Source organism: Sphaerisporangium sp. NPDC049457 (assembly GCF_055586705.1).
On sequence record NZ_JBVJHR010000020.1, the window covers coordinates 57,120 to 171,123 of the forward strand.

Annotated in this window: 104 protein-coding genes (2 of these 104 only partly in view); 31 read left to right on the forward strand and 73 right to left on the reverse strand. The window is 72.1% G+C overall.

Annotated features, from left to right (window positions below; genetic code table 11):
- Positions 1-195, forward strand: the 3' end of a protein-coding gene (locus tag ACZ6QO_RS28495) for a sulfotransferase (protein WP_465854935.1). 690 nt of this gene lie to the left of the window's left edge; the window shows 195 of its 885 coding nt (coding positions 691-885); its start codon lies off the left edge, out of view; its stop codon occupies positions 193-195.
- A gap of 86 nt (positions 196-281) precedes the next feature.
- On the opposite strand, the gene ACZ6QO_RS28500 is transcribed toward ACZ6QO_RS28495, so the two are convergent.
- The 5 genes from ACZ6QO_RS28500 to ACZ6QO_RS28520 form a co-directional block, all read right to left on the reverse strand.
- A complete protein-coding gene (locus tag ACZ6QO_RS28500) occupies positions 282-2,156 on the reverse strand; it encodes an ABC transporter ATP-binding protein (RefSeq protein WP_465854936.1) in 1,875 nt (624 codons plus the stop codon).
- A 117-nt stretch (positions 2,157-2,273) separates the two neighbouring features.
- Complete coding sequence (locus ACZ6QO_RS28505; protein ID WP_465854938.1) at positions 2,274-3,185, reverse strand: enoyl-CoA hydratase/isomerase family protein; 912 nt, start codon at positions 3,183-3,185, stop codon at positions 2,274-2,276.
- A 141-nt stretch (positions 3,186-3,326) separates the two neighbouring features.
- A complete protein-coding gene (locus tag ACZ6QO_RS28510) occupies positions 3,327-3,542 on the reverse strand; it encodes a helix-turn-helix domain-containing protein (RefSeq protein ID WP_093173121.1) in 216 nt (71 codons plus the stop codon).
- A gap of 114 nt (positions 3,543-3,656) precedes the next feature.
- Positions 3,657-5,255: an ABC-F family ATP-binding cassette domain-containing protein gene (locus ACZ6QO_RS28515; protein WP_465854941.1), complete on the reverse strand. Its 1,599-nt coding sequence runs from the start codon at positions 5,253-5,255 to the stop codon at positions 3,657-3,659.
- A 362-nt stretch (positions 5,256-5,617) separates the two neighbouring features.
- The gene (locus ACZ6QO_RS28520; protein ID WP_465854943.1) at positions 5,618-6,277 is read right to left on the reverse strand and encodes an acVLRF1 family peptidyl-tRNA hydrolase; all 660 of its coding nucleotides are present in this window, start codon (positions 6,275-6,277) and stop codon (positions 5,618-5,620) included.
- A 605-nt stretch (positions 6,278-6,882) separates the two neighbouring features.
- Here ACZ6QO_RS28520 and ACZ6QO_RS28525 point away from each other — a divergent pair.
- Positions 6,883-7,935: an EAL domain-containing protein gene (locus tag ACZ6QO_RS28525; RefSeq protein WP_465854945.1), complete on the forward strand. Its 1,053-nt coding sequence runs from the start codon at positions 6,883-6,885 to the stop codon at positions 7,933-7,935.
- A 311-nt stretch (positions 7,936-8,246) separates the two neighbouring features.
- On the opposite strand, the gene ACZ6QO_RS28530 is transcribed toward ACZ6QO_RS28525, so the two are convergent.
- Complete coding sequence (locus tag ACZ6QO_RS28530; protein WP_465854946.1) at positions 8,247-8,801, reverse strand: serine hydrolase domain-containing protein; 555 nt, start codon at positions 8,799-8,801, stop codon at positions 8,247-8,249.
- Between the two features lie 208 nt (positions 8,802-9,009).
- Here ACZ6QO_RS28530 and ACZ6QO_RS28535 point away from each other — a divergent pair, with 208 nt between their 5' ends.
- A complete protein-coding gene (locus tag ACZ6QO_RS28535; protein ID WP_465854948.1) occupies positions 9,010-10,329 on the forward strand; it encodes a carboxylate-amine ligase in 1,320 nt (439 codons plus the stop codon).
- Here ACZ6QO_RS28535 and ACZ6QO_RS28540 read toward each other — a convergent pair.
- On the reverse strand, positions 10,307-11,038 hold the full coding sequence (locus ACZ6QO_RS28540; RefSeq protein WP_465854950.1) for an aspartate/glutamate racemase family protein: 732 nt from the start codon (positions 11,036-11,038) through the stop codon (positions 10,307-10,309). The two genes, ACZ6QO_RS28535 and ACZ6QO_RS28540, sit on opposite strands and share 23 nt — an antisense overlap.
- An 11-nt stretch (positions 11,039-11,049) precedes the next feature.
- A complete protein-coding gene (locus ACZ6QO_RS28545; protein WP_465855159.1) occupies positions 11,050-11,736 on the reverse strand; it encodes a cytosine permease in 687 nt (228 codons plus the stop codon).
- A 41-nt stretch (positions 11,737-11,777) separates the two neighbouring features.
- Here ACZ6QO_RS28545 and ACZ6QO_RS28550 point away from each other — a divergent pair, with 41 nt between their 5' ends.
- The 3 genes from ACZ6QO_RS28550 (at position 11,778) to ACZ6QO_RS28560 (ending at position 13,792) form a co-directional block, all read left to right on the forward strand.
- The gene (locus ACZ6QO_RS28550; protein WP_465854952.1) at positions 11,778-11,915 is read left to right on the forward strand and encodes a hypothetical protein; all 138 of its coding nucleotides are present in this window, start codon (positions 11,778-11,780) and stop codon (positions 11,913-11,915) included.
- A 269-nt stretch (positions 11,916-12,184) separates the two neighbouring features.
- Positions 12,185-12,964, forward strand: a complete 780-nt coding sequence (locus ACZ6QO_RS28555; protein ID WP_465854954.1) for a helix-turn-helix domain-containing protein — start codon at positions 12,185-12,187, stop codon at positions 12,962-12,964.
- A 483-nt stretch (positions 12,965-13,447) separates the two neighbouring features.
- The gene (locus tag ACZ6QO_RS28560) at positions 13,448-13,792 is read left to right on the forward strand and encodes an ArsR/SmtB family transcription factor (RefSeq protein ID WP_465854956.1); all 345 of its coding nucleotides are present in this window, start codon (positions 13,448-13,450) and stop codon (positions 13,790-13,792) included.
- Positions 13,793-13,830: 38 nt separating this feature from the next.
- Here the strand turns inward: ACZ6QO_RS28560 and ACZ6QO_RS28565 are convergent, their stop codons facing one another.
- The 10 genes from ACZ6QO_RS28565 to ACZ6QO_RS28610 all read right to left on the reverse strand — a co-directional run bounded on the left by ACZ6QO_RS28565 (position 13,831) and on the right by ACZ6QO_RS28610 (position 27,445).
- Positions 13,831-15,339 carry a hydrogenase large subunit gene (locus tag ACZ6QO_RS28565; protein WP_465854959.1) on the reverse strand — a complete coding sequence of 503 codons (1,509 nt, stop codon included), beginning with the start codon at positions 15,337-15,339 and terminating at the stop codon, positions 13,831-13,833.
- The gene (locus ACZ6QO_RS28570) at positions 15,336-16,808 is read right to left on the reverse strand and encodes a proton-conducting transporter transmembrane domain-containing protein (RefSeq protein ID WP_465854961.1); all 1,473 of its coding nucleotides are present in this window, start codon (positions 16,806-16,808) and stop codon (positions 15,336-15,338) included. The genes ACZ6QO_RS28565 and ACZ6QO_RS28570 overlap by 4 nt, the downstream gene beginning before the upstream one ends.
- A gap of 64 nt (positions 16,809-16,872) precedes the next feature.
- Positions 16,873-17,532, reverse strand: coding sequence for a hypothetical protein (locus ACZ6QO_RS28575; protein WP_465854962.1), 660 nt, complete (start codon positions 17,530-17,532; stop codon positions 16,873-16,875).
- Positions 17,533-17,538: 6 nt separating this feature from the next.
- On the reverse strand, positions 17,539-18,474 hold the full coding sequence (locus ACZ6QO_RS28580; protein WP_465855161.1) for a respiratory chain complex I subunit 1 family protein: 936 nt from the start codon (positions 18,472-18,474) through the stop codon (positions 17,539-17,541).
- 5 nt (positions 18,475-18,479) lie between these two features.
- A complete protein-coding gene (locus ACZ6QO_RS28585; RefSeq protein ID WP_465854964.1) occupies positions 18,480-20,510 on the reverse strand; it encodes a proton-conducting transporter transmembrane domain-containing protein in 2,031 nt (676 codons plus the stop codon).
- The gene (locus ACZ6QO_RS28590; RefSeq protein WP_465854966.1) at positions 20,507-20,992 is read right to left on the reverse strand and encodes an NADH-quinone oxidoreductase subunit B family protein; all 486 of its coding nucleotides are present in this window, start codon (positions 20,990-20,992) and stop codon (positions 20,507-20,509) included. Before ACZ6QO_RS28590 ends, ACZ6QO_RS28585 begins: the two co-directional genes overlap by 4 nt.
- A gap of 151 nt (positions 20,993-21,143) precedes the next feature.
- Positions 21,144-21,488 (reverse strand): ArsR/SmtB family transcription factor, encoded by a 345-nt coding sequence (locus ACZ6QO_RS28595; RefSeq protein ID WP_465854968.1) that lies wholly within the window; start codon positions 21,486-21,488, stop codon positions 21,144-21,146.
- Between the two features lie 2 nt (positions 21,489-21,490).
- Positions 21,491-21,748 (reverse strand): hypothetical protein, encoded by a 258-nt coding sequence (locus tag ACZ6QO_RS28600; protein ID WP_465854970.1) that lies wholly within the window; start codon positions 21,746-21,748, stop codon positions 21,491-21,493.
- 173 nt (positions 21,749-21,921) lie between these two features.
- Complete coding sequence (locus ACZ6QO_RS28605; RefSeq protein ID WP_465855163.1) at positions 21,922-22,926, reverse strand: trypsin-like serine peptidase; 1,005 nt, start codon at positions 22,924-22,926, stop codon at positions 21,922-21,924.
- A gap of 220 nt (positions 22,927-23,146) precedes the next feature.
- Positions 23,147-27,445, reverse strand: coding sequence for an nSTAND1 domain-containing NTPase (locus tag ACZ6QO_RS28610; RefSeq protein WP_465854974.1), 4,299 nt, complete (start codon positions 27,443-27,445; stop codon positions 23,147-23,149).
- A 412-nt stretch (positions 27,446-27,857) separates the two neighbouring features.
- Between ACZ6QO_RS28610 and ACZ6QO_RS28615 the strand changes: the two genes are divergently transcribed.
- A complete protein-coding gene (locus ACZ6QO_RS28615; RefSeq protein ID WP_465854975.1) occupies positions 27,858-28,277 on the forward strand; it encodes a hypothetical protein in 420 nt (139 codons plus the stop codon).
- A 101-nt stretch (positions 28,278-28,378) separates the two neighbouring features.
- Here the strand turns inward: ACZ6QO_RS28615 and ACZ6QO_RS28620 are convergent, their stop codons facing one another.
- The 7 genes from ACZ6QO_RS28620 to ACZ6QO_RS28650 form a co-directional block, all read right to left on the reverse strand.
- The gene (locus ACZ6QO_RS28620) at positions 28,379-28,984 is read right to left on the reverse strand and encodes a response regulator (RefSeq protein ID WP_465854977.1); all 606 of its coding nucleotides are present in this window, start codon (positions 28,982-28,984) and stop codon (positions 28,379-28,381) included.
- A 121-nt stretch (positions 28,985-29,105) separates the two neighbouring features.
- Entirely contained in the window at positions 29,106-30,251 is a 1,146-nt protein-coding gene (locus ACZ6QO_RS28625) for a sensor histidine kinase (RefSeq protein WP_465854979.1), read from the reverse strand.
- A 2-nt stretch (positions 30,252-30,253) separates the two neighbouring features.
- Positions 30,254-30,991, reverse strand: coding sequence for an ABC transporter permease (locus tag ACZ6QO_RS28630; protein ID WP_465854981.1), 738 nt, complete (start codon positions 30,989-30,991; stop codon positions 30,254-30,256).
- Between the two features lie 2 nt (positions 30,992-30,993).
- Complete coding sequence (locus ACZ6QO_RS28635; RefSeq protein WP_465854983.1) at positions 30,994-31,884, reverse strand: ABC transporter ATP-binding protein; 891 nt, start codon at positions 31,882-31,884, stop codon at positions 30,994-30,996.
- 111 nt (positions 31,885-31,995) lie between these two features.
- The gene (gene hisG, locus ACZ6QO_RS28640; RefSeq protein WP_465854984.1) at positions 31,996-32,841 is read right to left on the reverse strand and encodes an ATP phosphoribosyltransferase; all 846 of its coding nucleotides are present in this window, start codon (positions 32,839-32,841) and stop codon (positions 31,996-31,998) included.
- A gap of 78 nt (positions 32,842-32,919) precedes the next feature.
- Entirely contained in the window at positions 32,920-33,183 is a 264-nt protein-coding gene (locus ACZ6QO_RS28645; protein WP_248961442.1) for a phosphoribosyl-ATP diphosphatase, read from the reverse strand.
- 139 nt (positions 33,184-33,322) lie between these two features.
- The gene (locus tag ACZ6QO_RS28650; protein ID WP_465855166.1) at positions 33,323-35,764 is read right to left on the reverse strand and encodes a glycoside hydrolase family 2 protein; all 2,442 of its coding nucleotides are present in this window, start codon (positions 35,762-35,764) and stop codon (positions 33,323-33,325) included.
- A gap of 337 nt (positions 35,765-36,101) precedes the next feature.
- Between ACZ6QO_RS28650 and ACZ6QO_RS28655 the strand changes: the two genes are divergently transcribed.
- Complete coding sequence (locus tag ACZ6QO_RS28655; RefSeq protein WP_465854986.1) at positions 36,102-37,115, forward strand: LacI family DNA-binding transcriptional regulator; 1,014 nt, start codon at positions 36,102-36,104, stop codon at positions 37,113-37,115.
- 173 nt (positions 37,116-37,288) lie between these two features.
- Here ACZ6QO_RS28655 and ACZ6QO_RS28660 read toward each other — a convergent pair whose 3' ends face one another.
- From ACZ6QO_RS28660 to ACZ6QO_RS28720, 13 genes are all read right to left on the reverse strand, one after another.
- A complete protein-coding gene (locus ACZ6QO_RS28660) occupies positions 37,289-37,462 on the reverse strand; it encodes a hypothetical protein (protein ID WP_465854988.1) in 174 nt (57 codons plus the stop codon).
- Between the two features lie 187 nt (positions 37,463-37,649).
- Complete coding sequence (locus ACZ6QO_RS28665; RefSeq protein ID WP_465854990.1) at positions 37,650-39,296, reverse strand: DEAD/DEAH box helicase; 1,647 nt, start codon at positions 39,294-39,296, stop codon at positions 37,650-37,652.
- 344 nt (positions 39,297-39,640) lie between these two features.
- A complete protein-coding gene (locus ACZ6QO_RS28670; RefSeq protein ID WP_465854992.1) occupies positions 39,641-40,018 on the reverse strand; it encodes a metal-sulfur cluster assembly factor in 378 nt (125 codons plus the stop codon).
- 76 nt (positions 40,019-40,094) lie between these two features.
- The gene (sufU, locus tag ACZ6QO_RS28675) at positions 40,095-40,532 is read right to left on the reverse strand and encodes a Fe-S cluster assembly sulfur transfer protein SufU (protein ID WP_465854994.1); all 438 of its coding nucleotides are present in this window, start codon (positions 40,530-40,532) and stop codon (positions 40,095-40,097) included.
- 3 nt (positions 40,533-40,535) lie between these two features.
- On the reverse strand, positions 40,536-41,798 hold the full coding sequence (locus ACZ6QO_RS28680; RefSeq protein WP_465854996.1) for a cysteine desulfurase: 1,263 nt from the start codon (positions 41,796-41,798) through the stop codon (positions 40,536-40,538).
- Positions 41,795-42,541 (reverse strand): Fe-S cluster assembly ATPase SufC, encoded by a 747-nt coding sequence (gene sufC, locus ACZ6QO_RS28685; protein WP_465854997.1) that lies wholly within the window; start codon positions 42,539-42,541, stop codon positions 41,795-41,797. Before sufC ends, ACZ6QO_RS28680 begins: the two co-directional genes overlap by 4 nt.
- Positions 42,542-42,880, reverse strand: a complete 339-nt coding sequence (locus tag ACZ6QO_RS28690; RefSeq protein WP_465854999.1) for a non-heme iron oxygenase ferredoxin subunit — start codon at positions 42,878-42,880, stop codon at positions 42,542-42,544.
- Positions 42,877-43,998: a Fe-S cluster assembly protein SufD gene (gene sufD, locus ACZ6QO_RS28695; protein WP_465855001.1), complete on the reverse strand. Its 1,122-nt coding sequence runs from the start codon at positions 43,996-43,998 to the stop codon at positions 42,877-42,879. Before sufD ends, ACZ6QO_RS28690 begins: the two co-directional genes overlap by 4 nt.
- 2 nt (positions 43,999-44,000) lie before the next feature.
- Entirely contained in the window at positions 44,001-45,413 is a 1,413-nt protein-coding gene (gene sufB / locus ACZ6QO_RS28700) for a Fe-S cluster assembly protein SufB (RefSeq protein ID WP_465855003.1), read from the reverse strand.
- Entirely contained in the window at positions 45,410-46,189 is a 780-nt protein-coding gene (locus ACZ6QO_RS28705; RefSeq protein ID WP_465855168.1) for a helix-turn-helix transcriptional regulator, read from the reverse strand. The genes sufB and ACZ6QO_RS28705 overlap by 4 nt, the downstream gene beginning before the upstream one ends.
- 93 nt (positions 46,190-46,282) lie before the next feature.
- Positions 46,283-47,530, reverse strand: coding sequence for a multidrug effflux MFS transporter (locus ACZ6QO_RS28710; RefSeq protein WP_465855005.1), 1,248 nt, complete (start codon positions 47,528-47,530; stop codon positions 46,283-46,285).
- 192 nt (positions 47,531-47,722) lie between these two features.
- A complete protein-coding gene (locus ACZ6QO_RS28715) occupies positions 47,723-50,182 on the reverse strand; it encodes a SpoIIE family protein phosphatase (RefSeq protein WP_465855006.1) in 2,460 nt (819 codons plus the stop codon).
- A gap of 87 nt (positions 50,183-50,269) precedes the next feature.
- Complete coding sequence (locus tag ACZ6QO_RS28720; protein ID WP_465855008.1) at positions 50,270-51,121, reverse strand: VOC family protein; 852 nt, start codon at positions 51,119-51,121, stop codon at positions 50,270-50,272.
- 217 nt (positions 51,122-51,338) lie between these two features.
- On the opposite strand from ACZ6QO_RS28720, the gene ACZ6QO_RS28725 reads away from it, so the two are divergent.
- From ACZ6QO_RS28725 to ACZ6QO_RS28735, 3 genes are all read left to right on the forward strand, one after another.
- The gene (locus ACZ6QO_RS28725) at positions 51,339-52,253 is read left to right on the forward strand and encodes an ABC transporter ATP-binding protein (RefSeq protein ID WP_465855010.1); all 915 of its coding nucleotides are present in this window, start codon (positions 51,339-51,341) and stop codon (positions 52,251-52,253) included.
- Between the two features lie 205 nt (positions 52,254-52,458).
- Complete coding sequence (locus tag ACZ6QO_RS28730) at positions 52,459-53,172, forward strand: ABC transporter permease (RefSeq protein WP_465855170.1); 714 nt, start codon at positions 52,459-52,461, stop codon at positions 53,170-53,172.
- Between the two features lie 172 nt (positions 53,173-53,344).
- Entirely contained in the window at positions 53,345-54,256 is a 912-nt protein-coding gene (locus ACZ6QO_RS28735; RefSeq protein WP_465855012.1) for an EamA family transporter, read from the forward strand.
- A gap of 102 nt (positions 54,257-54,358) precedes the next feature.
- Here ACZ6QO_RS28735 and ACZ6QO_RS28740 read toward each other — a convergent pair whose 3' ends face one another.
- The 14 genes from ACZ6QO_RS28740 to ACZ6QO_RS28805 form a co-directional block, all read right to left on the reverse strand.
- Positions 54,359-55,033, reverse strand: coding sequence for a GntR family transcriptional regulator (locus tag ACZ6QO_RS28740; protein WP_465855014.1), 675 nt, complete (start codon positions 55,031-55,033; stop codon positions 54,359-54,361).
- A gap of 52 nt (positions 55,034-55,085) precedes the next feature.
- Complete coding sequence (locus ACZ6QO_RS28745) at positions 55,086-56,039, reverse strand: ornithine cyclodeaminase family protein (protein WP_465855016.1); 954 nt, start codon at positions 56,037-56,039, stop codon at positions 55,086-55,088.
- Positions 56,036-57,091, reverse strand: coding sequence for a proline racemase family protein (locus tag ACZ6QO_RS28750; RefSeq protein WP_465855018.1), 1,056 nt, complete (start codon positions 57,089-57,091; stop codon positions 56,036-56,038). The genes ACZ6QO_RS28745 and ACZ6QO_RS28750 overlap by 4 nt, the downstream gene beginning before the upstream one ends.
- Positions 57,092-57,093: 2 nt before the next feature.
- Positions 57,094-57,807 (reverse strand): ABC transporter ATP-binding protein, encoded by a 714-nt coding sequence (locus tag ACZ6QO_RS28755; RefSeq protein WP_465855019.1) that lies wholly within the window; start codon positions 57,805-57,807, stop codon positions 57,094-57,096.
- Positions 57,794-58,684, reverse strand: coding sequence for an ABC transporter ATP-binding protein (locus tag ACZ6QO_RS28760; protein WP_465855021.1), 891 nt, complete (start codon positions 58,682-58,684; stop codon positions 57,794-57,796). The genes ACZ6QO_RS28755 and ACZ6QO_RS28760 overlap by 14 nt, the downstream gene beginning before the upstream one ends.
- The gene (locus ACZ6QO_RS28765) at positions 58,681-59,646 is read right to left on the reverse strand and encodes a branched-chain amino acid ABC transporter permease (protein WP_465855023.1); all 966 of its coding nucleotides are present in this window, start codon (positions 59,644-59,646) and stop codon (positions 58,681-58,683) included. The genes ACZ6QO_RS28760 and ACZ6QO_RS28765 overlap by 4 nt, the downstream gene beginning before the upstream one ends.
- A complete protein-coding gene (locus tag ACZ6QO_RS28770; RefSeq protein ID WP_465855024.1) occupies positions 59,643-60,536 on the reverse strand; it encodes a branched-chain amino acid ABC transporter permease in 894 nt (297 codons plus the stop codon). Before ACZ6QO_RS28770 ends, ACZ6QO_RS28765 begins: the two co-directional genes overlap by 4 nt.
- Before the next feature lie 73 nt (positions 60,537-60,609).
- Complete coding sequence (locus tag ACZ6QO_RS28775) at positions 60,610-61,776, reverse strand: branched-chain amino acid ABC transporter substrate-binding protein (protein WP_465855026.1); 1,167 nt, start codon at positions 61,774-61,776, stop codon at positions 60,610-60,612.
- A 273-nt stretch (positions 61,777-62,049) separates the two neighbouring features.
- Positions 62,050-63,405 carry an aldehyde dehydrogenase family protein gene (locus ACZ6QO_RS28780; protein WP_465855028.1) on the reverse strand — a complete coding sequence of 452 codons (1,356 nt, stop codon included), beginning with the start codon at positions 63,403-63,405 and terminating at the stop codon, positions 62,050-62,052.
- A 172-nt stretch (positions 63,406-63,577) separates the two neighbouring features.
- Positions 63,578-64,582 (reverse strand): proline racemase family protein, encoded by a 1,005-nt coding sequence (locus ACZ6QO_RS28785; RefSeq protein ID WP_465855030.1) that lies wholly within the window; start codon positions 64,580-64,582, stop codon positions 63,578-63,580.
- A 4-nt stretch (positions 64,583-64,586) separates the two neighbouring features.
- On the reverse strand, positions 64,587-65,480 hold the full coding sequence (locus ACZ6QO_RS28790; protein WP_465855032.1) for a dihydrodipicolinate synthase family protein: 894 nt from the start codon (positions 65,478-65,480) through the stop codon (positions 64,587-64,589).
- On the reverse strand, positions 65,477-67,039 hold the full coding sequence (locus tag ACZ6QO_RS28795) for an FAD/NAD(P)-dependent oxidoreductase (protein ID WP_465855034.1): 1,563 nt from the start codon (positions 67,037-67,039) through the stop codon (positions 65,477-65,479). Before ACZ6QO_RS28795 ends, ACZ6QO_RS28790 begins: the two co-directional genes overlap by 4 nt.
- On the reverse strand, positions 67,036-67,404 hold the full coding sequence (locus ACZ6QO_RS28800) for a (2Fe-2S)-binding protein (protein WP_465855036.1): 369 nt from the start codon (positions 67,402-67,404) through the stop codon (positions 67,036-67,038). The genes ACZ6QO_RS28795 and ACZ6QO_RS28800 overlap by 4 nt, the downstream gene beginning before the upstream one ends.
- Positions 67,401-68,549, reverse strand: a complete 1,149-nt coding sequence (locus tag ACZ6QO_RS28805) for an NAD(P)/FAD-dependent oxidoreductase (RefSeq protein WP_465855038.1) — start codon at positions 68,547-68,549, stop codon at positions 67,401-67,403. Before ACZ6QO_RS28805 ends, ACZ6QO_RS28800 begins: the two co-directional genes overlap by 4 nt.
- 337 nt (positions 68,550-68,886) lie before the next feature.
- Between ACZ6QO_RS28805 and ACZ6QO_RS28810 the strand changes: the two genes are divergently transcribed.
- Together ACZ6QO_RS28810 and ACZ6QO_RS28815 are read left to right on the forward strand one after the other, a co-directional pair.
- A complete protein-coding gene (locus ACZ6QO_RS28810; protein WP_465855040.1) occupies positions 68,887-69,921 on the forward strand; it encodes a COX15/CtaA family protein in 1,035 nt (344 codons plus the stop codon).
- A 6-nt stretch (positions 69,922-69,927) separates the two neighbouring features.
- On the forward strand, positions 69,928-70,659 hold the full coding sequence (locus ACZ6QO_RS28815; RefSeq protein WP_465855042.1) for a SanA/YdcF family protein: 732 nt from the start codon (positions 69,928-69,930) through the stop codon (positions 70,657-70,659).
- Positions 70,660-71,155: 496 nt separating this feature from the next.
- Here ACZ6QO_RS28815 and ACZ6QO_RS28820 read toward each other — a convergent pair whose 3' ends face one another.
- Positions 71,156-72,229, reverse strand: coding sequence for a lytic polysaccharide monooxygenase auxiliary activity family 9 protein (locus ACZ6QO_RS28820; protein ID WP_465855044.1), 1,074 nt, complete (start codon positions 72,227-72,229; stop codon positions 71,156-71,158).
- A 282-nt stretch (positions 72,230-72,511) separates the two neighbouring features.
- Positions 72,512-73,975, reverse strand: coding sequence for a PrsW family intramembrane metalloprotease (locus tag ACZ6QO_RS28825; protein ID WP_465855046.1), 1,464 nt, complete (start codon positions 73,973-73,975; stop codon positions 72,512-72,514).
- A 433-nt stretch (positions 73,976-74,408) separates the two neighbouring features.
- On the opposite strand from ACZ6QO_RS28825, the gene ACZ6QO_RS28830 reads away from it, so the two are divergent.
- Positions 74,409-75,866 carry an NAD(P)/FAD-dependent oxidoreductase gene (locus tag ACZ6QO_RS28830; protein ID WP_465855048.1) on the forward strand — a complete coding sequence of 486 codons (1,458 nt, stop codon included), beginning with the start codon at positions 74,409-74,411 and terminating at the stop codon, positions 75,864-75,866.
- A gap of 133 nt (positions 75,867-75,999) precedes the next feature.
- Here ACZ6QO_RS28830 and ACZ6QO_RS28835 read toward each other — a convergent pair whose 3' ends face one another.
- From ACZ6QO_RS28835 to ACZ6QO_RS28845, 3 genes are all read right to left on the reverse strand, one after another.
- Positions 76,000-76,479 (reverse strand): hypothetical protein, encoded by a 480-nt coding sequence (locus ACZ6QO_RS28835; RefSeq protein ID WP_465855050.1) that lies wholly within the window; start codon positions 76,477-76,479, stop codon positions 76,000-76,002.
- A gap of 152 nt (positions 76,480-76,631) precedes the next feature.
- Entirely contained in the window at positions 76,632-77,462 is an 831-nt protein-coding gene (locus tag ACZ6QO_RS28840; RefSeq protein ID WP_465855052.1) for a hypothetical protein, read from the reverse strand.
- A gap of 10 nt (positions 77,463-77,472) precedes the next feature.
- Positions 77,473-78,408 (reverse strand): heme o synthase, encoded by a 936-nt coding sequence (locus tag ACZ6QO_RS28845; protein ID WP_465855054.1) that lies wholly within the window; start codon positions 78,406-78,408, stop codon positions 77,473-77,475.
- A 418-nt stretch (positions 78,409-78,826) separates the two neighbouring features.
- Between ACZ6QO_RS28845 and tkt the strand changes: the two genes are divergently transcribed.
- The 7 genes from tkt (at position 78,827) to ACZ6QO_RS28880 (ending at position 88,469) form a co-directional block, all read left to right on the forward strand.
- Positions 78,827-80,938, forward strand: coding sequence for a transketolase (gene tkt / locus ACZ6QO_RS28850; RefSeq protein WP_465855056.1), 2,112 nt, complete (start codon positions 78,827-78,829; stop codon positions 80,936-80,938).
- A 10-nt stretch (positions 80,939-80,948) separates the two neighbouring features.
- The gene (gene tal / locus ACZ6QO_RS28855; RefSeq protein WP_465855058.1) at positions 80,949-82,058 is read left to right on the forward strand and encodes a transaldolase; all 1,110 of its coding nucleotides are present in this window, start codon (positions 80,949-80,951) and stop codon (positions 82,056-82,058) included.
- A gap of 137 nt (positions 82,059-82,195) precedes the next feature.
- Positions 82,196-83,824, forward strand: a complete 1,629-nt coding sequence (locus ACZ6QO_RS28860; RefSeq protein WP_465855060.1) for a glucose-6-phosphate isomerase — start codon at positions 82,196-82,198, stop codon at positions 83,822-83,824.
- A gap of 185 nt (positions 83,825-84,009) precedes the next feature.
- A complete protein-coding gene (gene zwf / locus ACZ6QO_RS28865) occupies positions 84,010-85,533 on the forward strand; it encodes a glucose-6-phosphate dehydrogenase (RefSeq protein WP_465855172.1) in 1,524 nt (507 codons plus the stop codon).
- Positions 85,534-85,573: 40 nt separating this feature from the next.
- Complete coding sequence (locus ACZ6QO_RS28870; RefSeq protein WP_465855174.1) at positions 85,574-86,470, forward strand: glucose-6-phosphate dehydrogenase assembly protein OpcA; 897 nt, start codon at positions 85,574-85,576, stop codon at positions 86,468-86,470.
- Between the two features lie 145 nt (positions 86,471-86,615).
- The gene (pgl, locus tag ACZ6QO_RS28875) at positions 86,616-87,389 is read left to right on the forward strand and encodes a 6-phosphogluconolactonase (RefSeq protein WP_465855062.1); all 774 of its coding nucleotides are present in this window, start codon (positions 86,616-86,618) and stop codon (positions 87,387-87,389) included.
- A gap of 249 nt (positions 87,390-87,638) precedes the next feature.
- On the forward strand, positions 87,639-88,469 hold the full coding sequence (locus tag ACZ6QO_RS28880) for a helix-turn-helix domain-containing protein (protein WP_465855064.1): 831 nt from the start codon (positions 87,639-87,641) through the stop codon (positions 88,467-88,469).
- A 73-nt stretch (positions 88,470-88,542) separates the two neighbouring features.
- Here the strand turns inward: ACZ6QO_RS28880 and add are convergent, their stop codons facing one another.
- Positions 88,543-89,592: an adenosine deaminase gene (gene add / locus ACZ6QO_RS28885; protein ID WP_465855066.1), complete on the reverse strand. Its 1,050-nt coding sequence runs from the start codon at positions 89,590-89,592 to the stop codon at positions 88,543-88,545.
- Positions 89,593-89,673: 81 nt separating this feature from the next.
- The gene (locus tag ACZ6QO_RS28890; RefSeq protein WP_465855068.1) at positions 89,674-90,453 is read right to left on the reverse strand and encodes a class I SAM-dependent methyltransferase; all 780 of its coding nucleotides are present in this window, start codon (positions 90,451-90,453) and stop codon (positions 89,674-89,676) included.
- Between the two features lie 71 nt (positions 90,454-90,524).
- On the opposite strand from ACZ6QO_RS28890, the gene ACZ6QO_RS28895 reads away from it, so the two are divergent.
- The gene (locus ACZ6QO_RS28895; protein ID WP_465855070.1) at positions 90,525-91,103 is read left to right on the forward strand and encodes a CGNR zinc finger domain-containing protein; all 579 of its coding nucleotides are present in this window, start codon (positions 90,525-90,527) and stop codon (positions 91,101-91,103) included.
- 365 nt (positions 91,104-91,468) lie between these two features.
- A complete protein-coding gene (locus ACZ6QO_RS28900; RefSeq protein ID WP_465855072.1) occupies positions 91,469-92,455 on the forward strand; it encodes a TerC family protein in 987 nt (328 codons plus the stop codon).
- Between the two features lie 86 nt (positions 92,456-92,541).
- On the opposite strand, the gene ACZ6QO_RS28905 is transcribed toward ACZ6QO_RS28900, so the two are convergent.
- Entirely contained in the window at positions 92,542-93,342 is an 801-nt protein-coding gene (locus ACZ6QO_RS28905) for a class I SAM-dependent methyltransferase (RefSeq protein ID WP_465855074.1), read from the reverse strand.
- 292 nt (positions 93,343-93,634) lie between these two features.
- Here ACZ6QO_RS28905 and ACZ6QO_RS28910 point away from each other — a divergent pair, with 292 nt between their 5' ends.
- On the forward strand, positions 93,635-93,763 hold the full coding sequence (locus ACZ6QO_RS28910) for a hypothetical protein (protein WP_465855076.1): 129 nt from the start codon (positions 93,635-93,637) through the stop codon (positions 93,761-93,763).
- 985 nt (positions 93,764-94,748) lie between these two features.
- Positions 94,749-94,877 (forward strand): hypothetical protein, encoded by a 129-nt coding sequence (locus tag ACZ6QO_RS28915; RefSeq protein WP_465855077.1) that lies wholly within the window; start codon positions 94,749-94,751, stop codon positions 94,875-94,877.
- Positions 94,878-95,261: 384 nt separating this feature from the next.
- Here the strand turns inward: ACZ6QO_RS28915 and ACZ6QO_RS28920 are convergent, their stop codons facing one another.
- Positions 95,262-95,813, reverse strand: coding sequence for a TetR/AcrR family transcriptional regulator (locus ACZ6QO_RS28920; protein ID WP_465855079.1), 552 nt, complete (start codon positions 95,811-95,813; stop codon positions 95,262-95,264).
- Positions 95,814-95,891: 78 nt separating this feature from the next.
- On the opposite strand from ACZ6QO_RS28920, the gene ACZ6QO_RS28925 reads away from it, so the two are divergent.
- From ACZ6QO_RS28925 to ACZ6QO_RS28935, 3 genes are all read left to right on the forward strand, one after another.
- Positions 95,892-96,518: an FMN-dependent NADH-azoreductase gene (locus tag ACZ6QO_RS28925; RefSeq protein ID WP_465855081.1), complete on the forward strand. Its 627-nt coding sequence runs from the start codon at positions 95,892-95,894 to the stop codon at positions 96,516-96,518.
- Positions 96,515-96,829 carry a DMT family transporter gene (locus tag ACZ6QO_RS28930; protein WP_465855083.1) on the forward strand — a complete coding sequence of 105 codons (315 nt, stop codon included), beginning with the start codon at positions 96,515-96,517 and terminating at the stop codon, positions 96,827-96,829. Before ACZ6QO_RS28925 ends, ACZ6QO_RS28930 begins: the two co-directional genes overlap by 4 nt.
- Positions 96,830-96,904: 75 nt before the next feature.
- Entirely contained in the window at positions 96,905-97,507 is a 603-nt protein-coding gene (locus ACZ6QO_RS28935) for a helix-turn-helix domain-containing protein (RefSeq protein WP_465855085.1), read from the forward strand.
- A 22-nt stretch (positions 97,508-97,529) separates the two neighbouring features.
- On the opposite strand, the gene ACZ6QO_RS28940 is transcribed toward ACZ6QO_RS28935, so the two are convergent.
- The gene (locus ACZ6QO_RS28940; protein ID WP_465855087.1) at positions 97,530-98,783 is read right to left on the reverse strand and encodes a helix-turn-helix domain-containing protein; all 1,254 of its coding nucleotides are present in this window, start codon (positions 98,781-98,783) and stop codon (positions 97,530-97,532) included.
- Between the two features lie 385 nt (positions 98,784-99,168).
- On the opposite strand from ACZ6QO_RS28940, the gene ACZ6QO_RS28945 reads away from it, so the two are divergent.
- Positions 99,169-99,636 (forward strand): ATP-binding protein, encoded by a 468-nt coding sequence (locus tag ACZ6QO_RS28945; protein ID WP_465855089.1) that lies wholly within the window; start codon positions 99,169-99,171, stop codon positions 99,634-99,636.
- A gap of 164 nt (positions 99,637-99,800) precedes the next feature.
- Here the strand turns inward: ACZ6QO_RS28945 and ACZ6QO_RS28950 are convergent, their stop codons facing one another.
- The gene (locus tag ACZ6QO_RS28950; protein WP_465855091.1) at positions 99,801-102,053 is read right to left on the reverse strand and encodes a molybdopterin-dependent oxidoreductase; all 2,253 of its coding nucleotides are present in this window, start codon (positions 102,051-102,053) and stop codon (positions 99,801-99,803) included.
- A gap of 208 nt (positions 102,054-102,261) precedes the next feature.
- On the opposite strand from ACZ6QO_RS28950, the gene ACZ6QO_RS28955 reads away from it, so the two are divergent.
- Entirely contained in the window at positions 102,262-102,891 is a 630-nt protein-coding gene (locus tag ACZ6QO_RS28955) for a Clp protease N-terminal domain-containing protein (protein ID WP_465855093.1), read from the forward strand.
- Between the two features lie 105 nt (positions 102,892-102,996).
- Here ACZ6QO_RS28955 and ACZ6QO_RS28960 read toward each other — a convergent pair whose 3' ends face one another.
- The gene (locus tag ACZ6QO_RS28960) at positions 102,997-104,004 is read right to left on the reverse strand and encodes a GNAT family N-acetyltransferase (RefSeq protein WP_465855095.1); all 1,008 of its coding nucleotides are present in this window, start codon (positions 104,002-104,004) and stop codon (positions 102,997-102,999) included.
- A 213-nt stretch (positions 104,005-104,217) separates the two neighbouring features.
- Between ACZ6QO_RS28960 and ACZ6QO_RS28965 the strand changes: the two genes are divergently transcribed.
- Positions 104,218-105,846 carry an amidohydrolase gene (locus ACZ6QO_RS28965; protein ID WP_465855097.1) on the forward strand — a complete coding sequence of 543 codons (1,629 nt, stop codon included), beginning with the start codon at positions 104,218-104,220 and terminating at the stop codon, positions 105,844-105,846.
- 187 nt (positions 105,847-106,033) lie between these two features.
- Here ACZ6QO_RS28965 and ACZ6QO_RS28970 read toward each other — a convergent pair whose 3' ends face one another.
- From ACZ6QO_RS28970 to uvrC, 9 genes are all read right to left on the reverse strand, one after another.
- Positions 106,034-106,378, reverse strand: a complete 345-nt coding sequence (locus ACZ6QO_RS28970; protein WP_189163482.1) for an RNA polymerase-binding protein RbpA — start codon at positions 106,376-106,378, stop codon at positions 106,034-106,036.
- 74 nt (positions 106,379-106,452) lie between these two features.
- Positions 106,453-106,686 carry a preprotein translocase subunit SecG gene (gene secG, locus ACZ6QO_RS28975; RefSeq protein WP_465855098.1) on the reverse strand — a complete coding sequence of 78 codons (234 nt, stop codon included), beginning with the start codon at positions 106,684-106,686 and terminating at the stop codon, positions 106,453-106,455.
- Between the two features lie 130 nt (positions 106,687-106,816).
- Positions 106,817-107,602 carry a triose-phosphate isomerase gene (gene tpiA, locus ACZ6QO_RS28980; RefSeq protein ID WP_465855100.1) on the reverse strand — a complete coding sequence of 262 codons (786 nt, stop codon included), beginning with the start codon at positions 107,600-107,602 and terminating at the stop codon, positions 106,817-106,819.
- Positions 107,603-107,609: 7 nt separating this feature from the next.
- Entirely contained in the window at positions 107,610-108,797 is a 1,188-nt protein-coding gene (locus ACZ6QO_RS28985) for a phosphoglycerate kinase (RefSeq protein WP_465855102.1), read from the reverse strand.
- On the reverse strand, positions 108,797-109,801 hold the full coding sequence (gene gap / locus ACZ6QO_RS28990) for a type I glyceraldehyde-3-phosphate dehydrogenase (RefSeq protein WP_465855103.1): 1,005 nt from the start codon (positions 109,799-109,801) through the stop codon (positions 108,797-108,799). The genes ACZ6QO_RS28985 and gap overlap by 1 nt, the downstream gene beginning before the upstream one ends.
- Before the next feature lie 454 nt (positions 109,802-110,255).
- Complete coding sequence (whiA, locus tag ACZ6QO_RS28995; protein ID WP_465855105.1) at positions 110,256-111,236, reverse strand: DNA-binding protein WhiA; 981 nt, start codon at positions 111,234-111,236, stop codon at positions 110,256-110,258.
- Positions 111,237-111,374: 138 nt separating this feature from the next.
- On the reverse strand, positions 111,375-112,292 hold the full coding sequence (locus ACZ6QO_RS29000) for a gluconeogenesis factor YvcK family protein (RefSeq protein WP_465855176.1): 918 nt from the start codon (positions 112,290-112,292) through the stop codon (positions 111,375-111,377).
- A 341-nt stretch (positions 112,293-112,633) separates the two neighbouring features.
- Positions 112,634-113,575 carry an RNase adapter RapZ gene (gene rapZ / locus ACZ6QO_RS29005; protein ID WP_465855108.1) on the reverse strand — a complete coding sequence of 314 codons (942 nt, stop codon included), beginning with the start codon at positions 113,573-113,575 and terminating at the stop codon, positions 112,634-112,636.
- Positions 113,572-114,004, reverse strand: the end of a protein-coding gene (uvrC, locus tag ACZ6QO_RS29010) for an excinuclease ABC subunit UvrC (RefSeq protein WP_465855178.1). Its footprint extends 1,460 nt past the window's final position; only the last 433 of its 1,893 coding nucleotides appear in the window; its start codon lies off the right edge, out of view; it ends in the stop codon at positions 113,572-113,574. Before uvrC ends, rapZ begins: the two co-directional genes overlap by 4 nt.

Below are 114,004 nucleotides of genomic sequence, written 5' to 3' on the forward strand. Positions count from 1 at the left end.
GAGGACATGGCCTCCGCGCCGGGGCCGACGGTCGCGGCGGTGTCGGACTTCCTGGAGAGCAGGGTGTCCAAGGTGGCGCTGTACGGCGCCACGGCGCCCAAGGTGGGCGCGTGGCGGTCGCGGCTGCGGCCCGAGGCGGTGGCGCTCGTCGAGAAGGTCGCCAAGGAGGAGCTCGCCAGGCTCGGCTACCTCTGACGGCGGCCGCCCGGCCCGCGGGCCGCTCGCGTCGGCGCTGGTGCTCGAACCGGGTGCGGTGAAGCCCGGCCCGCGGGCCGCTCGCGTCAGCGCTGGTGTTCGAACTGGGTGCTGTAGAGCTCGGCGTAGGCGCCGTGCGCGGCGAGCAGGTCGTCGTGGCGCCCGCGCTCGACCACGTGGCCGTCCTCCACGACCAGGATCTCGTCGGCCTCGCGGATCGTGGAGAGCCGGTGGGCGATCACCAGCGAGGTGCGGCCGGCCAGCGCCGTCTTCAGCGCCCGCTGCACGGCGGCCTCCGACTCGGAGTCCAGGTGGGCGGTGGCCTCGTCGAGCACCACCACCCGCGGGGCCTTCAGCAGCAGCCGGGCCAGCGCGATGCGCTGCTTCTCGCCGCCCGACAGCCGGTAACCCCGGTCGCCGACGACGGTGTCGAGCCCGTCGGGCAGCCCTTCGACCAGCTCGCCGATCTGCGCGGCGCGCAGCGCCTCCCAGATCTCCCTGTCGGAGGCGTCCGGACGGGCGTAGCGGAGGTTGGCGCCGATGGTGTCGTGGAACAGGTGCGCGTCCTGCATCACCACGCCGACCGTCTCGCGCAGCGAGCCGAGGGTGGCGTCGCGCACGTCGAGGCCGTTGACCCGCACCGCGCCGCCGGTGACGTCGTACAGCCGCGAGACCAGCGAGGTGATCGTGGTCTTGCCCGCCCCGGACGGCCCGACCAGCGCGATCAGCTGGCCCGGCCTGGCGGTGAAGGTGACCCCCTTCAGCACCTCCTGGCTGGGACCGGTGTCGGGCCGGGCGACCGCCTCCAGGGAGGCCAGCGAGACCTCCTCGGCCGCCGGGTAGCGGAACTGGACGTCGTCGAACTCGATGGTGACCGGCCCGCCGGGCAGCGGCCGGGCGTCCGGGCTCTCGGCGACCATCGGCTTGAGGTCGAGCACCTCGAACACCCGGTCGAAGCTGACCAGCGCCGTCATCACGTCCACGTGGACGTTGGACAGGCTGGTCAGCGGGCCGTACAGGCGCATGAGCATCGCGGCGAGCGCGACCAGGGTGCCGATCGGGAAGGCTCCGTCGACCACGAGCACGCCGCCCGCGCCGTACACCAGCGCGGTGGCGAGCGCGGCGACCAGGCCGAGGGCGACGCGGAACACCGTGCCGTACATGCCGACGGTGATGCCGACGTCGCGCACCCGGCCGGCCCGCTCGCTGAAGTGCGCCGCCTCGTCGTCCGGGCGGCCGTACAGCTTGGCGACCATGGCGCCGGCAACGTTGAAGCGCTCGGTCATGACCGAGCTCATCTCGGCGTCGAGTTGCATCTGCTCGCGGGTCAGCCCGGACATGCGGCGCCCGACGTACCGGGCGGGGAAGATGAAGATCGGCAGCAGGATCAGGGCGACGAGCGTGACCTGCCACGACAGGATCAGCATGGCGCCGAGCACCATGACCAGGCTGACGACGTTGGACACCACGGCCGACAGGGTGCTGGTGATGGCGCGCTGCGCGCCGATGACGTCGCTGTTGAGCCGGGAGACCAGCGCGCCGGTCTGGGCGCGCATGAAGAACGCCACCGGCATGCGCTGGACGTGGTCGAAGACCTCGGTACGCAGGTCGTAGATCAGGCCCTCGCCGATGCGCGAGGAGAACCAGCGCTGCGCCAGCCCGAGCCCGGCGTCCACCACGGCCAGGGCCGCGATGACCAGCGACAGCATGACGACGACATCGGCCCTGCGGGGGATGATGCCGTTGTCGATGATGGACTTCAGCAGCAGCGGGTTGGCGATGACGATCACGGCGTCCAGCACGACGAGCCCGAGGAAGGCCGCGATCTGCCAGCGGTAGGGCCGCGCGTATCGCGCGATGCGCGGCACCGTTCCCGGCGTCAGCCGCTCTTTGGTCACCGAACTGTCCCGTCGCAGGGACCGCATCGCCTGGGGCCCGAATCCCCCGCCCATCATCGACATCCGTCGCCCGCCGATCCTCTCCCCGCACCCGGCCCGCGGCCGTTTCGCCCGCGTTCCCTCCCTCGGCCAAGCAGGTGAACCGCCCTGGCGATTCCCCGGTCAGCTCAGGGCGAACGATCACCCCTGGCGGGCGCCCCCGAACAGCGTCCTGATGCGCACCGCCTGCTCGGCGCGCTCGGCCGCCGCCTGTTCCGCGAGCGTGCGGCCCGCGGCCGCCTGCAGCAGCCTCTTGGTGGCGGCCGCCGCGTCCCGGTCGGTCGTCAGCAGCGACGAGGCCAGCTCCCGGGTCGCCGCCTCCAGTTCCCCTCTGGGGACGACGCGCTCGGCGAGGCCGATGCGGTGCGCTTCGCCGGCCTCCACCACGCGCGCGGTCAGGCAGATCTCCACGGCGCGCGACAGGCCGACGAGATCGACCAGCGGCTTGGTGCCCGTCAGGTCGGGGACCAGCCCGAGCGCGGCCTCTTTCATACAGAACTTGGCGTCGTCGGCGATGACCCGCAGGTCACAGGCCAGGGCGAGCTGGAACCCCGCCCCGATCGCATGCCCCTGCACCGCCGCGATCGACACGATGTCGGGGCGGCGCAGCCACAGGAAGCCCCGCTGCGCCTGTTCGATGCGCTGCTCGAACGTCTCATCGTCGAGGGCGGCCGCGGACGCGAACGAGCCCTGCCCCGGAACGCCCCCTGGGTTGAACATCCGCACGTCGATGCCGGCTGAGAAGGACGGCCCCTCGCCTCGGACCACGACGACGCGCACCTGCTCGGGCAGCGTTGTGCCCATGTGAGCCAGAGCGGACCAGGTGGCGAACGTCTGGGCGTTCCGCCTCTCCGGCCGGTCCAGTGTGATCGTCGCGATCTCGCCGTCCACCTCGAAGCGCAGACCGATCTCTGCGAGCTGTTCGCTGTCAGGGGCTCCGTCAGCCTCGCCACGCACCCCTCCGGCGCGCCTCAGCGCTCCATGCGTGCCCGGCTCGGCTTCGTCGCTCGCCGAGATGTCCGCCGCACTCCCCCCTGTCGCCGCTTCCGCCATCGCCCGCTCCGTCCACCAGTCGTCATCCCGTCACGCCCGAACCCAGTGCAGGTTCCAGAATGAGATTCTACCGGCGCGGGCGGGACGGGCTTCGGGTGAAACGGCACGAGCGGCTGCGGTCGCGCGTATCCGAGGCGTCCTCTAGCGCTTGGACTTGCCCCGGGTGGCTCCGCCACGTCCTCGCAGAGTCACGCCGGACTCGCTGAGGATGCGGTGAATGAACCCGTATGACCTGCCGGTCGACGCGGCGAGCGCACGGATGCTCTCACCAGCGGCGTACCGCTTCTTGAGATCGGCGGCCAGTTTTTCACGGTCGGCCCCGGTCACCCGGGTGCCCTTCTTGAGAGTCTCGGCCACGAGTACCTCCTGTAGTGCCAGACTTCCGCAGCGTTACTCACGCCATGATCAGTCATTTCAGCCGGATCGGCTACCTACTCCATGGGAAAAGATCCGTACCCGCTCAAATTAAGATCAGGCAAGTGCCACAAGATCGGAAAATTCATCGCTCCAAGCGTCTTCGACTCCGTCCGGCAGCAAGATCACCCTATCTGGTTGTAGGGCCTCAACAGCACCTTCATCATGCGTAACAAGGACAATCGCCCCCGAATAGGACCTTAACGCTGAAAGTACCTGATCGCGGCTGATGGGATCGAGGTTGTTCGTCGGTTCGTCCAGCAGCAGGACGTTGGCGCTCGACAACACCAGCGTGGCCAGGGCCAGCCGGGTCTTCTCGCCTCCCGACAGCACCGCCGCCGGCTTGTCGGCGTCGTCCCCGGAGAACAGGAACGAGCCGAGGACCTTGCGCAGTGCCACGTCGGGCACGTCAGGACCGGCCGAGCGCATGTTCTCCAGCACCGTGCGGCCGGCGTCCAGCGTCTCGTGCTCCTGGGCGTAGTAGCCCAGCTTGAGGCCGTGACCGGGCCTGACCTCGCCGGAGTCGGGCTTCTCCAGGCCGCCGAGCATGCGCAGCAGCGTGGTCTTGCCCGCGCCGTTCAGGCCGAGCACGACGACCCTGCTGCCCCGGTCGACCGCCGCGTCGACGTCGGTGAAGACCTCCAGCGAGCCGTAGGACTTCGACAGACCGGTGGCCGTCAGCGGGGTGCGCCCGCAGGGGGCGGGGTCGGGGAAGCGGAGCTTGGCGACCTTGTCGGTGCGCCGCTCCTCCTCCACGCCCGCGAGCAGGCGCTTGGCCCTGCGCTCCATGTCCTGCGCGGCCTTGGCCTTGGTGGCCTTGGCGCGCATGCGGTCGGCCTGCGAGAGCAGCTGGGACGCCTGGCGCTCGGCGTTGGCGCGCTCGCGCTTCCTGCGCCTTTCGTCGGTCTCGCGCTGGGCCAGATATGTGGTCCAGCCGACGTTGTAGGTGTCGATGACGCCGCGGTTCGCGTCGAGGTGCAGGACCCGGTTGACCGTCGCTTCAAGAAGCCCGACATCGTGGCTAATAATGATCAAACCGCCCTGGTGTGATCGTAAAAAATCACGAAGCCACCCGATTGAGTCCGCATCGAGGTGGTTTGTCGGCTCGTCAAGCAGGAGAGTCTCCGCTCCGCTGAACAGGATGCGGGCGAGTTCGACCCGCCGCCGCTGGCCGCCGGACAGCGTCTGGAGGGGCTGTTTGAGCACGCGGTCGGGCAGACCCAGGCTGGAGGCGATCGAGGCGGCCTCGGCCTCCGCGGCGTACCCGCCGAGGACGTGCAGGCGGTCCTCCAGGCGGCCGTAGGCGCGCACCGCGCGGTCGCGCGTGCGGGTGTCGGCGGAGGCCATGCCGAGCTCGGCCTCGCGCAGTTCGCGCAGCACCTCGTCCAGGCCTCGGGCCGACAGGATGCGGTCGGAGGCGATCACCGACAGATCGCCGGTACGGGGATCCTGGGGGAGGTAGCCGACGCTGCCGGTGGTGGTCACCGTCCCGGCGGCGGGCAGGCCCTCGCCGGCGAGGACCTTGGTGAGCGTGGTCTTGCCGGCCCCGTTGCGGCCCACCAGGCCGATGCGGTCTCCCGGGTTCACCCGGAAGGACGCCCCTTCGATGAGCAGGCGGGAACCGGCGCGCAGTTCGATGTCTGACGCGATGATCATGATGAGGGAACACTCCCAGAGCGGGGAACAAGGTCGAAGAACGTGCTGGCGGTGGTTACCGGAATGCGGCGGGCCGGCCGGGCGGCCCGGCCCCGCTTCGTCGAGTGCGCCGATCAATCGGGAGTGCGCATACGCCTAGTGTACGGGCACCTTCCAGCGGGTCGATGGCCCACGCGCCCCCGCCGGTTCCCGGCCCGCTTCAGCCGGCGGCGAGGTCACCCCGTTCCCGGCCGCCCCGCGATGCTCGGGACAGGCGATGGAAGAAGCCGAAGGGGGAGGAAACGGCGGCCCGCCGGTGGCGACGGCGTACCGCCCGCCGGGGCGGCCGACCGGCATCGGCGCGGCGCCTGCCCGTGACAGACCTACGGGTCGAGCAGGCGGACGCGGACGGCGCGGAAGGTCTCGGGGGTTTCCTGGAGTACGGCGAGCCGCGGGTCGGGCACGTCCAGGAAGGGCGCGGCCTCCAGCGCGAAGATCGGAGCGAGCCGCCGGTCCGCGCGCAGGGCGTCCACGGCGCGCCGGTCTCCCCCGAGGACGACCGCGTCCAGCTCGTCCGCGCGGGGCGCCAGCACGCGCGCGGCCACGTCGGCCGCCGCCTGTGACGCCTCACTGGCCTGCTTCTCCCTGCGGCGGGCGAAGCGGTGCTGCGACCAGCCCCCGGCCGCGCTGCGCCCGTGTACCAGGCGCGAGCCCACCTTGGAGGCCACCAGCCGCCTGCCTTCGAACACTCCGGCCGCGTGCCCGCCGAGCCGTACGAGCAGGACCCCGACCATCCGGTCGGCCGCCGCGTGCGCCACCAAGGCCGGTAGCGGACTCTCACCCTCGGACCCGGCGGGGAGCGGCGGGAAGGGCACGAAGAGCTCGGCGACGGCGCCGTCGGGGGCTCGCAGGCGCACGACATCGTCCGCCAGGACCGGCTCGGCGGTCCCGTGCCGTCCGGCGAACCCGCGCAGCCACCGCTCCAGGCGTTCGGGCGCCACGGAGACCCACCGTCCCCCGCCCGCCGCCGGTCGTCCCGCCATGCCCAGCGACAGTACAGGACGGCGCCCGACAGCCGAGGCCGACGGGCGGCCGGGCGGCACGGGCGGCGGAGGCGGGGCTCCGGCGGGGCGATCTTCGGCTACGTGGCGTGACAGGGTTTCCGACTGTCGGTAAAGGAATCCTTCCTTCCAACAGTGGGAGAAATATCAGTGAATTCCACCTTTTGGCGGCCTTCTTACCGATAAACCCGCAGCACAATCCATGGGTGACGGTCCCCAGAACCTCCTCCCCGGCCGCCTCGATCCTGGCGACCGCCACCCGTACCGACGCATCCCAGGGAGCCTCGATGGCCCCTCCGGCTTCACCGGGATCTCCCGGCGCCTCCCCCTCCGGTCGCCACGGAGCCGCCCCTGGCGGTCCCGAGGCGGCCCCGCCGCGACTCCCCACACCCTCCCCCGCGCCTTCCGGGCCTCCCGGGTATTCAGCACCTCCCGGACCTCCCGCGCCTTCCGGGTTTTCCGGGCTTTCCGGGCTTTCCGGGCTTTCCGGGCCTTCCGGGCCTTCCGGGCCGTTCGGGCCGGGGACGCCGGGAGCGGCGCGTGCCGCCGCGGTCTTCTTTCCGATCGTCGATCTGGACACCGGAGGGGTGATCGCCGTCGAGGCCACCGCCGAGGCGGCCTCCATCAAGATCTCCGGGGACGTCTCGGGGACCGTCGCCGGCGTCTACGCGGCCGCCCGCGAGGAGGCGCTGCTCCCACTGCTGCTCACCGTGCCGCCGGCGGCCGTGGTCCAGGGGTCGGCCGCCCTCGCCCCCCTGCACGAGGCCATGCGCGCCACCGGCCGCCGTCCCCGCGAGGTGATCCTGGTGATCACCGGCGACGTCGCGGCGCCGGACCGGCGGGCCCTGCTGACCGGCGTCGACGGCCTGCGGACCATCGGCTACCTGGTCGCCATCGGCGGCCTCGGCACCTCGCACGTCCCGCTCGACCTGATCGCCGACGCCGCGCCGTACGCGCTGGTGCTCTCGCCGGACCTGATGGAACGGGTGCCCCGCGACCCGCGGCGCAACGCCGTCGGCGAGGCGGTGGCGCACATGGCCAAGAGCATGGGCGTCCACGTCCTGGCGCCCCAGGTGCGCGACGAAGCGCAGCTCACGACGCTGCGCGGCTGGGGGGTGCGTCTCGCCCAGGGGCCGCTGCTGGCCCCGCTCGACTGGCGGCCCTCACACGGCAGGGTGTACGTCCCGCTGCCGGTGCCCGCCGAGCCGCAGGCACCGGGGATCGACCTCGGCCCCCGCGTACAGGAGTTCCTCATGCCGGCGGTGACGCTGGGCATGCACGCCACGGCGGAGGAGGTGGTGGAGGCCCTCGGCACCGAACCGTCGATCACCAGCGTCATCCTGGTCGACGAGTACCAGCGCCCGCGGGGAAGCGTGGAGCGCAGCCGCTTCCTGCTGTCGATCGCCGGTCCCTACGGGCACGCCCTGCACGCCAAGAAGCCGGCCCACCGCCTGGCCGACCCGCCCCGCGTCGTGCCCAAGACCACCCCCGCCATAGCGGCGATGCAGGTCGCGGGCAAGGACACCGCCCGCGTGTACGACGACCTGGTGGTCGTCGACGAGGTGGGCCGCTGCATGGGTGTGGTCCACGTCGGCGACCTGATCCGCCACGTCGCCGACCACCAGCCCGCTCATCGCTGACCCGAGACGCCGCCTTTACATTGTAGATTCCCAGTCGGCCGGAGCTCCCCCGGCCACGCCCGCAGGACGCTTCACGACCGGCGGGCGGACGCGAACGTGAAGGAGTCCTCACGGCTGCCCGCCGTCCGGTGACCTTGGCCGGACGACGATGTCTTCTACCGCGTGCGCGGGCCGAGGACGGATCGGCGCTGTCCGACTGGCTGCCCTTTGTGCGGGTTCACAGCGATCGCCATCCGGTGGCCTGGCCCGTCCGAGCGCTCTGCGGCGGGGACGTCACGGCACAACTGCGCGGGCGGCGCGGCGTTGCGCCTTCAGCTCCACTGGAGGCGGGTCTCGGACGACTCGCTACCCGTGGCGAAGGCGAAGCCCTTGTCCGGCTGGAGCCGGTAGAGCCGGACATCGCCGGTCCGGGCGGCGTCGCCCAGCTGGTACCAGGTTCCGTCCTCGCGGGTGAGCTGCCAGCCATAGACCTGTTCGAAGGCGGTCGCCACGGCCTCCCTGGTGGCTTGGTCGGTGACCAGGCTCGCGGTGCCTTCGATGACGTAGTCCACGGCGGTCAGGGTTTGCACGCCGAACTCGGGCCACAGGTCCGTGACCGGGGTGTCGTAATCGATGAGACCACCCTCTACGAGCAGATGCGCCAGCACGGCCGCCACGTTCTTGCCGGTGGAGAAACTGAAGATCGGCGTTCCCGAGGTGAGCGGCCTCCCGGTGGCCGGGTCGGCCGTACCGGCCACCGCGTCGACGATCAGCGCGCCATGGTGATAGACGGCAACCTGCACACCGGTCTCCGCGTCGGTCTCGATCAACGTGTCGATATGACGCTGGATCCGGTCTTGTATCCCACTCGTCGCCACCCCCGTCACCTCCCCCGCCGCGCGGAGGAATCACTTCTCCGGTCCGACGGAATGTGACGCATCGCTCACCGCCCTTCGGGGCTCGTGGGTGAGGGGTGGCGGTTTTAGAATGGCGTCGATGAACGAGCCGAAGCGCCGCAAGCCGCCCGTGTCGCGCAGGCGCCCAGGCCGTCGTGAGCCGTTCGTGGTGTCCCCGTCATGGCCCGGGGCGGTGTAGGTGAGCTTCGCGCGGTCCTATCGGCCGGCCGAAGGCGACGCGGTCACCCTCGGCGTCGAGGAGGAGTTCCTGATCGTCGACGCTCTGGATGGACGCCCCGTCCCCGGCAACGCACGGCTGCTGGACCAACTCGGCGGACCGCGGGACGCCGAGTCCGCGCGCGTGGCCGGGCGGCGCGCCGACGCGACCCCGGAGACCGGCTCAGGCGACCCCGCGGCGGCGGGTCCGGGCGTTCCCGAGCCGGTGGAGGCCGGGACAGGGTTCGAGGCCGAGCTGCTGGCGTCCATGATCGAGACGGTGTCCCCGGTACGGACGGACCTGGGCGGGCTTCGTGAGGTGCTGGCCGCGGGCCGTGCCCGGCTGGGACGCGCCGCGGCCCAGGTGGGCCTGCGCGTCCTGGCCGTCGGTTCTCCGGTCATCGCTCCGGCGGTCCCCCGCGCCGTCTCGGACAAGACGCGGTACCGCGAGCTGCGCGATCTCTACGGGCTGCTCGTCACCCAGCAGGAGACGTGCGGGTTGCACGTCCACGTGGGCGTGGCCGACCGCGAGATGGCGGTGGCGGTGGTCGACCGGCTCAGGCCCTGGCTGCCGACCCTGCTCGCGATCTCCGTGAACTCCCCGTTCTGTGACGGCGCCGACACCGGGTACGCGAGCTGGCGCACGGTCGCGCTGTCGCGCTGGCCCGCGACCGACATCCCCCCGCATTTCTCCAGTGCCGCGCACTACGACCAGGTGACGGACATGCTGCACCGCAGCGGCGCGCTGGTCCGCTCCGCGCACCCTTACTGGCTGGCCAGGCCGTCGGCGCGGTTCCCGACCGTGGAGCTCCGGGCCGCGGACGTCGCCGCAACCGTGGACGAGGCGGTGCTCCAGGCCGCTCTGTCACGCGCGCTGGTGCGCACCGCCTGCGCCGAACTGGCGGCGGGCGGCGGCCCCGGCGACCCCGGCGACCCCGGCGACGCGGAGACCCTGCGGGCCGCCCTGTGGGCCGCGGCCCGGTTCGGGCTGAACGGTGACGGCGTGCATCCGAGGACGGGCGCCCGTGTGCCCGCCACCGCGCTCGTGGACGAGATGCTCGACCGCATCCGTCCCGCGCTGCGGGAGACCGGTGACGAGGAGGAAACCGACCGGCTGCTCGGCGCCCTGGCCCGCGCGGGCACCGGCGCGGAACGCCAGCGCGCGGTGTTCGCCCCCGACACCGGCCGGGACGGCCCCGCACACCTGATCGAGGCGTTCGACATCGCGGCCGAGACCGGTCGGACGGCGCGGGACGGCTCGCCCGAGGGGGCGACGGAGGTCAGCCGGGGGCGGGGATGGTGAATGCGCCGAGTTGTCCGGAGTAGCGCTTGGGCGGGGGCGGCGCGTACTCGCCGCGGCAGCTCGTACGCAGCCCGAGGCGGACCAGGGACTCGACGAGCGTGGTGGCGGCGGTCACGCCGTCGATGACCGGGACGCCGAGGCGGCGGGAGATCTCGCCCTGGAACGCCGCCATGCCCGCGCAGCCGAGCACCACCGCGTCGCTGCCGTCGGTGTCGAGGGCCGCGGCGCACAGTCTGGTCACCACCTCGCGGGCGTCGCCATCCGGACGGTCCAGATCCAGCACGGGAATGTCGCAGGCGTGCACGCCGCGGCAGGCGGCGGCGAAGCCGTACCGGTGCGCGAGGTCCCAGGCGCGGCCCGCCGTCCTGGACAGGGTGGTCACCACGCTGAAGCCGCGTCCGACCAAGGTCGCGACGTGCATGGCGGCCTCCGCGACGCCCACCACCGGACCGGACGCCAGCTCGCGTGCCGCGTCCAGGCCGGGGTCGCCGAAGCAGGCGATGACGTATCCGTCCGTCCCGTCCCGCTCGCCGGCCGCGACCTCGGCGAGCACGCCGGGCACGGCGAGCGCCTCGTCGTAGTGGCTCTCGATCGACTCGGGGCCCATGGCCGGGCGCACGGCCACGATCGTCGTGCCCGGCCCCGCCACCGCCCGGGCGCATCGGCCGATCGACTCGGTCATGGCCTGGGCGGTGTTGGGGTTGATCACGCGGATGCGGGTCACGGGCGGGGCGGCGTCGCGGTGTCCGGGGCGGCCGCGTCCACGGCCGCCTGATCCCCGGCGGCCCCGCCCACGACGGCTCCTGGCGGGACCGATTCCTCCGGGATCGCTTCGGGTGTGACCGTTCGGTCCGGGACGACCGCTCGCGCGGCGGCCCCGTCCGAGGCGGCGGCGAGGTCGCGGTCCAGGCCGGTGATCCGGGGCGAGACCCGCTCCAGCGCCGTCAACGCCACGAAGCCCAGCCCGCAGCCGATGAACCAGCTGTAGTCGGCGATCCAGGTGAGATCGGCCGTCGTCAGTCCGAGGTCGAGCAGGAGCTTCGGGACGAGCACCGAGGCGATGGCCGGCAGACCGGCGGCCACGGTCGCCCAGACCGCGTTCGGGTTGTAGCCGCCGCGGAACCAGTAGCGGCCGGCCCGGTCGAGCGTGAACAGCTCGTCCACCCACACCCGCTGCCGGGAGCACACGTAGTACCCGGCGATCAGGATGCCGAACAGCGGCCCGATGAGGGCTCCGAGCAGGCCGAGGGTGTAGTGGATGGCGTCGGGGTTGCCGTACCAGTTCCACGGCGTGAGCAGCACCGACCCGACCGCCGCGATCATGCCGCCGGTGCGCCAGCTGATACGCCTGGGGTTGACGTTGGAGAAGTCGAACGCCGGGGAGATGAAATTGGCGACGATGTTGATCCCAGGGGGAGGCGCTCGGCTTCGGCGACTCCATCCCCGTCATGCTGGGAGCGATCGCCCTGGTCGTCTCCTACTTCTCCGGGCCGATGCTCAACTTCGGGGACTTCTCGCGGTACGGGCGCCGGGCGGCCCGGCGAGTGGAACGGCGGGTGGAGCGGCAGGCGGGACGGCGGGCGTGACGACGGCGGCGTGCGGCGGAGCGGCCTCCGCCACGGGGGTGACCATGTCGTGTGCGTGACTGGGAGGGGGTGACACACTGGATTCGGTCATTTCGCATCCCTGGGCGAAAGGTGCGGTGGACGGACATGTCCTGATCAGGGACCGGCAGTGCGGTGCGCGCACGCGTACGGTTGAGAGGAACGCTCAACCAACACCGTTAATCTATTGCTTAACACCCGGCGGCGAATTTCGCCGGCGTTAATCCCTTATGACAATCGGTGTGGAGGTCATGGCCGGCCCCGCGAACGTCGAAGCCATCAGCAGTGAACGCCTCGGCCGGCGGCTTCGCGAGCTCCGCACCCGGTCGGGCAAGTCGCTCCGGGCGGTCGCCCGCGAGCTCGGCATCTCGCCGAGCGCCGTCTCGCAGATCGAACGCGGCCTGATGCGGCCGTCGGTGAGCAGGCTCATCGCCTTCGTGTCGGCCGTCGGCGCACCGCTGGCCGCCGTCTTCGACCTCTCCGACACCAAGGAGGCCGGCACGGGCCTCGGCTCCGGCGGTCCGCCCGGCTCCGCGGGACGGGATCATCCGGCCGGCCAGGCCGGATCACCCGGACCTGGCGGCCCGGCCCGGCCCGCCGGGCAGGAGGGCCCCGGCACGACCGGGCAGGACGCCGCCGGCGAGGGAACCGGGGCCACGGGCGCCAGCAAGGACGCCGCCGCCGGGCAGGGCGGGTCGTTCACCGTCCGGAGGGCGGGCGAGGTGGCGCCCATCCTGCTCGGCGGCGGCGTCGCCTTCCGCAGGCTCTCCCCCGAGCCGACCCCCGGGGTCGACTTCTTCGAGTCGACCTATCCGCCCGGCGCGGCGTCCACCGCCCATGGCAGGTTCCACGAACACGACGGGTACGAGGTGGGCACCGTCGTGACCGGCGAGCTCACCGTCGAGTTCGAGACCGAGGTCGTCACCCTGTCCGCGGGCGACTCGATCACCTTCGCGGCCAGCCGGCCGCACGTCATCGGCAACCGCTCCGCGACCACGGCCGTCGCCACCTGGCTCATCGTGCACCGCTGACGAAGGACCGGGCGCCCGGAGCAAGACGCGCGAGGCCTTGCCGGCCTATCGCGGCGCCGTGGCGCCGATCACCGTGCCGCACCCGGTCCGGGCGACGGTGACGCGCTTTCCTGCGGGCCGGGACGGCAGGAGGCGGCGACGCTGAAACCGCTCTGACCGGTGTAGCCGATGAGCCGCGGGTGGCCGCAGGCGGGGCAGCGGGTCTGGCGCAGCGCCGAAGGACGGTGGTGGCGGCGGCATCCGAGGCACATCAGGACTTGGGGTCGTTTACGCAGGACATCTCCCATCAAGGTTCACCTACCCAATTGCGTGAATTGGAAATTGGTCAATTCATTATAGGGTTGCGTAGATCATGTCGGCCATCTCGGCGTCCGCGCCGGGTGCGAAATTGTGATGAGATGGCCCGTCGGCTCCATGAGGACGGGCGGACGCGACGAACGTACGCTGAGGTGAGAGCCGGGGACCGGCCGCGAGGGGGGATCGGTGAGCACGCCGCTCTACCAGTTGAAGGCGGAGTTCTTCAAGACGCTGGGGCATCCCGCTCGCATCCGCGTGCTCGAGTTGCTCAGCGAGCGTGACCACACGGTCGCCGAGTTGCTGCCCGAGATCGGCATCGAGGCCGCGCACCTGTCCCAGCAGCTCGCCGTGCTCCGCCGGGCCAACCTCGTCGTCTCCCGCAAGGAGGGGGCGACGGTCCACTATTCGCTGACCAGCCCTCTGGTCGCCGAGCTGCTCAGGGTGGCGCGCCACATCCTCGCCGACATGCTGTCCGGCCAGGCCGAGATCTTGCAGGACCTGCGCGCCGCCGAGACGCCCGAGCGCGGCTGAGCCCGCCGGTCCGCCCTCTCCTCCCCGCACGGCGCGCGTCACAGGTCGTTGCCGGCGTAGGACAGGTTGAAGCTCTTGTTCACCAGGGGGAAGTCGGGGACGATCGCGCCGCTCAGCGCGACCGGCAACGCGGGCCAGTTGAAGAACGACGGGTCCACGATCTTCACGCGGGCGAGGGTGCCGTCGGGAGCGAGCTCGACCCGGTGGACGATGGTCCCGCGCCACCCTTCGACGATGCCGACCCCCGAGGCGGTCCCGGAGACGGTCCCGGACGCGCCACCGTCCGCCGTGGTGTCCGGCGGCCGGGCGGTCTCCCCTCCTGGGGACGTCCCGCCGAGCAGCCGGATGATCAGCTCGACGGACGCCGCGACCTCGCGCGCCCGGACCTGGAACCGGGCCGTCACGTCCCCGGAGTCGCAGGTGACCGGCTCGAACGGGCCGAGGTCGAAGAACGGGTGGTCGCGGCGGGCGTCGCCGTCGACGCCGCTGGCCCGGGCCACGTAGCCGAGCACCCCGAGGTCCCTGGCGGCTTCGGCGGTGAGCACGGCGGTACCGGAGAACCGGTCGGCGACGACGGTGTGCCCGAGGGCCAGCTCGGCGATCTCCGCGACGTCGGCGGCGACGGCCCGCAGCTCCGCCGGGTCCGGCAGGGCGCGCAGCGCCGCGCCGTCCGGCGTCACCCCGCCGCGCAGCAACCGGTGCCCGGTGACCTCGTCGTTGATCCGCAGCAGCCGCTCGCGCACGCGTCCGGCCTGGGCGTTGAGGATGCCGTGGGCCACGTCGTTGCACAGCGCGCCGAGGTCGGTGACGTGGTTGTACAGGCGTTCCAGCTCCAGCAGGACGGCCCGCTCGCGCCCCGCCTCCACGCTGACGACACGGCCGGTGGCCTCCTCGACGGCCAGGCGGTACGCCAGGGCGTGTCCGACAGAGGTGTCGCCGCTGATCCGCTCGGCGAGTGGCAGGGCCGCGTCCGGGTCGCGCCCGGCGAACAGCTTCTCCACGCCGCGGTGGACGAACCACAGCCGGGCCTTCAGCTTCAGGATCGTCTCCCCCACCACGGAGAACCGGAAGTGGCCGGGCTCGATCAGGCCGGCGTGCACCGGGCCGACGGGGATCTCGTACACTCCCGGGCCGTCGACGGTGACGAACGGATAGGGCCCTTCCGGGTCGCCGAAGGCCGGCGGCGGCCCGGCGGCGGCGCGCATCGGATACCAGCCCCGCGGCCAGTGGTGGTGGCGGACCAGGCGGCGGGGCAGCGGGTGACCCGACGGCACGATGCCGTACAGGTCTCGCATCTCCCGCTCGAACCTGCCCGCGGGGAAGGACAGCGCGGCGAGGCTCGGGACGACCGGCTCACCCGGGTCGAGGTCGACGTGGAGTTCGGTACGCCGGTCCGGCGGGCCCGCGGTGAACAGGTACACCACCCGCAGTGCGCCGGGATCCTCGTGCGCGGCCACCAGGGCGAGCCGGTACCCGTCCGCGAGCAGCCGCCCGGCACGGCCGGCCAGCTCGCCGGTGGAGACGTGGACGATGACGCGTCCGGTCATGGTGTGGCTCCTGCCATGGTGGCGGCGGCCTCCAGCAACGGGCCCAGCGGTCCGGTGGTGAGGCCGAGGACGGCGCACCCGAGCAGCCCGGCGACCAGCGGGACGGCCGCGGCGGGCCCGAGCCGCTGCGGAACGGGCGGCGGAGGCTCGGAGACGACGGGGGCGCCGAGGAGCATGCGGCGGCCGGCCGACAGGACGGCGGCGCCGATGACGACCATCAGGACCAGCGCCGCGGCCACCGCCCAGCCGAGGCCGGAGGCGAAGCCGGCGCGGGCGATTCCGAGCTCGCTGGCGAACAGGCTGAACGGCGGGAGCCCGAGCAGCGCGAGCAGCCCGAGGCCGAAGGCGCCGGCCAGCAGCGGGTTCCGTGCGGCCAGCCCGCCGACCGCGGCGATCTTGCTGCTGCGGAACGCCTGGTGGAGGTGGCCGGCCGACAGGAACAGCACCGACTTGCCCAGCCCGTGCCCGAGCACGTGCAGCAGCACGGCGACCATGGCCAGGCGGCCGCCGACGGCGGCGCCGAGGGCCACCAGGCCCATGTGCTCGATGCTGGAGTAGGCCAGCATGCGCTTGTAGTCGCGCTGCGCCAGCAGCAGGGCGGCCGCGACCGCCAGGGACGCCAGGCCCGCGATGACCAGCAGCGTGCGCGTGAAGCCGGCGCCGAGGGCGACGTCGGCGATCACCTTCACCCGCAGGACGGCGTAGAAGGCGACCGACAGCAGCACGCCGGACATGAGCGCGGACACCGGCGCCGGGGCCTGGCCGTGGGCGTCGGGCAGCCAGGCGTGCATCGGCGCCAGGCCGGCCTTGGTGCCGAACCCGAGGACCAGCAGGGCCACGGCGATGCGCATGACCCCGGGGTCAAGGCCGTCCGCGGCGCCGGCCAGGACCGCCCAGTCGAGGACGCCCGCCGACGGCACGCGGGCGTGCACCGCCGCGTAGTGGGTGAGCACGATGCCGAGCAGGGCGAGGGCGATGCCGACCGAGCAGATCACGACGTACTTCCAGGCCGCCTCGACCGCCTGGCGGCTGCGGTGGTGCCCGACCAGGAAGGCGGTGAGGATGGTGGTCGCCTCCACCGCCACCCACAGCAGCCCGAGGCCGGCCGCGAGCACGGCGAGCGCCATCGCGGCCACGAACGCCTGGGTCAGCACGCCGTAACGCCGCCCGGCCCCATGCCCGGCGGCCGTCTCGCCGGCGAGGTGGGCGGGGCTCGCGAGCATCGCCAGCAGCGCCACCACACCGATCACGATGAGCATGAACGCGCTCAGCGCGTCGGCGCGCAGCAGCCCGCCGAGCGCCGTCCGGGGCCGCGCCGTGGCGGCCGCCGCCAGCGCGACCGCCGCGGCGAGCGTCCCGCCCGACGCGACGGCGCCCAGCCACGCGGTGGCCGGCCGCCACCCGAACACGGCGTACCCGCACGCGGCGAGCACATGGAACAGCACGGGCGCGATCATCAGCAGGGTCATGCCATCTCCTCATCCGCCGGCCGCGCATCGGCGGGGCGGGCGGACATGTGCTCGCTCGGTGGCATCAGTCGCGGAGCTCTCGTAGTTCGTCGAGGTCGGTGCCGCCGAAGGCGGCCCGCATGCGCGTGGTGAGCACCTGGAGCACCAGTACGGCGAGCAGGACGTCGAGCGAGACGCCGAGCTCCACCACCATCGGGACGCCGCTCGTGGTGAGGAAGGCGGTGGCGGTGATGGCGTTGTCCATGAGGAGGAACCCCACCACCTGCGACAGCGCCCTGCGCCGGGTGACCAGGACGAAGAAGCCGACCAGCAGCACGGTGAGTGCCACCGGCACGGCCTGGGTGGCCGGTGTGGGGGTGAGCCGGACGATCGGCTGGGAGACCGCGTAGGCCAGCATGGCGAGCACGGCGGCCACCAGCAGGGAGGTGGCCACGTTGACCAGCGGCCTGGTCTCGCGGCCCTCTCCCCCGGCCACCAGGGCGCGGCGCACCAGGTGGGGCAGCAGGCCGGCGCGCAGCCCGCCGACCGCGACACCGGCGACCACCAGCTCGGCCGAGCCCTCGTGGAGGCCGAGCACGATCACCAGCGCGCCGAGGGCGGCTCCCTGGACGGCGAACAGCCGCACGATGGCGGCCAGGTCGCGCCGCCACAGCACCAGCACCCCCGCCAGCAGGAACGCCCCGCAGGCGAGGTCGAGAAGGGGCACGTACACCGAGTCGGTCATGTCATCTCACGCGAGGAAGAAGGAGGCTGCGACGGCGAGCAGCGCCAGCATGAAGGAGCCGGCGAGCAGTTCGGGGATGCGGAACAGGCGCAGCTTGGCCATGAACACCTCGCCCGCGGCCAGCAGCACCCCGAGCACGGCGACCTTGAGCACCAGCGCCGCCACGCCGAGGAGCACGGCGGCCGGGCCGGCGCCGGCGGTGGCGATGCCCCAGGGGGCGAACAGGCCGGCCAGCAGCCCGAGCAGCACCGACAGCCGCATCCCCGACGCCCACTCGATGAGCGCCAGGTCCGGCCCGGCGTACTCCAGGATCATGGCTTCGTGGATCATCGTCAGCTCCAGGTGCGTCGCGGGGTTGTCCACCGGGACGCGGCCCGTCTCGGCCAGGGTGACGACCGCGAGGGCGACGGCGGCGAGCAGGCTGACCGGGGAGATCACCTCAAGTGGTTCGTGGACGGCGGAGGTGACGATCGCGCCGAGGTTGGTCGATCCGACCCGCACCGACAGGGCGAACACCGACAGCAGGATGGTGGGCTCCACCAGCGCCATCACGGCGACCTCGCGGCTGGCGCCCATGCCGCCGAACGCGGTGCCGGTGTCCAGGCCGCCGAGCGCCAGCGCCACCGACCCGAGGGCGAGCAGCGCGGTCACGGCGAACAGGTCGGCCACGCCGTCCAGGGGGGACAGCGTGGTGACGAGCGGCACGACCGCGGCCACGACCAGCACGGTGCCCGCCAGCACGAACGGCGCCGCGCGGAACACCCAGCCGGTGCCGTGCGGAGTGATCGGCTCCTTGCGGGCCAGCTTGCGCAGGTCGCGCCAGGGCTGGGCGACGCCCGCGCCCGCGCGGCCCTCCAGCCGGGCGCGCACCTGCCGCATCAGCCCGACGAGCAGCGGCGAACCCGCCGCCACCAGCAGCACCTGGGCCACGGCCCCGACCATCCCGCTCACCAGATCACCGCCAGGGCGATGAGGAGGCCGGTCAGGGCGTAGAAGCCGTAAGCCAGGTAGCGGTGGACGCTGCCGTCGGCCAGGCGGGTCGCCGCGTGCCCGGCGGCAGCGGCGGCGGCGAGGATCGGGGCGTAGAGCCGCCGCTCGATACGGTCGGGGATCCGGGCACGGAAGCTGATGCTCTCCACCAGGTACGCCGACTCCCTGGTATGGGTGACGTCCAGGTCGCTCTCGGGCTCCAGCACGTCATCGAAGACCCGCTGAAGCGGCTCGGCGAAGGAGGTGGCGGTGTACTCCATGCGCGGCGACATGGGACCGGCGCCACAGTCCCAGAGGCGAGCGGCCCGCCTGGCCCTGCGCCTCGCCGTCACGCGGACCGCGCCGAGCAGGACGGCGACGGCGGCCGCGAGGGCCACCGCGATCAGCAGCGGCGACATCGTCCCGGCGTACTCGGTGAGGCGCAGCGTCACCTGTCCGCCGACCGCGGCGGCGCCGGGCGTCCCCGGGAGCAGGGCGGCGGCGAGGTGCGAGAGGGACGGCAGGACGAGGGCGGGTGCGAGGGCGAGGACGGCGCAGGCGGCCGCCGCCAGGGCCATCCCGCCGAGCATCGCGGGCGGGCTCTCGCTCGCCCGCTCGGCGCCCCGGGTGCGCGGGCGGGCCAGGAAGCCCACGCCGAAGGCCTTCACGAAGGTGGCGATCGCCAGCCCGGCCGACAGCGCGATCACCGCCACGGCCGCCGGCATCGTCACCGCGCCCGCGACGCCCGACGTCGGCAGGGCGTGGATGAGGCTCTGGAGCAGCAGCCACTCGCTGACGAACCCGTTGCCGGGCGGCAGCGCGGAGGCGGCCAGCGCCCCGACGGCGAACAGGGCGGTGGTGCAGGGCATGCGGGCGCGCAGGCCGCCGAGCGCGTCCAGGTCGCGCGTGCCGGTGGCGTGCAGCACCGAGCCGGCGGCGAGGAACAGCAGGGTCTTGAACGCGGCGTGGTTGACCACGTGCAGCAGGGCGGCGGCCAGCGCCAGACCGGCGAGCACCCGGTCGCCGCCGGCGGCGAGGAACCCCGCGGCGCCGACGCCGATCAGCACCAGGCCCATGTTCTCGGTCGTCGAGTGGCCGAGCAGCCGTTTGAGGTCGGAGGCGACCGCCGCCTGCAGGATGCCGAACAGCGCCGACAGCGCGCCGGCGCCGAGCACGATCAGCCACCACCAGGCCGGGCCGCCGTGCAGCAGGTCCAGGCCGACGCGCAGGATGCCGTACACGCCCAGGTTGACCATGGCCGCGCTCATCAGCGCCGACACCTGGCTCGGCGCCTCGGGGTGGGCGCGGGCCAGCCAGACGTGCAGCGGCGCGATGCCGGCCTTGGAGGCGAAGCCGGCGAAGGTCACCAGGAACACCGCGCCGCGGGCCGCCGGGGACAGGTGGGCGGCGCGCAACTGGTCGAAGGAGTCGCCGCCGGCCAGCGCCGCGAAGCCGGCCAGCCCGGCGAGGATCGCCGCGAAGCCCAGGTGGGTCATGACGGCGTACCACTGCGCGGCCTCTCCGACGGCGGCGCGGCGGCGGTGCTCGGCGAGCACCAGCAGCAGCGAGGTGAGGGCCATCAGCTCCCAGGCGACCAGCAGCGTGCTCACGCTCGCGGCGGCGGGGACGAGCAGCATGGAGGCCACGAACAGCGGCAGGCCGGCCTGCACGGCGCGGCCGTCCAGTCCGTGCCGGGCGTAGGCGACGCCGTACACGGCGGCGCACACCGCGACCGCGCCCGTCACCGCGACGAACATGCCGCCCAGCGGGTCCAGGGCCAGCCGGACCCCGGCCAGGGGAAGCACGCCGGGCAGCCACGCCGACCAGCCCTGCCCGCCCAGCGTCGCCACGCCGGCCCCGGCCGCGGCCAGACCCGCGACGGCGGTCACGACCCCGGTCAGGAACGGCCGGAGGCGGCGGGGGGCGAGCGCCGCGAGAACGGCGGCGGCCAGGCAGAGCCCGAGCGCCACGGTGAACAGCACCCCCGTGGCGCCGATAGTGGTGTTCACCGGCCGGTCAGCCCGCGCAGCGCTTCGACGATGGCTTCGGGCCGCGGCGGACAACCGGGCACCTCGACGTCCACGGGGAGAACGTCCTTGACCGCGCCGGCGACGCCGTACGCCCCGGCGAACGCGCCGCAGTCGCGCGCGCAGTCGCCGAGGGCGATGACCAGGCGGGGCTCGGGCACGGCCTCGTGGGTGCGGCGCAGGGCGACCTCCATGTTGCGGGTCACCGGGCCGGTCACCAGCAGTGCGTCGGCGTGCCGGGGCGAGGCGACCAGGCGCGCCCCATAGCGCTCGGCGTCGTACACCGGCCCGAACGCCGAGGCGATCTCGATCTCGCAGCCGTTGCACGACCCGGCGTCGACGTGCCGGATCTGCACCGACCCGCCGAGCTCGGCGGCGGCCGGCAGGACGTCGCCGCGGGCGCGCTCGGGCGCGGGCTCGGCCACGCGGCCGGTCTTTCTGATCTTCCGCCACAGACTGATCACGACGTGCTGACACCTCGGCACCTGGAAACGTATGTGGGACGCCCGCCGACCATCGCGGGCGACGGCCCGTTCGGCGAGCCGGTCGAGACCGTCCGATCTCGGTCGGCGGCCGTCGTGGCCGCGGGGACGCGGCCACGCCTCCTTCGCCGCCTCACGTGAGCCGCTCCGGCCTCGTCTCGCGCAACTCGGCCAGCAGCTCCCCCTGACCTGCGATCACATCGGTGAGGATGCGCCGCGCCGCACGGAGAAGCTCGGCCACGTCGGCGCTGCCGAGGGCGTACACGACGGTGGAACCCTCACGGGTGGCCGAGACGATACCGGCCCGCCTCAGCACCGCGAGCTGCTGGGACAGACCCGGGGCCCCAACATCTGTGGCCGCCAGCAGGTCGCGTACGGCGAGCGGCCCGTCCTGCAGCAGTTCGAGCACCCGGATGCGCACTGGATGTCCAAGCGTGCGAAAGAAGTCGGCCTTGGCCTGGTACAGCGGAACCGGCACGCTCACCCCTCCCCGGCCGGCGGCCGGAGGGCGGGCTCGGCCTGGAATGCCCCCTCGCCCTTCGGCCCCGCGCCGGATCCGGCGCCCACGACGGGCTCGCGATCGACGGTGACGCCGTGCTCGCGGGCCAGGCGCACCATCTCTTCCAGATCGGCGGAGTACGCCTGCACGGCGTACTCGTCTCCGGACGCCAGGGCGGCACGGAGTCTCTCGCGCGACTCTCGCACTCTGCGCCGCACACCACCCGCGAAGTCGCCCATGCCGTCCCCTCCGCCCAGAGCACTCCCACGCTTACACAGGTGACAATATGGTCAATTGCAAAATTTAGCAACTGCCACGACTGCTACCGCCATCAGCGGAAGATCGGCGGAGACCAGCGCGATCCGCCGCGCCCGCTTCTCTGAGCGGACGCGGCGGGGCGAGCGGAAGCCGTCTAAGCGATGGAACCGGTCCAGTAGGCGGCGGCCTTCTTGTACACGCCGTACAACTCGCCGTCGAAGTACGGTGAGATGCCGGTGTCGTACCGGCCGTCGCCGTCGGTGTCGGAGACGCTGATCGTGATGCCGTTGAGGTAGCCCGTACGACTGTCGCCGTCGTACCGGGTCAGCCACGAGGCCCCGAGAGAACCCTCACCGGTGAACGGCGAGTCCACGCCGACGGGCCGGTCCATGCGGAGGGGCGTGACCCGCGTCGCGAACGTCGACCCGGTCGACCGTTCGAGGGTCTCCCCCGTGTAGGGCTCACTGCCGTCGGGGTGCGGGCCGGCGGGATAGCCGAGGACGTCGGCCGTGGGCGCGAGCGGCTGGTTGATCGCGATTCCCTGGCCGCCGACGTTCTGCCCTAGCTTCCCGACATCGGTCAGCACGTCCGGCGACGCGGGAACGACCCCGTTGTACACGTTGACGAAGGCGTAGTCCCGGTCGTGGTCGCGAATGTCGTCGAAGTCGTAGTGCGTGTAGGCCTGTTTTCCGACGTAGAGGCCGAACGGCAGCGTGCCGCCTGCGTAGGCGGGGACGAAGACCCACTTGAAGAGCGGGCCCATCGGGGCCTCGACGTCCAGCACGCAGTGACCCGCGGTCGCGACGACGTTCCAGAGCTTCGAGCGCACGACCGTGCCCGTGCACCAGTGGGGTCGCAGGTCGCTGCCGATGAAGAACACCTTGCCCGACGTCGCCGGCATCCCGCCCTCCTCGGGCGAGACCGGCCCCTCCAGCGGCGGGATGGACGCCGGAGCGCCGTCCGGGACGATGTCCGTGATCAGGCGTTCCCCGCCGACCTCCGTCCGCACGTCGTAGGGCGTGGCGTTCCTCAGATTGGCGGCCCCGTCGGCGAGCCAGAAGCCCGCGACCTGCTGGGCCGCCGTCACCGTGGGAGCCAGTGGAACCATCAGCGGGCCCGCGGCCCGTGCCGGTCCGGCGACGACGGTGGAACCCAACACGCTCAACCCGACACCCAACGCGATCAGCGCACGCCTCAAGCTCGATCTCCCGTCCAGTCATCGGGGCGTCTTCGCGCCCCGTCAGCGCGGAGAACCGGCCGATCGACCCGGCCGGCGAACAGCAAGATCGTAACCTCGGCCCGGGCCCCGACTCCATGAGTTTTAGATCACATGTTCGAAACGAGAGAGTGTGAGCGACAACGGACGCGGGCTTCCGCGATCAGCGGCACACCGCCTGAAATCCCACTTCTGGTACGTACTGCGCCCACTCCGACGGAGTGAGCGAACGAGCGGCGATCGCGCACACGGCCTGGTGGAGATCGTCCGGGATTCCCACGTCCCACAGGTTCACAGCGCCGTCGATACTCCCCACGGCCAGTGTCCGCCCATCTGGGCCGAAGGCCACCGAGGAGCGGCCGAGAGGGTTGACCACGAGTGGGGCGCCGATCGGGGTACGGGTCGCCACATCCCACAACCGGACGACGCCGTCGGCGCCGCCCGTGGCGAGAATCCGCCCGGCGCCGAAGGACATGGAGCCGACCTCACCGGTGTGACCGGCGAGCGGCGCCCCGATCGACCGGTTCGTCCCCACCTCCCACAACCGGACGGTGCCGTCCTTACCTCCGGTGACCAGCGACCGCCCGTCCGGGCTGAAGGCCACCGAGGAGACGCCGCCCGCATGGCCCTGGAGCGGGGCGCCGATCTGGGAGCGGGTCCGAACGTCCCAGAGCCGTGCCGTTCCGTCATCGCTGCCGGTGGCCAGTACCCGCCCGTCCGTGCTGAAGGCCACCGCGTTGACCGCGCCGGTGTGACCGGCCAGCGGCGCTCCGATCGGCCCGCGGGTCGCCACATTCCACAGCCTCACCATGCCGTCGACACCGCCGGCGGCGGCCAGAGTACGGCCATCGCGGCTGAAGACCAGTGCGGAGACCGGCTCGGGATGGCCGGCGAGCGGCCCGCCGACCAGTGAACGGGTGGCCACGTCCCAGAGCAGCACGATGCCGTCGGCATCGCCGCCGCCGCCTCCCGTGGCCAGTGTCCGCCCGTCCACGCCGAACGCCACCGAGACCGGCCCGTGCGCGTGCCCCGCGACCGGAGCGCCGAGCGCGGCGCGGTCCGCCACGTCCCACAGCTGCGCCATGCCGTCGTCGCCGCCTGTGGCCAGCATCCGCCCGCCAGGGTGGAAGGCCACCGACGTGACACCACCGGTATGGCCGGCGAGGGGCGGGCCGAACGGTACGCGGGTGGTCACCTGCCACAGGCGAGCGGTTCCGTCACGGCCGGCGCTGGCCAGCATCCGCCCGTCCGGGCTGAAGGTCAGCGAGGTGACACCCCCTGAGTGGCCGCTGAATGAGGCGCCGACCTGACGGCGGGTCACGGTATCCCACAACCGCACCGTGCCGTCGTCGCCGCCGCCGGTGGCCAGCGTCCGTCCGTCCGGGCTGAACGCCACCAGGACCGGTCCGCTCGTGTGACCTGTGATGGGCGCCCCGATTGGGGTGCGAGTACTGACCTGCCACAGCCGCGTCGTGCCATCACGGCTGCCGCCGGTGGCGAGCGTCCGGCCGTCCTCGCTGAACGCGACCGACGAGATACCCCCCGAGTGGTCGGTGAACGAGGCGCCGGCCGGACGGCGGGTCGCTATATTCCACAACCGCACTTTCCCGTCCCAGCCGCCGGCCGCGAGCATCAGCCCGTCGGGGCTGAAGGCCACCGATCTGATCCAGCGGACGTCACCGTCGAGGAGCCGACCGGCGACGGTGCGCGATGCCACGTCCCACAGGCGAACGGTCCTGTCGAAACCGCCCGCGGCCAGCGTCCGCCCGTCCGGACTGAACGCCACCGACGAAACGCCTCCGGGGTGACCGGCGAGTGGGGCGCCGGCCGGTCGGCTCGTCGCCACCTCCCACAGGCGCACCGTGCCGTCGCCGCCGCCGGTGGCCAGCGTCCGCCCGTCCGGACTGAACGCCAGCGAGGAGACCCGCAGGTGCCCGGTCAGCCGCTCGCCGATCGGTGTACGGGTGGCGACGTTCCACAGCTGCGCGGTGCCGTCAAGGCTGCCGGTGGCCAGCGTCCGCCCATCCGGACTGAACGCCACCATGTGCGCCGAACCTGTGGCGCCGCTCAGGACGGCGCGTTGCGGGTTGCGGAGGACGGCGAGCATGGCGGCGCGAGCCTCGGCGGTCGGGCTGACGCGCCAGGCCGCGGCGGACATCAGTGCTGACAGGGCCGGGTCGGCGAGCAGTCCGCTCTGCGTGGCCAACCGGCGGGAGACGGCGACATCGCGCTGGCGTGAGATGTCGAACCAGGCCCTGACCGCGACCACCGTCGCCGTCAGAGCGAAGACCAGCAGAGTGGTCAAGGCGACCGACCATGCCCGGCGCAGCCTGACGGCGCGGGCGTGCGCGTGGATGCCGGCGTCCAGGAACTCCTGGGTGGTCTCCCGCAGGGCCGGGTAGCGATCGGGAGCGGCCTGCCAGCGGCTCCGGGCGTGCAGAATCGCTGTCAGACGTTCGCCTCGGTAGAGGAATGACGCGGGGCGCCTGTCGCGGGCCCACTCCTCGGCGTCGTCCAGCAGCCGGTCGTACAGCCCGCGGTCGGCCGGGTCCTCCTCCAGCCACCCCCGCAGCCGGGGCCAGGCGTACAGGAGAGAGTCATGGCTGATCTCCGCGGTCCGCTCCCCGACCACGATCAGGCGCCGTGCGGCGAACGCCTCCACCACCTCGTCCAACTCGGCCCGCCGGGGCGGTTCGGCCGCGGCCGAGGGCGCCGAATCCTCCGGCCGTCCTGCGCAGGACGCCGGGATCTCGGCACGTCCCTCGGAGGCCGCCGAGACCTCGAATCGTTGCGCGGAGGACCCCAGGGCCACGAGGCGCCGCCCGAGCGCACCACGCCGACCGGCGGGAGTGTGAGAGGTGGCCGCGTCGGCCGTGCGGCGCGAGCCGGCCTCACCTGCCGGGCGCCGCTGGTAGGGCATGGGACGGCGGACGGCCCGCCCGTCGGCGGTGAGCTTGGTCAGCCGGTGGAACAACTCCCGCGCGAGTTCCCGCTGATGGACCGGCAGGGCGCTGTACACGGCCTCGGCGCTGGTCTGGACGGCGTGCGCCACCCCGCCGGACAGGGCGTAGCTGCGGCTGGTCAGCCGGTCTCCCTCACGGTGCTCCCAGGTGACCCGCATCGCCTCCGAGAGCAGCGGCAGCGCCCCCACCTCTTTCCAGCCTTCACCGGCCGAGGAAGGCATGTCGCCGAGGATCGCCTCGACCAGCGCCGGGGAGATGCGCAACCCCGCCCGCTCGGCGGGACCGGTGACGGCCAGCCTCAGCTCGGACTCGTTCATCGGCCCGACCAGGAACAGGCCGTCCTTCACGGCGCCGGCGAGCTCGGGGTAGGCCGCGCACGAGGCCAGGAAGTCGCTGCGCACGACCGCGATCACCAGCGCGGCCGGCTCGCCGTCGGGGCCGCAGGGCCGCGTGGCCGCCGCGTGCAGCGCCGCGACGAACCCCGCGCGCTGCGCCTGCGCCGGCCCACCGGCTCCGCCGTGATCGCCGCCGGCCGGGACGACGAGGTCGGGATCGTCATCGTCGGGCAGCGTGAAGATCCGCTCCAACTGGTCCACGACCAGGACCAGCCGCCCACCGGCGCCGTCCGCCGCCGCGCCGGGCGAGGGACGGGCATGGGCGACCACGGCGTCCCGCACGGCCGTGTGCGCCCGCTGCGGCGTGGTCTCCAGCAGGTGCCGGACGAAGGCGGGATCGGCTCCGGCGAGGACGGCCAGCGCGCGCGCCAGTTCGTCGCGCGGCGCGGCGGTGGGGTGCACGACCAGCACCGGCCAGCGGGCCGACTCCGCGCTCAGGTCGCCCCTGGCCAGCGCCGTCAGCAGCCCGGCGTGCACCAGTGAGGACTTGCCGGCCCCCGACGCGCCGGCGACCAGCAGGATCCCCGGGCGGTCCAGCCGCTCGGCGACCGTGTCCACCAGTTGCGCGGTCGCCTTCTCCCGCCCGTAGAACACCGCGGCCTGATCGCCCCCGAACGCCGCCAACCCTGGATACGGACACCGCCCCGCCCACCGGTCCCGCGGCCCCCGCGCCCCGCCCCTCTGACCGGCAGCGGACTCGCTCGGCTCGTGCGTGTCACCAGGCTCCGCCGGTTTCGCGGAGCCGGCGAGGTCTCCTGCCGGGTCCGTGTCCGGCGGAGAGGCGCGGGCCTCGCGCAGCCACCGCCGCCACCATTCCTCGTCCAGCAGGCCGGCGCTCACCTGATCGGGCGGCACGCGCCGCCGGCGGCAGTGCTCGAGCAGCACCCTGATCATCATCAGGAACGCAGCTTCCGACTCGGGCAGGTGCCGTCCGCGCTTCCAGTCGCTGACCCGCCGCCCGCTCACCGGCCGCCCCCGCCCTGCGGGCCTCCGCCGATTCGTCTCGGCGACCACGCTCTTGACCGGCAGGTCCGCCGTCACATCCAGCAGTTCGGTCAGCCGCGCGGCGAATAATCGCCGCGCCGACGCCTCCTGCCCGCCCATCTCACACCTCCGTCGAACCACACTGTCCTGAGAGATCCAGAGACGTCATCGAGTCCTGCGCCCGCTACGCGGTTACTCCTACCAGGTCCGTGGGAAAGGCGCGGTCCGGTCCGGTCCGGATTTCAGTCTCGTGCCCGTGACCTGCGAAATTGCGCCACCTCGGCCGGTCGGCGGTGAAGAACGGCCCGACGATGCGTGAATCTGCGGAAGCGACAAGCCGGGGCCGCGACCGCCCGGCGGAACCGCCCTCGTCTGCCGGGCGCGCCGTCCAGGCGTTTCCGGGGGTCCTTCTTGGGGCGGCCGGCATGCTCGTCACCGGTGTCGGCGGGAACTCGACGGGCGGTTACTCCATCCGAGGCCGGCCGAGGTCGTTTTCAAAAATAGGATCGACGATCTCTCATCGTCGAGTCAGATGGAGGAGGAAATGGCAAAAAGCCTGAAGGCCTGGATCGTTCTTACCGCCGTCGCGATGTTCGCGGTGGTCGGACCCAACACGGCACCGGCCTACGCCGATTCCGTAAGCTACTTCGAGATTCATCACTCTTTCGGCTACACGACCGGCGCCATCACGTGGCACGACTACCGATCGGTCACGATTCAGGGCAAGGTTTGCGACTACGGCGGTCACGGAGGCAGGGCAGAGTTCGACTTCTACCTGGCGAACGAAACCTATTACAACTCACAAACTCGCACAGTTTCCTACGACTGCAGATCATTCCACTGGACCCAGCAAGGGCCCAGGGGGGGCATACAGCAGGTCAACATACGCTTGTGCGAGGTCAGCCGCGCGTGTGGAGCTACGTCCATCTTCTATAGATGGCTCAGCGAGTGATGCTGATCTCGTCGGTGACATGAGCGACTTGTGACGGCGCCACTCAGCCGGCGCTCGACCTGGTCGGCGGATCACGCACGAGGGTGTTGCGCCGTCCGGTTTCAGAGCCAGCCCTGGGTGCGGGCTCTTTGAACGGCTTCGATGCGGTTGCGGGTGTGGGTCTTCTGGATGGCGGTGGACAGGTAGTTGCGGACGGTGCCCTCGGACAGGTGCAGGCGCGACGCGATGTCGCCGATGGTGGAGCCGTCGGCGGCGGCGGCCAGGACGTCGCGTTCGCGGGCGGACAGCGGGTTCGGGCCGGCGCTGAGGGCGTCCGCGGCCAGGGTGAGGTCGATCACGCGCTCGCCCGCCAGCACCCGGCGGATGGCGGCGGCCAGCTCGCGGGCGGGGCTGTCCTTGACCATGAACGCGACCGCGCCGGCCTCCATCGCCCTGCGCAGGTAGCCGGGTCTGCCGAAGGTCGTGACGATCATGATGCGGCACTCCGGCACGGCGCGGACGATCTCGGCCGCGGCCGTGATGCCGTCCATCACCGGCATCTCGATGTCCAGGAGCGCTATGTCGGGCCGGGTCTCGCGGGCGAGGTCCACGGCCTCCTCGCCGGTGGAGGCCTCGCCGACCACCTCGATGTCGGGCTCCAGGCCGAGCAGGGTCGCGAGCGCCCCTCTGACCATCGCCTGATCCTCGGCCAGCACCACTCTGATCATCGGGCGCTCCCGGCGGGCCGGGCGCCGCGCGCCGGGCGCCGCTGTGCGCCGAGCGGCGGGCGGACGCTCCGGAGGCGGCGGTGGGTGCGCGTCCTTGCCGGTGCCGGATGGTGCGTCCGTGTCATGCGGGCGAGCTTACGGGGGCCGGGACGAGGACGCGCAGCCGGAAGCCGCCCTCGGGGGACGGGGCCGCGTCCAGGGTGCCGCCGGCGGCGTGGACGCGTTCGGCCAGCCCGGTCAGGCCGCTCCCCGCCTCGTACGGCGCGGCGGCGCGGCCGTCGTCGGCGATCTCCAGGCCGGCCGTCCCGTCCTGGTGGGACACGGCGATCTCGCACCGCGTGGCGCGGGCATGGCGGACGACGTTGGTCACCCCCTCGCGGACGGCCCAGCCGAACAGGCCGTCCAGGGCGTCGGGCAGCGGGGTGCCGGCCGTGCGCACCTCGACGGTCACGCCGGCCGCGTCGAGCGCGGCGCGGGCGTTGTCGATCTCCTCCGACAGCCCGCGCTGACGGTAGCCGGTGACCGCCTCGCGGACCTCCTGCAGGGCCAGCCGGGCCACCGACTCCACGTCGCGGATCTCGTCGGCGGCCCGCGGGGAGCCGGCCTCCGACAGGCGGCCGGCCAGCTCGCTCTTGAGCACGATGAGCGACAGGCTGTGGCCGAGCAGGTCGTGCAGGTCGCGGGCGATGCGCAGGCGTTCCTCGCTGGCCGCCAGCCGGGCGACCTCGCTCTGCGCCTTGTGCAGCCGGTTCACCAGCACCCGGGTGTTGCGGACGGTCATGAACAGCACGCCCAGGGTGGCGACCTGCATCAGCAGCAGGGCGATGGCGCCGGGTTCGGCCTTGGCGACCAGCCCGTCGACCAGCACGACGCCGGCCATGCCGACGATGCCGGCCAGGGCCGCGCGCATCGGCAGCCCCATGCTGATGACGACCGTGACGTAGATGGGCAGTGCCACCCAGCCCCCCCGGAAGATCAGTGGGAAGACGACGGACATCAGCACCAGGACGGACAGCAGCGGGTAGGTCCACCGGCCGGGCTCGCCGAAGTCCTTCGGGCTGAGCACGGTGGCGACGTAGCAGGCGACGAAGACCACCAGGCAGGCGACCGCCCAGTACGCGTCGGTCCCGGTGATGGCGCCGGAGGTGACGTCCGACACCGGGTAGAACAGGTAGACCATGCCGAAGGAGGTGCCGAGGAGGCGCCTCCAGCGGGACGGCTTGTCCGCCACCCCGCCGAAGCTGAACACGCTGCTCAGGCGGCTCATGGTCAGGCCCGCACCGTCGCTCTGCGGTAGGCGAGCACGGCGAGGCCGCCGAGCGCGGCCGCCCAGGCGAGGATGCCCGCCACCGACGACGTCGCGGGCGTGCCGCCGGAGACGATCGCCCAGCCGATCGAGGCGTAGTCGTAGGACGGCAGGACGTGGGCGATGGTCTGCATGGTGCCGGGAAGCATGTCGACAGGGAACCACAGGCCGCCGAGCAGCGCGAGGCCGAACATGCTGATGATCGCGATCGGTTGCGCGGTGTCCGGCCGCACCAGCGAGCCGATGATGAGGCCGAACGCGGCGAACGGGATCGTCCCCGCCCACATCATCGGGATCAGCACGGCCCACTGCTCCGCGCCCAGCGACACATGCTGGACGAGCACCGCGGCCAGCACGACGAACAGCAGCGCGGGCAGCACCAGCAGCAGCGACGCGACGAGCTTCGTCACGATGATCATCCACCCGGGCAGCGGGGTGATCTGGAGCTGGCGCAGCCACCCGCTCTGCCGCTCCTGCGCCCACGGGACGGCCGTGGACATGATGGAGGCGGCCAGGGCCCCGTAGGCGCCCATCGACACCATGAGGATCACGGCGGCGCGCGTGCCGGTCGCCTGGTCGGCCTGATCGCCGTAGAGGTTCGCGTACAGCAGGTAGAAGGCGACGGGAAACGCCACGACGAAGATGATGTAGCGCTTGTTGCGCAGCATCCGGAGGGCTTCGATCTTGATGTAGTGCGGCATGGTCAGGCCTCCGAGCGCTGGGTGAGGGTCAGGAAGGCGTCCTCCAGGTCGGCGCCGTGGATTCGCAGGTCGCGGATGTCGAGCGTGGTCTTCCGGTAAAGCGCGTCCAGGGTCGCGTCGGTGTCGGAGGTGCGCAGCGTCACTCTGCCGGACAGGATCGTGACGCCGGTGACCCCGGGCAGGGCGTCCAGGCGGGCGGCCGGCTGGCCGTCGAGGGCGAACTCCACCGAGTTGCCGCCGGCGCCGGCCTTGATCTGGGCGGCGGTGCCGTCGGCCACCACCTTGCCGCGGGCGATGACGACCACCCGGTCGGAGTTCTCGTCGGCCTCCTCCAGATAGTGGGTGGCGAACAGCACCGTACGGCCCTTGGCGGCGTAGGCGCGCATGCTCTCCCAGAAGGCGCGACGCGACTCCACGTCCATGGCGGCGGTGGGTTCGTCGAGCACCAGCAGCCGGGGCGAGCCGGCGACGGCGAGGGCGAAGCGCACCCGCTGGGACTGCCCGCCGGACAGCCGGTCGGCTCGGCGCGAGGCCAGGTCGGTGAGATCCGCCATGCGCAGCAGCTCGGGCAGCGGCAGGGGGTCAGGGTAGAGGCGGCGCACGAAGTCGACGAGTTCGCGGACGGTCAGCTCGGGGATCAGCGTCCCTTCCTGGAGCATCGCGCCGACGTCGCCCGCGGCGACCGCCTCGTCGGGCGTGCGGCCGAAGACGCGGACCTCCCCGGCGGTGGGGCGGGCCAGGCCGAGCAGCATGTTGATCGTCGTGGACTTGCCCGCCCCGTTCGGGCCGAGGAGCGCTACGGTGCGCCCGGCCTCCATGGTGAGGTCCAGGCCGTCCACGGCGCGGACCTCACCGTAGTTCTTTCGCACCCCGGCGAGGGATATGGCGTTCATGGGGACAACGTTAGGAACGAACGCCGGAGATCCTCAGTGCCGCCCGTCCGGCGTTGGCCGTGACATTTGTCAGAACGCGCACGGGCGAGGCCGCGGCCGCCGGACGGCGGGTCAGAGGCGGCAGGCGAAGATGGCGGTGACCAGGACGGCCTTGGCGCCGATCTCCCAGAGCTGGTCCATGATCTGCTGGTGCCCCTTGCGGGGGACCATGGCCCGGACGGCGACCCAGCCCTCGCGGTGCAGCGGGGACACCGTTGGCCCCTCCATGCCGGGAGTGATCGCGATGGCCTCGTCGATGCGCTCGGCCCGGATGTCGTAGTCGATCATGACGTAGTCGCGGGCGACCAGCACGCCCTGCAGCCGCCGGACGAGCTGCCTGACCCCGGGGGTCTCCTCGGCGCCGGCCTGCCTGATCAGGGCCGCCTGGGAGTGCGCGATCGGGTCGCCGAAGACCTCCAGCCCGACATTGCGCAGAGTGGTGCCGGTCTCGACGACGTCGGCGACGGCGTCGGCGACGCCGAGCCGGATGGCGGTCTCGACCGCGCCGTCGAGCTTGATCACCCGGGCGTCGACGCCGACCTCGGCCAGGTGCTTGCCGAGCAGCCCGGCGTAGGAGGTGGCGATGCGCATGCCCTGCAGGTCCTTGACCGAGGAGAACGCGCCGGGCTTGGCGGCGAAGCGGAAGGTGGAGACGCCGAAGCCGAGCGGCATGATCTCTTCGGCGGGGGCGCCGGAGTCGGCGAGCATGTCCATGCCGGTGATGCCGGCGTCCAGGGTGCCCTCGCCGACGTACACGGCGATGTCGCGCGGACGCAGGAAGAACAGCTCGCAGGAATTCTCGGGGTCGACGACCACGAGCTCCTTGGAGTCCTTGCGCGAGCGGTAGCCCGCTTCTTTCAGTATGGTCTGGGCGGCCTCGGTGAGGGCGCCCTTGTTCGGTACGGCGAGACGGAGCATGGCTTGCGCGTGGTCCCTTCGGATCGGAGAGGCGTCGGGGAAGGACGAGGTCGGTCGGCGAAGGCCGGGCGCGCCGGCCTAAAGATGCTTGTAGACCTCGTCGAGCCCGATGCCCCGGGCGATCATGAGAACCTGGACGTGGTAGAGCAGCTGGGAGATCTCTTCCGCGGCCCGGTCGGTGGACTCGTGCTCCGCGGCCATCCAGCTCTCGGCGGCCTCCTCCACGACCTTCTTGCCGATGGCGTGGACACCGGCGTCCAGGGCCGCGACGGTGCCCGACCCGGCGGGACGGGTGCGCGCCTTGTCCGACAGCTCGGCGAACAGCTCTTCGAAGGTCTTCATGGTCTCTCTCACGTCGGTGTGCCTGCTCGTCAAGAGTAGTCGGCGGCGGACGCTCGACGCGCTAACCACCCGCCCGTCCGACCGGCGCGTCACACCGGCGGCGCTGTGAGCGCCGTTCCGTGCGAGGCCGGCCAGGCCGTCACCGGGCCTCGTTCACGCAGCGCAGCACCGGGTGGCGGGTCAGCCCCGCCAGGTCGAGCCCGCCAGGGAAGCGCACGGTGAACGTCGCGCTCTCGCCCGGCAGCAGCGTGTGGAGCATGTCGTCCACCTCGGCGTCCGGGGCGAGCCGGTCGGGGAACAGCGCCAGCTCGCGCACCAGCGTGCGGGCCGTGACGGTGACGCGCGCGCCGCCGGGCACGGGCTCGGCCGCCGCGTCGAAGTCCGCCTCGGGGAAGGCGACCTCGGGGTCCTCGGCGAAGAACCGCAGCGCGCTTCGCCCGTCCAGGCGCGCCGTCAGCAGTTCCTTGGCCGGGTCGCCGGGAACGGCGAGCGCCTCGGGGAGCGGCACGGGCAGGGTGGCGCGGGCCGCCACCACGACGGGGAAGCGCTCTTCGGCGAGCGGCTCCCCGTCCAGGCCGCGCCGCGCCACCGCCAGCTCGCCGGCCCATTCGCGGGGGCCGTCGTTGATCACGACCACGGCGCCGTCCTGGAAGGTCAGCAGACGGTCGGCGTAGGCCCGCCGCAGCGCGTACCACAGGGGCTTGCGGCGCCCGTCCCCGTCCACCGCGGCCCAGGAGATCACCGGCCAGCAGTCGTTGAGCTGCCAGACGACCGTCCCCATGCAGTGCGGCGCCTGCGACCGGAAGCGCTCGATCGCGAAGGCGATCGCGCGGGCCTGGTTGAGCTGAGTGAAGTAGTGCCAGTCGTCGAACGACCGCGGCGCCGGCAGGTGGCCGCCGAGGCCGCGCATCAGCTTGCCGTTGCCGTCGGCGGCCTTCTGGTGGTGGGCGAGCCCCGGCGAGTCGGCGGCCGGCGGGTCGTCGCTGAGGGCGCGGCGCAGCATGGCGTAGGCGGGCGGCCCCTGGAAGCCGAACTCGGCGACGAAGCGCGGCCGGTAGGCGCCGTACCGCAGGTAGTCCTCGCGGTTCCAGACGTCCCAGATGTGGACGGTGCCGCGGCCGGGGTCGTTGGGCGGCAGGCCGGGGGCTCCGGAGTAGGGGCTGCCGGCCCAGTAGGGACGGGTCGGGTCCAGCTCGGCCACCAGCCGGGGCAGCAGGTCGTAGTAGAAGCCCGCGCCCCAGGTGCGGCCGGCGAGGGCGTCCTGCCAGCCCCAGTCGGCGAAGCCCTCGAGGTTCTCGTTGTTGCCGTTCCACAGCACCAGGCTCGGGTGGGGCGCGAGGCGCACGATGTTGTCGCGGGCCTCGGCCTCGACCTCGGAGGCGAACGGCTCCTCCTCGGGGTAGGCGGCGCAGGCGAAGGGGAAGTCCTGCCAGACCAGCAGGCCGCGCCGGTCGCACAGGTCGTAGAAGTCGTCGCTCTCGTACAGCCCGCCGCCCCAGACGCGCAGCAGGTTGAGGCCGGCCTCGCACGCCTGGTCCAGGCGCCGCGCGAGGCGTTCGCGGGTGATCCGTGCGGGGAAGCAGTCGTCGGGGATCCAGTTGGCCCCCCGGGCGAACAGCGGGACGTCGTTGACGACGATCGTGAAGCCGTCGCCGGAGCGGTCCAGCCGCACGGCGCGGAAGCCCACGTCCCTGCTCCAGGCGTCCAGCGGCGTCGCCGTGCCGCGTCCGGCCGCGGGCTCCGGCGTGCCGCCTGCGGCCAGGCGCACCTCCAGCGGGTACAGCGGCTGGTCGCCGAAGCCGCGAGGCCACCACAGCTCCGCCGCGGGCACCCGCAGGGTGAGCACCGCCTCGCACTCCCCGGGCGCGAGGTACGCCCGCGCCTCGGCACCGGCCACCGTCGCGGTCACCGTGAGCGGCCCGCCGGAGGACTGCCCCGCCGCCCGCTCGACCCGCACGTGCGCCTCGGCCCGGCCCTCGCCGCCCTCGGCGGTGACCAGCGGCCGCACCGCGGCCAGGCGCGCGCCGTCCCAGGCGTGCAGGCCGATGGCCCGCCAGATGCCGGAGGTCACCAGGGTGGGGCCCCAGTCCCAGCCGAAGTTGCAGGCCATCTTGCGGATGAACTGGTACGGCTCGTCGTACGCGCCGGGACGCCCGCCCAGCCGCGCCCGCTGCTCCTCGGCGTAGGCGTACGGGGAGGCGAACACCACCCGCAGCGTGTTCTCGCCCTCGCGCAGCAGCTCGCGCACGGGGAAGCGGTAGGACCGGTGCATGTTCGCCGTGGTCGCCACCTCGGCGCCGTTGAGCGACACGGTGGCGACGGTGTCCAGCCCGTCGCAGACCAGGTCCACCCGCTCGGCGTCCTCCTCGGCGCGCCAGGTGAAGGTCGTCTCGTAGGCCCAGGCGGTGCGGCCGATCCAGGTGAGCCGGCTCTCGTTGTCGTCCAGGTACGGATCGTCGATGAGACCGGCCGCGAGCAGGTCGGTGTGCACACAGCCGGGGACGGCCGCGGGGATGCCGGCGATGCCCACCTCGTCCGATACGGCGGTCAGGGTCCAGCCGTCGTGCAGCGGACGGTACATGCTCAAGTGCTCTCTCCTCGCAGAGATCGGTCATGCGGCCGGACGGCGCGTATCGCGGGCGGGGCGCTTCCGGCACAGCGGGCACCGCCGTGGGCGCGCGAGCCGGCAGTGGATCAGCTGAACCGGATAAGCAACGTGAAACTACGACTCGCCCGTCAGTGGTGTCAACGAGCGGCCGTGCCCGTGTCCCACCCTCGAACGCCGCGGCCCGCCCCGGTCCAGCGCGGCGCCGGCGCCCTGAGCGGACCGGCGCGATCAGCTCGTTCCACCAGGATAGACGCGTAGTAAGGTACCTGCAGACGCGGTTGGTCTAGACCGGTTCAGCAAGGGAGCCGCTGTGAAACGTCCCACGATCGCCGACATCGCGCGGCAGGCAGGGGTCTCCAAAGGAGCGGTGTCCTACGCCCTGAACGGGCAGCCCGGGGTGTCGGCCTCCACGCGGGCGCGCATCCTGGCCATCGCCGACGAGATCGGCTGGCGTCCCAACAGCGCCGCCCGCGCCCTGAACGGCGCCAGGGCCAACACCGTCGGCCTCGCCCTGTGCCGGCCGGCGCGCTTCTTGGGCGTGGAGCCGTTCTTCATGGAGCTCATCAGCGGCATCGAGGGCGAGCTGTCGGCCCGGTCGTACGCGCTGATGCTCCAGGTGGTCACCGACCACGACGAGGAGGTCGCGGTCTACCGCCGCTGGTGGGGCGAGGGCCGCGTCGACGGCGCCATCGTGGTCGACCTGCACACCGGCGACCCGCGGGTCGGCGAGGTCGAGTCGATGGGCATGCCGGTCGTGGTGCTCGGGCACCCCTCCGGCTCGGGCTCGCTGCTGCCCGTGTGGTCCGATGACGGCGCCGCCGTCCGCGAGACCGTCGAGTACCTCGCGGCGCTCGGCCACCGCCGCGTCGCCCGGGTCGCCGGCCTGCCCAGGCTGCTGCACACCGTGCTGCGCGACGAGGCGTTCGGCGCCACCTGCGCGAACCTGGGCATCACCGAGGCCGTCACCGTGCACACCGACTACACCGGCGAGGAAGGCGCCCGCGCGACCCGCAGGCTGCTCAGCTCCGCCGCGCGGCCGACCGCCGTCGTCTACGACAACGACATCATGGCGGTGGCCGGACTGTCGGTGGCCCAGGAGATGCGCCTGGACGTCCCGGGCGACCTGTCGATCGTCGCCTGGGACGACTCCCCGCTCTGCCAGGTGGTCCGGCCCCCGCTCACCGCGCTGACCCGCGACATCCCCGCCTACGGCGCGCAGGCCGCCCGCCGGCTGCTCTCGCTCATAGCGGGCGAGCACGTCACCGGTCACGAGGACCGGTCCGCCCGCCTGACCACCCGCGGCAGCACCGCTCCCCCGGCCTAGTGCGGTGACCGATCACCTTCGCCGGCTGTGCGTCCTCCCGTCCGTCCGATGGACTCACCCATCGGCTCCGCGTCGGCGGGACGGTGGACGGCGAATGCCGGCGCCGCCCTACGGCGGGGACCGGCGAACCACTCCAGTCATCGCGCTAGAACATCCCTTGTCCTGACATAACGTCACACACGGCCCACCGTCCGATGCACCTGTTCGACCGCCGCGTCCACATATGCCTGATCGATGTGATTGCCGCGACTGTCGTATATCTCCTCAGCCTCGAAATCGACGTCGAAGGCGTCGTCCAAGACGAGTTCGAGATCATCGGGAGGCCAGTGGCCATGGTATTCGGTCATCGCATGCTCCTCCTGAGTGCGGCAGGCATGACATGGATCACCAAAAGACGCTTCTCGGTCTGCGCGATTCGAGAGGTGCAAGCGCTTCGCAGTCATCCGTTCACGGTCGGTTCATGGTATGGGTTCGACCGGGCCTGAGGAAATGACAAAGGCGCACCCAGGGTGTGGGTGCGCCTTTGGGGGTGGGTCAGCGGGGGGTGCGGCCTGGGGTGTGGTCGCGGCGGTCGGTGGTGGAGCGGCGGGAGCCGCCGCGGGCGTCGCGCGCGGGACGCTCGCCCTGGTAGCCGCGCGAAGGACGCTCACCCTGGTAGCCGCGCGCGGGACGCTCGCCCTGGTGGCCGGCGCCCGGACGCTCGCCGCGCGGGCCGCCGTCGCGGCGGTCGCCGTCCTCGCGGGACCGGTCGTGGAAGCGGCGCGGGCGGCGGTCGCCGCCGCCGTGGCCGCCCTCGCGGCGCGGGCGCTTGGCGGCAGCGGGAGCCGGCTCCCAGACCGGGACCTCGACGCCGCTCGGCTGCTGCGCGCCGGCCACCTCGGCCAGGCGCGGGTGCCCCGGCGTGGCCTTCAGGCGGAACGGCTGGACGCCCGCGCGGCGGGTCATCGTCTCGGTGGAGCGGCGCTCGTTCGGCAGCACGAGGGTCATGACCGTGCCACGCTCGCCGGCGCGGGCCGTGCGGCCGCCCCGGTGCAGGTAGCTCTTGTGGTCCATCGGCGGGTCCACGTGCAGGACGAGGCTGACGTCGTCCACGTGGATGCCGCGGGCGGCGACGTCGGTGCAGACAAGCACGCCGATGGTGCCCTCGCGGAACTCGGCGAGGATGCGGGTGCGCTGGTTCTGCCGCTTGCCGCCGTGCAGGCCGCCGGCGCGGACGCCGACCCTGGCGAGCTGCTTGACCAGCCGGTCGACGCCGTGCTGCGTGCGCATGAACATGATCGTCCGGCCCTCGCGGTTGGCGATCTCGGCGGTGACGGCGAACTTGTCGTCCCGGGTGACCTGGAGCACGTGGTGCTCCATGGTCTCCACCGGCGAGGTCGCCGGGGCCAGGGAGTGCGTCACCGGGTCCTTCAGGAAACGGCGGACGAGCTTGTCGACGTCCCCGTCGAGGGTGGCGGAGAACAGCAGCCGCTGGCCGTCCGAGGGGGTCTGCTCGAGCAGGGCGCTGACCACAGGGAAGAAGCCGAGGTCGCACATGTGGTCGGCCTCGTCGATCACCGTCACCCGCACGTCCTGCAGCGAGCACTCGCCCTGCTGGATCAGGTCGGTGAGCCGCCCGGGGGTGGCGACGACGATCTCGACGCCGCGCCGCAGCGCCTCGATCTGCCGGCCCATGGACATGCCGCCGACGACGGTCTTCATCCGCAGGGACAGGCCCCGGCCGAGCGGCTCAAGGGCGTCGGTCACCTGCATCGCGAGCTCGCGGGTGGGGACGAGGACGACGGCGAGCGGGCGGCGCGGGGCGGCCTTGACGCCGGCCACCAGGGTCATGGTCGGCAGGCCGAAGGCCAGGGTCTTGCCCGAGCCGGTCTGGCCGCGGCCGAGCACATGGCGGCCGGACAGGATGTCGGGGATGGTGGCCCGCTGGATGGGGAACGGGCTGGTGATGCCCTGCCGGGCCAGCGCGGCGATCAGCGGCTTGGGCAGGCCGAGCAGGGAGAACTCCTGCGGCGCGACGGAGGCGTCACCGGAGGCGGCCTCCGGGCGGGACTCGGCGGGGGCCGAGGACGCGGAGCCCGTCGGGCTGGACACCGCCTGCGCGGGACGCGCGACCGGCGCGTCCTGGTCGTGCCCCGCGCCGGTCAGGGCGTCAGCGGGCATGGCGGTGTTGATGATGGTCACGATTGGTCGTGCCTTTCGTCGAAGAAACATGGCGCGTCACTTCTGCGAAAGGACGAGCCGGGGCGTGCGGCCCTCGCCGCACTCGAACACGGGGCACCCGGAAGGATGCTGAAAGCGGTGCGCTCATCGCGACACGCGAGCACCACTCGAACGGTGGGCGGACTGAAGTCTAGCCCATCCTTGTCCATCAGCGATCAACCGGGTACGGCCGGACCTCCGCGACAGGGCGCGGAGCGCGGCCGTACCGGGGTCGCACATGAGCCGGGAGAGACGTCCTTGGCGGAGGTCACACGCAGATCCCGGCGGTGGAACGCCGTCCCGGTGAGGACCGGGACGCTTGCCGATCAGACGTTGAAACCGAGCATGCGAAGCTGCTCGCGACCGTCGTCGGTGATCTTGTCCGGCCCCCACGGAGGCAGCCAGACCCAGTTGATCTTCACATCGGAGACCATGCCGTCGAGGGCGGAGTGCGCCTGCTCCTCGATGACGTCGGTGAGCGGGCAGGCCGCGCTGGTGAGCGTCATGTCGAGGGTGGCGACCGGCGCCGCGCCCGGCTCGCCCTCGTCGAGGTTCACGCCGTAGATCAGGCCGAGGTCGACCACGTTGATCCCCAGCTCGGGGTCGACGACGTCCTTGAGGGCTTCGAGCACCTCTTCCAGGGTCGTCTCACCGTCGAACCCGGTCGTGCTCCCACCGGTCGGGGTCTCCACGGGCTTGCTCACGCCGCCTCCTCGCCTTGCCGCACACATGCGGCCCCACGCGCGGGGCCGTCGAACTCAACAAACCGCACAACGCCGCTCATGCCGAGCTCCTCGCCACAGCGTCCTTGTAGGCCATCCAGGCGAGCAGGGCGCACTTCACCCTGGCCGGGAACCTGGCCACCCCCGCGAACGCCACGGCGTCACCCAGCACGTCCTCGTCGGGCTCGATCTGGCCGCGGCCCTGCATGAGCCGGGTGAACTCGTCCACGACCGACAACGAGTGGTCAACGGTGGAACCGGTGGCCAGCTCGTGCAGGACGGAGGCGGCGGCCTGGCTGATCGAGCACCCCTGGCCGTCGTAGGAGACGTCCTCGACCTTGCCGCCGTCACCCAGCTTGACCCGCATCGTCACCTCGTCGCCACACGTGGGGTTCACGTGGTGCACCTCGGCGTCGTACGGATCGCGCAGGCCACGGCCCTGCGGATGCTTGTAGTGCTCCAGGATCAACTCTTGGTACAGCGACTCGGCGATCATCTCTTATCCGAACACCTTCTGGACGTAATGGAGGCCCCGGACCAGCGCGTCGATCTCGTCCGTGGTGTTGTACAGATAGAAAGACGCCCGAGTCGTCGCCGGTATTCCGAAGCGCAAATGCAGCGGGCGGGCGCAATGATGCCCGACACGCACGGCGACGCCGAATTGGTCATCCAATATCTGCCCCACATCGTGGGGATGAATGCCCGGAATGGTGAACGACAGCAGCCCCCCGCGGTCTTCGGCCGTGGTGGGCCCGATGATGCGCAGGCCCGGGACCTCGGACAACGCCTTCAGACCGTACACGGTGAGCTCGTGCTCGTGGCGGCGGACGTCGTCCATGCCGACCGCGGTGAGATAATCGACGGCCGCGCCGAGCCCGATCGCCTCGACGATGGGTGGGGTGCCGGCCTCGAATTTGTGGGGTACCGGAGCGAAAGTCGAGTGGTCCATCCAGACCGCCTCGATCATCTCGCCGCCGCCGAGGAAGGGCGGCATGGCGGAAAGCAGGTCGTACCGGCCCCACAGCACGCCGATGCCGGACGGGCCGGCCATCTTGTGCCCGGTGAAGGCGACGAAGTCGACGCCGAGCGCCGCCACGTCGACCGCGCGGTGCGGCGCCGACTGGGAGGCGTCGAGCATCATCAGCGCGCCCACCTGGCGGACCCTGGCCAGGACGGTGTCGACCGGGTTGACGGTGCCGAGGACGTTGGACTGGTGCACGATCGACACGATCTTCGTGCGCTCGTTGACCAGCTCCTCCAGCCCCGACAGGTCGAGGCGGCCCTCGTCGGTCACCGGGAACCAGCGCAGCGTCGCGCCGGTGCGCTGCGCGAGCAGCTGCCAGGGCACGATGTTGGAGTGGTGCTCCATCTCGGAGATGACGATCTCGTCGCCCGGGCCCATGCGGAACCGGTCGTCCTGGCAGGTGGGGTTGCCGAAGGAGTACGCCACCAGGTTGAGCGCCTCGGAGGCGTTCTTGGTGAAGATCACCTCGTCGCGGCCGGGCGCGCCGATGAAGGCGGCGACCTTGTCGCGGGCGCCCTCGTAGGCCTCGGTCGACTCGCTGCCGAGCGTGTGCAGGGCGCGCCCGACGTTGCTGTAGTGCTGTTCCATGTGCTCGCGCATGGTCGCGATGACCTGCGCAGGCTTTTGGGAGGAGTTGCCCGAGTCGAGGTAGACCAGCGGCCTCCCCCCGGGCAGCTCGCGCGACAGGATCGGGAAGTCCTTCCGGATCCTGTCCACGTCGAACATGCCGTTTGTCATGCGGTCGCCTTCGTGTAGCGCTCGTAGCCCTCGGCCTCGAGCTTGTCGGCCAGCTCCGGTCCGCCCTCTTCGACGACCCGGCCGTTCGCGAAGACGTGGACGAAGTCCGGCTTCACGTAGCGCAGGATGCGGGTGTAGTGGGTGATGAGCAGCACGCCGGTGTCGCCGGCCGCGCCGAAGCGGTTGACGCCCTCGGAGACGACGCGCAGCGCGTCGACGTCCAGGCCCGAGTCGGTCTCGTCGAGGATGGCGATCTTCGGCTTGAGCAGTTCGAGCTGGAGGATCTCGTGGCGCTTCTTCTCGCCGCCGGAGAAGCCCTCGTTGAGGTTGCGCTGGGCGAAGGCGGGGTCGATGGACAGGGCGTCCATGCCGGCCTTGAGCTCTTTGGTGAACACCCGCAGCTTGGGCGCCTCGCCGCGGACGGCGGTGACGGCGCTGCGCAGGAAGTTCGACACCGAGACGCCGGGCACCTCGACGGGGTACTGCATGGCCAGGAACAGCCCGGCGCGGGCGCGCTCGTCCACCGTGAGTGACAGCACGTCCTCGCCGTCGAGGGTGACCGCGCCGGAGGTGATGGTGTACTTCGGGTGACCGGCGATGGCGTAGGCGAGCGTCGACTTGCCCGACCCGTTGGGGCCCATGAGGGCGTGGACCTCCCCCGCGCGGACGGTCAGGTCGACGCCGCGCAGGATCTCCTTGTCATCCACGGCGACGTGCAGGTCACGAATTTCCAGGGTGGACACTTAAGACTCCCCATTTTCAGCATGGTCGGCGCTGTCGAGCGAGACGAGCACGTCGTCGCCTTCGAGCTTCACTCGGTAGACAGGGACGGGCCGCACCGCGGGCGGCCCGGTCGGCTTGCCGCTGCGCACGTCGAAGCACGACCCGTGCAGCCAGCACTCCAGGGTGCCGTCGTAGACGTCGCCCTCGCTGAGGCGCACCTCGGCGTGCGAGCAGACGTCGTACAGGGCGAACACCTCGCCGTCCTTGCGGACCAGCGCGACCGGCGTGCCCTCCACCTCGACGCCGACGACCCCGCCGTCGGGGATGTCGGAGATGGCGCAGGCCTTGATGAACGTCATGAGCCGAGCTCCGCCTCCACCGCCGCCAGCACGCGCTCGCGGATCTCCTCCACCTCGATGCGCTGGATGAGCTGGGCGAAGAACCCGCGGATGACCAGGCGGCGCGCCTGGTCGAAGGGAATGCCGCGCGCCTGCAGGTAGAACAGGTGCTCGTCGTCCAGGCGGCCGGACGCCGAGGCGTGGCCGGCGCCGGCGACCTCGCCGGTGAGGATCTCGAGGTTCGGCACGGAGTCGGCGCGGGCGCCGTCGGTGAGGATGAGGTTGCGGTTGAGCTCGTAGGTGTCGGTGCCGGTCGCCTCGACGCGGATGATCACGTCGCCGATCCACACGGCGTGCGCGTCGTCGCCCTGGAGGGCTCCGCGGTAGTCGACGTTGCTGCGGCAGTCGGGCACGCTGTGGTCGACCAGCAGGCGGTGCTCGATGTGCTGGCCGGCGTCCACGAAGTACAGCCCGCTCAGGTCGGCGTCGGCGCCGCGGCCGGTGTAGGACACCGACGGCGACAGGCGCACCAGGTCGCCGCCGAGGGTGACCACGAAGCTCTTGAACGTGGCGTCCTTGCCCAGGTGGGCGTGGTGCTGCGAGACGTGGACGGCGTCGTCGGCCCAGTCCTGCAGGCTGACGACCTTCAGCGTGGCGCCGTCGCCGACGACGAACTCGACGTTGTCGGCGTACACCGCGCTGCCCTGGTGGTCGAGCACGACCACGGCCTCGGCGAGCGGCTCGACGGCGACCACGATGTGGCCGTACACCGCGCCGCCGCCCTCGCCGCGCAGGTTGACCACGGTCTGCCTGGAGGCGACGACCTCCTTCGGCACCGTGATCACGGTGGCCTTCTCGAACGAGGTGAACGCCTGGACGCTGACCCGGTCGGTGGGCGTGTACGCCTTGCCGATGCGGGGGTCGTCGCGGCCGACGGTCTCAACGGAGACCTCCGGCGCGGCGTCGACGTTGACCACGACGGTGCCGGAGCCGGCGGCGGTGCCGTCGTGCAGCCCGCGCAGCCGCGACAGCGGCGTGAAGCGCCAGGCCTCTTCGCGGCCGGTGGGGACCGGGAAATCCTCCAGGTCGTAGGAGGCCTTGCCGCGCAGGGTCGACAGTGGCTTGGAGTCCAAACCCATGGTCAGCCCACCGCTCCTTCCATCTGCAGTTCGATCAGCCGGTTGAGCTCCAGGGCGTACTCCATGGGCAGCTCGCGCGCGATCGGCTCGACGAAGCCGCGCACGATCATCGCCATGGCCTCGTCCTCGTTGAGGCCGCGGCTCATCAGGTAGAAGAGCTGGTCCTCGGAGACCTTGGAGACCGTCGCCTCGTGCCCCATGGAGACGTCGTCCTCGCGGACGTCGACGTAGGGGTAGGTGTCGGACCGGCTGATCTGGTCGATCAGCAGGGCGTCGCACTTGACGGTGGAGGCCGAGCCGGCCGCGCCCTCCTCGATCTGCACCAGGCCGCGGTAGGAGGTGCGGCCGCCGCCCCGGGCGACCGACTTGGAGACGATCGTCGAGGAGGTCTTGGGCGCCAGGTGCACCATCTTGGCGCCGGCGTCCTGGTGCTGGCCCTCGCCGGCGAAGGCGACGCTCAGCGTCTCGCCCTTGGCGTGCTCGCCCATGAGGTAGACGGCGGGGTACTTCATCGTGACCTTGGAGCCGATGTTGCCGTCGATCCACTCCATGGTGGCGCCCTCGTAGGCGACGGCGCGCTTGGTGACCAGGTTGTAGACGTTGTTCGACCAGTTCTGGATGGTCGTGTAGCGGCAGCGGGCGTTCTTCTTCACGATGATCTCGACGACGGCGCTGTGCAGCGAGTCGGAGGAGTAGATCGGCGCCGTGCAGCCCTCGACGTAGTGCACGTAGGAGCCCTCGTCGACGATGATCAGCGTGCGCTCGAACTGGCCCATGTTCTCGGTGTTGATCCGGAAGTAGGCCTGGAGCGGGATCTCGACGTTGACGTTCGGCGGCACGTAGATGAAGGAGCCGCCCGACCACACCGCGGTGTTCAGCGAGGCGAACTTGTTGTCGCCGACCGGGATGACCGACCCGAAGTACTCCTTGAAGATCTCGGGGTGCTCCTTGAGGCCGGTGTCGGTGTCGAGGAAGATGACGCCCTTCTCCTCGAGGTCCTCACGGATCTTGTGGTAGACGACCTCGGACTCGTACTGCGCGGCGACGCCGGCCACCAGGCGCTGCTTCTCGGCCTCGGGGATGCCGAGCTTGTCATAGGTGTTCTTGATGTCCGCCGGCAGCTCGTCCCAGGAGGCGGCCTGCTTCTCGGTGGAGCGGACGAAGTACTTGATGTTGTCAAAGTCGATGCCGGAGAGGTCGGACCCCCAGTTGGGCATGGGCTTCTTGCCGAACAGCCGAAGACCCTTCAGGCGCAGGTCGAGCATCCACTCGGGCTCGTTCTTCAGCGCGGAGATGTTGCGCACGACCTCTTCGGACAGGCCGCGGCGCGCGGTCGCGCCGGCCACGTCGGCGTCGGCCCAGCCGAACTTGTAATTCCCGAGGCCTTCAAGCTCCGGGCGGTCGGTGACAGTCACCTTCCGGTCTCCTTGCTCTCGATCGCGTTCCGCGAAGTGCTTATGGTCACGTCGCCGGAGCCGTCTGAGGTGTCTATGGTCGCGCTCCGCCGGGGGTTCACAGGTTGGTTGCGGTGGTCGGCCAGCGCCCTCGGGCTCACGTGGGTGGTGCACACCCCGTCGCCGTGGGCGATGGTCGCGAGGCGCTGGACGGGAGTGCCGAGCAGCTGGCCGAACGCCTCGGTCTCGGCCTCGCACAGCTGCGGGAACTCCGCAGCCACGTGCGCCACCGGGCAGTGGTGCTGGCACAGCTGCTCACCGCCCGACTTGGCCTGGCTGGCCGAGGCGGCGTAGCCGTCATCGGTCAGGGCCTCGGCCAGCACGCGCACCCGCTGGTCGGCCGGCACCTCGCGCATCGCCGGTGACAGCCGCTTGACCAGGCCCTCGACCTGGGACCTCGCGAACTCGGCCACGGCCTGCTCGCCCACCCGCTCGGCCAGGAAGCGCAGCGCGCTGCCGGCCAGGCCGTCGTAGGCGTGCACGAAGGCGCTGCGCCCCGCGTCAGTGATCACGAACAGCTTGGCGGGCCTGCCCCGCCCTCGCTGGCCGCGCGGACGCACCGTGCGGGGCTCTATCATGCCTTCGGCGAGCAGCGCGTCGAGGTGCCTGCGCACCGCCGCCGGCGTGAGCCCGAGCCGCTCGCCCAGAGCGGCGGCGTTGATCGGGCCGTGCTCCAGGATGAGCCGGGCGACGCGCGCGCGCGTGCCGCGCTCGGCGCCTTTCTCGGCGTTCGTCATCCCGGTCACGTTTTTCACAACATCAGTGTGCCGTAATTCCTTCCCGGCGTACAACCCGGCCTTCGTGGGTTGCATCACGCAGGTAAGCCTTACCTAAGCTGGGGAAACCTCAGGAGAAGGCGTCCGGGGGCGCAGCCCGAGGAAGGCCGCCAGGGCCGCCGCGGTCAGCACGACCATCGCCACCGCCATGGGGAGCGCCGAGCCGGTGCCGCCCAGGCCCACGAGCGGCGCGGCCACTCCGCCGAAGGCGAACTGCAGCAGGCCGAGCAGGGCGGAGGCGCTGCCCGCCACCTGCGGGGTCTGCCCCGCGAGCGCCAGCGCCCCCGAGCCGGGCAGCGACAGCCCGGCGCCGCACATCAGCGTGAACAGCGAGGCGACCACCGCGGGCAGGGGGAGGCCGGCGAGCACGGAGGCCACCAGGCCCGCCGCGCCCACCACGCCCAGCAGCAGCCCGGCGAGCACCAGCCGCGCCGGCGCGACGCGGCCGGCGGCCCGGCCGCCGAGCTGCGCCATGAGGGTCAGGCCGAAGGCGTTGCCGGCGAAGATGATCGAGAATCCGGTCGGGGAGACCCCGTAGATCTCCTGGAGCACGAAGGGCGACCCGGAGATGTAGGCGAACATGGCGGCGAAGCCGAACCCGGCCGCCATCGCCGCCGCCATGAACGACCGGTCGCGCAGCAGCACGCCGAACGTCGCCAGGGTGTGCCGCAGCCCGCCGCCTCCTCGCGCGCCGGCCGGCAGCGTCTCGCGCACGCCGCCGAGCACCGCGAGCAGCAGCGCCACCCCGGCGGCGCTGAGCGCGACGAACACCCCGCGCCAGGTGGTGACCTGGAGCAACTGGGCGCCGGCGATCGGGGCGAGGATGGGCGCCAGGCCGCTGACCAGCATCAGCGTGGCGAAGATGCGGGCGATCGCCGGCCCGTCGTACAGGTCGCGCACGATCGCCCGCACGATGACCAGCGCCGCGCCTCCGGCCAGGCCCTGCAGCAGGCGCAGCCCGGCCAGGGCCTCCACCGACGGCGCGAAGGCGCACAGCAGCGAGGCCACCGCGTAGGAGCCGACGCCGGCGATCAGCGGGACGCGCCGTCCCCGCGCGTCGCTCAGCGGCCCGGCGACGAGCTGGCCCACCGAGACCCCGACCAGGCACGCGGTGAGCGTGAGCTGCACCTGGGCCGCCCCGGTCAGCATCTCGCCGCGGATGGCGGGCAGCGCCGGGAGGTACATGTCGATGGACAGCGGGCCGATCGCCGACAGCGCGCCCAGGATGAGCAGGAGCGGCCCCCGCCCGCGCCCGGCGGCCGTGACCGCCGAGACGTCGCCCTGCACGGTTGTCGCGCTCATGCGGCCCCCTTCGTGAGCTGAGTTCCAAAACAGCCCACAGACGAGCCAAAAATTGCGCAACGTCCCTTACGCCGACTTAATTCCCGATCGACCGAAATCTTCCGCTACTCCTCATCGCGGACGCGGGGTCATGCCGTCCGTGCCCTCCTCTCATGCGACTTCGGGAACGCCCGTGCCGGGAACGCCCTCGCCTCACACATCGCTCCGCGCGGCGGCCGGCAGGGCCTGCTCGCACCAGATGGTCTTGCCGGAGGTGGTCTGCCTGGTCCCCCAGCCCTGGGTGAGCTGTGCGACCAGCAGCAGCCCGCGGCCCCCTTCGTCGAAGACCCGGGCTCGGCGCAGGTGGGGCGCGGTGCTGCTGCCGTCGGAGACCTCGCAGATCAGCGTGTTGCCGCGGATCAGCCGCAGCTGGATCGGGGAGGCCGCGTGGCGGATGGCGTTGGTGACCAGCTCGCTGACCACGAGCTCGGTGACGAACTCCATCTCGTCCAGGCCCCAGGCGCGCAGCTGGTCGATGGCCAGCCGGCGGGCGTACGAGACCAGCGCCGGGTCTGCGGGGACGTCCCACGTCGCGAACCGGTCCGGAGACAGCGCTCCGGTCCGCGCGAGAAGGAGGGCCGCGTCGTCGGCCGCGCGACGCCCGTCGAGCAACGCGCCCGTCACGACGTCGCAGGCGTCTTCGAGCGACGCCGCCGGCATCGCCAGGGCGCGGCGCAGCTCGGCGAGCCCTTGCTCGATGTCGCGGTCGCGGACCTCGACCAGGCCGTCGGTGAACAGGGCGATCACGCTGCCCGGGGTCAGATAGAGCTCGGTGGTCTCGAAGGGCAGGCCGCCGATGCCGAGGGGAGGGCCGACAGGCCCTTTCACCACCTCCGTGGCGCCGTCGGGCGTGAGCAGGACGGGCATGAGGTGACCGGCGGTTGCCATGGTGCAGCGCCGTGAGACCGGATCGTAGACGGCGTACACGCACGTGGCTCCGAGCTCACCGAAGACGGCCGCCTCGCCTTCGTCCGCGCCGGGCTGTTGCTCGCCGAGGAGGTGGATGACCAGGTCGTCCAGATGGGTGAGAAGCTCGTCGGGCGGCAGGTCGACGTCGGCCAGGGTGCGCACGGCGGTGCGCAGCCGCCCCATGGTGGCGGAGGCGTGGATGCCGTGGCCGACCACGTCCCCGACGACCAGGGCGACCCGGCAGCCGGACAGCGGGATCACGTCGAACCAGTCGCCCCCCACCCCTGCCTGCACACCCGCGGGCAGGTAACGGGAGGCGATCTCCACCGCCGGCCGGTCGGACATCCGCTGGGGCAGCAGGCTGCGCTGCAGGGTCAGCGCCGTGTCCCTCTCCTGGGTGTAGCGACGGGCGTTGTCGATGGCGACGCCGGTCTTGGCGACCAGCTCCGCCGCGTAGGACAGATCCTCCTCGTCGAACTCCTCGTGCGGATGGGAGCGCCAGAAGCTGACCACGCCCATCCGCATCCCGTGAGCGGACAGCGGGGTCGTGATCAGCGAGTGGCAGCCGCGATCGAGGATCCGCGCGGCCTCGGCCCCGTCCTGGGACCGCCACGCGGTGGAGGCCCGCAGATCGGGCTCGACCATGGTGATCCCGTATCGGAGGCTGCTCGCCTGAGGGGTGGACGGCCGCCAGGTGATCAGCGCGCCCGCCGGCTGGAAGGGAAGGACATCCCCGGTGCCTCCCCCGGCCACCCGGCACAGTTCTTCGCACTCGGCCGGAGGGTGCTCCTCACCTCGCTGGAGGGACACCGCCAGGTCCACGGTGACGAAGTCGGCGAACTCGGGGATCACCGCCTGCACCAGTTCCTCGGCGGTCCGCCCCACGTCGAGCGTGGTGCCCACCGCCGTGCCTGCCTCGTACAGCAGCTTGAGGCGCATGTGCGCCTCGTCCGCCAGCCTGCGGCTGTCCTCCAGTGAGCTGCCCATGTCGTTGAACGCGGCTTCGAGCGCCCCGATCTCGCCGGTCCCGGTCTCCGGCATGCGCGCCGACAGGTCTCCGTCGGCGAGCCTCGTGGCGACGGCGGCCGCCCGGCGCACCGGCCGGACGATCGCCCGGGTCAGATACCCGGTGTAACCGGCGATGAGAAGGACGGACGCCACCAGCCCGCCGGCCGCCGCCGCGGTCGCCCAGCGGACCTTGGCCTCGGCGGCCTCCTCCTGCGCCGCCAGTATGGACCGCGCCTCGTGCTCGAACCGGTCGAACTGGGCTCTGAAGTGGTCGACGCGCCGTTTCCCCTCCTCCGTCGTCGCCACGCTCCACGCGGAGGGATCCCCCCGCTTCGCCGCCTCGACCAGCGGGATCGAATAGTCCTGGAGGAAGGAATCTCCGTCACGGGCGATCGCGTCGGCCTGGCGCCGCAGCTCGGTCGTGCGGGCGAGGTCGACCACCTTCCGCGCCTCCCCGGGGAAGGCCTCCTTGGCGGTCTCCCACGGCTGGAGGAAGCGCTCCTGGCGGGTGATGAGGAAGCCGCGGGCTCCCGTCTCAAGGTCGAGAACGAGCTTTTCGAGGCCGTTCACCTCGACGAGCGTCACGCGGGTGTGTTCTCTGGCGTCCGTCGCGCGGAGCAGGTCGTTGATCGCCCAGAACGGCGCGCCGAAGACGAGCATCACCAGCATCGCGAGCACGCCGCTCGCGATGAGCATGAGGGGTGTCAGCCCTCTTCCGACACTGTGTCCCGATCGGGTTGTGCTCATGGTGGACCTTGCCGGTAGCCCCGCTACCAGGCGATTCTATCCTCGCGGCGCTACCTGCCCGTTCAGTGGAGATCCGTTCTCCCCGGACGAGGAGAGCGCCGGCCGGGCCGTGCCGGGAGGGCTCGGAGCCATGACGGCGAAGACCGCGCCCCGCGGGTCGGCGAGCACCGCCTGCCGCCCCGCGGGCAGGTCCCGCGGCTCGCTCACGACCGCGCCGCCGCAGCGTCCGGCGAGGACGGCGGTGGCCTCGCAGTCGGCCACCGCGAAGACCGCGAGCCAGTGCGGCGCGTCCGGCGAGGACGGCGCCTCGTTCGCGGTCCGCAGGCCGGCCACGGGTCTGCCGTCCAGCAGCCACTCGGCGCGGTCCCTGCACCCGGGGTCCGCCAGGCCGCGGGCGCTCCAGCCGAAGACCTCCCCGTAGAAGGCCCTCGCCCCCTCGGGGTCGCGGCAGGCCAGCTCGCTCCAGCAGAGCGCGACCGGTTCGTCCACGAGCTGCGCGCCGTGGTGCCGCACCGGCTCCCAGACCAGGAACGAGGCCCCCTCCGGGTCCTGGAAGACCGCCATGGTGCCCTCGTCGAACACCTGGACCGGCCCGACGGCGACCCGTCCCCCGGCCTCCTTCACCTTCTCGGTCGCCGACTCGGCGTCACCGGTGGCGAAGTAGGTGTGCCACGCCGACGGCCGGTCGGGGGCGAACGTCGGGCCGATCCCGGCCACGAGCTTGCCGCCCTGGGTGAAACGGCCGTACACCCCCGCCTCCCCGCAGGCGTCGAACACGGCCCGCCAGCCGAACAGCGCCTCGTAGAAGGCGACCGACGCGGCGAGGTCGGTGCTGGCCAGGTCGACCCAGCAGGGCACGCCGGGCTTGTAACCGGTACGCGTTGGCATGCCGGACCTCCTTGACGGCGGATGTTCACGCCCGAGCCGGCCGCCTGCGATCGCGCGGGCGCGGCAGGGGACGAGGGCCAGCGTCACACGGCGACACGGCCGACATGTCCCGCGACCTCCCGCCTTGATGTGAAGTGCTGCGAAGCTTTACCAACGCGCGGCACGGGGGTCGCGGCCGGGGAAAGGACCACACCCGGCGGTCCCTAGACTCGTCCTCATGAACGCCCCAGCCGTCGCGGTCACCGACCTGGTCAAGCGGTACGGCCGCACCGTCGCGGTCGACGGCCTGAGCCTCGACGCCGAGAGCGGCGCGGTCACCGCGATCCTGGGCCCCAACGGCGCGGGCAAGACCTCCACGGTGGAGATCTGCGAGGGGTTCCGCCGGGCCGACGGCGGCACGGTCCGCGTTCTCGGCCTGGACCCCGCGCGCGACGGGGCGGCGCTGAAGCCGCGGGTCGGCGTGATGCTCCAGTCCGGCGGCGTGCCGCCGGCCGTGCGCGCCGGAGAATGGCTGCGGCTGGTGGCCCGCTTCCACTCCCACCCTCTCGACCCCGGCGCCCTGCTCGACCGGCTCGGCCTGGCCGAGCACGCCCGCACCCCCTACCGCCGCCTGTCCGGCGGCCAGCAGCAACGCCTGTCGCTCGCCGCCGCGATCATCGGCCGCCCCGAGCTCGTCTTCCTCGACGAGCCGACCGCCGGCCTCGATCCGCAGGCGCGGCACGCCTGCTGGGACGTCATCGCCGAGCTGCGCGCCCGCGGGGTGTCCACCGTGCTGACCACCCACCACATGGACGAGGCCGAGAAGCTCGCCGACAAGGTCGTCATCATCGACCGGGGGACGGTCGTGGCCGAGGGCAGCCCGCGCACTCTGACCGGCGCCGAGCGGCAGCTCCGCTTCCGCGCGCGCCCCGGACTCGACCTGGACGAGCTGCTCAACGCGCTTCCCACCGGCAGCACGGCCAAGGAGTCGCCGAGCGGCCACTACGTCATCGAGGGCCACGTGGGCCCCGAGCTGCTGGGCACGGTCACCGCCTGGTGCGCGTCCGAGGGCGTCACCACCGACGACCTGAGCGTCGAGCGCCGCACCCTGGAGGACGTCTTCCTGGAGCTGACCGGCAGGGAGCTCCGTTGACCGGCCTTCCCCCGCCGCGCCCCTCGGCAGGCCCCTCGGCCGGCCCTTCGGCAGGCGCGGCCCACCCGCGTGAGAGACGCGCCATGACCGTACGCGGAGGGCCGGCCGCCGCAGACGGCCGCCCCTCGCACGTCCGAAGGAGATTCCGGTGACCGCCCCCGCGCTCGACTTCACGCCCGCTCCGGGTGCGGCGCCGCTGCGCCGGATGGTGCTCGCGCAGGCGGGCGCCGAGATCCGGGCCGTCCTGCGCAACGGCGAGCAGCTCCTGCTCACATTGATCATCCCGATCCTGGTGCTGGTCGGGTTCTCGGCGATTCCGCTGCTGGAGGTGCCGGGCAGGCGCGTCGACTTCGTCACCCCCGGCGTGCTGGCGCTCGCGATCATGTCCACGGCCTTCACCGGGCAGGCGATCGGCACCGGCTTCGAGCGGCGGTACGGGGTGCTCAAGCGCCTGGGCGCCACTCCCCTGTCCCGCTCGGGCCTGATGCTCGCCAAGACCCTCGCCGTGGTCGCGGTGGAGGTCCTGCAGATCGTGGTCATCGCGGTCGTGGCGCTCGCGATGGGCTGGCGGCCGCAGGGCGATCCGCTGTGGGCCGCGGTGCTGCTCCTGCTGGGCACGGCCGCCTTCAGCGGCCTGGCCCTGCTGATGGCCGGCACCCTGCGCGCCGAGGCCACCCTGGCCGCCGCCAACCTCGTCTACCTGGTCCTGCTCGGCCTCGGCGGGGTGGTGGTGCCGGTCACCGCGTTCCCGCACGCGCTGCGCGTCGTGGCCGAGCTGCTGCCGATCACGGCGCTGACCGAGGGGGTGCGCGCGGTCCTGACCCACGCGAGCGGCTTCCCGGTCAGGGACGCGCTCGTCCTGCTCGCGTGGGCCGTCATCACACTGGCCGCCGCCTCACGCACCTTCCGCTGGGAGTGACCCGCCGGCGAGCAGGGTCTCGCTTCGGCGGTCGCGGGCGCCGGCGGCCCCCGCGATCGGCGGGCGGTTCTCGCGGCTTATGCTCTGACATGGCGAACGGCCTGGCCACAGGCGGCCGTCCCTCCTCCCCCGACCGCACGCGCACGTGCGAGGAACGCGAGACGAGACCCCCATGACCACGCCCTCCCTGACCTCGTCGGCCGGTTCCTATCCCCCCGGCCGCGTACGGCCCGGCGCGTTCGCGCGGGCGGCGGCCAACGCCGTGCCGCCGTCCGGGCTGGTGGTGCTGGGGATCCTGTCGGTGCAGATCGGCGCAGGGCTGGCGAAGAACCTGTTCGCGGTGCTGCCGCCCAGCGCTGTGGTCTTCTTGCGCATCGCGGCCGGGGCGGCGATCCTCATGGTGGTCGCCCGGCCCCGCCTGCGCGGGCTGACCTGGCGCGACCTGGCCGTGGGAGTGGCCTTCGGCGTCACGCTGGGCGTGATGAACCTCTCCTTCTACGAGGGCCTTGCCCGGCTGCCGATGGGCATCTGCGTGACCATCGAGTTCCTCGGCCCGCTCGGGGTGGCGGTCGCGGCCTCGCGCCGCCGCATGGACCTGCTGTGGGTGGTGCTGGCGGCGACCGGCATCGTCCTGCTCGCCCCCTGGGGGCAGGCGGGCGGGCTGAGCTGGGCCGGCATCGGTTTCTCCGCCCTGGCGGGCGCCTGCTGGGTCGGCTACATCCTGCTCTCGGCCGCCGTGGGCGGCCGCTTCCCCGGCACCACCGGCCTGTCCTTCGCCATGCTGGTGTCCGTCATCGTGATCGCGCCGATCGGGGTGACGACCGGCGGGGCGGACCTGCTGCGCCCTGAGCTGCTGCTGCTCGGCGCGGGCGTCGGCCTGCTCTCGTCGGTGATCCCCTACAGCCTCGAACTGGAGGCGCTGCGCCGGATGTCCAAGCGGGTGTTCGGCATCCTGATGAGCCTGGAGCCCGCCGCGGCCGCCCTTGCGGGCCTGGTCATCCTCGGCGAGATCCTCGACCTGCGCGAATGGGCCGCCATCGGCTGCGTCGTCGTCGCCTCCGTCGGCGCCACCCGCACCACCTGACCGCGCACCACCGGGCCCGGCGCACCGGCGTCGGCCGACGCCGGTGTTCCCGCCGGAGCCGGAGGGCGGAGGCGTACCGCCTCGAAGTCGCCGGCCTCGGCGTCACTCGGGGCGGTCGGCCCAGATGCCTCTGACGTGCTGGATGTGGTGGTCCATGAGGGTGCGGGTGGCGTCGGCGTCACCGCGGGCGATGGCGTCGAGGATGTCCAGGTGCTCGCGGGCGGAGTCGGCCAGGGTGCCCCGCTCGGACATGGCCTTCAGGCCGTACAGCCGGGCGCGGTAGCGCAGGTCCCGCGCGATCTCCACCAGATGCGCGTTGCCCGCCAGAGCCAGCAGGTCCATGTGGAAGCGCAGGTCGGCGTTGACGTAGGCCAGCAGGTCGCCGCGCTCGGCGGCCGACACGATCTCTTCGGCGACCGGCCGCAGCCGTTCGGCGTCCTCGGCGACGGAGGCGCCGGCCAGCCGGGCGACCGTGGGGACCTCCAGGAGCCTGCGGATCTCGGTGAGCTCGTCCAGGTCGCGCTCGGACAGCTCGGTGACCCGGAACCCCTTGTTGCGCACGGCCTCGACGAGGCCCTCCTTGGCCAGGTCGAGCATCGCCTCGCGCACCGGTGTGGCGGACACGCCGAACTGGGCGGCCAGCACCGGGGCCGAGTACACGACGCCCGGCCGCATCTCGGCGGCCACCAGCGCGTCGCGCAGCGCCTGCGCCACCTGCTCGCGCAGGCTCTGGCGCCCGCTCATGACGGGCAGGTCGAGCCTGCCGTGCTCGCTCACGCCCGCCCACCCCGCTCACGACCGCTCGCCATGCCGGCATCCCTCCCCAGGTTCATCGGCCCGCCGCCCACGCGTCGTGGACGGCGGCCGCCACGACCAGATCCTCCCAGGCCATGCCCACGCTCTTGAACACGCGAGGGCCCGGGCCCGCCCGGACGCCGCCGCGCACGAGCGTGGCGAGGTCGCCGGCGAGGTGGCCGGGCCCGATCAGCCCCTCTTCGATGGCGATGACCAGGTCGCCGGCCTCGGCGAGCGCGGCGGAGCGCGACTCGACGACCACGGTGGCCCTGGCGACCAGCTCTCCGTCGATCTCGCGGGCGTCCGGTTCGTGCGAGCCGACCACGATGACGGTAGCGCCGTCGGCGACGAGCGCGCCGGGGAACAGCGGCTCCCTGGCGCTGGTGCAGCACGCGATCACGTCCGCGCCCCGCACGGCCCGCGCCACCGCGTCCGAGCCGGCGCCGCCGATCGCCGTCGCCGTCAGGCCCGGGCCGGCGCACCGCTCGGCGAACCTCTGGGCGCGGGCGGCGTCCCGGGCGACGACGGTGACCTCCTCGATGGGCCGGACGGCGCGCAGGGCCTCGACGTGGCCCTGCGCCTGCGGGCCTGCGCCGAAGACGGTGAGCGACCGCGCGCCCGGCCGCGCCAGGTGGTCCGCGGCGAGCGCCGAGACGGCGGGGGTGCGCAGCGCGGTGAGCGCGACGGCGTCCATCGCGGCAAGGGGCGTGAGCGTGTCCCCGTCCAGCAGCAGGTAGGCGCCCTGGATGCGCGGCAGCCCCCGGGCCGGGTTGCCGGGGGCCACGGTCGCGACCTTGACGCCCGCGTAGCGGCCGTGCGCGGCCGGCATCAGCAGCAGCTGGCCGGCCGGCACGCCGACGACCGGGCGGGGCGGGCCGGCGTCGGGGTCGAGCCCGTCCGACAGCGCCTCGCGCAGCACGCGCACGGCCCGGTCCATCGGGACCAGCGCCCGCAGGGTGTCCCCGTCGAGGTAGGGCAGGGCGCTCATCGCAGCGTGAAACCCGGGCCGACGGGGTCGCGGGGATCGAGGGTGAAGCTGTGCACGCCGGTCCGGTAGGCCATGCCGGTGATCTCGGGGATGACCACCCCGTCGAGCTCCTCGGCCACCCGCCCGGTGAACACGCTGCCCACGATGCTCTCGTGGACGAGCGCTCCGGTGAACCCGTCGGCGTGCAGCAGGGCCAGCCGCGCGGCCGTCCCTGAGCCGCAGGGTGAGCGGTCCACCTCGCCGTCGGCGAACACGGTGACGTTGCGCTGGCGGCCCGGCCCGAGCTCGTCGTAGAAGATCACCCCGTAGATGCCGGACAGCCGGTCGTCGGCGGGGTGCCGCGCGGCCGGGTGGTCGGCCAGGAACGCCTTGATCGACCGGCCCAGGGCGATCAGGTCGGTCAGGTGGCGCTGGTCCACGGCGAGCCCGAACGCGGCGGCGGGCACCGAGGCGTACAGGGCGCCGCCGTAGGCGATGTCGACCGCGGCCTCCGCGGCGACGCCGCCGGCGGTGACGGCGATCACCCGGACGCCCCGGGCGGCGACGTGCGAGGCGACGTTGCGGAAGGTCACCGACTCGATCAGCCCGCCCGAGCGCCGGACGCGCGCGGTGACCCGTCCCGAGGGAACGTCCACGACGACGTCGGTGTCGCCGTCGGGGGCGGACTCGACCAGCCCGGACTCCACCGCGTGGACGCCGAGCGCGATCGTGCCGTGGCCGCAGGCGGTGGAGTAGCCGTCCTTGTGCCAGAACAGCACGCCGAGGTGGGCGCCGGCGTCGTCCGGCGGGACGAGGAAGCAGCCGTACATGTCGGCGTGGCCGCGCGGCTCGTGGCACAGCAGCCGCCGCACCCGGTCGATCTCGGGCGCGGCGGCGCTGTCCCTGCGGTCCAGGACCGTGGCTCCGGGGATGTCCGGGACTCCCGCCGTGACGACGCGGAAGGGCTCGCCGCCGGTGTGGTAGTCCACCGTGCGGATCTCCCCGGCGGCGTCGCCGCCGGACGTCACGCGGCCGCCTCGGGCCGCCGGGCCGGACGTTCCCAGGGTCTCCACGGTCAGACGCCTCCCAGATAGGCCTCGACGACGCGCGAGTCGCCGGCCAGCTCCGCCGCGGAGCCGCCGAGCACGCAACGCCCGTTCTCGATCACGTAGCCGCGGTGGGCGATCTTGAGCGCGGCCTTGGCGTTCTGCTCGACGAGCAGCACCGACACCCCCTCGGCGTTGACCTCGCGGACCAGCTCCATGACCGAGGCGACCACGAGCGGGGCCAGGCCCATCGACGGCTCGTCCAGCAGCAGCATGCGCGGACCGGTGACCATCGCCCGGCCGATGGCGAGCATCTGCTGCTCGCCGCCGGACAGCGTGCCGCCCTGCTGGGCGCGCCGCTCGGCCAGGCGCGGCAGCAGCGCGTACACCCGGTCGATGCGCCGGCGCATCTCGGCCTGGTCGCGGACGAGGTAGCCGCCCACCTGGAGGTTCTCGTGCACGGTGAGCGTGCTGAACACCCTGCGCCCTTCGGGCACGTGCACCAGCCCGGCGCGGACGATGGCCTCGGGCTTGGCTCGGGTCACGTCCTCGCCGTGGAAGACCACCTTGCCCGCGGTCGGGCGGACCAGCCCGGACGCCGCCGACAGCGTGGTGGTCTTGCCCGCGCCGTTGTTGCCGAGCAGGGCGACCACCTCGCCCTCCTCGACGGTGAGCGACAGCCCGCGCAGGGCGTGGACGCCGCCGTAGTGGACGTCCAGCCCCTCGATCTCAAGCGCGGCCATCGGGGCCTCCCTCCGTCCTGCCGCCGCCGGCGGCGTCACGGCCGCCGGTCGCCGGAACGTCGCCGGGCGGGGCGTCCGCGACCGTGCCCGTGCCCGTGGCGCCCCGGCCGTCGTCGTCTTCGTCCCTGCCCAGGTAGGCCTCGATGACCGCCGGGTCGCGGCGCACTTCCTCGGGCCGGCCGTCGGCGATCTCGCGGCCGAAGTTGAGCACGACCACGCGCTCGGACACCTCCATGACCAGCCCCATGTCGTGCTCGATCAGCACGATGGCGATGCCCAGGTCGCGGATCCGGCGGATGAGGTCGAGCATCTCGGCCTTCTCGCCGTGGTTGAGCCCGGCGGCCGGCTCGTCGAGCAGCAGCAGCCCCGGCCTGCGTGCCAGGGCGCGGGCGATCTCGACCCTGCGCTGCTCCCCGTACGGCAGGTTGCGCGCCTGGCCGAAGCGGTCGCCGCGGAGGCCCACGAAGTCGAGCCAGTGGTGGGCCTGCTCGGTGGCCTCCCGCTCGCCGCGGCGGTAGCGCGGGGTGTGCAGCAGCGCGTCGATGAAGTTCTGCCGCAGCCACAGGTGGGCGCCGGCGCGGACGTTGTCCAGCACCGACATCTCGCCGAACAGCCGCAGGTTCTGGAACGTCCGCGCCACCCCGAGGCCGGCGATGCGGGACGGCCGCAGCCCGGTGATCTCCCGCCCGGACAGGACGACCCGCCCGGCGGTGGGTTTGTAGAACCCGGTCACGCAGTTGAAGGCGGAGGTCTTTCCCGCGCCGTTGGGCCCGATCACCGAGACGATCTCGGCCTCGCCGACCGTGAAGGACAGGCCGTCGATGGCCAGCAGGCCGCCGAAGGAGAGCCGCAGGTCCTCGACCGACAGCAGGGTCACGAGCTCGCCTCCCTGGACCGGTGCGGCCACAGCCCCTGCGGGCGGACCAGCATGACGATGATGAGCAGCACCCCGAAGGCGAAGAACTGGTACTCGGCGAAGTCGCGCAGCACCTCGGGCAGCAGGCTGATGACGATGGCGCCGATGACGACGCCCGGCGTGGACCCCATGCCGCCGAGCACCACGGCCATGAGCACCAGGGCCGAGCGCAGGAAGGTGAAGCTGCCCGGGGAGATGGCCGACAGTTGGGCGGCGAACAGGACGCCCGCCAGCCCGCCCCAGACCGCGCCGGCGATGTAGGCGGCCAGCTTGACGCGGTAGGTGTGCACGCCCATGGCCTCGGCGGCGTCCTCGTCCTCGCGGACGAACCGCCAGGCCCGCCCGAGCCGCGAGCGGCCGAGCCGGGAGGCGCCGATGACGGCGAGGGAGGCGATCACCACGGTCAGGTAGTAGAAGACGACGGCGTTGCCGGTCAGCCCGGGAATGCCGTAGATCCCCGACGGGCCGCCGGTGACCTCCAGGTTGTTGGCCGTGATGCGGATGATCTCGCCGAAGCCGAGGGTGACGATGGCCAGGTAGTCGCTGCGCAGCCGCAGGGTCGGGGCGCCGATGACAATGCCGGCGATCACGGTGACCACGATGACGGCGGGGACGGTCGCCACCAGCGGCAGGTCGAACCGCGTGGTGAGCACGCCGCTGGTGTAGGCGCCGACGGCGAAGAAGGCGACGTAGCCGAGGTCGAGCAGGCCGCAGAAGCCGACGACGATGTTCAGGCCGGAGGCCAGCATCACGAAGATCGCCGTACTGGCCATGATGGACATCACGTACTGGCCGGCGTTCACGAAGGGGACGAGCCCGGCGACGGCCAGGCCGGCGAGCCCGGCCCACTTGCTGTCCAGCAGCCGGGAGGCGGCGCGGCCGAGGGGCGTGCCGCGCCCGCGCGTCTTGGTGCCGGACGTCATACCCGCTCCGTCACACGCTCGCCGAGCAGGCCGGTCGGCCGCACGGACAGGAACAGGATGAGCACCCCGAAGGCGAACACGTCGCGCCACTCGCCGCCCAGCCAGTATGTGCCGAAGGACTCCAGCAGGCCGAGCAGCAGGCCGCCGAGCATGGTGCCCGGGATGTTGCCGATGCCGCCGATCACCGCCGAGGTGAACGCCTTGAGCCCGATGAGGAACCCCATCAGGAAGTCGATCTTGCCGTAGTAGGCCCCGGCCATCACCCCGGCCGCGCCGGCGAGTGCCGAGCCGATGAAGAAGGTGCGGGAGATGACGGCGTTGACGTCGATGCCCATCAGGGCGCTCGTGCGCGGATCCTGGGCGATGGCGCGCATGGCGCGGCCCTCGCGGGTGCGGGTGACCAGGAGGTTGAGCCCGATCATGAGCACGACGGCGACGATGATGAGCGCGATCTGCTGCAGCGTGATGCGGGCGCCGAGCAGCTCCACCGCCGTCCCGCCGAGCCGCAGCGGGTAGACCTGCGGGTCGGCTCCCGCGGCGGCCCGCATGCCGTACTCCAGCGCGAACGAGGCGCCGACGGCGGTGATGAGCAGCGACAGCCGGGGCGCGTCGCGCAGCGGGCGGTAGGCGACGCGTTCGAGCACGACGCCGGACAGCCCCGTGACGGCCATCGTGACGACGAGCACTCCGAGCAGGACGGGCAGCGCCATGCCGGGCGAGACGCCGCCGACGGCGCCGAGGATGGCGAAGCCGGTGAAGGCACCCAGCATGTAGATGTCGCCGTGGGCGAAGTTGAGCAGCTTCATGATCCCGTAGACCATGCTGTAGCCCAGCGCCACCAGCGCGTAGAACGAGCCGACGAACAGGCCGTTCCAGATCAGCTGTGACATGTCTGCTTTCCTTCGGGGCCGGAGACGGCCGGCGGGAGGTCGCCGGCCGTCCCGGGATGGCTGGGACGCGAGGTCACTTGAGCGCGTCCTGGAGGGTGAACTTGCCCGACTTGACGACCAGGATCTGGAAGCCGCCGGTGGAGAGCGTGTGGTCGGGGGTGAACTTCAGCGGTCCGGAGAACATCTGGAACCCGTTGATGCCTTCGAGCGCGGAGATGACCTTCTCCCCGTCGGTGGAACCGGCGTTCTTCAGCGCCTCGGCGGCGAGCCGCACGGCGTCGTACGCCTGGTTGGAGTAGGGGCCGGGGTTGGCGCCGAACTTCTTGTTGTAGGCGGCGATCCAGCCCTCGGCGCCCTCCAGGGTGTCGGGGGTCTGGGTCATCGTGGCGTAGACGCCCTCGGCCGCCTCGGACCCGGCGATCTCGGCGAGCTTCTCCGACACCGACCCGTCGCCGACCATGATGGCGCCCTTGTACCCGGCCTGCCGCAGCTGGCGGATGATCAGGCCGCCCTCCTGGAAGTAGCCGGTCCAGTACACGAAGTCGGGGTTCTTCGCCATGATGTTGTGCACGTTGGCGCTGTAGTCGCTCTCCTTGGGCGTGACCGCCTCCAGGATCGCCGTCTCCGGGCCGCCGGACTCGTCCAGCAGCTTCTGGGTGCGCACGGCGATGTCCTTGGAGTAGCTGGTGTTGTCGTGCACCAGCGCGGCGCTCTTCGCCCCCTGCTTGGTGATCCACGCCATCGCGGCCATCGCCTGCTGCGTACCAGTGCCGTTGATCATGAAGACGTGCTTGAGGTGCTGGTCGACGAGCTCCTGCGAGTTCGCCGCGGGGATGATCATCGGGATGTCCGCCTTGCCGAAGACCGGCAGGGTGGGCAGCGTGGCCCCGGAGCAGTAACCGCCGACCGAGACCTCGACGCCCTCGGTGACGAGCTTGTTGGCGCCCGCGACGGCGGTCTGGGCGTCGCACGCGTCGTCGGCGACCTTGAGCTCCAGCTTGCGGCCGAGGACGCCGCCCTTGGCGTTGATCTCGTCCACCGCGAGCTGGGCGGCGTTCTTCATGTACGGGCCGATGGCGGCCTCGCTGCCGGACTGGGGGACGAGCATTCCGAGGGCGATGGGCCCTCCGTCCCCGCCCTCGTCCGAACCGCCGCCGAGGAGTCCCTGGCCGCACCCGGCCGTCAGCACGGTCACGGCCGCCACCAGCGACCCGATCAGCGCTACGCGCGACTTGCCCATTGTGTATCTCCTCGCGAAACTGCTCGGCTCAGATGATGTGTGACATTGCATATGTGCCGACAGTCCCCGTCAAGGTCCCGAGACCAGACCGTTGCAAGCCTGGTGAAACCCCGTGTCACCCGACAGGACAGGCCTTCCGCGCCGCTTCCGGCGGAGCCGCTTCCGGGCGGAGGTGCCGCTTCCGCTGGAGCCACCACTGGGCGGACGTGACCGTTCCCGGCGGGAAGCGACCTGCTTCCCGCCGGGGCGTGGCCGGCCGCCGTCGCCGTGTGGTCAGCCGCCGGCGGGGCCGAGGGCGATGGTGTGGGTGGAGGTGTAGAACTCCTGGGCCGCCTTGCCCTGCTCGCGCGGGCCGTAGCTGGAGTCCTTCTCGCCACCGAACGGCAGGTAGAAGTCCACGCCGCTCGTCGGGTTGTTCACCTTGATGAGCCCGCTCTCCAGCCGGGAGGAGACGTCCAGCGCCCGGTCCAGGTCGCGGGTGTAGACCGCGGAGGCGAGGCCGTAGGGCACCCCGTTGGCGAGCGCCACCGCCTCGTCCACCGAGCCGGCGTCCTGCACCAGGCAGATCGGCCCGAACACCTCGTCGCGGGCGAGCACGTGGTCGGCGGCCACCCCGTCCACCAGCGTGGGGGCGGCGAACCACCCGTCCCGGTCGAGCGCCTGGCCACCGGCGAGCACCCGGCCGCCCGCCGCCGAGGCGAGCACCCGGTCGCGGGCGGCCTCCTCGATGACCGGCCCGACGGCGGTGCCCGGGTCCGCCGGGTCGCCGACGCCGAGCTTGGCGACGGCGGCGACCAGCGCCTCGCGCACCTCCTCGGCGTTGCCCACGGTGATCACGCGCTTGGTGGCGGTGCACTTCTGCCCGGCGTACCCGAACGCGGCGGCGGCGATCTGCGCGGCGGCGGCCTCAAGGTTCGCGTCGTCCAGCACGATGCTCGGGTTCTGGCCGCCCATCTCGGCCTGCACGGGGACGCCCCTGCTCACCGCGGCCACGCTGACCTTGCGCCCCACGGCCGCCGACCCGGTGAACGACACCACGTCGGCCGCCTCGATCAGCGCCACGCCCTCCTCGGCGTCCCCGGGGACCACCTGGAACACGTCCTCGGGCAGGCCCAGCAGTTCGGCCAGCCGCAGCGCGGTGCCGAGGGCCTGCGGGGCCGGCTTCAGCACGACGGCGTTGCCGAACGCCAGGGCCGGCGCGGCCTTCCACAGGGGGATGGCCAGCGGGAAGTTCCACGGCGTGATCAGCCCGGCGACGCCGCGCGGGCGCCTGCGCGTGTAGGACAGCCCCGCGCCCGAGGGCTCGTGCAGGGCGCCCACCGGGTCGAAGACCTGCTGGGAGTAGTAGCGCAGGATCGCCACCGCGCGCGCCACCTCGCCCTTGGCCTCGGTGATCGGTTTGCCGACCTCGCGGACGGCGAGCGCGGCCAGCTCGTCGGCGGCGCCGGCGACGGCCTCGGCGGCGGCGGCCAGCGCGCCGCCGCGCCCGGCGGCGCCGGCCCGGGCCCAGAGCCTCTGCGCGGCCCCCGCCCTGCGCACCGCGTCGGCGACGCCCTCGCGCCCGGCGGCCGGAACGCTCGCGACCACGTCCGCCGGGTTCTGCGGTGACCGGCTCTCGACAACACCCATCATCAATCCCTCTCAACGTCAGCGGTTGGTATCCCGCTCTACGGAAACCTAGTCCACGTCCTCGACCGCCTGCCGCCGGCGTCGGCCGCGCCCGGCCTGGCACGGGCCCCGGCGGGCCGTACCTTCACCAGCCGCACCTCCTTGGAGGCCGTACCTCCTCAGCCGTACCTCCTCAGAGGAGGAAACCCTCGGGGAAGGGGTCCGCGGGGTCGAGGAAGTGCTGGGCGGTGCCGGTCACCCAGGCTCGGCCCGTGATGGTGGGAACGATCGCGGGCAGGCCCGCCACCTGGGTCTCCTCGACGATCCGCCCGGTGAACCGGGTGCCGATGAACGACTCGTTGACGAAGTCCTCCCCGGCGCGCAGCTCGCCGCGGGCGTGGAGCTGCGCCATGCGGGCGCTGGTTCCCGTCCCGCACGGCGAGCGGTCGAACCAGCCGGGGTAGATGGCCATCGCGTGCCGGGACAGCCGGGCGTCGGAGCCGGGGGCGACGAACTGGACGTGGTGGCATCCCCTGATGCCCGGGTCGACCGGGTGGACCGGTTCGGCCGCCTCGTTGATCGCCGCCGAGACGGCGAGGCCGGCGTCCAGGATGCGCTGCCCGTGGGCGCGGTCGAACGGCAACCCGACCGACTCGATCGGCAGGATGGCGTAGAAGTTGCCGCCGTAGGCGAGGTCGTAGGTGATCTCGCCGATGCCGGGCACCTTGACGGTGGCGTCCAGCGCGACGCTGAACGACGGGACGTTCTGGATGGTCACCGCGCCGGCGGCGCCGTCCTCCACGTGCACGGAGGCCACGACGAGCCCGGCCGGGGTGTCCAGCCGCACGGTGGTGACCGGCTCGGTCACCTCGACCATGCCGGTCTCGACCAGCACGGTCGCGACCCCGATGGTGCCGTGCCCGCACATCGGCAGGCAGCCCGACACCTCGATGAACAGCACGCCGTAGTCGGCGTCCGGCCGCGTGGGCGGCTGCAGGATCGCGCCGCTCATGGCCGAGTGCCCGTGCGGCTCGTACATCAGCAGCTTGCGGATGTGGTCCTGGTGCGCCATGAAGTGCTCGCGGCGCTCGGCCATGCTCGCGCCGGGGATGACGCCCACTCCCCCGGTGACGACGCGGGTCGGCATGCCCTCGGTGTGCGAGTCGACCACGTGGAAGATCTTCTTGGTGCGTGCCATGACGTCACCGCAGCCCTTCGGCGAGCGCCTTCTCGGTCGCCGCGCGGACCACGGCCTCCTGCTCGGCGGTCAGCGGAACGCGCGGCTGCCTGCACGGGCCTCCGTGCCGGCCGGCCAGGTCCATCGACAGCTTGATGGCCTGGACGAACTCGGTCTTGGCGTCCCAGCGCAGCAGCGGGTGCAGCGTGCGGTACAGCGGCAGCGCGGTGGCCAGGTCGCCCGTGACGGCGGCCTTGTACAGCGCCGCGCAGGAGGACGGCAGCGCGTTCGGGTATCCGGCCACCCAGCCGACCGCTCCGGCGAGACCCAGCTCCAGCACCACGTCGTCCGAGCCGATCAGCAGGTCCAGGCCGGGGGCCAGTTCGGCGATCTCGTAGGCCCGGCGGACGTCTCCGGTGAACTCCTTGACCCCCACGATCAGCCCTTCGGCGTGCAGCCGGGCCAGCAGCGAGGGGACCAGGTCGACCTTGGTGTCGTAGGGGTTGTTGTACGCGACGACGGGCAGACCGGCCTTGGCGACCTCCCGGTAGTGGGCGAGCACGGCGCGCTCGTCGGCGCGGTAGGCGTTCGGGGGCAGCAGCATCACGGCCTGGCAACCGGCGTCCCTGGCCTGCTCGGCCCAGCGCCGCGCCTCGGCCGCGCCGTAGGCCGCCACACCGGGCATCACGCGGTCGCCGCCGACCGCCGCGACGGCCGTCTCGACGACGCGGGCGCGCTCATCGGCGGTGAGCGTCTGGTACTCCCCGAGGGAGCCGTTGGACACCACGCCGTCGCATCCCTGCTCGACCAGCCGGCGGCAGTGCTCGGCGTAGCCGTCGAAGTCGACGCTCAGATCGTCGCGGAGCGGGAGCGCGGTCGCCACCATCACTCCGTGCCAGGGCTTCTCACGGGTCGTCATCGGGGGTCCTCTCCGTCGGTTCCGTCGGTGTCGGGTCCTGGGTCTCCTGCGAGATCGCCGAGCCGGACGGGCTGGGCGATCGGCCGCCGCGGCGCCCCCGGGTCCTCCCCGGCGAGGCGCGCCACGGCGTAGCCGCAGACGCGGCCCTGGCACCAGCCCATCCCGGGGCGGGCCAGCAGTCTCAGCGAGCGGGCGTCCGCGGCTCCGAGGTCCGCCGCCTGTTTGATCTGGGCGTAGGTGACCTCCTCGCAACGGCAGATCAGCGTGTCGTCGGCGAGCCAGCCCTTCCACCCGTCGCGGACGGGGTAGGCCCGTGGCAACGCCCCGGCGAACGCCGACAGCCGGTCGTGCCTGGCCGGCGGTCCCGGCTCGGGCGGCACCCGGCGGCCGAGGTCGGCGGCGGCGGCGCGGCCGGCGATCAGGCCTTCGACCTCGGCCAGTTCGGCCCCGCCGACGCCGGTCGGCTCGCCGGCCGCGTACACCCCGGGCACGCTGGTGCGCATGCCGGCGTCCACGGCGACCACGGGGGTGCCGTCGGCGTCCGCGTGCGTCGCGCAGCCGAGCTGGGTGGCCAGCTCGATCTGCGGGACGAAGCCGTAGCCGACGGCCAGGGCGTCGCAGGCGATCGTGCGGCGGCGGCGCGGCGTCCAGTCGCGGTCCAGGTCGGCGACCGTGACGTGGGTCAGCCGGTCGTGCCCGTGCGCGGCGATGACGGCGTGCCGGCCGAGGTAGGGGATGCGGTGCCTGGCCAGGCGGTATCCGTACCCGGCGGCCTCGGCGAGCTTGCCGGGGTGCCGGGCCATGGCGGCGGCGAGGCCGAAGCGCCCGTTGGCCTCGAACACCCCGGCGACCCGGGCTCCGGCGGCGGCGAGCCCCGCCGCGACCGGCAGCAGGAACGGGCCGGTGCCGGCCACGACCACTGTGCTCCCGGCCACCACCAGGTCGCCTTTGAGCAGCGCCTGCGCGCCTCCGGCCGTGAACACGCCCGGCAGGTCCCAGCCCGGGAACGGCAGCGGCCGGTCGTGCGCCCCGGTGGCGATCAGCAGCCGCCGGGCCGCGACGGTCTCCCGCCGCTCCTCCCGATCGCCCGCCAGGCAGTGCACCACCATTACCCTGCCGTCCGACGCGTCTTCGGAGTGGCGGCCTACCCCGCCGTGCGACGCGTCTGCGGGGTGGCCGCCCGCGCCCGGCAGGCCTGTGGCCCGTTCCACGGCCCAGACGCGGCGGCGGAGGCGCACCTCGACGCCGCGCCGGTCCAGCTCGGCGGCCAGCCGGGTGAACCGTCCGAACCCGTGGTGCAGGGCGCCGGGACGCGCCGCGCGGAACCCTTCGGGGGCATGCCGGAAGTACTGCCCGCCGAGCCGCGCCGCCGCGTCGATGAGCACGACGCTCAGCCCCGCCCCGGCGGCGGCGACGGCCGCGGCCAGCCCGGCGGGACCGGCTCCGACGATCGCCAGATCGGCGATACGCCCGCCGTCCGCCGCGCCCGCCCCGTCGCCGGCCCGCTCCTTCGCCCGGCCGGAACCCGCGCCGCTCCTCGGGTCGTCCTCCCTGCTCATCCGGTCGTCACCTCGTCTCCGGGGCGGGCCTCGGTCTGGCAGGCGCGCAGGGACGCCTCGCCGTTGACCGTCAGCAGGCAGTCGAAGCACACCCCGATGCCGCAGAACAGGCCGCGCGGACGGCCGCCGAAGCGGGTGGTCCGCCACGACCGCACGCCGTTGGCGTACAGGACGGCCCCGATCGTCTGGCCGGGCACGGCGGTGACCGGACGCCCGTCCACCGTGATCGTGAACGCCGGATCCGGCCGCGCCCCCACCAGACGGCCGGCATGCGGAGGCGTTCCGGGCGGGCGGGCGCCGGCCGCGTCCGCGCCTGGCGGGACGGCGTCGGGCCCGGGTCCGCCGGAGTGGTGCGAAGAGGTCACGCCGCGAACCTTTCCGGACGGAAGGGGGTCAGGTCGAGCTCGGGGGCCGCGCCGGTGAGCCGCCTCGCGATGAGGTGCCCGGTGGCCGGGGCCAGGCCGATGCCCGCGCCCTCGTGCCCGCAGGCGTGGTAGAGGCCCGGCGCTCGGGGGTCGGGGCCGATCACCGGCAGGTGGTCGGGACAGTACGGGCGAAAGCCGCAGTAGGCCCTGATGGCGCGGCGCCCGGCCAGAACGGGGAACAGCGCGACGGCCTGGCGGGCCAGCCTCTCCAGCACCGGGATCGAGACGGTGCGGTCGAACCCGACGCGCTCGCGGCTGGCGCCGATGAGCACGGTGCCCGCCCGCGTGCCCTCGATGACCGCGCTGGTCTCCAGACCGGCCGAGTCGCTGGCCACGTCGGTGACGTACGCGGCGGTGTAGACCTTGTGCCTGATCAGCGGCGGGTCGTCACGGCCGGTGACAGGCCCGGTGACAGGCTCGGTGACCAGGATGAAGCCCCGGCGCGGCAGCACAGGCAGCTCCAGGCCGGCCAGCGCGGCCACCTCGCCGCTCCAGGTGCCGGCCGCGTTGACGACCGCGCCGGCCGGGATGTCGCCCTTGTCGGTGCGGACCCCGGTCACCCGGTCGCCGTCGCGCAGGAACCCGGTGACGGTGACGCCCGTGCGCAGACGCGCCCCGGGGGCGTGCCGCAGGAGCACGGCGGCGGCGAGCATCGGCTGCACCTGGGCGTCCTGCGGGTAGTACACGCCGCCCGCGAGACCGGTGGCGAGGTGGGGCTCGTAGCCGGGCAGTTCGCCGGCGGTCACCGGCACCCGCTGGACGCCATGGCCCGCCTGGTCGTCGGCGAGCCGGATCAGCGCGTCCAGCACCTCGGCGTTCTCGGCGACGACCAGGCCGCCCTTGGGCTCGTACTCGAACCCGCCGAGACCGGCCAGCTCGCGCCAGAGGCCGCTGGACAGCCGGGCCAGCTCAAGTTCGGGGCCGGGTTCCTTGTCGGAGACCAGGATGTTCCCCTCGCCCGCCCCGGTGGTGCCGGAGGCGACGGAGCCGCGGTCGACCACGATGACGCTCAGGCCGGCATGTGCCGCGTAGTACGCGCACGCCGCCCCGACGACCCCGGCGCCGATCACCACGACATCGGACATCCTCACCCCCAAGCGCCTCCCGGACGAATCAGTAATATGTCACATATCCGACGCTGTAATCAACGTGCCGTCTTCCCTTCCCCGCCGATCCCCGCCGGTGCGGTCCTCCCCGGCGAACGCCGCGAGGAACCGGCACGCGGACGGCCGGAGGGCGGCCGGTGCGCGGACGGCCGGTGCGGACGGCCGGCGAGCGGGCGACCCGGGCGACGCGGACCGGAGGTGCGCGGGCGCCGGTGCGGAGTGCGGCGAAGGGGGAGGTGCGCGGCGCATGGTGTGAAACGGGCGGAGGAGAGGGTTCGGGGCGGGACCGGACCGGTGGACGCCTACGATGTGTGCCGTGACCGCAGCAGACCAGCACCGGGCCGGCGCGGGGGAAGCCAGGTTCGGCGCCCTTCGCGTCCAGGTTCACGGCCTGGCCCTCGACCTGTTCCACTCCGCATGGTCGGCGACCCCCGCCACCGTCAGGCGGTGGGCGCTGGCCGCCGTGATCGTCAACGCGGGCATCGCCGTGACCGGCGCGGCCGTACGGCTCACCGGCTCCGGGCTCGGCTGCCCGACCTGGCCGCGCTGCACCCCCGACAGCTTCGTCCCGGCCGCCCACGACGCGCACTCGCCGCTCAACATGGCGATCGAGTTCGGCAACCGCCTGCTGACCTTCCTCGTCCTCGCCGTGGCGGTGGCCTGCGTGATCGCGGTGACGCGGGTGGCGCCGCGCCGCTCCAGCCTCGTCTTCCTGGCGTGGATCCAGCCGGTCGGCGTCGCCGTCCAGGCGCTGTGGGGCGGCCTGGTCGTGCGCACGCTGCTCAACCCGGTCACGGTGAGCGTGCACTTCTTGCTGTCCATCGGCATGATGGCGGCCGCGTTCGCGCTGTACGCCCGGTCGGGCGAGGGCGACGCGCCGCCGCGGCGGCTGGTCCACCGCGACATCCGCACGCTGGGCTTCGTCCTGGTCGCGGCGGTCCTGGTGCTGCTGGTCGCCGGCGTCGTGGTCACCGGCACCGGGCCGCACTCCGGCGACGAGGCCGCCTCGCGGTTCGGCTTCGACATCCAGTCGGTGGCCCGGCTGCACGCCGACATCGTGTGGGTCGTGGTCGGCATGACCTTCGCCCTGCTGTTCGCGCTGCACGTCACCGACTCGCCGGGCCGGGCCCGCCGCGGCGCGCTCATCTTGTTCGGCGTCGAACTGGCCCAGGGCGTCGTCGGGTACGTGCAGTACTTCCTGGCCGTCCCGGCGCTGCTGGTGGGCCTGCACGTGCTCGGCGCGGCGCTGGTGTGGATCGCCACCTTGCGGGTGGTCTATCTCATGCGGTCGCGCGGCGCGGCCGAGCCGTTCTCCCCAGGAGAGAACCGCCTGGACGCCGCCGGCGTCTGACCTTTCGTGATCCACGCCACCGTCACGCGATGGTCCCGCGCCGCATGCGCGTCACTGCGCTCGCGCGCCGTCCAGCGCCGCGCGTTCCAGTGCGCCGTGGCCCTCAGCCTGCTCGGCCTGGCGCCGATGACCTGGGCCTGGCTGTCCAGCTCGGCCTACCGCCTCACGGCCGGCGCCGAGCCGGGGTGGACGCGTGAGGTCCCGGCCGCGCCGGTGGGCCTGGTGCTCGGCGCCGGGTTGTACGGCCGCTCCCCCAGCGCGATGCTCGCGACGCGGCTGGACATCGCCGCGCAGCTCGTGCGCGCGGGCAAGGTGCGGGCCCTGCTGCTGTCGGGCGACAACAGCCGTCCCGGGTACGACGAGCCGTCGGTCATGCGCGACTATCTCATCGCGCACGGGGTGCGGGGAGGGGCGCTGGTGCTCGACTACGCGGGCTTCGACACCTGGGACTCCTGTGTACGGGCCCGCGACGTGTTCGGGGCCCGCGACCTCATCGTCGTCACGCAGAACTTCCACCTGCCGCGCGCCGTCGCCCTGTGCCGGGCTGCGGGCCTTTCCGCCTTCGGGGTGGGCGACGACTCGGCGGCCCGTTTCCCGGCCCGCACCTACGTCTACGCCGCGCGCGAGTTCGGCGCGACCGCCAAGGCGTTCCTTGACGCGGTCGTGCTGAGGTCGGCGCCGGTGTTCCCGGGACCGCGTGAGACGAGCCTGGATCGGGCCCTGGACTCCGGGTCCTGAACCGGGCCACCCCGCCGGAACTTTCGTCGGCGGAGCGAAAGTTTCATTGGACCGCCCTGGGGCGAGGGGCGAGAGCTGCGGTTTCTCGGTCGAGGAAACATGGCGACTCGATAAGGCTTCGGATCGCCAGGCCTACGAGGTATGGTCCGTTCGCGCGCATGGGAGCGCTCCCATTGTCTCTGTCCCCATCCGTCCGGCCAAGGAAGGGGTGACGCCTCTCGGCAGGTGGCACGACAACCGCGTATCTCGTCCTTAACTCGGACGCTGCGAAACCGTGAGGCGGAAGTGCCTCTCCGCCTCACGGTCCGGCGCCCGGGTTTTCGCATGTCCCGGGGCGGTTCACCTTTCGCGGACGGGCCTTCCGGACACGCGGGCCGGCCCGGCCCCGCACCCCCTGGCCCCCCTCGGCCCCGCCCGTCCCTCCCCCGGTGGAAACCTCACCGGGGACGGGCGCGCCGGGCGCCGGCGACCACGGCCGGCGCGCCCCTGACCACGGCTATCCGCAGTTCACGTCCGTGAACGTCGGAGGCGTGGACCCGGTCATCGTCGCGAGGAACCCGGCGCTCGCCGAGGCTCCCGGATCGAGCTTGGGCGCCCAGCTGGGCGCGTGGATCATGCCGCTGGGCCCGTTCTGCATCAGCGTCCCGTTCCACGCCTGGGTCATGGTGATCCCCATCGGCATCATCCACCCGACGTACCACTCGTTGAGCGGCACGTTGCCGGTGTTCTTGATCGTGACCGTGGCCTGGAACCCGCCCTGCCAGCTGTTGGACAGCGTCACGGTGGCCTCGCAGGCGATCGCACCCGGCGAGGACGGCGACGGGGTGGGCGTGGCCGGCGGCGGCGAACTGGGGGGCGGGGAGCTCGGCGGGGGCGAGCTGGGCGGCGGTGAGCTGGGCGGGGGCGTCGAGGACCCGCCGAAGATCACGTCCGAGCAGCCGTAGAAGGTCTCCTTGCTGTCGGACCGGTACCACACCGAGTAGATGACATGCCGACCGCTCTTGTCCGGCAGCCGTCCGGAGAAGCGATAGGCGCCGTTGCTCACCTCGGGCTCGGGATCGGCGGTCAGGAACGGCTGCTCCTCCATGTCCGCCCAGGTCAATGGCATGGTCGGGTTGTAGCCGTCCTTGGTGATGTACAGCTTGAACCCGCCGGGGTGCGGAACCCAGGCCCCGTAGACGAAGTCGTACATGGCGCCGGGGCTCACCACCGTCGCCGGCCAGTCGGCCCGCGCGGCGTCGTAGGCGGCGTACTTGTCGAACCCGCCGCTGCACAGCTTGCCGTCGGGGATGAAGCCCCGGGTGCGGCCGGCGCCGTCGGAGCGCAGCACTCCGTACCAGTCGTACAGCGGCTGGGTGCCTCCGACGGCGACGGCCTGCGCGCAGGCGGGGTTCTTGGGCTTGATCTCGTGGCTGGAGGTCAGCCCGTCGGTGTAGCAGGCGTAGGTCCTGCTCGCGGGCGCCTGGAGGGCGCCGTGCGCCAGGGCCGAGCGCTGGAGACCCAGCGTCGTCAGCCCGGCGGCCACGACCGCCACAGCGGCGAGTATCGCCACCTTTGCCTTGGTTCTCACGTGTTCCTCTTCACGGTCGCGGATGCCGCCGCATGGATCGGCGGTGGGACGAGCGCGCCACGGCGCGGCTCTGGTGTCGTCTCGGGGCACGCGAACAGGGCGCCGGCCACGCGCCCGCTCAGGCCCGGCCACCCGGAAAGGCATCGGAAAGTGGCCACAGACATCCGCGTAACAAGATTGAAACACGACCCCAACTGATCGGCAAGGGCACACCAACCGGCCGCCGACCCGGCCTGCACGCTCCCCCGGCGGCCGGCCCGGCGAGCGTTCGCGGACACCGCATCAGGCGGGTGAGTCTGGGCGGGGCGGGGCCGGGAACTGGTCTGGAGGGCCGGATGGGCTGGGGCGGGGGTTCGGGCCCGGGTTCCCTGGGAGGTATGGACCGTGAGGGAACCTGTCGCGTGGCTGGTACGGAGCGCCAGGTGAGCCCTCACGAGGCGGGTACGCATGGCCGGGCAGGCGGCCTTCGCGGGGTGGGTACGGGGCGCCGGGTGAGGGCTCGTGGGGGGTGTAGGGGTCGCGGGGGAAGCCGTCGCGGGGCGGGTAGGGGGAGGTGGAGTGCCAGGTGTCGTGCCCGGGGGCGTAGCCGGGCGGGGCCATGCCCTTGGCCATCGTGCCCTGGTGCCGTTCGGGTACGGGGAAGGCCGCCTTGGCCGCGCTCATGCAGGCCAGCAGGGCCTCCCGCTGGTTCTCGAAGGTGTCGCGGTCGATCACGCCGCGCACGCCGCGCTCGTGGAGCAGGCCCAGCTCGGTGGCGGCGACCTGGTAGTCGCGCATGGCGTGCAGGCCGGCCGCGCCGCCGTAGGCCTTGGCCCACTGCCGTGCCTGCCGCCGCCCCTGCAGCGACGACAGCATGAACACGTCGTAGTCGGTGACCAGCCCCAGTCCGCCGTAGGGCGGCAGGTAGAGCTGGATGAGGCCGACGATGCGCTTGCGGTCTTTGAGCACCACGCTCAGCTCGACGAAGAACAGGATCATCAGCAGCAGATAGGCCAGCGCCAGCCCCTGGAACCCGACGTAGGAGGTGAAGCCGTTCCAGATGCCGTGCAGGATTACGGCGCCGATCCAGCCGAGGAGGACCACTCCCCCGCGCACCGGGCCCCGGCGCTGCGCGGCGTAGGCCACCGCGATGCCGATCATCGAGGTGAACAGCGGGTGGGCGAACGGCGACAGCACCCCGCGCAGCACCACGGTCACCGCCAGCCCCTGGAAGCCGTGCTGGTCCTGCGCCATGATGTAGTAGCTGACGTTCTCGCTCATCGCGAAGCCGAGGCCCACCATGCCGGCGTAGATGATGCCGTCGGTGGGGCCGTCCAGCTCCTGGCGGCGCCAGCGCAGCAGGCCGAGGAGCACCAGGCCCTTCATCGTCTCCTCCACGACCGGGGCCACGAAGGTCGCCACCAGGTTGCGGGCGCTCGCCGGGTCGTGGGTGGCGATGGTGACGTATCTCAGGTTGAGGCTGTTGAGCACGCCGGCCACCAGCACCGCGACGCCCGCGCCCCACATGAACGCGAAGATGAGGTCCTTGCGCGGCTCGGGCTCCATGCGGTCGAGCCCGAGCAGCGCCGCCAGCAGCAGCGGCACCGGGGCGAGCGCCAGGACGAGCGCGATGAAGAACTGCACAGGCTCGCCGTTGAAGATGTCGAAGGAGAACGACACCAGCGCGCAGATGCCGGCCACGACGAGGCCGATGATGAGCCCGACGGAGGGACGCTCCCTCAGCACCCAGCGGGGATCACGCGTCATGTGCGCGAGCGTAATCGACCGGGCACGACCTGTCCGCTCCGCCGTGGCGGGCCTCGCCTTCCCGCATGGCACGGGACTCGCGCGCGCCATGCCCATGCCCGTACGGCCCGGCAAGGCCGGCCCCGCACGGATCGCACCTGTCGATCACCGCACCACCCCGCAGCAGACCCGCTCCCGAACCTTCAGGTCTTCCCCCGTAACAACCCTCCCACACCTCCGCGGGTCCCGCACCCGGCGCGATTCACACCCCGATGGCGTCCGACCGCGGCAGGGGCCGACGCCGGGGATGAGGGGGATGAGGGGGCCGCGGCATGAGGCCGGGTCTGGACGGGGCCGTGGCGAACGCCCTGGATGGCGAGATCTTGCTGCTTGCGTCCTAATATCCGTGTTTGGGGTGTATGTCCACCAGGTTTCCGCGGCACAAAGGAATGAGATGACCCGCTTGAACGGCACGCCGTTGACCGACGACTTCGCCAACGGCGGGGTCTCGTTCTGGTACCGGCAGATCGGCCTCCCCGAGCGGCGTGCCGCCCTGCCGGGGCCGCGCGACTACGACGTGGCGATCGTGGGCGGCGGCTACACCGGCATGTGGACGGCCTACTACCTGAAGAAGGCCCAGCCGGACCTGCGCGTCGCGATCTTGGAGCGGGAGTTCGCCGGGTTCGGGGCCTCCGGACGCAACGGCGGCTGGCTGTCGGCCGAGTTCGCCGGATCCCGCGAGCGGCACGCCGCCGCCCGCGGGCGGCAGGCGATGATCGACCTGCAGCACGCGATGTTCACCGCCGTGGACGAGGTGGTCGAGATCACCCGCGCCGAGGGCATCGACGCCGACGTCCACAAGGGCGGCCTGGTGCACGTGGCGACCAACCCGGCCCAGCACCGCCGGCTGCGCGCCGAGCTCGCCGACCTGCGCGCGTGGGGCTTCGCGGAGGAGGACATGCGGCCGCTCACCGCCCAGGAGCGCGAGGAGCGCGTTCACGTGGCCGGCGCGCTGTCGGCCGCCTACAGCCCGCACTGCGCGCGCATCCAGCCCGCCAAGCTGGCGGTGGGCCTGGCCCGGACGGTGGCCGGCCTCGGCGTGGACATCTTCGAGGGCACCACGGTCACCGAGATCCGGCCGCGGACCGGGGACGGCAAGATGGGCAAGGCGGGCAGCAAGGCGGGCAGGGCGGCCGCGGTCACCGACCGCGGTACGGTCACCGCCGAGTACGTCATCCGCGCCACCGAGGGCTTCACCGCGAGCATCCGCGGGCAGCGCCGCCAGTGGCTCCCCATGAACAGCTCGATGATCGTCACCGAGCCGCTCGGCGATCGGGTGTGGGAGCGCATCGGCTGGCGGGACCAGGAGCTGCTGGGCGACCAGGCGCACGCCTACTGCTACGCCCAGCGGACCGCCGACGGCCGCATCGCCATCGGAGGGCGGGGCGTGCCCTACCGCTTCGGCTCGCGCACCGACGTGCGCGGCGCCACCCAGCCGCAGACCGTCGCGGCGCTGTACCGGATCTTGACCACGCTGTTCCCCGCGACGGCCGGCGCGCGGATCCAGCACTCATGGTGCGGCGTGCTCGGCGTCCCCCGCGACTGGTGCTCGACCGTCCACCTGGACCACGCCACCGGCCTGGGCTGGGCGGGCGGCTACGTCGGCAGCGGCGTCACCACGACCAACCTGGCCGGTCGCACGCTGCGCGACCTGGTGCTGCGGCGCGAGACCGAGCTGACCGGGCTGCCGTGGGTGGGCCGCCAGGTGCGCCAGTGGGAGCCCGAGCCGCTGCGCTGGCTCGGCGTGCAGGCCATCTACGCGCTGTTCCGCACCGCCGATCGGCACGAGAACGCCCAGATGTCCCGCACCTCCGCCTACGCCCGCTTCGCCGGCCTCATCTCCGGCCGCTGAGGCCGGCCGCTGAGGCCGGCCGCTGAGGCCGGCCGCTGAGGCCGACGGAGAGGCCGCCTGGGGAGCGCCCCGCTCCGCCCGAGCGGGGCGGAACGGGGCGCCCAGCAGACGCAGTGAGGCGGCCAGAGGACGCTCAGCCGCAGTTGCCCCAGGCTTTGCGGCCCCCGGTGGCGATCGCCGCGTCGCGGCGGGTGTTCCGGATGGTGGCGGAGTACTTCACGCACACCCCCTTGGCGAACAGCTTCACCGGGCCCGCGTAGTACTTGTACTTGCGCCCGTCGGTCTTCTCGTTGACACTCACCGGCTCGTCCTTGATACGCCGCGTCTGGGTGGTCAGCGTGGCGGAGGTGTAGGTCGAGGTGCCGACGTAAGCGGTCTTGATCGTGGTGACGCAGTTGTAGCCGGTCCTGCGGTTGTAGAGCAGGTAGACGTATCCGAACACGTCTCCGGAGGGGGTCTTCACCACACGCTTGCTGTCGGCGACCCGGCTGAAGCCCGAGCCGCAGATCCCCTCGGGGGTGTAGGCCGAGGCGAGCGCGTGCGCCGGGTTGGCGACGACCCCGCCGATCGACAGAGCCGCGGCCAGGAGAGCCGTCTTGGTGGTCTTTCGCATCCAGTCGTCCCTTTCGGCAGGCGCCGTCCGCTTGCCGGACGGCGCACGGCCGATCATTCTGCCGGACGATCACACTACGGATGACCGTATTAGTAAGATTCGGCAGGTCTGATCGACCTGTCCTGCCGCGGTGATCGGCATGAACAGGCCGCTCAGAAATCCTCGACGCTCTGGCATTCGCCGTCCTTGATGGCCGACGTCGGCTGGGCGTACGCGTCCTGCGCCGGGCCGGTGTCCACCCCGTCGTCCAGCGGCTCGGAGAACTCGGGGTGGACGAAGCCGTCCTCCTTGGCGTCACAATCCGTCCCGGCGGTCCAGACGTCGTCCGCCGACTCGTGCCAGTGCTGGACGCGCTTGCCGCCGTCCGCACGCCAGAAGGAGATCTTCGCCTTCTCGTAGGCCATGACGCGGGTGATGACGCCGGTGCCGGGCTTGCGCAGCGCGTACACGAACCGGTACTCGAAGTTCACCCACAGCTCCGGATCGCCCTGTTCGGACTTGCCGGGCGACGCCGACATCGTGCCCCGCACCTTGACGACGTCCCCGACCAGCTCGGCCTCCCCCTTGGGGAAGCTCGTGACCCAGTAGCGGGTGTTCTTCTTGGGGTCGGCGTCGTCGAGGCCGGCCGCGAACTCCTTCGCCTGCTCGGTGCTCAGCTCTTTGCCGTAGCGGACCGGCCGGCCGCCCCGCAGCGTATCGCGGTCGAGGTAGGCGGCCACGAGGATGCGCTTGGTCTTGCGGTAGGCGAAGTCGACGAACCGGGCGGAGTAGCCCTTCACGGCCTTCGCCTTCGGGACCACGATGCCCGCGGCGCCGTCGGCGAAGTCCTCCGCCGGGGACCCGGCGAACGGGCGGTCGGCTCTGATGGTCGCCGGATCGTCCAGCAGGCCGGCGAGGCCGCCCGATCCACCGCCCTCGCACGCCGACAGCGCGAGGCAGGCGGCCAGGGCCGCCACGAGGATGCGTAAATGGGTAGCGGGCAACGAGGTCGCCTTACAGGAGGGAGTCGACGGCCACGGCGAGGAAGAGCAGGGCCAGGTAGGCGTTGGACCAGTGGAAGAAGCGCATCGGCCGCAGCGCCACGCCGGTCTTGCCGGCGTTCAGGCGGCCCAGCAGCCGGTAGACCTCCCACAGGCACACGGCGCCGAGCACCGCCGCCGTCACCGCGTAGAACGGCGTGGTGCCGGCGACCGGCCACAGCAGCAGCGAGCACAGCACGGTCGCCCAGGTGTAGGCCACGCTCTCCAGCACGACCCGGCGCTCGCCGGCGACCACCGGCAGCATGGGCACCTTGGCGGCGGCGTAGTCCTCGCGGTAGCGCATGGCCAGCGTCCAGGTGTGCGGCGGCGTCCAGAAGAACACCACGCCGAACAGCACCACCGGCGCCCAGTCGACCCGCCCGGTGATGCCGGCCCAGCCGATGAGCACGGGCATGCAGCCGGCGATGCCGCCCCACACCACGTTCTGCGACGTCCGGCGCTTGAGCAGCATCGAGTAGACGAAGACGTAGAACAGGATCGCCGCGAGCGACAGCCCGGCCGCCACCCAGTTGACGCTCAGGCCGAGCCCGAGGGTCGAAAGGGCGCCGAGCACGACGCCGAAGATCAGGGCGTTGCGCGGGGTGACCTGCGCCATCGCCAGCGGGCGGCGGCGGGTGCGGCGCATGGTGGCGTCGATGTCGCGGTCGATGTAGCAGTTGAGCACGTTGGCGCTGCCCGCCGACAGGGTGCCGAAGACCAGGACGGCCACGGCGGTCCAGAGCGGGGGGAACCCGCGGGCCGCGAGGAACATCACCGGAAGCGTGGTGATCAGCAGCAGCTCGATGATCCGCGGCTTGGTCAGCGCCACATAAGCCCGCACAGTGGCGAGCAGAGATGGGCGCGCGTCCGAGAGGGAGGCCGTGGACGGCTTTGTGGTCAGCACCGTCATGGCGCTTCCAGCGGGTGCGGGGTCAACGCGTAACCTCTGATTAGAGCGGATCCGTGATTGCGGGCATGAGCCAGCGCTGTGAAGACTCACTGTAGTGCGGGGGGGCTTCGGTCCCGGCATCGGGGGCGAAAGCCCAGCGCGCGGACGTCCCGGCGAGGGAGCCGTCCGCGCTGGTGAGCGGCGGGTCTTCCCGGCGGGGGCGAGGTTCGCGGACGGTGGGGCTCTTCGCGTTCCACCCCGCGTTCTACGGGCAAGGGTAGGTGGACGCGAATGCCATGTTCCCCGGCTGCGTCTCATAACAACGTTGCATCTACGGTGGGGGAATCGACCCATTAAGGTCCGGTGTTGGGAGCGAAGGCCCAGACCGGACGGGCGCGCGAGCCGAACCGGCGCCATTGACCTATAGGAGATCGACCAGTTGAGTAGCGAACTCGTGCCAAACCTGGAATGGAGCGACCTCGATCGGCGCGCGGTCGACGTCGTACGCGCGCTCGCCATGGACGCCGTGGAGAAGGCAGGGTCGGGGCACCCGGGCACCGCGATGAGCCTGGCCCCCGCCGCCTACCTCCTGTTCCAGCGCGTCCTGCGCCACGACCCGTCGGACGCCGCCTGGACCGGACGTGACCGTTTCGTCCTGTCGGCCGGCCACTCCAGCCTGACCCTCTACATCCAGTTGTTCCTGTCGGGCTACGGGCTCACCCTGGACGACCTGAAGGGCCTGCGCCAGTGGGACAGCCTGACTCCCGGCCACCCCGAGCACGGCCACACCATCGGCGTCGAGACCACCACCGGCCCGCTGGGCCAGGGTCTCGGCAACGCGGTCGGCATGGCCATGGCCGCCCGGCGTGAGCGGGGCCTGTTCGACCCCGACACCGCGGCCGGCGCGAGCCCGTTCGACCACCGCATCTGGGCCATCGCCTCCGACGGCGACATCGAAGAGGGCATCAGCCACGAGGTGAGCTCCATCGCGGGCCACCAGAAGCTCGGCAACCTCAACGTCATCTACGACGCCAACCACATCTCCATCGAGGACGACACCAACATCGCCCTGTCGGAGGACGTCGCCGCGCGCTACGAGGCGTACGGCTGGCACGTGATCAAGGTCGACTGGACCGCCACCGGCGACTACGTCGAGAACGTCGAGGAGCTGTACGCGGCCTACCGGGCGGCGGTCGAGGAGACCGAGCGGCCCACCCTGATCCGGCTGCGCACCATCATCGGCTGGCCGGCGCCGAACAAGCAGAACACCGGCAAGATCCACGGCTCGGCGCTCGGCGCCGACGAGGTCGCCGCCACCAAGGAGGTCCTCGGCCTGGACCCGGCCAAGGACTTCGACGTGCCCGAGGACGTGCTGGCGCACACCCGCCAGGTCGTCGACCGAGGCCGCGAGCTGCACGCCGAGTGGAACAAGGGGTACGAGAGCTGGCGGGCCGCCAACCCCGAGCGCGTCGCCCTGTTCGACCGCATGAGCGCCCGCAAGCTCCCGGCCGGCTGGGACGAGGCCCTGCCGACCTTCGAGGCCGGCAAGTCGGTGGCCACCCGCAAGGCCTCCGGCCAGGTGCTGAACGCGCTGGCACCGGTGCTGCCCGAGCTGTGGGGCGGCTCGGCCGACCTGGCCGAGTCCAACAACACCACGATGGAGGGCGAGCCGTCCTTCATCCCCGAGGAGCACCAGACCAAGGCGTTCCCCGGCAACCGCTACGGCCGCACGCTGCACTTCGGCATCCGCGAGCACGGCATGGGCTCGATCCTGAACGGCATCGCCCTGCACGACGGCACCCGCCCCTATGGCGGCACCTTCCTGGTCTTCAGCGACTACATGCGCCCCGCGGTGCGCCTGGCCGCCCTGATGAAGCTGCCGGTCACCTACGTGTGGACGCACGACTCCATCGGCCTGGGCGAGGACGGCCCGACCCACCAGCCCGTCGAGCACCTGTGGGCGCTGCGGGCCATTCCGGGCCTGGACGTGGTCCGCCCGGCCGACGCCAACGAGACCTCGGCCGCGTGGAAGACCGTCCTGGAGCACACCGACCGCCCGGCGGCGCTGGCGCTGACCCGGCAGAACCTGCCGGTGTACGAGGGCACGGCCGACTTCGACAAGGTCGCCAAGGGCGGCTACGTCCTCGAAGAGGCCTCCAACGGGCAGCCCGAGGTGATCCTCATCGGCACCGGCAGCGAGGTCGAGCTCGCCGTCGGGGCGCGCAAGCTGCTGGAGGAGCAGGGCATTCCGGCCCGCGTGGTCTCGATGCCGTGCGTCGAGTGGTTCCAGGCGCAGGACGACGCCTACAAGCAGTCGGTCCTGCCGCCCGCGGTCCGCGCGCGCGTCGCCGTCGAGGCGGGAATCGCCCTCGGCTGGCGGCAGTTCGTAGGAGACGACGGCGAGGTCGTGAGCCTTGAACACTTCGGCGCGTCCGCGCCGTACAAGACGCTGTACGAGCAGTTCGGCCTGACGGCCGAGCGTGTGGCCGCCGCGGCCAAGGGCAGCCTCGCCAAGACCGGGGCCGACAAGGGCCAGACGACCGGAAACTGAGGAACGAGCCATGAGTGAGAACCTGAAGCGCCTGACCGGCCAGGGCGTGTCGATCTGGCTGGACGACATCAGCCGCGAGCGGCTGCGCAGCGGCAACCTCGAGGCGCTGGTGCGCGACAAGCAGGTCACCGGCGTCACGTCCAACCCCACCATCTTCGCCTCCGCGCTCAGCAAGGGCGACGCCTACGACGCCCAGCTTCGCGACCTGACGGTGCGCGGCGTGGACGTGGGCGAGGCGGTGCGGGCCATCACGACCTACGACATCCGCTGGGCCGCCGACGTGCTGCGGCCGGTGTTCGAGGCCACCGACGGCGTGGACGGCCGGGTGTCCATCGAGGTCGACCCGCGCCTGGCCACCGACACCGCCGAGAAGACCGTCGCCGAGGCCCGCGCGCTGTGGTGGCTGGTCGACCGGCCGAACGTGCACATCAAGATCCCGGCCACGGTCGAGAGCCTTCCCGCGATCACCCAGGCGCTCGCCGAGGGCATCAGCGTCAACGTCACGCTGATCTTCTCTCTCGAGCGCTACCGCGCGGTGCTGGACGCCTGGCTGACCGGTCTGGAGAAGGCCAAGGCCGCCGGGCTGGACCTGTCGAAGATCGAGTCGGTGGCGTCGTTCTTCGTCAGCCGCTTCGACACCGAGATCGACAAGCGCCTGGAGAAGATCGGCACGCCGGAGGCGCTGGCGCTGCGCGGCAAGGCCGCCATCGCCAACGCCCGCCTGGCCTTCGCCGCCTACGAGGAGGTCATCGCGGGCGAGCGCTGGCAGGCGCTCAAGGCCGCCGGGGCGCACACCCAGCGCCCGCTGTGGGCGTCCACCGGCGTGAAGAACCCCGACTACCCCTCCACGATGTACGTCGACCAGCTCGTCACCTCCGGCACGGTCAACACCATGCCCGAGAAGACGCTGGACGCCGTGGCCGGCCAGAGCGCGATCGACGGCGACACCATCCGGTCCGGCTACTCCGAGGCCTGGGACACCATGGCCGCGCTGAAGCAGGTCGGCGTCGACTACGACGACGTGGTCCGGGCGCTGGAGGACGAGGGCGTCGACAAGTTCGTCGCCTCGTGGACCGAGCTGCTCGCCACTCTCAAAACGGAGTTGGAGAAGGCCCGCTGAGGGACCTGACCGCCGCAGCCCGGGCGGGCCGGCCGCGATCCACGCCGGCCGGTCCGCCACACGGCCGGCACGGTTCCGGGTGAGAGCCCGGAACCGGGGCATCGGCCCCGCCGGCCACGCGAGGAGAAGACTTCAGAATGGACATTTCCGTAACGTTCGGTGACGAGGAGGTATCCGCGCAGGCCGACGAGGCCGTGCGGAAGCTCGTCGAAGACGGGGTGCCGCGGGCGCTGGCCGCCGGCGACCCCGCCCTGTGGGGGCCGGAGGCCGAGGAGGAGGCGAAGATCCGCCTCGGCTGGCTGAACCTGCCCGCGACCTCACGCGAGCTGCTCCCTCAGATCACCGCGCTGGCCGAGCGCGTGCGGGCCGAAGGGCTCGAGCACGTGGTGCTCGCCGGCATGGGCGGCTCCTCGCTGGCTCCCGAGGTCATCTGCGCCACCTTCGACGTGCCGCTGACCGTCCTTGACACCACCGACCCGGGCCAGGTCCGCCGGGCGCTCGCCGACCGGCTGGACAAGACGGTCGTGGTGGTGTCCAGCAAGAGCGGCTCCACGGTCGAGACCGACAGCCACCGCCGCATCTACGAGCGGGCGTTCCGCGACGCCGGCATCGACCCGGCCGGCCGCATCGTCGTCGTCACCGACCCCGGCTCGCCGCTGGAGTCGGCAGCGAACGAGGCCGGGTACACCGTCGTGCTCGCCGACCCCTCCGTCGGCGGCCGCTACAGCGCGCTGTCGGCGTTCGGCCTGGTGCCGAGCGCCCTGGCGGGCGCCGATGTGTCCCGCCTGCTCGACCAGGCCGACGAGGCCCGCGCCCTGCTGGCCGGCGAGGCCGACCCGGGGCTGGCGCTCGGCGCGGCGATCGGCGCGGCGGCCCTGGCCGGCCGCGACAAGCTGCTGCTGGACGACAGCCTCTCGCCGATCAACGGGCTGCCCGACTGGGCCGAGCAGCTCGTCGCCGAGTCGACCGGCAAGCAGGGCAAGGGGGTTCTGCCGGTCGTCGGCATCGACCCGACCGGCGCGGCGGACGAGTTCGTCGCCGGCATCGACACCGAGGGCGACGCCGAGGTCCGGGGCCCTCTGGGCGCCCAGTTCCTGATCTGGGAGTACGCCACCGCGGTCGCCGGACGGCTGCTCGGCATCAACCCCTTCGACCAGCCGAACGTGGCCGAGTCCAAGGACAACACCGCGCGCATCCTGGCCGAGGCCGGCGACGGCCCGCTGCCGACCGGCGTCCCCTCGCTGGTCGACGGCCCGGTCGAGGTGTACGGGGAGATCCCCGAGCACGTCAAGGACCTGTCAGGCGTGCTCACCATGCTGCTGGAGGGCATCCCCGCCCAGGGGTACCTGTCGATCCTGTCGTTCCTCGACCGCGAGGCCGCCTTCGACGTGCCGGTCCCCGATGACGCCTCCTTCGAGGTGATCACCGACATCTGGGCGGCGCACGACCCGGCCAGCCTGCAAGGGCTGCTGTCGATCAGGACCGACCGCCCGGTCACCTTCGGCTGGGGCCCGCGTTACCTGCACTCCACCGGGCAGTATCACAAGGGGGGCCCGCAGAACGGCGTCTTCCTTCAGATCACCGGTGCCGTGGACAACGACCTCGAGGTTCCGGGCATGCCGTACACCCTGGGCAGGCTCGAACTGGCCCAGGCGCTCGGCGACCTGGACGCGTTGCGCAAGCGGGGGCGTCCGGTCGTCCGCCTGCACCTGACCGATCGCGAGGCCGGGGTCAGGCACCTGCTCACCGCCGCACGGGAGGTTTGATGAAAGACAGCGAGCAGCCGGGCTCGGCGCACGCCGATGACACGGGTCCGGCGAACGTGCCCGCGACATCGATACACGAGACCGAACTCGCGAACCACGCCGGAGAGCCCTCGCCGAAGGTCGCTCCCGACGATTCGCTGACGGCGGCCCAGGCCGTCGCCGGCACCGCGACGACGCTCGAGGTGATGGAGGCCAACCCGCTCCGGGACCCCCGCGACCGGCGGCTGCCGAAGGTGGCGGGCCCGTGCGTGCTGGTGCTGTTCGGAGTGACGGGCGACCTGGCCAGGCGCAAGCTGCTGCCGGCGATCTACGACCTGGGCAACCGGGGGCTGCTGCCTCCGGGGTTCTCCCTGGTCGGCTTCGCCCGGCGCGACTGGGCGCACCAGGACTTCGCCCAGATCACCCATGACGCCGTCAAGGAGAACGCGCGCACTCCCTTCCGGGAGGAGGTCTGGAGGCAGATCTGCGAGGGCCTGCACTTCGTGCCGGGCTCCTTCGACGACGACGGCGCCTTCGACGCGCTTGCCATGGCGCTGAAGGAGATCGACGAGACGCGGGGCACCGGCGGCAACTACGCCTTCTATCTTTCGGTGCCGCCGAAGGCCTTCCCGGTCGTGGTCGAGCAGCTCAAGCGCACCGGCCTGGCCAAGCCGCCCGAGGGGGCGTGGCGGCGCATCGTCATCGAGAAGCCGTTCGGGCACGACCTTGAGAGCGCCCGCGTGCTGAACGACGTCGTCGACGCGGCCTTCAAGCCCGACTCGGTGTTCCGCATCGACCACTACCTGGGCAAGGAGACCGTCCAGAACATCCTGGCGCTGCGGTTCGCCAACACGCTCTTCGAGCCGATCTGGAACCGCGGCTACGTCGACCACGTGCAGATCACGATGGCCGAGGACATCGGCGTCGGCGGCCGGGCCGGCTACTACGACGGCATCGGCGCGGCCAGGGACGTCATCCAGAACCACCTGCTCCAACTGCTGGCCCTGGTGGCCATGGAGGACCCGACGGCGTTCGGCGCCTCGTCGCTGCGCAGGGAGAAGGAGAAGGTCCTTGAGGCCGTCACCCTGCCCGACGATCTGAGCCTGGCCACCGCGCGCGGCCGGTACACCGAGGGCTGGCAGGGCGGCGTCCCGGTCAAGGGCTTCCTTGAGGAGGACGGCATCCCGCCGCACTCCACGACCGAGACCTACGCCGCGATCAAGGTGGAGATCGCCAACCGGCGCTGGGCGGGCGTGCCGTTCTACCTGCGCACCGGCAAGCGGCTCGGACGGCGGATGACCGAGGTGGCCGTGGTGTTCCAGCGGGCGCCGCACCTGCCGTTCAGCAAGACCGACACCGAGATCCTCGGGCACAACGCCCTGGTGATCCGCATCCAGCCCGACGAGGGCATCACCGTGCGGTTCGGCTCCAAGGTGCCGGGCACGGCGATGGAGGTCAGGGACGTCAACATGGACTTCGCCTACGGCGAGGCGTTCCTGGAGTCCTCGCCGGAGGCCTACGAGCGGCTGCTGCTGGACGTGCTCATCGGCGACCCGCCGCTGTTCCCGCACCAGCGGGAGGTCGAGCTCTCCTGGAAGATCATGGACCCGATCGAGGAGTACTGGGCCTCTCTGGAGGAGCAGCCCGAGGGCTACCCGGCCGGCACCGGCGGCCCGGCGTCGGCCGACGAGATGATGTCCAGGGACGGCCGCGCCTGGAGGCGGTTGTGACCGACAACGCAACGCTGGAGTCGCTGTGACCACTTTCCTGATGGGGTCGACCACGGCCTCCGACATCTCCTCCCAGCTGACCCGCCTGCGTCACCAGGTCGGCGCCCCGGCGGTCGGCATGGTGCTGACGCTGGTGGTGGTGTGCGACGAGAGCCACCAGTACGACGCGGTGCGGGCGGCCTCGGAGGCGGCCCGCGAGCACCCCTCGCGCATCCTCGCGGTGATCCCGCGAGAGCGCGCCGAGGCGACCCGGCTGGACGCCGAGATCCGGGTGGGCGAGCTGACGACCGGCGAGGTGGTGCTGCTCCGCCTGTACGGGGAGCTGACCGAGCACGCCGACTCGGTGCTCGCGCCGCTGCTGCTGCCCGACATCCCGGTGGTGGTGTGGTGGCCGGGCGACGCTCCCGCGGCTCCGGCGACGGACCCGGTGGGCTCCTTCGGGCAGCGCCGGGTCACCGACGCCCGCTCGGCGCCCGACCCGGTGGCGGCGATCCGGCACCGCGCCGACGGCTACACCCCCGGCGACACCGATCTCGCCTGGACGCGCATCACGCCGTGGCGCAGCCTGCTGGCCGCGGCGTTCGACCAGCCCGTGGGCAAGATCCTGGACGGTTACGTCGAGGCCGAGCCGAACCACCCGAGCGCCTCGCTGCTGGCGGTGTGGCTGTCGGAGAAGCTGGACGCGCCGGTCAAGGTGACCCGGTCCAACGGGCCCGGCCTGACCAAGGTCCACCTGCGGCTGGAGGACGGCGAGGTCGTGGTCGAACGGCACGACTCCCGCACCGCCACCCTCATCCGGCCGGGGCAGCCCGACCGGCACGTGGCCCTGGCCCGCAGGCCGACCTCCGACCTGCTCGCCGAGGAGCTGCGGCGGCTCGACCCCGACGAGGTGTACGCCTCGGCGATCAAGCGGGTCGCGGACTTCGACGGCTCCTGATTTCGGCTTGACGGCGCCGGTTCCCGATCTCGGGCCGGCGTCGGCGGTTCTCGCCCTGGCGGCCCGGCACCACCTTGCGCCCCGGTTTCCCCGGTGGCACGCGGCGGTGCCGGGCGCCGCCGCTTATAGATGGAGGGTTGTTCTCGTGAGTGTTCCCTCGGTGCTGATCCACCGGGACGCCGATGTGCTCGCCCAGGCCGTCGCCGCCCGCCTGATCACCGGGCTGGCCGACGCCCAGGCGGCCAAGGGGTCGGCGCACCTGGTGCTCACCGGCGGCGGCATGGGCATCGCCGTGCTGAAGCAGCTGGCCGCCACCCCGGCGCGCGACGCCGTCGAGTGGCCGCGCCTGGACGTCTGGTGGGGCGACGAGCGCTTCCTGCCCACCGGCGACCCCGAGCGCAACGAGACCGGCGCGAGGGAGGCGCTCCTGGACCGGGTGGACGTCGACCCGGCCCGGGTCCACCCGATGCTCGGCCCCGACTCTGGCCTGTCCGCCGAGGAGTCCGCCGAGCGGTACGCCGACGAGCTCCGCAAGGCCGCGAGGCCCGAGGACCACGGGCCGGTGCCGTCGTTCGACATCCTCATGCTCGGTCTCGGCCCCGACGGCCATGTGGCGTCGTTGTTCCCCGAGATGCCGGCCGTCCACGACGAGCGTCCAGTGGTGGCGGTCCACGGTTCGCCCAAGCCGCCGCCCACCCGCATCTCGATGACGCACTCCACCATCAGGGCCGCCCGCGAGGTGTGGGTCATCGTGGCCGGCGAGGACAAGGCGGGCGCCGTGCGGCTGGCTCTGCAGGACTCCGGCCCCTTCCAGGTGCCCGGGGCCGGGGCCAGGGGCCGTCTGCGCACCCTGTTCCTGCTGGACCGGGCCGCCGCCTCCAAGATCCCTCCGGGGCTCACCCGGCGCGCCTCCCCCTGACGGCGCGCGGCGGGACGACCCGCGCCCCCCGGAGTGCTCCGGACGCGAGAGGGGGGCCCGTGCCGAGGTGGGCGGCGACGTAGATGGATGAGTCAATATCTGGCCGTGAAATGCGGTCAGATGGGATGCTTGGAGGCCCCTGGCCCATCTTGAGCAGCGCCGCTCACCGCCCCCGTTGGGACACGGGTGTGAGGTCGCCGCCCTCCCGCTGCGCCGACACGCGCCGCTCTTCGTCGTGAAGGAGGCACGTTGTCGCAGACGGCGGAGAACGAGCGGTTCGCGGCCCGGCTCCGCATGCTGAAGGAACGCAGCGGCATGAGCTTCGAGGTGCTGGCCACCCGCACCGGCATCAGCCGCTCAAGCCTGCACCGCTACTGTTCGGGCTCCAAGCTGCCGACCGGCTACGGCGCGGTCCACGCGTTCGGCAAGGCCTGCGGGGCGAGCAGCGAGGAGCTACGCGAGCTGCACCGGCTGTGGGCGGTGGCCGACGCCGCCCGCGTCTCCTCCCCGCAGACCGCCGAGCAGGAGGAGGACGATACGGCGTCCGCGTTCGCGGCGTCGCCGAGGGCGGAGGCGGAGGCCGGGGCGCAGGCTGGGGCGGAGCCGGCGCCGGGGGCGCGCCGTGGCGCCCGCAGGTCGCTGTGGGCCGTCGTGGCGGCGGTCGTGCTGGTGGTCCTCGGCGTGACGGCGTTCGTCGTGCTGCGGCCCGAGAGCGGCGAACGCCGCCTGCCCGCGATCGCGGCCTCGCCCGGCCCCTCGGTGTCCACGGCTCCGGTGCGGGTCTTCAACATCGAGGGCAACTGCAAAGCGCGGCAGGACCGGTTCCCCGCGTGCAGCATGGGCCTGGCGATCGATCCTCGCAAGAAGTACGCCGCCGGGAACGTGGTCGGCCACCGCGTCTGGCACGGGGACGTGCTGCTCGCCGACTGCGTGCTGTTCGACGGCGACCGGGTGGAGGACGAGACGGGCGTGGGCACGACGCGATGGTTCCGCGTGCGGCTGGACGACGAGCCCCAGGGACACGGCTGGCTCCCCGCCGTCCGCACCCACGACAACCCGCCCCTGCCCACCTGCGGCTGAAACCCTCCGTCGCTGCCGAGACCCTGCGTCGCTGCCGAGACCCTGCGTCGCGGCTGAGAGCCTCCGGCGCGGCTCAGCGGGCCGGCCGCGGCGGCGCGGCGCGTACCTGGTCGATCTCGTCGAGGATCTCGCGCTTGGCCCGCTCGTCGAGGAACGACGCCCGCACCGCGTTGCGGGCCAGCCCGGCCAGCTCCGCCTCCCCCAGCCCGAAGACGCGGGCCGCGACGCCGTACTCGGCGTTGAGCGTGGTGGCGAACATCGGCGGGTCGTCGCTGTTGAGGGTGACGAGCAGCCCTTCCTCCAGCAGGCGGGGCAGCGGGTGCGACTCGATGCCGGGCACCTGGCGGGTGCGCACGTTGGAGGTGGGGCACACCTCCAACGGGATCTGCGTCTCTTTGAGGTGGGCCATGAGCCGGGGGTCGCGCACGCAGCTGATGCCATGGCCGACGCGCTCCGCGCCGAGGCCCTCGATGACCTCCCAGATCGTCTCGGGCCCGCTCATCTCACCGCCGTGCGGCACGCTGTGCAGGCCGGCGGCGGTGGCCGCGCGGAAGGCGTCCCGGAAGACGTCGCGGTGCTTCGGGCGTTCCTGCTCGATGCCGGCCAGGCCGAAGCCGACCAGCGCCTCCGGCGGCGCGGACAGCGCGTGGCCGAGCGTGGCCCGCGCGGCCTCGGCCCCGAGCTCGCCGGCGATGTCGAACACGTAGCCGATGCGCACCCCGTGGTCGGCCGCCGCCCGGCGCGCCCCCACGTCCAGCGCCTCGGTGATCGCCGCCGGGGACATGCCCATCAGCTGGTGGGAGTACACCGTCACCGTGAGCTCGGCGTACCGGACGTTCTGCGCGGCCAGGTCGCGCGCCGCGCCGGTGACCAGGGTGGCGATGTCCTCGGGTTCGCGCACGAGGCTGTTGACGCTCCCGTAGATCTCCGCGAAGTGCGGGAAGTCGCGAAAGACGTAGAAGTCGCGCAGTTCCTCCTCACTGGAGGGGACCGGGCCGCCGGGGTGCCGCCGGCTGAGCTCCAGAACCGTGGGCACCGACGCGGACCCCACCAGGTGAAGGTGCAGTTCGACTTTGGGCAGAGCGGCGATGAACGCCTCGATCGAGCCGATGCTGTCCGTCATAGCGCCCGACCCTAAGCAGCCACCGAGACGAACGAAAGCCTTCGCCCAGAAATCTCACATCAATGTGTCAGATTCCGCCGATCAGCCGCGGACGGCGCACAGCAGGCGGTCATGGCCGTTCTGCCACAGCGTGCCGACCTCGGTGAAGCCGGCCTCGCGCAGCACGGTGACGTGCGTGGACAGCTCCTGCGACTCAGAGCCGTGGTGGCCGGCGCCGGCCACTCTGCGGTCGCGCTGATCCCGCAGCGCCGCGAGCAGGGGGTCGGCGCCCACGGCGTCCCACCACTGGCGCCAGTCCTCGGGCATGCCGGCGCCGAAACGCCGCCGCGTCGCGCGCTCGTGCACCGCACGTTCCAGCTCGGCCAGGGTCGGCGCGACGTCGGCGACCTCCATGTGGTCGCCGTTGAGGACGAGCCCGCCGGACCTCATCACGCCTGCCAGCTCGGCGAACACCACCCGGAGTTCCGGCTCGGCCAGCCAGTGGAGCGCGGTCGTGCTCACCGCGACGTCCACCGGCCGGTCCAGCCCGAGGGCGGAGGTCCATCCGGGGGTGCGCAGGTCCACGTCGGCGAAGCGCAGCCCAGGCCTGCCCTCGTGGGCGGCGCGGCCGAGCGCCAGCAGCAGCGGGTCGGCGTCGACGGCGACCACGGTGGCCTCGGGCAGGCGGGCGAGCAGGCGGGCGGCGAGCGACCCCGGCCCGCAGCCGAGGTCGAGCACCAGCGGGTCGGGGCGTCCGGCACCGGCCTCCACGGCGTCGATCAAGGCGGTGAAGCGGGCCTCCCGGTCGGTCATGTAGCCCTCCTGCTGGCGATCCCAGCGGGCGATCCAGTCCTGAGCCCGTTCGCGCGGAAGAATGGACATGAAGAGTCTCCGTAACTGTCTTATAGGCTTTGAGCAGTTACACCGTAGGACGTGAGGATGTAACCGGTCAAGTGAATTTCAACAGTCACACCGACGGGGTGGTGGCCATCGCCGCCGCCCTGGTCAACACGCTGACGGGCGGCCGGGCGCGCGGCCGGGAGTACGCCCCTCCCCCGCCCGGCCCCGCCCTGCGGGCCGCGGCCACCGACGCCCTGAGGGCGGGCGGCCGGCACACCCGCGAGGTGACCGACGCCGAGGCGGCCGAGCTGTCCAGCGTGGCGGACGAGCTGCGCGTGATCTTCGACGCGGTCGAGGCCGGAGACCTGGACACCGCGGCCGGGCAGGCGAACGCCCTCCTGGACCGCACACAGGCGCGGCCCCACCTGGAACGGCACGACGGCGAGCCCTGGCATCTGCACTTCCACGGCCCCAGCGGCACCATGGGAGACGACTACGCGGCGGCGTGCGCCACCGGCCTGGCCATCGTGCTCGGCAGCGATCTCCACGACCGGCTCGGGGTGTGCACGGCGTACCAGTGCGACCGCGTCTTCGTCGACACCTCCCGCAACGGCACCCGCCGCTTCTGCTCCACCGCCTGCCAGAACCGCGCCAAGACCGCCGCCTTCCGCGCCCGCGCCCAACATCCCTAGTCCGCCGCGTACGCGGTCGCCAAGAACGGCACGCTGGCGCTGCCGTCCACGGGCGACGGCGTCCTGACCCCCGCCCAGCGCACCAGCCTGCTCGCCGCCGCCCTCCGCGCCCTGACCGGCTGACGTCCGTTCCGACGAACCGATGTCCGGCCTGACCAACTGACCGTCTTCAGCCCGCTGACCAGCCCTTTCGCGGGGTATGACGGTCACGTATCCTGGGGGCGCGGAGGGGAGTACCCGAACACGCCAGGGTCGTCAGTACGGCGGGCCCGATGCCCACCCGGTCCTGGCGGCCGTCCCGGAGCGCCACGTGGCCCGGGCGGCGGGGAGACCTCCGGTCGCTTCGACCGGAGAGGTGCCCCTCTGTGAACGTCGCTTTGTGGGCCTGGCCCGCCGTCCTCGGCGTCATCGCCGCGATGCTCGCCGTCGACCTGTTCACCCATCGCCACGCTCACGCGATCGGCATGCGCGAGGCCGCCCTGTGGTCGGCGATCTGGGTGTGCCTCGGCCTGGCGTTCGGCGCCGCCGTCTGGTGGTGCTGGGGCGCCGAGTTCGCAGGCCAGTACTACGCCGGCTACCTGATCGAGAAGTCGCTCGCCGTCGACAACATCTTCGTGTTCGCGATCATTTTCGGCCACTTCGCCGTGCCGGCGCGCTACCAGCACCATGTGCTGTTCTACGGCGTGCTGGGCGCGCTGGTCTTCCGCGGCGTCTTCATCGCCGCCGGGTCGGCGCTGATCGCGAGCTTCGCTTGGGTTTTGTACGTGTTCGGCGCCTTTCTGGTGCTGACCGGCGTCCGCATGGCGCTGCATCGGGGCGAGACCGTCGACCCGGCGCGCAGCAGGACGCTACGGCTGTTCCGCCGCCTGGTTCCGGTCACCGACGACTACCACGGGCAGCGGTTCTGGGTCCGCCAGGCGGGCAGGCGGGCCGCGACCCCGCTGCTGGCGGTGCTGGTGCTGGTGGAGGTGACCGACATCGTCTTCGCGGTCGACTCCATCCCCGCGATCTTCGCCGTCACCTCCGAGCCGTTCCTGGTCTTCACCTCCAACGCCTTCGCCATCCTCGGCCTGCGCGCGATGTACTTCATGCTGGCCGGGCTGATGCACCGGTTCGTCCACCTCAAGCTCGGCCTGGCGCTGGTGCTGGTGTGGGTGGGCGTGAAGATGCTGCTGCTGGACGTCTACAAGATCCCGACCGGGGTCTCACTGGCGGTGGTCGCCGCGATCCTGACCGCCGCCGTCACCGCGAGCTGGTTCACCACCCGCCCCGGGGCCGGACCACCCTCCACGGGCGCCGGGAACGTCGACCGGCGAACCCGCGGCTCAGCTCCTGGCGGGCCGGCGATCTGAGAGGGCCGAGTAGACGATCCGAAAGGGCCGCGTAGTCGTCCGCCGCCCAGGCGACCAGCCCGCCGGGCGACTAGAGCACGGACGAGTCATGGGCGGCGGCGGCCCACCGTCAGCATCGCCCACCAGTGGCGGGTGAGCCGTCCGTCCGGGCGTGCGGCGAGGAGGTGGCGTACCTCCGCGTAGAGGTGTTCCCGTTTGGCGGGCTCCATGGCTATGTGGCCGGAGAAGGTGTCCAGGAGGGCGAGGTACTCCTCGGCGGTGTAGCGCAGAGCCCACACGTGACGACGTGTCCCCACGACGTCGAACAGGCCGGACGACTCGAACTCGGCGGCGGTCGGCTCGGGCTGGTCCTCGGGCGGTGGTGGCGGCCACGGGGAGCCGTCGCCCTCCCCCATCGCGTCGTAGACCTGCTGGATCTCGGTGAAGAACGGGTCGAAGCCGACAGGGAAGGCGTGGTCGGCGTTCCACACCGCCAGGTGGCCGCCGGGAGGGAGCAGAGCTGCCGCCTTCGCGTACTTCGTTGCCGGATCCACCCACTTCCAGGCGGTGGCCGCGTAGACCAGGTCGAAGAGGGCGCCCGACGGCGCCGCCCACTCCTCGAACGGCGAGGTGACCACCGAGACCTCCGGGAACTCGGCGAGGTTGCGTCCGGCCTCCGCCGCCAGAGCGCCGCCGAGTTCGATCGCCGTGATGCGGAACCCCATGCGGGCCAGGCGCAGCGTGGCCTTGCCCGGACCGCACCCGACTTCGAGAAGGCGCGCGGGCGGCCGGACGCCGGTCATGGCGAGCAGGTCGGCGTACAGCGGATCCGGATAGTCCGGACGGGCGGTCTGGTAGAGGGAGGCCGCGCTGTCGAAGGTGACACGCAGCCGGCGGTCGGCGCACATGTCCCCATCCTGTCGCGCCCCGCTCCTCTCTGGCGCCGGCCGCCGAGGATCCGCGTCCCGGATCGGCCCGGCGTCGCAGCGCGGGCCGTCTGCCGGGAGGCTGGAACAGCACGCTGACCTGCGGTGATGCCCGCCTGGGACGCGGGAGGGAGATGTCACTCGATCGAGTGGCAGGAAGTGGTCACGGGCGTGCAGTTTGCTGCCGCCGAATTGTCTGTCCCGAGGGCTCGGAATGCCGGAGAGTTGTACTCACAAGGACGAAACAAAAAGCCCTCAAGAAAAGAGACAGACAATGACCTCCACCACTTTCTCCGCCGCCACCGCCACCCGCTCCGCCGGCACCACCTGGGACTCCTTCTCGCGCACCGCCGGCACCACCTGGGACAGCTACTCCCGCACCGCCGGCACCACCTGGGACTAACCCACCAAATCTCACTTCGACAATAAAGCAACAGACCATCCGATCCAAAAAAAAGATCCGCACAGAAACCCGCCCGCAGCACCACCCGCCGACAACAACAGATAAACACCCCGCCCCGCCCCGGCGATAGATCCCGGTTCGCGAAACCGGCGGAAGAAAAAGAACCCCTCGGCCCGGCACCCGTATATCCGGTGAATCAACGCCCGGCCGGCCCATCAGAACCGGCGCCCGGCCACGCGAGCCGACCACCACCCCGGCCCCGCCCCCTCGGCCCCCGCCGCACACGGCACCTCATCCCCACCCCGCCCCCTCGGGCCCCGCCGCCGTACGCCGTACACAGCAGGCCACTCCCCGCCCTGCCCCTCAGGCGCCGCTGTACAGAGCAGGCATCCCTGTTCAGCCTCGGGCCCGCCGCACAGACAGGTCATCCCTGTTCGGCCCCTCGGGCCCAGCCGTACATGGCACATCGTTGCCCCCCTTCCCCATCTGGCTTGCCGCAGACGGCCGGCCGTTCCTGCCGATCGGCTCCCACACCGAGGCAGCCCCGCGTTACGCCCCGGCGTCGCAACAGGCCGGCAGCATCCATGACCCCGCGTGAGCGCGAGAAAGCCCGGAGTCCCCCGCATTCCCGCGCCGGCCTCCGTCCGGCACGGAGGAGCGCATCCCTACGGACCCCTTACGCGCGGCGATGCAAGGCCCGGCGAGGGGAAAACCGGCACGCGGCGTACCCGATCGCCGTGTCCGCATCGCGCCACACCCCGTGCGATCCCACCCGCGACGCGCCAGGACAGCCCAGCGGCGGCGCCTGTGACCTGCGCCGACGCGGGCGGTGACCCTGTTGGCGGCATGGCCGCCTTCCAGATGGCAGCAAGTGGTCAGGGGCGTGCAGCTTGCTGTCGCCGAATTCTCTGTTCCGAGGGCTCGGAATGCCGGAGAGTTGTACTCACAAGGACGAAACAAAAGCCCTCAAGAAAAGAGACAAGAAATGACCTCCACCACCTTCTCCGCCGCCACCGCCACCCGCTCCGCCGGCACCACCTGGGATGGCTACTCCCGCACCGCCGGCACCACCTGGGACGGCTACTCCCGCACCGCCGGCACCACCTGGGACTAAGACGATAACCGGAAATGACAATCCCGACGACGACGAACGCCAAAGATAACAGGAACACTCCCCCAGCCTGATTCGCGGACGACCCGGCAGCCCACCGGACACCGCAAGAAGGCAGCGAAAGCACCACCTCGCCGACAAGCCCGGCGCCATCCGGAACGAAATCGAAATTCCGGCCTACGGCAGCCGCGACGGCAGCGTCCAAGCCACGAGAAACGGAAAACGCCGTGATCTGAGACGGCGACCGTCGTGAGCCCGGATCGACGCACACGAACCCCTTCCCGGCCCGCCGCCCCACTCCCCGTCCGCGGCTCCGCCAGGACCCCTCCCCCGAACAACGCCCCCCATCGGCCGTCTCCCATGCCCTGGCGCGCCCTCCCCAGCCGGTTACCGGTCCAAGACTGTCGTGAGCCTGACCAGTGCCTGGGCGATCTGCTCCGGGGTGAGGCCGAGCTTCGTGCGCTGGTAGCCGTACACCTCGGGGGCCAACGGCGCGAGCAGGACCTCGACCAGCGCGTCCGGGCCGGGTGTGCCCGCGGCGGTCAGGAGCGCACGCACGTGGGCGCGCCAGAAGCCGTATGCGCCCGTCTCGAAGCGGGAGCGGCCCACTTCCGAGCCGAGCACCAGGTGCGAGTGGTCCTCCAGGAGGCGGACCATGGCGGCGTAGAAGGCGGCCAGCCGCTCGGCGGGCGGCGCTCCCGGGCCCAGGGGCGGCTCGCCGCGCAGCAGGCGTTCCTGCAGCTCCCGTTCGTGCTCGTCGAGCAGCGCCACGGCGATCGAGGCGCGGTCGGGGTAGCGGCGGTAGAGGGTGCCCCGGCCCACCCCGGCCTTCCTGGCGATGTCGTCCATCGTCACGTCCTGCGGGGACCGCTCCGCGAACAGCAGCGCGGCCGCCTCCAGGATGCGTGCGCGATTGCGTGCGGCGTCGGCTCTCTCCATGCACCCATTGTATGTGGACACATCGTCCGGTTATAGTCATCCGGACACCGTGTCCACATACCTGGGACGAGGAAGCTCATGCTGCTGCACCTGGACGCCAGCGCCCGCCGCACGTCGTTCTCGCGGAGACTGTCGAGCGTGTACGCCGAGACCTGGCGGGCTGCCCACCCTGAGGCCGGCTACGTCTACCGCGACCTGGCCGCGCAACCCGTGCCGCACATCGGCGAGGCATGGACCGAGATCTGCGACCACATCCTGGCGCACGAGATCACCGACATCTCGCGCTATCGAGAGGCGGTCCGCACCCCTGCCCAGAGCCAGGCCTGGGCCATCTTGGAGCCCTTGCTCGACGAGGTGGTGGCCGCCGAGGTGATCCTCATCGGCACACCGATGTACAACTACTCGATCCCGTCGGCGCTGAAAGCCTGGCTCGACCAGATCACCTTTCCCAAGATGTCGCTCCAGGGCCGCTCGTTCATGGTGACCAGCGCGCGCGGCGGCGCCTACGGCCCCGGCACACCCCGCGAGCCGTACGACCACCAGGAGCGCTATCTGCGCGACTTCTTCAAGGGCCACTTCAGGGTCGAGGACGTCACCTTCATCCACGCCGAACTGGTCAACGCCCGCCTCGACCCCTCGCTCGCCCACCTGCGCGAGCGGCACGAACGGTCGCTGGCGGCGGCCCTGCGGGAGGCGGCCCGGTGAACTGGCTGATCCTGGCCCTGGCCGGGCTGGTCGAAATGGCCTGGTCCCAGAGCATCAAGCCGACGCAGAACTTCACCAGGCCGCTGCCCACGCTGGTCTGCCTGGCACTGATGGCGGGCGCCGTGTGGCTGCTGTCCCAAGCGATGAACACGCTCCCGGTCGGCACCGCGTACGCCGTCTTCACCGGTATCGGCGCGGTCGGCGCGATCACCTTGGGCATCGTCGTCAACGGCGACGCCGTATCGGCGGGCAGGATGACGGCGCTCGCCCTGATCGTCGGCGGCATCGTGCTGGCCCGGGTCACCGCCTGAGCCGAACAGACCCGACGTGACCCCGCCGGCGCCTTGGGTTGCCATCTCTCATGCCGTTTCGGCAAGGTGAGGGGTGTGGACGACCTGCAGCACGTCTTGGCCGCGGTGGGCCCGAAACTCCGCGAGCTTCGCAAACAACGCGGTTTCACCCTGGCCGAGCTGTCACAGGACACCGGCGTCTCAGAGAGCACGCTCTCACGCCTGGAGAACGGCAGCCGCCGGCCGAATCTGGAACTACTGCTCCCTCTGGCCCGCGCCTACGGGGTCCCGCTCGACGAGCTGGTGGGCGCGCCGCAGACCGGTGACCCGCGCGTACACCTGCGCCCGGTGCGCCGCGGCCGGATGACCGTCGTGCCGCTGAGCCGGCGGGCCGGCGGCCTGCAGGCTCACAAACTGGTCATCCCGCCGCGACGCGACGACGAGTGCGAGCCTGATCTGCGGACGCACGAGGGTTATGAGTGGCTCTACGTCCTGGAAGGCAGGCTGCGGCTGATCCTGGGCGATCGGGACCTGGTGCTCAAGCACGGAGAGGTCGCGGAGTTCGACACCCACGTCCCTCACTGGATGGGCTCCGCCGACAGCCACCCAGTCGAACTGCTCGCCCTCTTCGGCCCCCAGGGCGAACGCGCCCACCTGCGCGCCCGCCCCGCCAGGCGGGCCACGTCCGAGGAGCAGTGAGGGCGCGTCCAGCGAGTCGGCCTCACGACCTCTGCGCCGCGAGCAGGCGGTCGTACTGCTGCGCGAACTCGGACGACTCCCCCGCGACCTTCCTGAGCGGCCCAAGCTCCTCCAACGTCCGCCGAGAGCCGGTTGTCAACGGCAACAATCGGATGCCCTCCGCGAGCGCGTCCGTCTTCGCTCCGGCACTCAACAAGGCGTTCGCCAGACAAGAACGGTAGTAGATCCTGTTGCGCTCCCCTATCGACACATCCGAGAGCAGGCTTTGGAACTTGTCGATCGCCGAGGAATGCTTCCCCAGGGTCATCGCCGTCAAGCCCTCGAAATAGACCAAGGTGCTGGGGGTAATGAACCCCGCCCAATCAGGATCATCCTGGCGGACGCCGCGATCCACCTCTCGCCAGGCGGTTGCCATCGCCCTACGGCAGGCGATGTCGTCGCCCATAACGGCGTGAGCGGTGGCCTCGCGTACCGCCAAGAGCGCGTGCACCCGCGGAGTCGCCCACGTCCGGGCGGCGTCCTTTCCGGCCGCCACCGAACGTAGCGCCTCTCCAACTCGACCAGGTTTCGTTCGCGCGAGTCGAACGGCTTGCATCGCGACATAGGAGGCGATGTTGGTCCGCAGTAGATCATCACCGGAATGTTCGGCGTACATGTACGCCTCCCCGTACAACTGCCGGGCGAGCCGCTGATCCCCGGAGTCGTAGGCCAGCCAGCCGGCGCAGACGCACAACTCTCCGGCGATGGACACCAGACGACGACCGATCGACTCCCCGTAATCGGCTTCGTCGAGCATCCGGCGCACCCGCGCGAGGTGATGCAACGCGGGGGCGAGAAGCAGGCCACCGCCTATCCGCTGGTCTTGCGCGTACAGGCGTTGGATAGTCGCTTTGAGGTGCTTGACGTGCGCCGCGCCGACCTGGCCGTGAACAGGGGGACCACTCCATCCGATGCCCGCGAGACCGGCAGCCACGACTCCGGTGAAATGACGGCGGTCCATTTCCATATACGGCTCTATGCCCTCAATATCCGCGCCTGGCACGGCATTGCCCAGAAACAGGGGGAGCAGGGCGTGGCGCGGCATGGGGATGGCGTCGGCGAAGCGGACGAGTTCGCGGATGTCGTAGAGGGTGTCGCGCCGGTTGCCTTCTACGCGGTTGACGGTGCTCTGGGACCACCCGACCAGGCCGGCCAGTTCGAGCTGGCTCAGGCCCATCGCCGAGCGGACGAGGCCGACGAACGCCGCGAGGTCTCCGGCCGCGAGCGCTTCACGCATGGGGGCCGAGTCCCACAGCCACGTCGGCGCCGCCGGACGTTCGCCGCGGGCGGCCCGCAGGCACGTCGCGCAGAGGGAGTCGCGGCTGTAGCGGCTGAGCAGAGTCCTGCGGCACCCGGGGCACATCCGCCCGTCCGCGGACGCGGGCGTGGACGTGGGCGTGGGCGTTGACATGGACCGTGGCCTCCTTCCGCGATGCCGTGACCGTCACCGGACGCGACACGGTACGGCGCGTCCACCGCATACGCGATGCCAATCTGGCATAACAGTATGTGTGCGATCAATGACGGATTGAAGTTTTCCGCACATGCGTGACCCCGGACGCTGACACCCAGCCCCCGAACACCAAGGGGCGCCCTTCGGTCTCGAAGAAAGGGAAAGGTCGATGTCTTCGGGTGAGCGCGTGAACCACGTCTTCGTCGTGGTCTCCACCGTCGAGCAGGTACCGGCGGCGCGGCGGGAGACGGCCCGCACGCTGGAGCGGTGGGGCATCCACCCGGAGACGGCGTTCACGGCCGGCCTGATCGTCACCGAGCTGGTCGCGAACGTCGCCGAGCACGCGGCGGCGGAGTCGCCCACCACGACGGTGGCGCTGGCCGCGGACGACCTCTGGCTGACCGTGGCCGTGCACGACACCCACCCGCGGTTGCCGCGCGCGCTCACGGCGCCGTACGACGACGGGGGCCGGGGGCTGCGGATGGTGATGCTGCTGACCGAGGAGGCGGGCGGCGTGCACACCGTCGAGCCGACCGCGGGGGGCGGCAAGCACATCGTCGTCCACCTGCCGCTCGCGTACGGCACCCCCGTGTCCGCGCCGGCGAGAACACGGCCCGGGCGAAGCGCGGACCGCTGATCACAGCTCTGCTGGTGCGCTGTCCACGAACGTTCGCCGGGTGTCGGGCGCCGTACGGCGGCGCCGGCTTCGCCGTACCACGACTCGCCGACCCGGCGCCGACCACATCCAGCACCTGGCGGGGTGAGCAAGGGCATCCCCGGTGAAGGGATGTGGCCACCGCACTAGGCGAGGGCCTCCACGCGGGCGGGGACGTGTTTGTGCCAGGGGGTGCCGGCGTAGGGGTCGCGGTCTTCTGAGGAGGTCAGCTCGTTCGGCGGGGCGCCCGTGGTGACCTCGCCCGTCTCGCCGGGGTAGGACAGGCCGAGGCCGTTGGGCAGGGAGATGTGCCCGGCCTGGAGGGTGTCGGTGATCTCGACGGTCGCCTCGACCGAGCCGCGTCTGGTCGTCACCCGCGCCCGGCATCCGTCGGACAGGCCGAGGTCGGCGGCGTCCTTGGGGCTGACCCTCAGCACGCCGTCGGTGTCGCGCCTGCGCCAGGACGGGTCGCGGAAGATCGTGTTGGCGGTGAAGGCGCGCCGCTCCCCCGCCGACAGGACGAAGGGGTACTCCGGATGCGCGTCCGGGCCCGGCCCGAGGCGGGCGAGCTCGTCCAGCAGGTCGGGCAGCGCCAGGTGGATCTTCTTGTCCGGGGTGCCGAGCCGGTCCCAGCCGTCCCAGGGTTCGTCGACGGTGAAGACCAGACCCGAGGGGCTGTCGAGGATGGCGTCGAACAGCCGGTCGCCGAGCTCGATGCCCTCCCCTTCGATGCCGGCCCGCCGCACCGCGTCCGGGTGGGTCATGGCGACCCGCAGGGCCTGCGCCCACAGGGAGGCGGCGGCCGCGGCGCCGCCGGGCAGCGTCGGGCCGAGGGTGCGGTACAGCAGGGCGGGGGCCACCTTGGCGAGCTGCGGGTCGGCCATGGCGGCCAGGAACGCCTCGGCGAAAGCCGTGCGGCCCCGCTCGGCCGCCTCGCGCAGGGGCACCACCCGGTCGGCGGGCAGCGCGCCCAGGGCCTCGCACAGCCGGGCGTGGATCTCCGGCTCGGGCAGCAGGTCGGCGCCCTCCGGCGGGTCGAGCACCGGGCGGCGCAGGTGGAAGTAGTTGGCCGGCGCCTCCAGGTTGAAGAAGGTCGCCTCCCACTTCTCGAACTGGGAGGGCGCCGGCAGCACGTAGTCGGCCAGCCGCGCCGTCTCGGTCATCGCGACGTCGATCACGACGAGCAGGTCGAGCGCCTTCAGCGCCTCGCGCATCCGCTTGGAGTCGGCGACCGAGTGCGCCGGGTTGGAGGTCTCGACGAGCATGGCGCGGTAGCGGCGCGGATGGTCGGTGAGGATCTCCTCGGCGACCACATTGGCGGGGACGAGGCCGGAGATGACGCGCGCCCCGGCCACCGGGCTGACCCGGTCGCGTTTCGGCCCGTGGTGGCCGAAGGTGACGAACGGCGCGAACAGGATCGGCGGGTTGTTGGCGCCCCGGCGCCCGAAGTTGCCGGTCAGCAGCCACAGCAGGTTGTCCAGGTAGCTGTTGAGCGTGGAGTGCAGCGTCATCTGGACGCCGAGGTCCTCGAACACGGCCACCTCGGAGGCCGCGGCGATGCGGCGCGCCGCCGTGCGCACCAGTTCCTCGGGCACGCCCGCGATCTCGCAGTACGCGGTGACCGGCACCGACGCGAGGACCTCGCGGACCGCCTCCAGGCCGACGGCGTGGACGGCCAGCCACCTGTGGGCGATGAGGTCCTCCTGGACCAGCACCCCGGCCATCGCGGCGAGCAGCCAGGCGTCGGCGCCGGGGCGTACTCGCAGGTGGATGTCGGCGAGCTCGGCGGTCTCCGTGCGCCGCGGGTCGATGACGATCATGCACCGGGCCGGATCGCGGGCGATCTCGCGCAGCGTGGGCCGGGCGCGCGGCAGTCCGTGGGACTGCCAGGGGTTCTTGCCGACGAACAGCGCGACCTCGCAGTTGTCGAAGTCGCCGGTGGCCATGGTGCCGAGCATCCGGTCGGACACCCAGAACAGGCCGGTCTTCTCCTGGGCGAGGGCGTTGGAGCGGTACCTGGCGCCGAGCGCGCGCATGAATGCGCCGGAGTAGGAGCCGCCGAGGTGGTTGCCCTGCCCTCCACCGCCGTAGTAGAAGATCGACTCGCCGCCGTGGGCGTCGCGGACGGCGGCGAACCGCGCGGCGATCTCGGCGATGGCGGTGTCCCAGTCGACGCGCTCGAAGGTGCCGTCGGGCCGCCGGCGCAGCGGGTGGGTCAGCCGGTCCACGCCGTTCTGGTAGTGGTCGAGGCGCAGCGGCTTCTCGCAGGTGTACCCCTGGGAGGACGGGTGGGCCTTGTCACCCCGAATCCGGTCGAAGCGCCGCCCGTCCAGCTTGATCTCGATGCCGCAGTTGCTCGCGCAGAGCACGCACGCCGTAGGCCGCCACTCGGTGTCCACGTCGTCTCCCCCAGGCCCAGGGTTGAGTCCGATATAGAGACCCAACCTAGACCAGAATGCCTGCCTTGTCGCCACTCATCTCGGCCGATCCGCTCGGACGAATGCCCGCCCATCGACGGAGTAATTGCCGCATAGTGGAAGCAGCGGCACCGAGTCGGCTCCGCGAGGACGTGACGGCCGGCTCCACCGACGCACGCGGAGGCTGCCCGTGTTCGAGCGCTTCACCGATTCGGCACGTCGCGCCGTGGTCTCCGCCCAGGAGGAGGCCAGGCGGCTCGACCACGGCTACATCGGCACCGAGCATCTCCTGCTCGGCATGCTGGGCGAGGGCAAGGGACTCGCCGCCACCATGCTCGCCCGGGCGGGTCTCGGCCTGGACGGCGCCAGGGCCGACGTCGAGAACCTGGTCGGACGCGGCCCGGACTCCCCCGGGACGCACATCCCGTTCACGCCCAGGGCTAAGAAGGTGCTCGAACTGTCCCTGCGCGAGGCGCTGCAGCTCAAGCACAACTACATCAGCACCGAGCACATCCTCCTCGGCCTCATCCAGGAGGGCCACGGCGTCGGGATCAAGGTGCTGGAACTACACGAGATCGACCTGGCGGCGGTGCGCGCACAGCTCATCGAAAGCGCGACCCGCCGGGGACGGGGACCCACCGGAACGCCGGGTGTGGACCCGGTCCCCTCGCCGTCCCAGGTGTTGTTCATGGCGCGCCTCGAACGGATCCAGGAGAGCCTGGACCGCATAGAGCGGCGCCTGGACGCCATGGGCGTCCCACCGGCCGGCGCCGACGAGGAGAACGACGAAGACCCCGGGAAGGACGAAGGCCACGGTTAGGCGAAGGGCCGCGGGAAGGACCAAGGCGCCGGGGAAGGGCGTGCGGGCCGGCCGTCATGATCCGCGATCCCCGAGCGTTCCCGGAGCAGGACGGCCGGCCGGCGCTCAGCCGCGCGGCGTGGGCGCCATCGCCCCGGTGGCGAGCCTGGCCTCCAGTACGCCGGGGTCGTCGGTGTAGGCCAGCGCGGCGCCGAGGGAGATCAGCAGGCGGCGCATGCGCGCGTTGTCCGACAGCAGGCTCGCCTTCACCTCGGCGAAGCCCAGGTCGCGCGCCTCCTGTAGCAGCATCCGCGCCAGCGCGCCGCCGAGCCCGCGTCCCTGCCAGCGGTCCTCGACCAGGATCGCCATCTCGGCGATGCCCGGATCGGGAGTGAAGATCAGGTTGGCGAGCGCCACGACCTGGCCGTCGTATCCGGCGACGAGCGAGTGCCCGCGGTCGCGGTCGCAGAGCCGGTCGAACATGCGCGGCGGCAGGGCCGGCATGGAGGTGAAGTACCGGAACCTGCGCGAGTCCGGAGAGCAGCGGTCGTGCAGGTCGCGGACAGCCTCGCGGTAGAGCAGGGTCAACGGGCGCACCTGCACCTCGACGCCGTCGCTCAGCAGCACCGGCCGCTCCCCCGACGGCGCCTCCGCCGGCGGCTGCGCGAGCCGTACGAGCGCCGCCGCCCGGGCGGCCTCGGTCAGCGTGAACGGCAGCCCCGTCCGGCGCAGCCGGATGGCGCGGCGCGACGCCACCGGAACGGTCAGCAGGGTGGGGTCGGGCAGGTCGGAGGAGAGTTCCACGCCGTACACCCAGCGCGCGTCGTCGGCGCGCAGCAGGTCGCACAGCACCTCCGGCAGCCGCCACGGCATGGCCCGCAGGCGCGCGGCCAGCAACAGGACGCGGGTGGGCTCGTCGGTCAGCTCGTGGGCGGTGGCGGGGACGACCTGGACGCGCCGGCCGCCGGCCGCCTCCAGGGCTTCGCGCACGGTCTCCGCCGAGGCGGGGATGTCGGCGACGAACTCGTCCACGGTGCCGTCGGTGTCGGACTGGACGCTCAGCCCGAGGATGTTGCCGCCCTTGGCCGCCAGCGCGGCGGCGAGGGAGGCGAGCCGGCCCGGTCGCTCGTCCACCGTGGTACGGATCCGTAGAAATCCCATCAAAACCCCCTGTCGTCCGAACAGCAGCATGCCGCCGAGCTGTTACGAAACTGCTACATGGACGTGAGCCCGCGGTTTCCATTAATCGACTGCTGCCCTAATGAAGATTTCGCAGGACATGCCACCTATGGCGGCCGGTTTCCCTTGGTGTGCCGCGCGACCGCGACGGATATAGCATCGTGCCCGATGACCGATCTGCTCTTCCGAGGCGGCCGCGTGTTCACCGGCTCCGCCCGTCCGCCCCGCTCAGAGGCGGTGCTCGTGCGCGACGGGCGCATCGCGGCCGTGGGCGCCGAGGCCGATGTCGCCGCCCTGGCACACCCCCGCCACCAGACCGTCGACCTGCACGGGCGGCTGCTGACGCCCGCGTTCACCGACGCCCACATCCACCCGATCCAGGCGGGGCTCGAACGCGCCAAGTGCGACCTGTCGGAGGTCTTCGGCCTGGCGGCGTACGTCGAGAAGATCGCCCGGTACGCCGGGGAGCATCCGGACAAGGCGTGGGTCGACGGCGGAGGCTGGGACATGGCCGCCTTCCCCGGCGGGCTCCCCCACCGCACGCAGCTCGACTTCGTCGACCGCCCCGTTTACCTCATCCAGCGCGACCACCACGCGGCCTGGGTGAACACCAGGGCCCTGGAGCTCGCCGGGGTGGGCGCCGACACCCCCGATCCCGCCGACGGCCGCATCGAGCGCGACCCGGACGGCACGCCGAGCGGCGTCCTGCACGAGGGAGCCATGGATCTGGTCGGCCTGCTCACGCCCCGGCCGAGCCCCGCCGACCTCGAAGACGCGCTGATGGACGCCCAGTCCCACCTGTTCTCGCTGGGCATCACCGGCTGGCAGGACGCCATCGTCGGCTCCTACGCCGGCTCCGACGACAACTTCCCCGCCTACCTGTCCGCGGCCGCGTCCGGGCGCCTGCGGGCGCGGGTGGTCGGCGCGCTCTGGTGGGACAGGGCGCGCGGCGCCGAGCAGATCGACGAGATGGCCGAGCGCCGGGCACAGGCAGGCGACGGCCTGTTCTCCGCCGGCTCGGTGAAGATCATGCAGGACGGCATCGCCGAGAACTTCACCGCCGCCGTCATCGAGCCCTACTGCAACTGCGGCCCCGACCAGCGCGGCCTGTCGTACGTGGACCCCGAACTGCTGAAAGGCCACGTCGCCGAGCTCGACCGGCGCGGCTTCCAGGTGCACTTCCACGCCATCGGCGAGCGGGCCGTGCGCGAGTCGCTGGACGCGCTGGAGGGCACCTCGCCGCGCAACCGGCACCACATCGCCCACCTGCAGATCGTCGAACCGTCGGACGTGCCGCGCTTCGCCCGGCTCGGCGTCGCCGCCAACCTGCAGCCGCTGTGGGCCACCCACCACCTGCAGATGGACGAGCTGTGCATCCCCTACCTGGGCGAGCCGCGCGCCTCCTGGCAGTACCCGTTCGCCGACCTGGTGCGCACCGGGGCCCGACTGTGCGCGGGCAGCGACTGGCCGGTCTCCTCGGCCGACCCGCTGCAGGGCATGCACGTCGCGGTCAACCGCACCGAGCCGGGCGGCTCGGTGCACGCCGGCTATCCGACGGCGCAGACGCCGTTCCTGCCGCACCAGAGCCTGGACCTCGCCACGGTCATGACCGCCTACACCGCCGGGTCGGCGTGGATCAACCACGACGACGAGGCCGGCGTCATCGCCGCCGGCAACCGCGCCGACCTGGTCGTGCTCGACCGCGACCCGTACGCGCTTCCCGCCGGGGAGATCTGGACCACCCAGGTGGCGATGACGTTCGCCGCCGGGGACCTCGTGTACGAACGCCGGAGCTGACCGGCACTACGAACACCGGAAACCGACCGGCGTGTAACGGACACTGGAAGCGACCGGCGGTACGAAATCCGGCGCCGACCGGCGCGTACGAGCACCGCAGCCGCCGACCCGCGGCAGGGCGGGAAAGGCCCCCGCGGGACCGACCGCGGGGGCCTTCTGCACTGCGTGCGGAGCTGTGGCCGTGGGCCTACCAGGGCGAACGGTTGTTGCGGAGCCGCTCGAGGGCCTCGGCGAGGATCGCCGCGCCGTCGGTGTCGCTGCGCCGCTCTTTCACGTACGCCAGGTGGGTCTTGTACGGCTCGTTGCGCGGCGGCGCGGGCGGGGCCGACTCGTCCTGACCGGCGGGAAGACCGCACCGGGGGCAGTCCCAGTACTCCGGGACGGCCGCGTCGCTCGCGAAGCTCGGACGCGTCTCGTGCATGTTGGCGCACCAGAACGAGACCCGGACTCGAGGGGCCGCCTCGCCACGCTCGGCCTCCCCCATCGGACCGGCGCCGACACGGCTACCACGGATGGCGTTGCCACTACCCACGGATGAACTCCTCGCTTGATCGCCCCGCCGCGCGGCGGGGAAAAGAATCTCTGTCAGGCCTTGGGGAAGAGGGCCTACGCCGGCCGGAGCAGAAGCCCCAGCGCGATGATGCAGACGAACCAGATCGAGCCGGTGATGACCGTGAGCCGGTCGAGGTTCCGCTCCACCACCGAGGACCCACCGAAGGACGATGTGAAGCCGCCGCCGAAGAGATCCGAAAGGCCGCCACCCTTGCCCTTGTGGAGCAACACGAGCAGCACCATGAGTGCGCTCGACAGGATGAGGGCGATGGAGATGCCGATAATCACCGTTGACCTGTTTCCCTGTTATGCGCGCCGAAGCGCGACCTGACCTGCCCGGCGACCGCCGGGGTGACGATTCGAAGTGTCTCCTCGAGGGTACGTCGTAAAGTCAACTTGTACCTCCCGAACAGCTCACCTAGCCCGACATTTCGCCGAAACGACTAATCTTAACGAAGTCGACCGGGTCGAGCGACGCGCCGCCGACCAGAGCACCGTCGATGTCGGGCTGAGCCATGATGCCGGCGATGTTGCCACCCTTGACCGACCCACCGTAAAGGATACGGACGGCCGCGGCCACCTCCTGGTCGTACAGCTCGGCGAGTCGCACGCGGATGGCGCCGCACACCTCCTGCGCGTCGTCGGGCGTGGCGACCTCGCCGGTGCCGATCGCCCAGACGGGCTCGTAGGCGACGACGATCGACTTGGCCTGGTCGTGCTTCACTCCGTTCAGCGCCGCGTCGAGCTGCGACACGGTGTAGGCGACGTGACCGCCCGCCTGGCGGATCGGCAGGCCCTCGCCCACGCACAGGATCGGCGTGATGGAGTGCCGGTAGGCCGCCTGCACCTTGGCGTTGACGAGCTGGTCGTCCTCGCCGTGGTACTGCCGCCGCTCGGAGTGGCCGGCCAGCACGTAGGTGCAGCCGAGCTTGGCGAGCATGGGGCCGGAGATCTCACCGGTGTAGGCGCCGGCGTCGTGCGCCGACAGGTCCTGGGCACCGTACACGATGCGGAGCTTGTCGCCGTCCACCAGGGTCTGCACACTACGCAGGTCGGTGAACGGCGGCAGCACCGCCACCTCGGCGCGGTCGTGGTCCTTGTCGGTCAGCGTGAACGCCAGCTTCTGGACCAGCGCGATGGCCTCAAGGTGGTTGAGGTTCATCTTCCAGTTGCCGGCGAAGAGCGGCTTGCGGGCTGTGCTCATGGGGCGCTCAGTCCTCCAGGGCGGCGAGTCCGGGCAGGGTCTTGCCCTCGAGGTACTCGAGGCTCGCCCCTCCGCCGGTCGAGATGTGGGAGAAGCCGTCCTCGGGCAGGCCGAGCTTGCGCACGGCGGCCGCGGAGTCGCCGCCGCCGACCACGGTGAAGGCGCCCGAGGCGATCAGCGCCTCGGCGACGGCACGGGTGCCGCCGGAGAACGCCTCGAACTCGAACACGCCCATCGGGCCGTTCCAGAAGACGGTCGCGGCGTCGGCCAGCTTGCCGGCGAACAGCTCGCGGGTCTCCGGGCCGATGTCCAGGCCCTCGCGGTCGGCCGGGATCGCGGTGGCCTCGACCACCTCGTGCGGCGCGTCCTCGGCGAAGGTCGTCGCGGCCAGGATGTCGACCGGCAGCACGAGCTCGACGCCGCGCTTGTCGGCCTCGGCGATGAAGCCGCGGACCTGGTCGAGCTGGTCTTCCTGCAGCAGGGAGTTGCCGACCTCGTGGCCCTGGGCCTTGAGAAAGGTGTAGGCCATGCCGCCGCCGATGACCAGGCGGTCCACCTTGCCGAGCAGGTTGGCGATCACGCCGAGCTTGTCGGAGACCTTGGCGCCGCCGAGCACGACGACGTAGGGCCGGGCGGGCTCCTCGGTGAGCTTCTTGAGCACCTCGACCTCGGCCACGACCAGGCCGCCGGCGGCGTGCGGGAGGCGCTTGGGCACGTCGTACACGCTCGCGTGCTTGCGGTGCACCGCGCCGAACCCGTCGCCGACGTACAGCTCGGCGAGCTCGGCGAGCCGGTCGGCGAAGGCGCCGCGCAGCTCGTCGTCCTTGGACTCCTCGCCCGGCTCGAACCGGAGGTTCTCCAGCAGGGCGACCTCGCCGTCGGCCAGCCCCTCGACGGCGGCGCGCGCGGAGTCGCCGACGACGTCGGAGGCGAAGGCCACCGGGCGGCCGAGCAGCTCACCGAGCCGCGCGGCCACCGGGGCCAGCGAGAACTGCGGCGCCACCTTGCCCTTGGGACGGCCGAGGTGAGCGCAGACGACGACCCGCGCGCCGCGCTCGGCGAGCGCGGCGATGGTGGGCACCGAGGCGCGGATGCGCCCGTCGTCGGTGATCACGTCCCCGTCGAGGGGGACGTTCAGGTCGGCGCGCACGAGCACGCGCCGGCCCTTCACGTCGAGGGAATCGATGGTCTGCATCAGAACTGCGAACCAACCAGCTCGATGAGGTCGCCGAGGCGGTTGGAGTAGCCCCACTCGTTGTCGTACCAGCCGACGACCTTGGCCTGGTTGCCGATGACCTTGGTCAGACCGGAGTCGAAGATGCAGGAGGAGGGGTCGGTGACGATGTCGGCGGAGACGATGTCGTCCTCGGTGTAGCTGAGGATGCCGCGCAGCGGGCCCTCGGCGGCGGCCTTGAGGGCGGCGTTGATCTCTTCGACGCTGGCCTCGCGCTTGAGCTCGACGGTCAGGTCGGTGGCCGAGCCGGTGGGGATCGGCACGCGCAGGGCGAAGCCGTCGAGCTTGCCCTTCAGCTCGGGCAGGACCAGGCCGATGGCCTTGGCGGCGCCGGTGGAGGTCGGCACGATGTTCAGGGCGGCGGCGCGGGCGCGGCGCAGGTCCTTGTGCGGGCCGTCCTGGAGGTTCTGGTCCTGGGTGTAGGCGTGGATCGTGGTCATCAGGCCCTTCTCGATGCCGAAGGTGTCGTTGATGACCTTCGCCATGGGGGCCAGGCAGTTGGTGGTGCAGGAGGCGTTCGAGATGATCGTGTGCGCCGCCGGGTCGTACTTGTCATGGTTGACGCCCATGACGATGGTGATGTCCTCGCCCTTGGCCGGGGCGGAGATGATGACCTTCTTGGCGCCGTTGTCGGCGTGCACCTTGGCCTTGGCGGCGTCGGTGAACAGGCCGGTGGACTCGACGACGACGTCCACGCCCAGGTCGCCCCAGGGCAGCTTGGCGGGGTCGCGCTCGGCGAAGACCTTGATGGACTTGCCGTCGACGATGATCTCGTCGGCCGTGCTCTTCACCTCGTACGGCAGCCGGCCCAGAATGCTGTCGTACTTGAGCAGGTGGGCGAGGGTGGCGTTGTCGGTCAGGTCGTTGACGGCGACAATCTCGATGTCCTTCCCGCCGGCCGCCACGGCTCGCCAGAAGTTGCGGCCAATACGGCCGAAGCCGTTGATGCCTACGCGGATGCTCACGGAACCAGATCTCCTCGAACGTCGTGCGCCGGCTCGTGCCGGCGTCGTGGCGGGCTGAAACCTCAGACAACCCTACCGGGTCACAATTGGTGTAGACCACGTGGCTCTCCCCTTCGCGGCCGCCGTTGCGGGCCTCGGGAATCCCCGCAGCTCACGGCCACTCCACGGTGCCGCGTGCCCCCTTCCCACCGGAGGCCGTACGGCCACGTGACCCGTCGAGAAGACTCTCACGCCCATCCACCGCCCCCCACCACGGCCCGCCCAAGCCGCCCCACGCCCCACCTCACCCCCGAAAGCCCCCACCCTGATCAGACCGCCTGACCCACTCGCGGCCCGCCCCACAGACAACAACTGCGGTGTGGTGCGATGTGCGGGCGCCGGGGCGGTGGGGTGGGGGGCGGCGGTTTCGGCGCTCTGGTACGGCGCCGGGCGGATGTGCCTTGGCGGCGGCGGGTCAGGGGGCGAGCATCTCGGCGGTGAGGTTGGCGTCGGTGCTGGCGATGCCGAGGTCGGAGGCGCGTTTGTCTGCCATGGCGAGCAGCCGCCGGATGCGGCCGGCGATGGCGTCCTTGGTCAGCGGCGGGTCGGCGATCTGGCCGAGTTCCTCCAGCGACGCCTGCTTGTGCTCGACGCGCAGGCGCCCGGCGATGACCAGGTGCTCGGGTGCCTCGTCGCCCAGGATCTCCAGCGCCCGCTGGACCCTGGCCCCGGCGGCCACCGCCGCCCGCGCCGACCGGCGCAGGTTGGCGTCGTCGAAGTTGGCCAGGCGGTGGGCGGTGGCGCGCACCTCGCGGCGCATGCGGCGCTCCTCCCACGCCAGCACGCTGTCGTGGGCGCCGAGCCGGGTCAGCAGGGCGCTGATCGCGTCGCCGTCCCTGACGACGACGCGGTCGACCCCGCGCACCTCGCGCGCCTTGGCGTGGATCTTGAGCCGCCTGGCGGAGCCCACCAGGGCCAGCGCCGCCTCCGGGCCGGGGCAGGTGACCTCCAGGGACATCGAACGTCCCGGCTCGGTCAGCGAGCCGTGGGCGAGGAACGCGCCCCGCCAGGCCGCCTCGGCGTCGCAGGTGGCGCCGGAGACCACCTGGCGCGGCAGGCCCCGCACCGGGCGCCCGTGGTTGTCGATCAGACCGGTCTGGCGGGCGAGCGCCTCGCCGTCGCGGTAGACCCGCACCACGTACCTCGACCCCTTGCGCAGGCCCGCGGGCGCCAGGACCAGCACCTCGGCCTTGTGCCCGAACACCTCGCCGATGTCCCTGATCAGGCGCCGGGCGGTGACGTTGGTGTCCAGCTCCGCCTCGATCACGATGCGGCCGCCCACAAGGTGCAGCCCGCTGGCGAACCGCAGCAGCGTCGACACCTCGGCCTTGCGGCAGCAAGGCTTCAGCACCGAGAGCCGGCTCAGCTCGTCCTTCACCACACCCGTCATCGCCATGTGCCTGTGTCCTCCCCCATACAGACGCCTCTCACGGTCGAAGCAGCCTCGTCGCGCCACGCGGACGTCACCCGCGCCCGGCGCGCCTCCATCGGCCCCCGGCAAGTCTCTCGCACCCCGTGGGCGCGCTGACCAGGATCAACGCTTCTCACGGAAAATCTCGTCCAGGACCGAGGCAAGTCGTCGTGCATCATGCCTCGGTGAGCCGTCGGCGGCGGCCACGTCGGCGAGCACCAGGCGCCCGCCGAGCGCGTCCGCGGCCTTCTCGAGCTCGTCGCGCTCGTCCACCACCCGGTGGTCGGCGAGCACCACGTCGACCCTGAGGCCGGGGGCGTGCTCGCGCAGCACGTGCAGATGCTTCTCGGCGGAGAAGCCGTCGGTCTCCCCCGGCTGAGGGGCGAGGTTGAGGGTGACCAGCCGCCGGGCGCCGGTGTCGTGCAGGGCGGCCGCCAGCCGGGGCACCTTCAGGTGCGGCAGCACGCTGGTAAACCACGACCCCGGACCGAACACCACCCAGTCAGCCTCCTCCACCGCCTCCACGGCCTCCGGGCAGGCCGGAGGGTCGGCCGGCACCAGGGAGATCGCCTGGACGTTGCCAGGGGTGAGCGCGCAGGCCACCTGTCCGCGGACCACCGTCACCATGCCGTCCAGCTCGACCTCGGCCTCGATGTCGAGCGGCACCGACGCCATCGGCAGCACCCGCCCATGCGCGCCGAGCAGCCGGCCCACCCAGTCGAGCCCCGCGACGGGGTCGTCGAGCAGTTCCCACAATGCCACGATCAGCAGGTTTCCGACGGCGTGACCGTGTAATTCGCCTTCGCTGCGGAAGCGGTGCTGGACGACCTTGCTCCACGTATGGCCCCAGTCGTCGTCGCCGCACAGGGCCGCGAGAGCCATGCGCAGGTCGCCGGGCGGCAGAACGCCCAGCTCACGCCTGAGACGGCCGCTGGAGCCGCCGTCGTCGGCCACGGTCACCACGGCCGTCAGGTCGCCGGTCACTCTGCGCAAGGCCGACAGGGACGCGTGCAGGCCGTGCCCGCCGCCCAGTGCCACCACCCGCAGGGGCACCCCGCGCCGCTCGCGCCGGGCGCTCGCCCGCTCGATCAGCGCGGCGTCCACCTCGAACCCCGCCTCGTCCACAGCGTCCGCCTCGAACGCCGCCTCACCCGCCGTGTCCGTCTCGAACCCCGTGCCGCCCGCCACGTCCGGATCGAACGCCGCCTCGTGCGCCACATCCGCCCCGAACGCTGCCTGATGCGCCGCGGTCGCGGCCCCTGGCCGTGCCGCGGACGCTACGGCCGGGCCGGCGTCATCGCCTTCTTCGGTGTCGCGGGCCGCGGGACGACCCGCCGGGGTCACGGCGCGGGAGCCGCCCGTGGGTTCCCCGTCTTGCATGCTCACTCGCGGCCCACATCCCGGTGGCTGACCTGAACCTCCATGCCGCGATCGCGCAGCCGGGCGCCGATCTGCTCGGACATGGCCACGCTGCGGTGCTTGCCGCCGGTGCAGCCGACCGCCAGGGTGACGTACCCCTTGCCCTCGCGGACGTAGCCGGCGGCCACGACGCCGAGGACCTCCTCGTAGCCGTCGAGGAACTCCTTGGCGCCCGGCTGGCTGAGGACGTACTCGCGCACGGGGGCGTCCAGGCCGCTCATCGGGCGGAGCTCGGGCACCCAGTGCGGGTTGGGCAGGAACCTGCAGTCGACGACCAGGTCGGCGTCCACCGGCAGGCCGTACTTGAACCCGAAGGAGACGACGTTGACGCGCAGGCCGGGACGGTCGTCGCCGCCGAAGAACGAGACGATCTTGCCGCGCAGCTCGTGCACGTTGTGCGAGGAGGTGTCGATGACCAGGTCGGCGTTGGCCCGCACCTCGCGCAGGATGCCCCGCTCGCGGGCGATGCCGTCGACCAGCCGCCCCTCGCCCTGCAGCGGGTGCGGGCGGCGGACGTTCTCGAACCGGCGGACGAGCTCTTCGTCGCTGGCCTCCAGGAACACCACGCGAACCCCGACGCCGCGCGCCTCGAGCTCTTCGATGGCGGTGTTCAGGTCGGTGGTGAACGCCAGGCTGCGCACGTCGACGACGGCGGCGACCTTGTCGGTGTCGAGCTTGACCCGCCCGGCCTCCTCGGCCATGGCGAAGAGCATGCCCGGCGGCAGGTTGTCGATCACGAACCAGCCGAGATCCTCCAGGGCCTTGGCCGCCGTGCTGCGCCCGGCTCCGGACATGCCGGTGACGATGACGAACGCGGTGTCGCTCACCGCGCCCTTCCTGCCCGGCGCGTCACGTGGCGGCGGCCGCGAGAAATCGCGCTCGCCGCCGCCGGTCTGATCGGTCATGTGCTCTCCCCCTTCAGCGCCGCAACGATCGCCTCGGCGGTCGAAAGCCCGATGCCGGGGACCTCGCGGATCTCGTCGACGGTCGCCCCCCGCAACCGCTTGACGGACCCGAAGCGCTGCAGCAGAGCCTGCTTCCGCGCCGCACCGAGGCCCCGGATATCGTCAAGAACGCTTTCTTTGACGGACTTCGAACGTTTCGATCGATGGTAGGTGATGGCGAAGCGGTGTGCCTCGTCACGCACCCTCTGGAGGAGATAAAGACCCTCGCTCGTTCTGGGAAGGATCACCGGCTGATCGTCGCCGGGAAGCCAGACCTCCTCCAGCCGCTTGGCCAGCCCGCTCACCGACACGTCGTCGACGCCGAGCTCGTCCAGCGCCCGCTGGGCCGCCGCCACCTGGGCGGGGCCGCCGTCGACCACCACCAGGTTG

Bases quoted from the DNA above. Each gene is read 5' to 3' on its own strand.
- ACZ6QO_RS28680 (WP_465854996.1), bottom strand. From the start codon at position 41,798: ATGACAAACGGCATGTTCGACGTGGACAGGATCCGGAAGGACTTCCCG.
- ACZ6QO_RS28550 (WP_465854952.1), top strand. From the start codon at position 11,778: ATGCTGGGAGCGATCGCCCTGGTCGTCTCCTACTTCTCCGGGCCGATG.
- tpiA (WP_465855100.1), bottom strand. From the start codon at position 107,602: ATGAGCACAGCCCGCAAGCCGCTCTTCGCCGGCAACTGGAAGATGAAC.
- ACZ6QO_RS28505 (WP_465854938.1), bottom strand. From the start codon at position 3,185: ATGGCGGAAGCGGCGACAGGGGGGAGTGCGGCGGACATCTCGGCGAGC.
- ACZ6QO_RS28795 (WP_465855034.1), bottom strand. From the start codon at position 67,039: ATGAGCAGGGAGGACGACCCGAGGAGCGGCGCGGGTTCCGGCCGGGCG.
- hisG (WP_465854984.1), bottom strand. From the start codon at position 32,841: ATGCTCCGTCTCGCCGTACCGAACAAGGGCGCCCTCACCGAGGCCGCC.
- ACZ6QO_RS28860 (WP_465855060.1), top strand. From the start codon at position 82,196: ATGGACATTTCCGTAACGTTCGGTGACGAGGAGGTATCCGCGCAGGCC.
- ACZ6QO_RS28745 (WP_465855016.1), bottom strand. From the start codon at position 56,039: ATGAGCGCCCTGCCCTACCTCGACGGGGACACCCTGCGGGCGCTGGTC.
- ACZ6QO_RS28770 (WP_465855024.1), bottom strand. From the start codon at position 60,536: ATGTCACAGCTGATCTGGAACGGCCTGTTCGTCGGCTCGTTCTACGCG.
- ACZ6QO_RS28575 (WP_465854962.1), bottom strand. From the start codon at position 17,532: ATGACCGACTCGGTGTACGTGCCCCTTCTCGACCTCGCCTGCGGGGCG.
- ACZ6QO_RS28835 (WP_465855050.1), bottom strand. From the start codon at position 76,479: ATGCGAAAGACCACCAAGACGGCTCTCCTGGCCGCGGCTCTGTCGATC.
- ACZ6QO_RS28845 (WP_465855054.1), bottom strand. From the start codon at position 78,408: ATGACGGTGCTGACCACAAAGCCGTCCACGGCCTCCCTCTCGGACGCG.
- ACZ6QO_RS28925 (WP_465855081.1), top strand. From the start codon at position 95,892: ATGCTGCTGCACCTGGACGCCAGCGCCCGCCGCACGTCGTTCTCGCGG.
- ACZ6QO_RS28555 (WP_465854954.1), top strand. From the start codon at position 12,185: ATGGCCGGCCCCGCGAACGTCGAAGCCATCAGCAGTGAACGCCTCGGC.
- ACZ6QO_RS28645 (WP_248961442.1), bottom strand. From the start codon at position 33,183: ATGAAGACCTTCGAAGAGCTGTTCGCCGAGCTGTCGGACAAGGCGCGC.
- ACZ6QO_RS28520 (WP_465854943.1), bottom strand. From the start codon at position 6,277: ATGGCGGGACGACCGGCGGCGGGCGGGGGACGGTGGGTCTCCGTGGCG.
- ACZ6QO_RS28650 (WP_465855166.1), bottom strand. From the start codon at position 35,764: ATGTACCGTCCGCTGCACGACGGCTGGACCCTGACCGCCGTATCGGAC.
- ACZ6QO_RS28945 (WP_465855089.1), top strand. From the start codon at position 99,169: ATGTCTTCGGGTGAGCGCGTGAACCACGTCTTCGTCGTGGTCTCCACC.
- ACZ6QO_RS28785 (WP_465855030.1), bottom strand. From the start codon at position 64,582: ATGGCACGCACCAAGAAGATCTTCCACGTGGTCGACTCGCACACCGAG.
- sufU (WP_465854994.1), bottom strand. From the start codon at position 40,532: ATGATCGCCGAGTCGCTGTACCAAGAGTTGATCCTGGAGCACTACAAG.
- ACZ6QO_RS28615 (WP_465854975.1), top strand. From the start codon at position 27,858: ATGGAGGAGGAAATGGCAAAAAGCCTGAAGGCCTGGATCGTTCTTACC.
- tal (WP_465855058.1), top strand. From the start codon at position 80,949: ATGAGTGAGAACCTGAAGCGCCTGACCGGCCAGGGCGTGTCGATCTGG.
- zwf (WP_465855172.1), top strand. From the start codon at position 84,010: ATGGAGGCCAACCCGCTCCGGGACCCCCGCGACCGGCGGCTGCCGAAG.
- ACZ6QO_RS28580 (WP_465855161.1), bottom strand. From the start codon at position 18,474: ATGGTCGGGGCCGTGGCCCAGGTGCTGCTGGTGGCGGCGGGTTCGCCG.
- ACZ6QO_RS28765 (WP_465855023.1), bottom strand. From the start codon at position 59,646: ATGACGTCCGGCACCAAGACGCGCGGGCGCGGCACGCCCCTCGGCCGC.
- ACZ6QO_RS28825 (WP_465855046.1), bottom strand. From the start codon at position 73,975: ATGACGCGTGATCCCCGCTGGGTGCTGAGGGAGCGTCCCTCCGTCGGG.
- ACZ6QO_RS28715 (WP_465855006.1), bottom strand. From the start codon at position 50,182: ATGCTCATCGCGAGCGGCGTGCTCGCGATGCTGGTGATGCTCGTCTTC.
- ACZ6QO_RS28905 (WP_465855074.1), bottom strand. From the start codon at position 93,342: ATGTGCGCCGACCGCCGGCTGCGTGTCACCTTCGACAGCGCGGCCTCC.
- ACZ6QO_RS28690 (WP_465854999.1), bottom strand. From the start codon at position 42,880: ATGACGTTCATCAAGGCCTGCGCCATCTCCGACATCCCCGACGGCGGG.
- ACZ6QO_RS28705 (WP_465855168.1), bottom strand. From the start codon at position 46,189: ATGACGAACGCCGAGAAAGGCGCCGAGCGCGGCACGCGCGCGCGCGTC.
- ACZ6QO_RS28710 (WP_465855005.1), bottom strand. From the start codon at position 47,530: ATGAGCGCGACAACCGTGCAGGGCGACGTCTCGGCGGTCACGGCCGCC.
- ACZ6QO_RS28920 (WP_465855079.1), bottom strand. From the start codon at position 95,813: ATGGAGAGAGCCGACGCCGCACGCAATCGCGCACGCATCCTGGAGGCG.
- ACZ6QO_RS28735 (WP_465855012.1), top strand. From the start codon at position 53,345: ATGACCACGCCCTCCCTGACCTCGTCGGCCGGTTCCTATCCCCCCGGC.
- ACZ6QO_RS28635 (WP_465854983.1), bottom strand. From the start codon at position 31,884: ATGAACGCCATATCCCTCGCCGGGGTGCGAAAGAACTACGGTGAGGTC.
- ACZ6QO_RS28830 (WP_465855048.1), top strand. From the start codon at position 74,409: ATGACCCGCTTGAACGGCACGCCGTTGACCGACGACTTCGCCAACGGC.
- ACZ6QO_RS28915 (WP_465855077.1), top strand. From the start codon at position 94,749: ATGACCTCCACCACCTTCTCCGCCGCCACCGCCACCCGCTCCGCCGGC.
- ACZ6QO_RS28805 (WP_465855038.1), bottom strand. From the start codon at position 68,549: ATGTCCGATGTCGTGGTGATCGGCGCCGGGGTCGTCGGGGCGGCGTGC.
- whiA (WP_465855105.1), bottom strand. From the start codon at position 111,236: ATGGCGATGACGGGTGTGGTGAAGGACGAGCTGAGCCGGCTCTCGGTG.
- ACZ6QO_RS28500 (WP_465854936.1), bottom strand. From the start codon at position 2,156: ATGTCGATGATGGGCGGGGGATTCGGGCCCCAGGCGATGCGGTCCCTG.
- ACZ6QO_RS28515 (WP_465854941.1), bottom strand. From the start codon at position 5,255: ATGATCATCGCGTCAGACATCGAACTGCGCGCCGGTTCCCGCCTGCTC.
- ACZ6QO_RS28730 (WP_465855170.1), top strand. From the start codon at position 52,459: ATGGTGCTCGCGCAGGCGGGCGCCGAGATCCGGGCCGTCCTGCGCAAC.
- ACZ6QO_RS28565 (WP_465854959.1), bottom strand. From the start codon at position 15,339: ATGACCGGACGCGTCATCGTCCACGTCTCCACCGGCGAGCTGGCCGGC.
- add (WP_465855066.1), bottom strand. From the start codon at position 89,592: ATGACGGACAGCATCGGCTCGATCGAGGCGTTCATCGCCGCTCTGCCC.
- ACZ6QO_RS28870 (WP_465855174.1), top strand. From the start codon at position 85,574: ATGGGGTCGACCACGGCCTCCGACATCTCCTCCCAGCTGACCCGCCTG.
- ACZ6QO_RS28610 (WP_465854974.1), bottom strand. From the start codon at position 27,445: ATGGGCGGGCAGGAGGCGTCGGCGCGGCGATTATTCGCCGCGCGGCTG.
- ACZ6QO_RS28910 (WP_465855076.1), top strand. From the start codon at position 93,635: ATGACCTCCACCACTTTCTCCGCCGCCACCGCCACCCGCTCCGCCGGC.
- ACZ6QO_RS28790 (WP_465855032.1), bottom strand. From the start codon at position 65,480: ATGACGACCCGTGAGAAGCCCTGGCACGGAGTGATGGTGGCGACCGCG.
- ACZ6QO_RS28985 (WP_465855102.1), bottom strand. From the start codon at position 108,797: ATGCAGACCATCGATTCCCTCGACGTGAAGGGCCGGCGCGTGCTCGTG.
- ACZ6QO_RS28570 (WP_465854961.1), bottom strand. From the start codon at position 16,808: ATGACCCTGCTGATGATCGCGCCCGTGCTGTTCCATGTGCTCGCCGCG.
- ACZ6QO_RS28625 (WP_465854979.1), bottom strand. From the start codon at position 30,251: ATGAGCCGCCTGAGCAGCGTGTTCAGCTTCGGCGGGGTGGCGGACAAG.
- ACZ6QO_RS28965 (WP_465855097.1), top strand. From the start codon at position 104,218: ATGACCGATCTGCTCTTCCGAGGCGGCCGCGTGTTCACCGGCTCCGCC.
- ACZ6QO_RS28630 (WP_465854981.1), bottom strand. From the start codon at position 30,991: ATGCCGCACTACATCAAGATCGAAGCCCTCCGGATGCTGCGCAACAAG.
- sufD (WP_465855001.1), bottom strand. From the start codon at position 43,998: ATGGGTTTGGACTCCAAGCCACTGTCGACCCTGCGCGGCAAGGCCTCC.
- ACZ6QO_RS28755 (WP_465855019.1), bottom strand. From the start codon at position 57,807: ATGGCCGCGCTTGAGATCGAGGGGCTGGACGTCCACTACGGCGGCGTC.
- ACZ6QO_RS28600 (WP_465854970.1), bottom strand. From the start codon at position 21,748: ATGGGCGACTTCGCGGGTGGTGTGCGGCGCAGAGTGCGAGAGTCGCGC.
- ACZ6QO_RS28780 (WP_465855028.1), bottom strand. From the start codon at position 63,405: ATGGGTGTTGTCGAGAGCCGGTCACCGCAGAACCCGGCGGACGTGGTC.
- ACZ6QO_RS28620 (WP_465854977.1), bottom strand. From the start codon at position 28,984: ATGATCAGAGTGGTGCTGGCCGAGGATCAGGCGATGGTCAGAGGGGCG.
- ACZ6QO_RS28775 (WP_465855026.1), bottom strand. From the start codon at position 61,776: ATGGGCAAGTCGCGCGTAGCGCTGATCGGGTCGCTGGTGGCGGCCGTG.
- rapZ (WP_465855108.1), bottom strand. From the start codon at position 113,575: ATGACCGATCAGACCGGCGGCGGCGAGCGCGATTTCTCGCGGCCGCCG.
- ACZ6QO_RS28720 (WP_465855008.1), bottom strand. From the start codon at position 51,121: ATGCCAACGCGTACCGGTTACAAGCCCGGCGTGCCCTGCTGGGTCGAC.
- ACZ6QO_RS28940 (WP_465855087.1), bottom strand. From the start codon at position 98,783: ATGCGTGAAGCGCTCGCGGCCGGAGACCTCGCGGCGTTCGTCGGCCTC.
- ACZ6QO_RS28660 (WP_465854988.1), bottom strand. From the start codon at position 37,462: ATGACCGAATACCATGGCCACTGGCCTCCCGATGATCTCGAACTCGTC.
- ACZ6QO_RS28890 (WP_465855068.1), bottom strand. From the start codon at position 90,453: ATGTCCATTCTTCCGCGCGAACGGGCTCAGGACTGGATCGCCCGCTGG.
- ACZ6QO_RS28725 (WP_465855010.1), top strand. From the start codon at position 51,339: ATGAACGCCCCAGCCGTCGCGGTCACCGACCTGGTCAAGCGGTACGGC.